Below are 114945 nucleotides of genomic sequence, written 5' to 3'. Positions count from 1 at the left end.
GATTCAGCCTGAGTTCACAGCAAGCCACCTGGTGGGGAGGGCTCCGGGAGCACAGCGCCTGGGGGCCTGGCTTGCCAAGAAAATCGTCGGCACGGATCTGCCCGCGCCGTCTGGACGAAAAAAAACCGCGCCCGATGGCGCGGTTTTTTTATGGGTGCGAGCCTGGGGTCTCGCCACGGTTTCAGGCCTCTGCCAGCGCCATCTTGCGGGCAGCCCAACGGCGCAGCAGGCGCGGAACGATCAGCACGGCCAGCACGATGACGATCAGGGTCACCGAACCGGGGCGCTCCAGGAAAATCGTCCACTTGCCTTCGCCAATCGACACCGCATTGCGCATCTGTGCCTCAGCCAAGGGGCCCAGGATCATGCCCACCACCACCGGCGCGGCGGGGAAGTCAAAGCGGCGCATCACCACACCCAGCAGGCCGATCGCGTACAGCAGCACCAGGTCGAATGCGCTCTGGCGCATGCCATACACACCCAGGGTGGAGAAGACCAAAATGCCCGCGTACAGGTACGACTTGGGGATGTTCAGCAGTTTCACCCACAGGCCCACCAGCGGCAGGTTCAGGATCAGCAGCATCACGTTGCCGATGTACATCGACGCGATCAGCGCCCACACCAGCGCGCCGTTGGTGTCGAACAGCTGCGGGCCGGGCTGGATGCCATAGTTCTGAAACGCGCCCAGCAAAATGGCCGTGGTGTTCGACGTGGGGATGCCCAGCGTCAGCAGTGGGATCAGCGTGGCCGTGATGGCCGCGTTGTTGGCGGCCTCGGGGCCTGCCACGCCTTCGATGGCGCCCGTGGTGCCAAACTCTTCCTTGTGCTTGCTCAGTTTCTTCTCGGCGGCATAGCTCAGGAAGGTTGGAATCTCGCTGCCACCGGCAGGCACGGTGCCAAACGGAAACCCGATGGCCGTGGCGCGCAACCAAGCGGGCCAGGAGCGCTTCCACTCTTCCTTGGTCATGTGGGTGCTGGTCAGGCGGTTCTGGGTTTCGTCGGACTTGCCTTCGTACATCACGTTGTACAGCGCCTCGCCCACCGCAAACAGGCCCACGGCGATCAGCACCACTTCGATGCCATCCATCAGCTCAGGCACCCCACCGGTGTAGCGCGCCTGGCCTGTGATCTGGTCGATGCCGATCAAGCCCATGGCCAGGCCCACAAACAGCGCCACCATGCCACGCAGCGTGCTCTTGCCCAGCACTGCACTCACGGTGGTGAAGGCCAGCACCATCAGCATGAAATACTCAGGCGGGCCCAGGCGGATGGCGTATTCGGCCACCAGCGGCGCGCAGAAGGTCACCAGCACCGTGGCGATGGTGCCCGCCACAAACGATCCGATGGCGGCCGTGGCCAGGGCCGCACCGGCGCGGCCATGCTTGGCCATCTTGTTGCCCTCCATGGCCGTGACCATGGACCCGGCCTCACCCGGGGTGTTGAGCAGGATGGACGTGGTGGAGCCGCCATACATGGCGCCGTAGTAGATGCCTGCAAAGAAGATCATCGAGGCCGTGGCCTCGACCTTGACGGTGATGGGCAGCAGCATGGCCACAGCCACTGCGGGGCCGATGCCTGGCAACACACCCACGGCGGTGCCAATCATGCAGCCCACAAAGGCCCACATCAGGTTGATGGGTGTTGCCGCGGTGGCAAAACCCTGCATCAAAAGGTTTAAGGTTTCCATGGCGTGCAGGCTTTACAGCCACCCCGTGTTGGTCAGGCCGGGCAGGTTGATGGCCAGCAGTTGCGTAAACATCCAGTACACCGGGGCCGCTACCGCGATACCGATGAAGGAATCCTTGATCCAGGCCTGCAGGCGCAGGTCGAGTTCACCTTCCGAGCTCTTGAAACCCCGTACCGACAGCACGAAGCACAACGCACAGCTCAGGATGAAGCCCAGCGTGGTGATGAGCAGGGCGTTGAGCAGCAGCCCTGCCGACACCCAGATGAAGCCCTTCCAGTGGGCACGCTCGTCGCCGGAGCCCTCTTCCAGCTCCCGAAACCCCCCGCTCAGCGCATGTGCCACGCACAGCACGCCGCAGATCAGGATGGCAATGCTGACCACCCAGGGAAAGAAGTTGGGGCCCACGCCACCATAGCCCGCTTCTGAACTGACCGAGCTGGCCCCCCAGGCCAGACCCAGCGCGAGCACCACCAGCCCGACCCCGATCAGGGTCTGCAAGGGCTTGGAGCGCGATGAATGTTGTTGTGTCATGTTTTTTCCTTCGCACCAACCAATGCACGGTCAGGCCGCCTGCCCAGAGGCAGAAATGACGGCTGCCGCGCCTTGCTTCGGGATCAGATCATTCCGGACTTGGCCATCGTGGCGCGCATGCTGGCGAACTCGGCATCCACGAAATTGCCGAACTCGTCGCCGGCCATCCATGCGGGGGTCCAGCCGTTCTTCTCCATCGCGTCCTGCCAGGCCTTGTGCTTGAAGGTCTTGGCCAGCGCATCGATCAAGGCCTTGCGCTGTTCGGGTGTGATGCCAGGCGCGCCGTACACGCCGCGCCAATTGCCGATTTCCACGTTGATGCCCTGCTCCTTGAGCGTGGGCACGTTCACGCCCTTGAGGCGGGTGCCCGAGGTCACGCCCACTGCGCGCATCTTGCCGGCAGAGATGTACTCGGAGAACTCGCTGTAGCCGCTGCCACCCACGGTCACGTTGCCACCCAGGATGGCGGCAGTGGCCTCACCGCCCCCACGGAACGCCACGTAGTTGATCTTGGCGGGGTCCACGCCCACTTCGCGGGCGATCATGGCGGCTGCAATGTGCTCGGTAGAGCCGCGCGAGCCGCCACCCCACTTCACGCTGCCGGGGTCCTTCTTGAGCTGTTCCACCACATCCTTCATGGTCTTGAAAGGCGAGTTGGCGGGCAACACAAACACGTTGTATTCGCTGGTCAGGCGCGCCAGGGGCGTAACCTTGTCCAGGCCCACCGGTGGTTTGCCGGTGATGATGCCGCCCAGCATCACAGCGCCCATCACCATCAGCGCGTTCGGATCGCCCTTGCTGGCGTTGACGAACTGGGCCAGGCCAATCGCGCCCGCTGCGCCGCCCTTGTTGTCGTAGGACACCGACGATGCGGCGCCCGCATCCTGCATCGCCTTGCCCAGCGCGCGACCGGTGGAATCCCAACCGCCCCCGGGGTTGGCGGGAATCATCATCTTGAGGGCCGCTGCCGACTGGGCCGACACGGGCAACGCACCCGCAGCGGCCAGGGCGGCCAGTGATTTCAGAAAGGTATCGCGACGCATGGTGTCTGTCTCCTGATAAGGTTTGCGAACCGCCCGATGATGCGCGCGCTGCCTGTCAAACGGCTGTCCTCAGACTCAGGGAAAACACTCATGCACCCGGCCCAATGAGACGGTGCTATGGTGCCGCGCATGCAATTGCTCCTTGTAGAAGACGACCCCACCATGCAGGCCACGCTGCACCGCGCACTGACCCGGCGTGGCATGGAAGTGACCGCAGTGGGCGACGGACGCGCAGCGCTGAGCCAATGGACCGCCCTGCAGCCCGACGCCGTCATCCTGGACCTCACCCTGCCGGGTCTGGACGGCTTGCAGGTGCTGCAGCAGGCGCGATCACGTGGCCTGCGCACCCCCGTACTGATCCTGACGGCACGTGGCACCGTGGGCGACCGCGTAGTGGGGCTGAACGCTGGCGCCGACGACTACCTGCCCAAACCGTTCGATCTGGACGAGCTGGAGGCACGCCTGCGCGCACTGGTGCGCCGCAGCGCAGATCCCGCCGTAGCGCCGCTGGCACCCAGCACCGTGCAGATCGGAGCCATCCGCTACGACAAGGACAGTGGCGCGCTGTATCTGAACGGCGAGGTGATGGAGCTGACCCCGCGCGAGCTGGCACTGATGCACGCCCTGCTCGCCCAGCCCGGGCATGCCGTGACCAAGGAGCGACTGTATGAGCTGGTGTTTCCGGGCCAGCTCGACGTGCAGTACGAAGCTATCGAAGTCGTGGTGTACCGGCTGCGCAAGAAGCTGGCGGGCACAGGCCTGACCCTGATGACACTGCGCGGCCTGGGCTACCTGCTGCGGGCCGACGCATGAGCGAGGATGGCGTGCGCCACCACTCGCTGCGGCGGCGCCTGCTGCTGGGCATCTTGCTGCCTGTAGCCCTGTTCATCGGTTTCAACACCTGGAGCCTGTACCACCAGACGCTGGCCTCGCTCAACACCGCGTATGACCGCACCTTGCTGGCATCCGCCAAAAGCATCAGCGAACAGCTCGATGTGAAAGGCTTTGACGACGCAGCGCAGCTGCGCGCCATCGTTCCTTATTCGGCCCTAGAGGCCTTTGAGGCCGACAACCAGAGCCAGATGTTCTACCGCGTTTCGACCCTCAAGGGCGAGATCGTGTCGGGCTTTGAGGACCTGCCGGTGTGGCACGGCAGCATTCCTGCCCGCCCTCCCTATGCGGCTCTGGTGGACTTTTACGATGACCGGTTTCGTGACCGCGATGTGCGCGTGGCGGTGCTGCTGCAACCGGTGGCCAGCTCCGAAGGCCGGGCGATGGCCGTGATCCAGGTGGCGGAGACGCTGGAGGTGCGCGAAACCCTGGCACTGCAGATCCTGTGGAACACCCTGTTGCGACAGGCGCTGTTGATCGCCGTGGTGGCCTTTACCGTGGTGTTGGTGGTGCAGCGCGCCACCCAGCCTGTGCGGCAGCTCAGCCAGCAGTTGCAGGCCCGGCGCGAGGGCGATCTGAGCCCCATCGCGGCCCCGCTCGCCCCACGCGAGCTACAGCCGCTGGTGGACGCCACCAATGAGGTCATGCAGCGCCTGCGTCACCTGCTGCGGCACCAAAAACGCTTTGTGCGCGATGCCTCCCACCAGCTGCGCACACCGCTGGCCGTGCTCAAGACCCAGGTGCAATCGGCCCTGCGCGGCGACGTGGAGCCGCAACAAGCCCTGCACGAGATCAGCGACACCGTGGACCGCGCCACCCAGCTCGCCAACCAGATGCTGGCCCTGGCCAAGGTGGAGCAGCTGCGCCAACAAAGCGCTCCACCAGCCACCCGCTTTGATGACATTCTGCGTGCCGTGGCGCTGGAGATTTCGCCACTGATTGCTCAGCGCGATCTGGACTTTGGCATCCACACCGAGCCAACCCTGGTGCAATCGCATGAATGGATGCTGCGCGAACTGAGCCGCAACCTGCTGCACAACGCCGTGCGCCACGCACCGCCCGGCAGTGAGTTGACCGTGGACTTGCGCAGCGACGGGCGGCATGCGGCGCTGACGATCAGCGACCACGGCCCGGGCATTGATGACGAGCTGGCGGCACGCCTGTTTCAGCCCTTTTCTGCAGGAGACGTGCGCACCGGCAGCGGCCTGGGCCTGGCCATTTGCCATGAGATCGTGCAGGCCCTGGAAGGCAACATCACACTGACAAACCAGGTGCAAGGCCACAAGGTGACAGGGTTGAATGCCGTGGTTCGCCTGCCACTGCCTGCGCCCTTGACCGACAGCACACCCGTGGCCTAGACGGCACAATCTCGCCCATGAATACCTTGGAGACGATGCGCCTGGACAAGTGGCTCTGGTGCGCCCGCTTTTACAAGACCCGCAGCCTCGCCACCGAAGAGATCGGCAAGGGCCGGGTCACTGTCAATGGCCAGCTGGCCAAACCCGCACGCGACCTGCGCTGCGGCGACACCGTAGCGCTGCGCCAGGGCCCCGTGGCACGCACCGTGCTCGTACGGGGCCTGAGCGGTGCCCGGGGCCCCGCGCCAGTGGCCCAGCAACTGTACGAAGAAACCCCGGACAGCATCGCCGCCCGCGAAAAGGCCGCAGAACTGCGCCGCTTGGCCCCCGAGCCAGCCGCGACATTGCAAGAAGGTCGCCCAACCAAACGCGACCGCCGCGAGATCGACAAGGTGAGCAACAAGGGAAGCGACTGGGGCAGCCGGTGGAGTGCTTCGATCGACGAGTGAGTAACGAAGGTGCCAACCATTTCACGGCACCGAGATAGGTGCTTGCGCGTGTCCATGCTGTGCCACTCACGCCTGCGATTTACTGACTAGGGGGCCGTACTGGGTGGATGTATCCTGAATTTGAAACGGGACATCACCAGCGCAGCATGAGGCGCACTGCGTGGCAGCAATTCTTCCACGCAACCGGTGGCAACTGGAGGCACAAAGCCGGCAGCGATGCCCGCCATGGCGGCCTTGGAGCCGCCCCTCCAACTCCACCCCCACTCGGCCCCGTCAATGCCTCCAGCAAACAGCAAAGCGCCCTTTGCTGATTCACCCAAGCGGATCTCAATCCGCATGCTGTTCGCAAAAGCACCGCGCCGATAACCTGCGGTGATGCGCAGCGTAAACACCGGGTGTCGAACTGGATCGAAACCCGCGCCTACGGTATTGGTAATGACGGCCAATGCCGGCATGGCGGTACCGTTCCACCCCTCCGCCATCACCGCACCATCGCCAAAAATGATGAAACCACGCGCAGCCGACCACAGGTTCTTGCCGTACCGCAAGATGGCCCCGCAGTGGGGGTTGTAGCCGCCCTGCCCACCCTCGCAATCGAGCGCAAAAACGATGTGATGGCCTCCGTTGGAAAAAAACCTGGAAGCATCGACCGTGCACAAAAAATCGGCGCAATGAGAAGGCGCAGAGCCCGCAGCCCTGGGTAGATAACAAAAGTCCAGATCGTTGAATGCCAGGCTGAGCTCGCGAACTTGCACGCCACGATGGTGCGTCATGGGGGCCCTTCTTCCCTGTAGGCATCAGTATCAGTGTCAGCATACAGGGCCACTGGCCAGCACTTGCGCGCTCCATGTCGGCTTTGGGCCGCTATCACGGGCCAGTGCCCTCGGCCTGAAGTACACAACAAAAAAAAGCCCGCACAGGGCGGGCTGAAACCTTGCCAGATTTCACCAGGACACAGGCCCTCCGCAATCCAAACAGCGGGCGGAATCTGATCCATGTCCCCAAGAAAGCGAGCAAGGCTCTTAGGACCCTCCGATTGGGCGCGAAACATGATCGGTTGGGTATTCGGGAATCACCTATGCGCAATGCAATTCCTCAACCGAACTGCGGCGAACAGACAGACTTGACAAAGAAAAAGCCCCAAGCGCGTTGAGCGCTTGGGGCTTATCTTGGCGGAAACGGAGGGATTCGAACCCTCGATGAGGCTCTACACCCCATACTCCCTTAGCAGGGGAGCACCTTCGGCCACTCGGTCACGTTTCCAATCCCGCTATTATGCCTCATTTCAGGGGCTGTTCCGCTGGTTGCAGCAGCATAGGTGGGCTGTTCCAAAGTCCTCGTGCACGCCGGGCGCTGATAGCAGGAGTCACTTATTTGCCGATTGCCGCCCAGGTTTTGATGTCGCATATGGAGGCCATTCGAGCGCATGGCTTGTGTGCTGAACATATTGGACAGTAGGTAAGGACAGACACGGGCTTTCTATTGGACGCGCCGAGCTCATAGAGCTGGCAATCTTCGCGATTGGCCAACGTGCCGGATGCGGCGGTTTACTCCCGTATTTGTGGGTGTCGTCCCGTGACGCGGGCAAAAAGACACCTGAGAGCTACTGCCTGAGCCATTCCAGCGTAAGACCAGACCGCACGACAAAGCCGCTTCCTACCTTGATGCGGATGTGGTGACCCCGTGTGGTACAGGCCTGGATCTGATCCAGCAGCTCGCCCAATTGCGCGGCTCCCGGGGTGGTTTGGTGGGCATGGCGCAGCCAGTGGCGCACCACGTTGGCCTGGCGCGCGCGGGTGAGCCCCTGCAGCGCCTTGATACCAGGGGGCACGCCCACCAAGGACAGGTCCTGCTGTGCCATCTCGTTCAGCAGCTCGGCAGCCTGGGCTGCATTGGCGGCCGACCGTGCAAAGGTATCGCGAAAGGACGGGAATGCGGCATGCAGCGCAGGCAGCAGTTGCGCCCGAATGCGGTTGCGCGTGAAGCGCTCATCGGAGTTGGTGGGGTCTTCCACCCACGCCTGGCCTTGCGCCTTCAACCAATCGCGTACGTCCGCCGCTGACACCTGCAACAAGGGGCGCTGCCAGACCAGACCAGCACGCGTCCACTGGGCGGGCATGGCGGCCAGGCCGGCCACGCCCGCTCCGCGCGACAGGGCGAGCAACAGGGTTTCGGCCTGATCGTCGGCGTGCTGTGCAATTGCTATGGATTGAATAGCACCCAAGGCATGATCCTGTAGCGCTACTGCCGTCAAAGCCTGGTATCTGGCTTGCCGAGCGGCATCCTCGGGGCTCTGGCCGGGCGCGGGGCGCGCGTCCAGCCGCTGCACACGCAAGGGCACGCCCAGATTGCTACACAAGGCCACGCAATGCTGCTCAAACCCATCGGCGGCCGCCTGCAGCCCATGGTGCACATGGATGGCCAGCACTTGCCCGGGCCAGCGGCGTGCACAGCCCAACAGCAATGCGGTCGAGTCTGCGCCCCCGCTCAACGCCACAGCCATCGGCAACGCGGGCGCAAAGGCCCGCAGGGCGGCGTCCATTGATTGCGTCATCGCATCCGCCCTTCAGGCCCTGCAACTGGACCCGTCACAACCGCCGGACGTGCCTGGAGGGCGTAGAGAACGAGGGAGAAATGGCGACGCATGGGCGCTGATTATCATGGTGCCCCGCACTCCGGCAGTAAGGTGCATGGGGGGGGCCGCGACGCTCCGCCCCTTGCAACTTAACCGCCCGGCGGGGACAGCCGTGGCGCAGCGCGGGCAGAGTCGGTGGACAGGCGGAAGGTACCCACCACCTCCGACAGCCGCACCGACTGGTCCTTGAGGCTCTGTGCCGCAGCAGCGCTTTCCTCCACCAGCGCTGCGTTCTGCTGGGTCATCTGGTCGAGTTGGGCCACGGCCTGGCCGACCTCGTTGATGCTGGTGCTTTGCTCATTGGTGGACGCCGTGATCTCGGCCATGATGTCCGTCACACGCTGCACCGAGGTCACGATCTCGGTCATGGTGGTGCCCGCGTCGTGCACCAGCCGCGAGCCGTTTTCCACCTGCTCGACCGAGGTATTGATCAGGGTCTTGATCTCGCGTGCCGCCTCGGCGCTGCGCTGGGCGAGGCTGCGCACCTCGCCTGCCACCACCGCAAAGCCCCTGCCCTGCTCGCCCGCGCGGGCGGCTTCCACCGCAGCATTGAGCGCAAGGATATTGGTCTGGAAGGCAATGCCGTCGATGACGCCAATGATGTCGTTGATCTTGCGCGAGGCCGCATTGATCTGGTCCATGGTGGTCACCACATTGCCCACCACCTGCCCACCATGTTGCGCCACGCTGGACGCCTGGGCCACCAGCTGGTTGGCCTGGCGTGCCGAGTCTGCGTTGTGCCGGACGGTCTCGGTCAGCTGCTGCATGGAGGCTGATGTCTGCTGCAGGCTGGATGCCGTGAGTTCGGTGCGCCCGCTCAGGTCATGGTTGCCGGTGGCAATCTCTTCGGCGGCCACGCGTACCGAGCTGCTGGCGTCACGGATCTGTGAGAGCACACCGGAGAGCTTGCCCGCAAAGCTGTTGAAGCTACCGGCGATCTGTGCCAGCTCGTCCTCACCGTGGGCGTCGATGCGGCGCGACAGGTCGCCATCACCGGCGCCGATTTCATGCATCGCGTCACGCACCAGCGTGAGCTGGCGCAGGCGCCGCGTCAGAACCACGCCCAGCAGCCCCACGGCCACCACCAACACCAAAACGCTGGAGATCAGCGATGTGGCCAGCATGGCCCGGATCGGTGCCATGGCCTCGCTTTCATCCAGGGCCACCACCAGCATCCATGAGGTGCCCGCGATCGGCACCACGCTGAGTAACCGGCTGCGCGACGCGATGTCCGCCTGCAGCAAGCTTTTGTCCTTGGATGCCGCGAGCAGCTTGTCGATCACAAGGTCCTTGGACAAATCGGCGATGGGCTTGAGGGTCAGCGCCTGGTCGCGGTGGGCGATGATCTTCCCGTCGGCAGACACCAGAAACCCGAAACTCTGCGGCGTGGGCTGGATGGAAGCCACATTGGCAACCACTGACTCCATGTAGACATCACCAGCCGCCACGCCTTTGAGCGCTGCGCCAGCGCCCACCGGGGTCGCAAAAGTCACCACCAGTTTCTGGTCGGACGCCGAGATGTAGGGCGGCGTGACCACAGACCCGCCCGCTTGCGCGGCCTGCTTGTACCAGGGACGTGCGGTGGGGTCGTAGTCGGCGGGCAGGCTGCGAGTCTCTGAAAATACGTACTTCTTGTCCGCGTAGCCAAAGTACGCCGTGCTGAATTTGCCCGCGTCGCGCAGCATGGCCAGAGACTTGGCAGGTTCGGGATCTTCAAAGGCGGCGACAGAGGCCGCAATGATCGTGGCCTTGGCTCGCGCCCACTCCTCGATGGTTTCTGCGTGGCTCTTGGCGGTCGCCATGCCCTCTTCGGCCAGTGAAACCTGCGCCTGTGCACGCGCCGACAGGTAGTTGACCAACGTCAACACCATCAGGGCAGCCACCATGCAGGTGGCAGAGAGGACCAGGATCTGGCCCTTGAGCGTCTTCAGAAGCGACATGAAGCCCTCCTTGAACCGCCCGCGCAGGCGGTCTGCAGGCATGTTACATCCGGTAGCAGTCCATGCGCCAGTGCGGGTTTGTGCGCCCCTGCAAGGAGTCGGCCAGAAAAACAACAACGGCCCCGAAGGGCCGTTGGAACCGCACCAAGCTGGTGCATTTGGTGCCAGCAACGACAGGCCTGAACCTGCCTCAGCGGGCTTAGCGGGCGTCCGCCTTGGTGTCGCTGAAGCGGCCGTAGCTCTGCAGACGCTCGTAGCGACGGTCCAGCAAGTCTTTGGTCTTGAGGTCTGCCACCTGGCGGAAGGCATCGCCCAAAGCGCGCTTCAAAAATGCGGCCATCTGCTTGTGATCGCGATGGGCGCCACCCACGGGCTCGCTCACGATCTTGTCCACCAGGCCCAGGGCCTTGAGACGGTGGGCGGTGATGCCCAGGGCGTCGGCAGCCTCTTGCGCCTTCTCACTGGTCTTCCAGAGGATGGACGCGCAACCTTCGGGGCTGATGACCGAGTAGATGGCGTACTGCAGCATCACAACCTGGTCGGCCACGCTGATGGCCAGGGCGCCGCCGGAGCCACCTTCGCCGATGATGGTGGTGATGATGGGCACTTCGAGCTGCGCCATCTCGAAGATGTTGCGGCCAATGGCTTCGGACTGGCCGCGTTCCTCGGCATCGATGCCGGGGTAGGCGCCGGGCGTGTCCACAAAGGTGAACACGGGCAGCTTGAACTTCTCGGCCGTCTTCATCAGGCGCAGGGCCTTGCGGTAGCCCTCGGGCTTGCTCATGCCGAAGTTGCGCATGGCGCGCTCCTTCGTGTCACGGCCCTTCTGGTGGCCGATGACCATGCAGGCGTGCCCGTTGAAGCGGGCCAGGCCACCCACGATGGACAGGTCATCCGCATAGTGGCGGTCGCCGTGCAGCTCGACGAAGTCGGTGAAGATGTCGCGCAGGTAGTCGAGCGTGTAGGGGCGCTCGGGGTGGCGGGCGATCTTGGTGATCTGCCAGGGCGACAGTTCGCTGTAGATGTCTTTGGTGAGCTGCTGGCTCTTCTTGCTCAGCTGGTCGATCTCTTCCGAGATATCGACGGCACTCTCGGTCTGCACGTAGCGCAGTTCTTCAATTTTGGACTCCAGCTCGGCGATGGGCTGCTCGAAATCCAGAAAGGTCTTTTTCGCCAACGTTTTTCTCCTTGGGGATCGCACCCGGCGGGGTTGCCACGAATGGCACGCACTGTAACCGGCGTGCCTGCAGTGGTGTCAATAGGTTACAGGCAGGGGGTCCAGAGACCGCCAAATATACCAAGTCGCGACGCTGCACCAGGGCTTCCAGGCCTCGGCCACCTCGCGGGCGTCGCTGCGGCTCACCGGGTCGCCAGAGAAGTAATTCTGGCTGATCCCGCTGATCAACCCCGGGTCGTCCAGGGGCAAAACATTGGGCCGCATCAAATAGAAGATCAAAAACATCTCGGCCGTCCAGCGGCCAATGCCCCGGATGGCCACCAGCTCGGCAATGATGGCCTCGTCGTCCATGGCGGCCCAGTCCTTGACGTGCAGCTTGCCGCCCTCAAAGTGCATGGCCAGGTCCACCAGGTAGTCCACCTTGCGGGCCGACAGGCCTGCGGCGCGCATGTCATCGATCTTGAGCTTGAGCACGCTGGCGGGCTTCATGCCGCGCGGCAGCAGCGCCACAAAACGCTCCCACACGGCCTGCGCTGAAGCCACGGACACCTGCTGGCCCACGATGGAACGCGCCAGGGTGATGAAGGGGTCGCCCTTGGTCTGCAGCGCGGCGTCGCCAAACTGCGGGATCAGGCGCTTCATCACCCGGTCTTTTTTCACCAGGTGCTTACAGGCCTCGGCCCAGTAGTCGGGCGTGGCCAGCACCAGTGGCGGCGCCGCGGCGTCGCTTGCTATCTTTTTAGAAGCTGCCACCGCTTATTCCACCTGCACTACTGGCATATTTGGCTTCAAAACCATGCTCATTGGGCAGCTTCCCAGGTGGTACCGGCGGCAGAGTCCTTGAGCACGATGCCCTGGGCCAGCAAGTGGTTGCGGATGCGGTCGGCCTCGGCAAAGTTCTTGGCCGCCTTGGCTGCGGCCCGGGCGGCAATCTGCGCCTGAATTTCGGCCTCATCCACCCCCGCAGCACCCGACTGAAGAAACGCTTGCGGGTCGCCCTGCAAGATTCCCAGGCAACCACCCAGCGCCTTCAGCAGCCCGGCCAGCTCGGCAGAACGGGTCTTGTTGACCTCGCTCGCCAGGTCAAACAGCACGGCCACCGCCTCGGGCGTGCCAAAGTCCTCGTCCATCGCGGCCTTGAAGCGGGCTGCGTAGGGGCTGGTCCAGTCGATGGACGCCACCTGCGTGGGGGTCACCAGGCTGAGCGCGGTGTACAGACGCTTGAGCGCCTGACGTGCGTCGTCCAGGTGGGCATCGCTGTAGTTCAGCGCGCTGCGGTAGTGGGCCCGCACGATGAAAAAGCGCACCGTCTCGGCGTCATACGTCTTGAGCACGTCGCGGATGGTGAAGAAGTTGCCCAGGCTCTTGGACATCTTCTCGTTGTCCACGCGCACGAAGCCGTTGTGCACCCAGAATTTGGCCAGCGGCTTGCCCGTGGCGCCTTCGCTCTGGGCGATTTCGTTTTCGTGGTGGGGGAACTGCAGGTCTGCGCCGCCGCCGTGGATGTCGAAGGTTTCGCCCAGCGTGGCGCAGCTCATGGCCGAGCATTCGATGTGCCAGCCGGGGCGGCCCGCACCGAAAGCGCTGTCCCACTTGGCTTCGGGCGGCTCCTCAGGCTTGGCGGACTTCCACAGCACAAAGTCGAGCGGGTCTTCCTTGCCGTCCAGCACGGCCACCCGCTCGCCAGCGCGCAGCTCATCGAGCGACTTGCCCGAGAGCTTGCCGTAGCCATCGAACTTGCGTACCGAGTAGTTCACGTCACCGTTGCTCGCGCGGTAGGCGAGGCCCCTGCTCTCCAGCTGGCCGATCAGCGAGAGCATCTGCGGCACATATTCGGTGGCGCGCGGCTCCACGGAGGGTGGCTCGATGCCCAGCAGGCCGATGTCATGGTGCATCGCAGCAATCATCTCGTCAGTGAGCTGGCGGATGGTGATGCCCCGCTCCAGCGCGCGCTTGATGATCTTGTCGTCGATGTCGGTGATATTGCGTACATAAGTCACGCGCAGGCCGCTGGCCTTGAGCCAGCGCTGCACCACGTCAAACGCCATCATCATGCGGGCGTGGCCGATGTGGCACAGGTCGTAGATGGTCATGCCGCACACATACATGCGCACATGGCCAGGTTCGAGCGGGGAAAAGTCCTCCAATGCACGCGACAGCGTGTTGTAGATGCGCAAACTCATGGGATTTCAGTAACGGGAGACTTGATGGGGGTGGGTGAGCGCCTGAGACTCACCCGGCAGCAGCGGAACTCAGCCCTGGGAAGGGGGTGGCCCGGCAAGGGGCGTCCAGCAAAATCACCAGCGGCAACAGCGTACCGTCATGACAACCCCCTCAGCTACAATCCGCCGCAGTATAAGCCCCCGCCCGGGCTGGCTGCCGCCCAACTCCTTTGTACCCCCATGAAGCAAGTCCGACGCACACTCCCACGCCTACTGCGCCTTCTGGCACTGACCGCCCTGATGGGCACGGGCGTGGTCCACGCGGACGACTATGCCGACATCACCCAGTTGCTCAAGGCTGGCAAGGCGTCCGAGGCGCTGGCCAAGGCCGACCAGCGCCTGGCCGCCAACCCACGTGACCCGCAGCTGCGCTTCTTGCGCGGCGTGGCCCAGACCGACTCGGGCAAGCAGGCCGACGCCATCGCCACCTTCACCAAGCTCACCGAAGAGTACCCAGAGCTGCCCGAGCCCTACAACAACCTGGCTGTGCTGTACGCCAACCAGAACCAGCTGGACAAGGCCCGCACGGCGCTGGAAATGGCGATCCGCACCAACCCCAGCTACGCCACCGCACAGGAAAACCTGGGCGACATCTACGCCAAGCTGGCCAGCCAGGCCTACAACAAGGCGCTGCAACTGGATGCCAACAACGCCAACTCCGTCAAGCCCAAGCTGGCGCTGATCCGCGAATTGTTCTCCAACGAACCCGGCAGCAAAACCGGTCGCCCTGCCGCCGCAGCGCCCGCGCCCGCAGTGGTGGTAACCCAGCGCCCTGCACCCGCTCCAGCGCCCGCCGCTGCGCCAGCAGCTGCAGCCCCGGCGCCAGCGCCTGCCGCCGCTCAAGCCCCAGCTCCAACTGTCAGCCCCGCTTCCGCTGCAACGGCTCCTGCACCGGCACCGGCCCCAGCTCCTGCAGCTGCCGGCGATGCATCCACCCAGGCCGTTACCTCTGCCGTACAGGCCTGGGCTGCGGCCTGGTCGTCCAAGGACATGAAGGGGTACCTGGGCGCGTACGACAAGTCGTTCGATCCACCTGGTCGCCAAGGCCGCGCTGCCTGGGAGAAGGAACGCGAGGCGCGCATCGTCGGCAAATCCAAGATCAGCGTGAAGCTTTCTGACATCACCGTGTCCGTACAAGGTGACAAGGCCACGGCCCGGTTTCGCCAGGCATACAGTGCCGACGCGCTCAACGTGAGCAGCCGCAAGACGTTGGACCTCGTCAATAACAACGGCCGCTGGACCATCGTTCGCGAATCCACAGGCGGTTAACCATGGCCCCCGATGCGGCGCCTGCGCCTTCCGCGCGGGCTTTTTTTTTGCCCTGACAGTCAGCTGATAGATGGTTTGCATGTTTGTGCCCCTGACCAACGCAGGCCGCAGGGCAGCATCGGCGGTGCTGTTGCTGCTGGGCCTCTCGTTGGCCACGCCAGCCCTGCCGCAGGGTGCCAAGGCCCGCCGGGCGGCTGCTGCGCATGCGGCATCCACCACGCCCCCAGTGGCGCCCACACCTGCTGAGCTGCGCGACGGCCAAGCGGAGACGCGCCTCATGGCGGTGTACAAGCTGGTGGCCGAAGGCCGGGGTCGCGAGGCGCTGGCCCAGGCCGAAAGCCTGGCGCGCGACTACCCCAATTTCCAGCTGGCGCAACTGGCGGTCGGTGACCTGCTCATGTCGCGAACCCGGCCACTGCGGCATATGGGCGATGTGGCCCCTGAGCCGGACTCGGCCCGCAGCATCCAGGCCGCTGCGGCACTGGCCGAACTGCGCACCGAATCGCGCCAGCGTGTGGATGCACAACGCAGCCGCCCCCCGGTCAATGCCATCCCCGCACAGTTCCTGGAGCTGTCCCCTCGCTCGCGCCACGCGATTGCGGTAGATACCTCGCGCTCTCGCCTGTATCTCTTTGAAAACACCGCCCAGGGCCTGCGGCTGGTGGCCGACTACTATGCCTCCGTGGGCAAGCTCGGCATCGAAAAAGAGGTGGAGGGTGACCAGCGCACACCGCTGGGGGTGTACTTCATCACCAGCCGCCTGGACCCGGCCAAGCTCAAGGACTTCTACGGCGCGGGCGCCCTGCCCATCAACTATCCCAACCCCCTGGACCAGAGCCGGGGCAAGACGGGCAGCGGCATCTGGCTGCATGGCACGCCGCCCGACCAGTTCTCGCGCGCGCCACTGGCGACCGACGGTTGCCTCGTGCTGGCCAACCCCGACCTCGAACGCATCCTGCGCACGGTGGAGCCCCGCTCCACCCCCGTGGTCATTGCGCGCCAGTTGCAATGGGTGCAGCCCCACAGCGTGGCGGCCGACCGCAAATCGTTCGAAGCGGTGCTCAACGCCTGGCGCACCGCCAAGACCGAGGGCGACATGAAGCGCCTGCTGGGCTTTTATGCGCCCGACTTCCAGAGCTACCGCAAGAAGCCGCTGGAGGAATGGACCCAGGTGCTGCAGGCCGAGGCCCGCGCCCTCAAGGGCCGGGAACTCCAGCTCAAGGACAAGTCTTACCTGCGGTGGACAGACTCGGCCGACACCATGGTGGTAACGTTCGGCGAAGTCGCCGAAGGCGCCCGCACAGGCCCGGTCAAGCGCCAGTACTGGACGCGCCGCGGCCAACAATGGCAGATCTTTTTCGAAGGAGTGATTGGATGATTTCCAGAAGAAATTCGACGGTAGCGCTAGCAAGTATTGCCCTGGCTGCTATGTTTACAGTAGCACCGGTGCAGGCCCAAGATGCCCCCAAGGTCAAGCTGGCCACGTCGATGGGCGACATCGTCGTGCAGCTTGACGCCGCCAAGGCCCCCAAGACGGTCGAGAACTTCCTGGCCTATGTGAACAGCAAGCACTACGACGGCACGATCTTCCACCGCGTGATGGACGGCTTCATGATCCAGGGCGGCGGCTTCACGGCTGACATGCAGCAAAAGCCCACCAAGGCCCCCATCCCGCTCGAAGCCAAGAACGGCCTCAAGAACGACACCTACACCATCGCCATGGCGCGCACCGGCGATCCCAACTCGGCCACTTCGCAGTTCTTCATCAACGTGAAGGACAACGGCATGCTCAACGCCCCCAACCCTGACGGCCACGGCTACGCCGTGTTCGGCAAGGTGGTCGAAGGCACCGCCGTGGTGGACAAGATCAAGGCCGTGGCCACCGGCAACAAGGGCGGCCACCAGAACGTGCCCACCACCCCCATCACCATCAACTCCGCCACCGTGGTGAAGTGAAGCGCCCATTTTTTGAAAGAAGCAAAGCCATGAGCAACCCCCAAGTCGAACTGCACATCGCCGGCTACGGCGTCATCACCCTCGAACTCGACGCCGCCAAGGCACCCAAGTCGGTCGAGAACTTCCTGGCCTACGTGAACAAGGGCCACTACAACAACACCATCTTCCACCGCGTGATCCCCGGCTTCATGGTGCAAGGCGGCGGCTTTGAGCCCGGCATGACCCAGAAGGGCACCGACGCGCCCATCGAAAACGAAGCCAACAACGGCCTGAAGAACGCCAACTACACCGTGGCCATGGCCCGCACCAGCGACCCGCACTCGGCCACCGCCCAGTTCTTCATCAACGTGGCCGACAACGGCTTCCTGAACCACACCGCACCTTCGGCCCAGGGCTGGGGCTATGCCGTGTTCGGCAAGGTCGTGTCGGGCACCGACGTGGTGGACAAGATCAAGGCCGTGAAGACGGGCCGCAAGGGCTTCCATGACGACGTGCCGAAGGAAGACGTGATCATCGAGAAGGCCGTCGCCCTCTGAGCATGGCATCCCCCTGTGGCGCTGCGCGCCCCGCTGAGGCCACACCAATGTCGGCCGCCCATTGCAGGCCGCAGCGCAAGGGATGAACCACCCAGCCCCCCCCGTGACCCCGACCGTGCCCCGGTTCGAGGAGCTTGTCGCTCCCTCGCATTGGCGCACGGTCGATTTCATTTCAGACCTGCACCTGCAGGCCAGCGAGCCCGCCACGGTGGCCGCATTCCAGCAGTATCTCGAAGGCACGACGGCAGACGCCCTCTTTATCCTGGGCGACCTGTTCGAAGTGTGGGTGGGCGACGATGCCATGAGCGAGCCCAGCAGCTTCGAAGTCCGGGGCTGCGCCCTCCTTCGGGCCGCCGCGCAGCGCCTGCCGGTGTACTTCATGCATGGCAACCGCGACTTCCTGGCGGGCCCTGCCTTCCTGGCTGGGTGCGGCATCACCGGCCTAGCAGACCCCACAGTCCTGGTCTTTGGCGGCCAGCGGTATGTCCTGAGCCACGGCGACCTGCTGTGCCTGGACGATGTGGACTACCAGCGTTTTCGCCTGCAGGCCCGCAGCGCCGCCTGGCAGCAGCAATTTCTGACCCAGCCTTTGGCCACGCGCCGCTTGCAGGCGCGCGGCATCCGCCAGGAGAGCGAGGCGCGCAAGCAGTCGGGGGCCACGTACGCCGATGTGGACAGCCCCGCCGCCATCACCTGGCTGCAGGCCGCAGGCGCCCACACCCTCATCCACGGCCACACCCACCGGCCAGCCGACCATGTGCTGGCTCCGGGTCTGCAACGCGTGGTGCTGAGCGACTGGGATGCCACAGCATTGCCCCCCCGGCTGGAAACACTGCGTTTGTCCAGCGCGGGCTTGGAACGGCTGCCCCTGGCCCCCAAGTAACAGCGGTCATGAACTGAGCGGGCCCACCTCCCGCAGCCCGATCGCCATGCCCCCCTTGCTCAACCGCCTCTGGCGCCGCGTGCGTGCTACCGTGGCCCCCGTGCCAGACATCTCTGCCACGCTGTGGCTGCAGACCATTCAGCGCTACCCGTTCCTGGCCGCGCTATCGCTGCACGACCAGGCCAAGCTGCGCGTGCTGAGCGCACTCTTTCTGCACCACAAGGAATTCCACGGCGCCCATGGCCTCACGGTGACCGACGCCATGGCCATCGACATTGCCGCGCAGGCCTGCCTGCCCCTGCTGCACTGGGGCGACCCCGCCAAGGCGCTTGGCTGGTACGACGATTTCGTGGGCATCGTGCTGCACCCCGGCGAAGCCGTCGCACGCCGCCAGACAATGGACGAAGCGGGCGTGGTGCACGAGCACACCCAGGTGCTGCTGGGCGAGGCCATGGAGCGCGGCCCCATCATGCTCAGCTGGCAGCACGTGGCCAACGCCACCGAGAACACGGCGCGCGGCCACAACGTGGTGGTGCACGAGTTCGTGCACAAGCTCGATATGAAGAACGGCCAACCCAACGGCTGCCCGCCCCTGCCCGCAGGCTTCATGGGCGCACGCACCGGCCGTGCGGCGTATGAGGCGTGGTGGGCAGCCTGGGAGCCCGCCTACGAGCAGTTCCGTGAACGCGTTGTCATGGCCGAGCGCTTCGGCGCCGAACGGCCCTGGCTGGACGCGTACGGCGCCACCTCGCCCGCAGAGTTCTTCGCGGTAGCGTGCGAAGCCTATTTTGTGAACCGGGCGCGCTTTTCGCTCGAATTCCCAGGGCTCATGCTTGTACTAAACGCTTTTTTCCAGGCCCGTTGACACAGTGAGCCCGGCCAGCCCCCTTCACGAGCGCTGCAGTGGGCACCCACCTTGCCCCGCGCAGGGATGCGGCCACCCGGGTCCGGCGCACCCGAGATTGCTTCCATTTGAAACATCTTCCACATCCATCCGACACGGAAGTACTCCCTGAATGGTTATATAAAAGAGCCAAGTGGTCCGCAACGAATGCACGTGCATCGTTCAGGCGTTTTTGCCGTGCGGCCCGAAAGGGAGATTTGCATGACAACGTTTACGTCCGCAGTGCGACTGCGGCACCTTGGCGCGCTCGCCGCGCTCACCAGCGTCTTGCTCAGCGCCTGTGGCGGCTCGGGTGGGTCGTCCGAACCCACGGCCCCCCCGCCGCCGGCTTCTCCACCGGCGCCCGCCACCACCCTGTCGGTACTGGCAGGCAATACCGATGCTGCGGGCAACCAGGATGGCGCGGCACTGACCGTCGCCCGGCTGAGCACCTACCTGGGCGGCATGGCCGTGGCCAGCTCTGGCGAGGTTGTCTTCCTGGACAGCGGCAACAACCAAGTTCGCAAGCTCAGTGCCGACAGGACTCAGGTCACCACCCTGGCGGGCGACGGCGACCGGGAGGTGTTCAATCTTCCCTCCCACCATGCCGACGGCACCGGCACCGCCGCGCAGTTCCACCGGCCCATGGGTGTCGCCCTGGATGAGGCTGGAAACACCTACGTGGCGGACACCGACAACCATCTGGTGCGCAAGATCACCGCGGCCGGCGTGGTGACCACGCTGGCAGGCAAGGTCGGGGTCTGTGGCAACGAGGATGGCACCGGTAACGCCGCCAGTTTCTGCCGCCCCACCGGCATCGCCGTCGACAAAGCGGGCAATGTGTACGTGTCCGAAATCACGCAGTCGCCCACCCAGATCGTCGCCAACCCCATTCGCAAGATCGCGCCCACAGGTTCAGTGACCACGCTGACCAGCAAGGCCAGCCAGTACCCCAGCTCGGTCTTCATTTCCGGTCCCTACGTAGCAGAGATCTACCGCCCGGTACTTTTGGCGATCGACTCGAACGGCGTCTTGCACGCCGCAGATCCGAACGATCACGTCATCCGCCGTTATGCGGCCAGTGGCCAAGCCACCACGGTGTCCGGCGTGGCAGCCGCACAAAACAGCGGCAACGCCGATGGTCCCGCGTCAGCGGCAAAGTTCGGTGATTTGAAGGCGATTGGCTTTGACGCGGCGAACCGCCTGTTTGTGCTCGACTGGTACGCCACACCATCCATCCGCCAGATTGGCAGCGACGGGAGCGTGACGACCCTCGTGCGGGCCACGGACTGCAACGTGGGAAACGATGGCCGTGGCGCCGGGCCCGGCACCCTGTGCAGCGCGGACCAGATGGCCGTGACCGCTGGCGGGCAATTCCTGGTCGCCGAAACCGGCTCCAGCAACAACGGCGTCGGCATGCGCACGGTCAGGTACGCACAGTTGCGCCAGTACACGCCCCAAGGCAACTCCACGGCGGTGGCGGGCATCCCCTCGGCCGAAGGTGCGAACGACGGGCAAGGCAACACCGCGCGCTTTGACCTGCCCGGCTCAATTGCGTTGAACCCAGCGGGCACGCTGTACGTGCGCGACGAGGGCAATGCCACCATCCGCACGGTGCAGACGGACGGGCTGGTGCGCACCCTGGGCAAGCCCGGCGGCCATTGCACGGCGATAACCGGCGTGGCCAGCCAGATTCCTTCCCGCTACCTGGGGCCCCTCGCCACGGATGGCGCGGGCAACCTTTACACCATGGATAGCGCGCGTATCTACAAGACGGCCAATTGCAATACCGTGCTTCTGGCCGACCTGGCGCCATGGCTGGACAAGGTGCCAACGGCTTTCCTGGGTGTGGCATCCGGCATGACAGCCGATACCGCCGGCAACGTGTATGTCTCCAGCCTCAAGGGCGCGATCTTCAAAATCGACACCAAAGGCGAAATCACCTTGTTTGCCGGCACCCTGGGCACCGTGGGCCACGTGGACGGGCAAGGCGCCGCGGCACAGTTCTCGGCGCTGGGCCACATGACGGCCGATGCGGCGGGCAACCTGTACGTTGTCGACGGCCTGTATCACGACACCAACAAGGTGGGGCCAACGATTCGGAAGATCACGCCGTCCGGCATGGTCACCACGCTGGCGGGCAACGCCACCGCAGCGCCCGCCTACGCCGATGGGCCTGCCGACGCCGCACGCTTCCATGTGCAGCGCGGTGCGAGCTGGCCTGCGCAGTCGGCCAGTCTCGCCGTGGACAGCAAGGGCAACGTCTATGTCACAGATCCCTTCGCCAGTGTGGTCCGCAAGATCGGTACCGACGGCAAGGTCAGCACTTTCGCAGGCCAAGCCTGGAAGCACGGGTTTGCGGCAGGAGATCTCCCTGGCATGCTCGACCGCCCCAGCGGCATCGCCGTGCGGGGCAGCATGATGTACCTCTCGGTGCCCAACGCCGTGGTGCAGGTGCAGTTGCCATAGTCCATCGGCCGGCGGGCGCTGGCCAGGGCGCGGGGCCCGAACCATGGCGACGCCAGCCCCGGTCTTTGGCACCACAGCGGCGGCTGTGCAGTCCGGCGGCCGGCGGCCGCCGGCGCACATTCCCGCCCCTCGCGCATCGGTGTCAATGGCGTTGACCTTGCGCCCTTGTGTATCGAATGCTGTTGCAGCCGCGGTGCCGTTGGCGCCGGGTATTCCTGAGCGCAGAACCCGCGACTACATGCGCCATGGAACGACGACGCTGTTTGCAGCACTGGGCATTGCCACGGGGGAGGAGGTGATTGGTGGGTTACACCGGCGCCATCGCAGCACGGAGTTTTTGCAGTTCCTGCGCACCATTGAGGCGAATGTGCCAGCTCAGTTGGATGTGCATCTGGTGATGGACAACTACGGCACGCACAAGACCCCTGCGGTCAAGGCATGGTTTGCAAGGCACCCCAGATTCCACGTGCACTTTACGCCAACTTCCGCGTCTTGGCTCAATCAGGTCGAGCGTCGGGTTGCCACCCTGACCGAGAAGTACATCCGTCGCGGCACACACCGATCAACAAGACAGCTTGAACAGGCGATTCATCAATACCTGGAGCTGAACAACTCAGCCCCCAAGCCGTTTGTGTAGGTCAAGTCCGCCGATGACATTCGGCGCAGTATCGAGAGATTTTTTCTGCGAGTTTCTAACTCGGGACACTAGCGATAGCCACTGGCAAGTGGGCTGGCCCGTTTCAGCGCGCGACACGAAGTCTGCACCGTTCGTTGAGCATGGGACCACGACCCGCGGCAGGCGTGCCAAATCTTGGTGAGCGACTTGCACTAACCAACAGTTACTTGGCAGTAGTAATACATGCCACATAGACTCACCTCATCACATTTTTTCACCAAGCGACATTCATCCCGGGAGTCTCATGGGACACATCAGATCCAACGAACGACTGAGACGCATCAGCCTGCTGGTTGCGTTGGTAGCCACCGCTGTCACCGCTTGCGGGGGGGCTCTGGCGGCTCCGTGGAAACGCCAGTACCGCCGCCACCGCCACCAGCCGTTCCGGCTACAGCCCTCTCAGTCCTGGCTGGAGATCCCAATGGCGACGGCAATCAGGATGGCGCAGCGCTCAGCGAAGCCCGTTTCAATGTCGACATGGGTGGGATGGCGGTGAACACATCAGGCGACGTCGTCATAGCGGACACAGGTAACCATCGCATTCGCAAACTGAGTGCCAACCAAGACCAGATCAGCACCGTGGCCGGTGGTGGAGGTCCAGCACCTGAGCTCGGCGTCAATTTTGCCGACGGTGACGGCCCTGACGCACGCTTCCGCAGACCCATGGCAGTCGCCGTGGATGGGGCAGGAAACACCTATGTTGCAGATACAGGAAACAATCTGGTCCGCAAGATCAGTGCAGCGGGCAAAGTCACCACGCTGGCCGGAAAACCTGGCGTCTGCGGCAATCAAGATGGCCCCACTAGCATCGCGACCTTGTGCAATCCCAGCAGCATCGCTGTGGACAAGGCTGGCAATGTATTTGTGGCACAAGGTAACTCCGCAGCCAACGCCGTTCGCAAGATTACTGCCGCTGGGGAAGTGAGCACATTGGTCAGCAAAGCCAGTTTGTACCCAACCGCCAGGCCCGGCCCTTGGGGCCCGACTTACTACTACGATGCTGTGCTATTGGGGACCGACTCGAAGGGAACGTTATACGCCGCAGACCCCAACGACCACGTAATCCGCAAGTACACAGCCGACGGGCAAGCCGCCTTGGTATCTGGTACAGCGACTCAGAGCAATGAAGGGGATACGGATGGCACGGCTTCTGCTGCGCAGTTCCGCACCTTCCGCGCCATGGCATTCGACGCCGCAGACCGCCTGCACGTCCTGGGCCCCGACAACACGGGCTACCCGACCATCCGTCGTATTGCAAGCGATGGCGCTGTGACGACGGTCCTTCGTGCGAAGTCTTGCACCACCCAAACTGGTCTAGCTGTGGGCGCCCCAGGAACTCTGTGTACTGCAGGCCAACTGGCCGTCAAGGCCAGCGGCGAGTTTCTCGTCACCGAATATGGGTACTACGATGGCTCCTACAGGTACGCCCAGCTGCGCAGCTACACACCGCAAGGCACTTCCACCATGGTCGCGGGACGGCCTTCCGCCGAAGGCACAGAAGATGGACAGGGTAGTAGTGCTCGATTTGACCGGCCCGGTGCATTGGCCTTCAACCCATCTGGATCTCTGTACGTACGGGACAACGGCAACATGTGGACGCGGGACAAAGGAAACAACACCATCCGTACAGTGCAAGCAGACGGTCTGGTGCGCACCTTGGGCAAGCCGGGCGGGCATTGCACGGCAGTCACCGGCATGGCCAGCGAATTTCTGGCTCTTTCGGGCCCGACCAGTGGGTACTTGCGTTACAACGGCGGCCCACTGGCCACCGACGGTGCTGGCAATCTGTATACCGTCCATGAGACGCTCGTCCTCAAGATGCGCAATTGCGAGGTGACCCTCCTGGCAGACCTGACGTCGCTGCTGACAACGTCCACTTACATATTCATGGGCTACAACGCATCCGGAATTGCGGCGGACAGCAAGGGCAATGTCTACGTTTCCACGCTCAGGGGCGCGATTTTCAAGATTGACACGAATGGCGCGGTCACGCTGTTCGCAGGTAGAGTTGCCACGGTAGGCCATGTTGACGGGCAAGGGGCCGCAGCACAATTTGCGGCGCCGGGCTACATGACCATCGATGCGGCAGACAACCTCTATGTGGTCGACGGCCTGTCCGATATCAGCGTCAAAGTGGGGCCCACGATCCGCAAGATCACACCAGCCGGGCTAGTCAGTACGTTGGCAGGCAATCCCAACGCCGCTGCTGGCTACGCTGATGGCCCCGCGGCAGCTGCGCAATTCACGGTGGGCTCCACATCGTCCGGTGAGACAGCCAGCCTCGCAGTGGACAGCAAGGGCAACGTGTATGTCACAGATCCGGTCAACAGCGTGATCCGCAAGATTGCCCCTGACGGTCAGGTCAGCACCTTGGTGGGGCAGCTCTGGAAGAACGGATTTGCAGCAGGCGATCTGCCCGGCATCATCAATCGCCCGGCCGGAATCGCAGTGCGCAATTCAATGATGTACATATCGATGCCGAACGCCGTGGTGCAGGTGCAGTTGCCGTGATCAACCCGCAGCCAGCTGCCGTGCACCGCGCTCGCGCTGGGCGTGCCGCCGCCATGGCGCCACCGCCAATCCTTGTGCAGTATCGCTGCGGCACGCTAGCCAGCGGCGGCACCCCACCCGTTCATTGTTATTCCTGAGGTACGCAACCATGCCCGATTCATCCACGTGCAGCCGCCGTCGGCTGTCCCACTCGCTCTGGACCTCGCTGGCCATGTCTGCACTGGTATCGTGCGGTGGAGGGTCAGGGGGTGATGCACCGCCTCCTCCTCCGCCCGCCACGCCCCTGGCGTTGCTGGCTGGCACTACCGAGGGGCCAGGAACGCAGGACGGCCTGAGCACTGCGGCCAAGATCAGTACCGAAAGCGGCGGCATGGCACTGGCACCCAACGGCGATGTACTGATTACCGACCCGGGAAACCAGACCATTCGCCGGCTAGCGCCCACCGGGCAGCTCAGCACCTGGGCGGGAGGTGGTCCCACCCGCAGCGACGCCAGCAGTGAAGGGCCGCGCTACCTGGATGCATCGGGCACTGCAGCCCGCTTCAATGTCCCTCAGGCCGTGGCGGTGGATGCGGCCGGCAACGCCTATGTGGCAGACGCCGGCAACCACCTGGTGCGCAAGATCGATGCCGCGGGCAACGTCACGACGCTGGCCGGCAAGGTGGGCGTATGCGGCAACGCCGATGGCACCGGTACGGCGGCCACGCTGTGCAGCCCGACCAGCCTTGCGGTGGACCGGGAGGGCAATGTGTTTGTGTCCGAATGGGCGCCAACCTTGCAAGACATCTCCCAGACGCCGACAGGTAATCCCATACGCAAAATCACGCCCGCAGGGGTGGTCACAACGGTCATCTTCAGGGCCAGCCAGTACGCAACTCCGGGCTTCGGGAGAAACAACCCAGACCGCCTGTACCCCGTCAACCTGGCGACCGACTCTGCAGGAACCCTGTACGCTGCAGATCCCAACGATCATGTGGTGCGCAAGTACGCGCCCAACGGACAGGCCACTGTGCTGTCGGGCACGGTGGCTCTCAATAACGCGGGCTACGTGGATGGAGCGGCTAGCGCGGCCAAATTTGGTGCATTGCAGGCCATCGCGATAGACCGCTCCAACCGAGTGTTCGTCCTGGACCGCTATGAGGGCACGCCCGTGCGCGAGATCGCGGCCGATGGCTCCGTCACAACCGTGCGGCGCGCGGACAACTGCAGCTTTGGACCCAACATGCTGCCCCAACCCTTCTGTGCGGGCAAACATCTGGCGGTGGACGCCGAAGGCCGCTTCCTCATCACGGAAAACGGTCCCTCCGACGCCTATCGAACGTATGCGGTTGTCTACCGCGCTCCGCGCGCCGGCGCGCCCGACCTGCAGGTGGGCACCGCCTCGCTGGCAGGGCACACCGATGGCCGCGGCAGCGCCGCGCGCTTTGACAGCCCTGGCGCGCTGGCGGTGGACAAGGCAGGCACGCTGTACGTGCGCGACCGCAACAACGCCGCGCTGCGCACCGTCACATCCGATGGCACGGTGGCCACCCTCGGCCGCGCCAAGAACCCGTGCGCACAGATGACAGGTCCGATCAACGACGTGGCCTTCTGCGGCTCGGCTCCGCTGTCCATCGATGGAGCGGGCAACATCTATTCTTTCGACTTCAAGCGCATCCTCAAGACAACCCCTGCAGGCAACGTTACTGTGCATGCCGACCTCTCCGCCCAGCTAGACGCGATACCGGGCTTTCTGCTGCAGGGACTGACTGGCATGGTCGCCGACATTGGCGGCACCGTCTATGCGGTTTCCCTGCAGGGCGTGGTATTCAAGGTCACACCGGCCGGCGCCGTCAGCGTGTTTGCGGGGAATCCCAGCGCGCGCGGACACGCGGATGGTCCGGCAGCCTCGGCGCAGTTCTCGGCCTTGGGCCAGATGACCATCGATGCCGCGGGCAACGTCTATGTGGTGGACGGCCGCTACCACAACATCACGGGCATCGGCCCCACCGTCCGCAAGATTACGCCCGCCGGGGTGGTGAGCACGATTGCGGGGCGCCCGGATCTGCCGCCCGCGCTGGTGGACGGTCCGGTGGCCTCGGCGCAGTTGACCGTGGACACCGGCGCAGCCATCTCGGACTCCCACGCCTGGCTGGCCGCCGATGCCAGCGGCAACGTTTACGTGACCGATCCGCGCAACCGCGTGGTGCGCAAGATCGGCGCCGACGGCCAGGTGAGCACCCTAGTAGGCCAGCGCTGGAACAAGGGCTTCGCGGCCGGCCCGCTGCCGGGCTTCATCGACGAACCCACGGGCATCGCAGTGAATGGGTCTACGCTGTACCTCTCCACCTCAAACGCATTGGCGGCCGTGAAGCTGCCCTGACACGCTAGGCGCGGCCGCCCACGCCTTCTTCACTCGCGCTGAGCCCCCTGAACGAAGACTCCCATCGCGCCCCCACGGCCCTGCACACCTACGTCGACGTGGTGGCCACAGCCGGCCGCATCGCAGGGCACGCCCACCGCCCCATGCTCGCCTCGCGCAGCCTCGACGCGGAATGGGGTGCGCAGGTGCTCTCCAAGTGCGAGAACCATGCCGCGCATGGGCGCCTTCAAGTTCCGGGGGGCGTTCACCGTGCTCTATCGCTTCGATGCAGCCCAGCGCAAGGCGAGTGTGGTGGCGCTTTCGTCCGACAACCGCGCCCAGCGCATCGCTCTCGCAGCGCGAGAGCTGGGCATTCCGGCCACCATCGTCATGCCGCGGGAGGTGCCCGCCGCCGAGGTCGCCACCACTCAGGGGTATGGCGCCACGGTGGTGCTCTATGGCCGCTACATCGAGGACCGCGAACAGAGCACCCGCGCCATTGCGCCGCAGTACGGCCTCAAAGTGATTCCCCCGTTTGACCATGCCGACGTGCTGGCAGACCAGGGCACGGCACGGCGGCGAAGGAGCTGTTCGAGGCAGTCGGCGCACTCGACGCGCTGTTCGCGTGCCTGGGCAGGGGCGGGCTCCTGTCGGGCACGGCGCTGTCCACGCGGGCCCTGCCGCCCCGCTGCAAGCTCTACGGCGTAGTGCCCGCTGCGGGCAACGACGGCCAGCAGTCCTGGCGCAGCGGGGCCATCGCGCACATCGATACGACCAAGACGATTGCCGATGGCGCGCAGACGTAGCACCTGGGGCAAATCAGTTTTGCCATCATCCGGCGCGATACGGACGACATCCTCACGGTGACGGACGAGCAACTGGTGGACGGCATGTCCATTTTTTGCCGAGCGCATGCACCCGGTGGTGGAACCCAAGGGTGCCTGGGCTTTACAGCGGCAAGCGCGATGCGCGTCGAGCTGCGCGGCCGGCGTGTGGGCGTGGTCGTCAGCAGCGGCGGCGTGAACCTGGCACGCCTGGGCGCGTTGCTGGTCGGCTGAAGGTAACTCCATGCCTCACGCGCCGTACTTTGGCAATTTTCAGCCTCCAGCGCTTGCTAGTATTGCGCAATAAGCTATCAAACAAATAGCATTGATTCACACTGCGGCACCTTGGCCGCAGCCGTGGCCAATTTCAGGCTGCCAGCACCTGCTCCACCGCCAGCTTGGCTTCTTCAAGGCTGCCAAAAAAACGCGTGGGCTGCGGCGTAGCCCTGGGCAGGTGGGTGGGCGCGGGCCACAGACGGTCGTCCGTCCAGGCAGCCGTCCACCCGCCAATGTCCTTGCGTTTGACAGAGCACACGGCCTGGCCGTTGACCATGGCGTTCCAGGTGGTCGGGGGACTGTGGTCCCAGGTGATGTCGGCCATGGCGCCCTCCAATCAGTATGTAACCCATTGTAGGAAGGGGATGCCGCTGCGCAACAGGGACATCACCTGGCAGCAGCGCCAGCGCCACACCGTGGGCCTGCAAGGTGGCGCCGGCGCGGCGCGCGGGTGTCCCGTGCGGCCGTCAGCCGGCAGACAGTGTGCGTCGCGCTGCGTGCGCCACGGCATGCGCATCCACGCCAAAGAACTGGCGCAGCGCCGCGCGGGTGTCGCTGCGGCCAAAACCGTCGGTGCCGAGGGTGACGAACCGCCGCCCCTCCGGCACCAAAGCGCGCACGGTTTCCGGCACGGCGCGCACGTAGTCGCTGGCGGCGATCACCGGTCCACGGGTCGTGGCCAATTGCTGCGTCAGCCATGCGGGTGCAGGCTGGGCATTGCCCGCCAGCCAGCGCTGCTCGCAGGCCACGCCGTCGCGGGCCAGTTCGCTCCAGCTGGTGACGCTGAGTACGGTCACATCCACACCCTCACTCGCAAGTTGTTCTGCGGCCTTGACCACCTCGGTCAGGATGGCGCCAGAGCCCATCAGGGTGACGCTTTTGGACGAAATCGCGCTGTCGCGCTGGTACATATTGCCTGGATAGCTCCTGAAAACATAGCATCCACGCAGCACACCCTCTGCCGCACCGGCGGGCAGGTCGGGCTGTGCGTAGTTCTCGTTCATCAGCGTGACGTAGTAGAAGACGTCACGCTGCTCGGTCACCATCTCGCGCATACCGGCGTCGATGATGACGGCCATTTCTCCCGCGTAGGCCGGGTCGTAGGCCTTGCAGTTGGGAATGGTGGCGGCCACCAGGTGGCTGCTGCCGTCCTGGTGCTGCAGGCCCTCGCCGCCCAGTGTGGTGCGGCCCGAGGTCGCGCCCAAGAGGAAGCCGCGCGCACGCTGGTCAGCCGCAGCCCAGATGGCATCGCCCACGCGCTGGAAGCCGAACATCGAGTAGTAGATATAAAACGGTAGCATGGCCAGGCCGTGCACGCTGTAGCTGGTGGCGGCCGCCGTCCAGCTTGCGATGGCGCCGGCCTCGCTGATGCCTTCTTCCAAGATCTGGCCATCCAGCGCCTCGCGGTAGCTCAGCACCGAGCCGATGTCCTCGGGCGCATAACGCTGGCCCACGCTGCTGTAGATGCCCACCTGCTTGAACAGATTGGCCATGCCGAAGGTGCGCGCCTCGTCGGCCACGATGGGCACGATGCGCGGGCCCAGCGTGGCGTCCTTGAGCAACGTGCCCAGCATGCGCACAAAGGCCATGGTGGTGCTCATCTCCTTGCCATCGGCCTGCAGCGCGAACTGCGCGTAGCTGTCGATGGATGGGACGGGCAGCGCGTCGCACGCCGTCTCGCGGCGCGGCAGGTAGCCGCCCAGTGCGTCGCGGTGGCTGCGCAGGTAGCGCATCTCCGAGCTGTCTTCGGCGGGCTTGAAGAAGGCCAGGCTGGTGGCCTGCTCGTCGCTGAGCGGCAGGTTGAAGCGATTGCGAAACTCGATGAGGTCGGTCTCGTCCAGCTTCTTCTGGCTGTGCGTGGTCATCTTGCCCTGGCCGGCAGTGCCCATGCCGTAGCCCTTCTTGGTGTGGGCCAGGATCACGGTGGGCTGCCCCTTGTGCGCAGCGGCGGCGGCGTAGGCGGCGTGGATCTTCACCAGGTCGTGCCCGCCGCGCTTCAAGCGATCGATCTGCTCGTCCGTCATGCCCTGGGCCAGCGCGGCCAGCTCAAGGTTCTGGCCGAAGAAGTTGTCGCGGTTGAAGCGACCGTCCTTGGCCGCGAAGGTCTGCATCTGGCCGTCCACCGTGCCTTCGAGCGTGCGCACCAGCGCGCCGGTCAGGTCGCGGGCGAAGAGGCCGTCCCAGTCGCTGCCCCACACGAGCTTCACCACGTTCCAGCCCGCGCCGGCAAAAAGGCGCTCCAGCTCGTCGATGATGCGGCCGTTGCCGCGCACAGGGCCGTCCAGCCGCTGCAGGTTGCAGTTGACCACCCACACCAGGTTGTCGAGGCCCTCGCGCGCGGCCAGGGTTAGCGCACTCATGCTCTCGGGCTCGTCCATCTCGCCATCGCCGAACACGCCCCACACCTTGCGCCCCGCGCAGTTCAGCAGGTTGCGGTGCGTGAGGTAGCGCATGAAGCGCGCGTGGTAGATGCTGCTGATAGGGCCAATGCCCATCGAGCCCGTGGGGAACTGCCAGAAGTCGGGCATCAGCCAGGGGTGCGGGTAACTCGACAGGCCCTGCGCGCCTGCACCCGGCGCCGTCAGTTCCTGGCGGTAGTGCATCAGGTCCTGCTCGGACAGGCGCCCTTCCAGGAAGGCGCGGGCATACACGCCGGGCGCGCTGTGCGGCTGGAAGAACACCAGATCGCCTCGGTGCTGCCCTTCGCCCAGGCCTTCACGGGCACGAAAGAAATGGTTGAACCCGCTTTCGAAAAGATCCGCAGCACTGGCGTAGCTGGCAATGTGCCCACCCAGCTCGCCATACGCCTGGTTCGCGCGCACCACCATGGCCAGCGCGTTCCAGCGCACGATGGAAGCCACGCGCTCCTCGACGGCCAGGTCACCCGGGAACACAGGCTGGTCCTGCACCGCCACGGTGTTCACGTACGGCGTGTTCAGGTCGGGCTGCCAGCCAATGCGCTGCGCACGCGCCACCCGCACCAGCTCCTGCAGCATGTGCCGCGCGCGCTCGGGGCCTTCGGTGGCGACGAGTGCCAGGAAGGCGTCGCGCCACTCGGCGGTTTCTTCGGGGTCGGCGTCCAGCGGGGCGCCGGGGGCTTGTTGCAGCAGGGCGTGGGGTGTGAGGGCGTTCATGGCAGCCACTGTAGCGAGGCTGGCTCCAAATGAGTTGCCGTTTTACCTTTCGCGCCATGCTGTCATAGCACTTTATGTCGCCAAAGCCATAAACTGCAGCACATGAAACTGGACACCCTCGATTTGCGCATCCTGGCCGAGCTGCAGGCCGACGGCTCTTTGTCCAACGTGGAGCTGGCGCGGCGCGTGCACCTGTCGCCCTCGCCCTGCCTGGCGCGGGTAAAGGCGCTGGAGGCAGCAGGCGTCATCAGCCGCTATGTGGCGCTGGCCAATGCGGCGGCGCTGGGGCTGGGCCTCAATGTATTCATCAGCATCAGCCTCAAGACGCAAAGCAAGGAAGCCCTGGCCGACTTTGAACGCCGCATTGCCGAGCACGATGAGGTGATGGAGTGCTACCTGATGAGCGGAGACAGCGACTACCTGATTCGGGTAGCGCTTGCCGACATTGGGGCGTTGGAGCGTTTTATTCTGGAGCAGCTGTCCCCCATTCCGGGCGTCGAGAAGATCCGGTCGAGCTTTGCACTCAAGCAGGTGCGCTACAAGACGGCTCTGCCACTTCCCACCCCATGACAGGCTAGAGGGCCTTACTTGCGCGCCACGCCGCTCGTCGCCACGCGCTTGCGCAGCTCGCGGATCAGCGCCTTCGCACGCGCCTCGTTGGCGGGGCCCATGCGCAGCAGGATCTTCTGACCGCTGGGCAGCGCCTCCAGCGCAGGGTCCACAAACTCGTAGCGCACCCAGGGCCGCAGGTTGGGCACTTCGGTGTTCACGGGCGTGAGCTGGACCTGCAACGGGCCCGCAGGCTCGGGCGCCAGCAGCAGCTGGTCCAGCACCGCCACCAGGCGGTCGTTGAAGTAGCGCCGGGGGTAGCCCAGTTCTTCATACGCCTGCTGAAACAGCGGGTACAGCCGCGCGTACAGCGCCACGGCGGCCTCCATCGGTACCGCTTCAGCAAACGCCAAGAAGGCGCTGTAGCGTGCGGCATTGGCCGCCGCGACGGTGGTGGGCGCGTCGCCAGTGCCATCCACCACAAACCGCTGCAGCGTAGGTTGCACCGGCCACATGCGCGATGGCGCGTGGGCGCGGCCGAGGTTGTCCACCGTGGCCACCACACGGCGAACAAAACCGTCGGTCTGCAGAAACATCGCCAGCTTGTCGCGGCCCAGCAGCTCGGCCAACAGCTCTGTCACCCTGGCGTCGGACTCGGCCAGCGCAGGCAAGGCAGCGTCGGGCGGTGCCAGCGCATCCACCGGGTTCTGCGGCCCCGACGCCTCTGGAGCGGGCGGCGGCGCTGCCGGTGCTGGTGGAGCTGCCACCACAGGGGGTGGCGCCAATGCGAGCTCCACCGGCCGCATCCAGAACCACCATGCCGCGCCAGCCGCCGCGGCGCACACCAGCGTGGCCAGCAAGACCCAGAGTGCGGGGGAGGTGCGCTCTGGCGCGGGGCGGAATTCTGCGGTGTCTTGATCGGGCATGGGCCCTCCTTCATCACGGGAACAACCCTTGTCCGAGCCTCTACAGCGTTAGGCGTTCCCTGCCAGCCCCCAAGGGCGGCTTGCACGATTGGATCGCCACACACCCAGACCCCGGTAACGCGATGTAGCCCGCCCCGGGGCCGGCCCGGGAGAATGCCCTGCTTAAAACGCCGTCGGTGTGGTGGACAGCGACTCCAGCCAGGCCACGGTGGCGGCCAACTCGGAGGGGCGAATTTCGTGTGCGCTGGGGAACTCGCGGTACGTCACCGTCACCGGCAGTGGTGCCATGTGGTGGGCGATGGCCTGGGCGTTGGCCAGCGGGATCACGTTGTCGTGGGTACCGTGGCTCAGCCACAGTTGCTTGCCACGCAGCGCATCGGCAGGTGCGGTGAGCGGCACCACCTGCGGCAGCAGGCGGCTGTGCCACACCAGGCCTGCCTGCATCAAGGCAGGCCGGGTGAGCAACAGCGACAGCGCCATGATGCCGCCCTGGCTGAAGCCGCCCACCACCACCCGCTCGGGCGGAATGCCCAGCTGCTCGGCAGCAGACTCGACCGCCTGGGCCACCAGGGCGCGGCTTTGCGCCTCCTGCTCTTCGTTGATGGTGCGCTCGCCGTTGGGCTCGATGGAGAAATCAAACCACGCGTGTGATCCCGGCCCCATGCGAAACGGCGCACGCAGGCTCAGCACATGAAACCGGTCCGGGATCTGCGGGGCCAGGCTGAACAGGTCCTGCTCATTGCTGCCCACGCCATGCATCAGCACCAGCAGCCAGGGCCGGGGTGCGGTGGCGGCAGCGGGACGCTGCAAAAATGTGAGCGGCAAGGTAAGCATATATGTGCGCCTCGAATGGTTTAGGGCCAAAAACGGGTGGAATGCGAGGAGTTCCGTGTCAGTGCGCCGGCTCCAGGGCAAAAGCGTCCATCGACAGCATGCTGTACATCACCTCGCGGCTCAAGTAGTTTGCGTGCAGGTCGTCGCCTGCTGCACCCAGTGCAAAGAAGATCGGCAAAAAGTGGTCTTCGGTCGGATGCGCACGGTGGGCGTGAGGCGCCTGGCTGCGGTAGTTGAGCAGTGCTGCCATGTCCCCACGGGCCAGGGCGTCCTCGATCCAGCGGCTGAACTCCAGCACATAGGGCGCGGGCGCGCGCTCGCCGCCAAAAAACTCGGCCAGGTTGTGCGTCATGCTGCCCGACCCCACCACCAGCACGCCCTGGCTGCGCAGGCTGCGCAAGGCGGCGCCCAGTGCATACACATCGGCCGGGCCCGCGCCCACGGGCAGCGCCACCTGCACCACAGGCACGTCGGCCTGCGGGAACAAGTGCATCAGCGGCACCCAGGCGCCGTGGTCAAAGGGACGCGCGGCATCGCCCTGGGCCGCCACGCCAGCGGCCTGCAACAGGCCCAGAACTTCTTGCGCCAAAGCGGGTGAGCCCGGAGCGGGGTACTGCAGCTGGTACAGCGCGGGAGGGAATCCGCCAAAGTCGTGCCAGGTGGCAGGCTGCGGCCCGGTCATCACCTGCGCCGAGCGCGCCATCCAGTGTGGCGACATGACCACCACACCACGCAGGCCGGGGTACTGCGACTTCAGGCTCTGGCCCCATTGCGTGAGCGCCGGGCCGGTGGTGCCCGCATCCAGCGCAAACAAGGGCGCACCATGCGATACAAACAGCGCGGGGACTGCGGCAGAAACAGGAACGGGGGCTTGGGCAGAGGCAGACATGACAACTCCAACAAGGAACACCATGAATGTAGGACTGATAGCCCGTGATACCAAGCCCTGCAAGGCAGACAGATTGTTCTACGGATGATGCCAATCAAACATTGACAGCGCCTTGGCGCACAGCGCGCAACGCCCACCAGCCCCTACGCAGGCCTGCTCTGGCCCGCAGGTCAGGAGCCGTCGCGCACCCTGCCCCGCAGTGCCTTGGTCTCGCCCCGCTGCGTTTTGCTTTGCAAGCGCCGCTGTTTCGACCCATAGGTGGGCTTGGTGGCCCGGCGCACGCGGGGCGGCACGGCCACGCTGTTGACCAGCGCATTGAGCCGCTCCAGGGCATCGGCACGGTTTTGCTCCTGGCTGCGGTACTGCTGGGCCTTGATGACCACCACACCGTCTTGCGTGATGCGGGTGTCGCGCAGGGCCAGCAAGCGCTCCTTCACACCCTCGGGCAGCGACGACGCCACCACGTCAAACCGCAGGTGGACGGCACTGGACACCTTGTTGACGTTTTGCCCGCCCGCGCCCTGCGCGCGCATGGCGGTGATTTCAACCTCGTCCTCAGAGACCTGCAGGGGCAGCGGGGCCATGGCCGTGAAATCCCCCGCGCCCAGCCATCAGGCCGCTGGTTGCTGGGCCAGCAACTGCGCCAGCCCGTCAATCGCCAGGCCATAGCCCAGCACGCCAAAGCCACACATCACCGCCTTGGCAGCGGCAGCCATGTACGAATGGTGGCGGTAGGCCTCGCGCGCGTGCACGTTGCTGATGTGCAGCTCGATCAGGGTGATGCCTGTGCCCTTGATGGCATCGTGCAGCGCAATGCTCGTGTGGGTGTAGGCCCCGGCGTTCATCACCACGCCCGCCAGCTCGCCCGCTGCGTGCATGCGGCCCGCCTCGTGAATCCAGTCCACCAGCGCGCCTTCGTGGTTGCTTTGGTGAAAACGCAGCGCAAAACCGTGGCGGTTGCAGGCGTCGGTGCAAAGCTTTTCCACATCGGCCAGGGTGGCCGCGCCGTAAACGGCAGGCTCGCGCGTGCCCAACAGGTTCAGATTGGGGCCATTGAGGACAAAAACGGTTTTATTGGCGGTCACAGACAAGTCTCCGGGGCAATGCGCCTGCCACGCTGGCAGGCCAGAGTGCGGGATTATGCGGCGCCCCAGCGCAGGGGCCGCCCCAATAAAAAAGCGGCCCCGAAGGACCGCTGTAAAAGGCAGCCTGTGCAACGCTGCCTGTGAGCGACTCGCGCCCAAGAGGTTGGTGACAAACCAGCCGCTGGGGGCTGATCAACGGTCCCAGTGGCGACCGTGGCCGTGCCCGTGGTGGCGATGGCCGTAGCCATAACCGCCGTAATACACCGCTGGGGGTGGCGTGTAGTACACCGGGGGAGCGTTGTAGTACACAGGGCGTGGAGGGGGAGCGTAGTACACCGGTGGGGGCGGTGCCACATACACCGGGGCGGGGGCGTAGTAGCCATTGCTGGCCCCCACCACCACGCCGGGCACGCCAATGCCCACGGACCAATTGACATCGCGGGCCTGGGCGGAGCCAGCACCGGCCAACAGGGCCAGCGCTACACCCGCCACAGCGGCCGCAGTAGAAACAGAACGGGTTTTCGTCATGGAAATCTCCTAGTGAATGAGGGCGACCAGCCAAAAGGACACGCCTCACCGGTACACAACGCACCAAGTGCCTAAAAGGATGGCACAAAATCGTCTTTACGTTGTGTCTGAACGTACACGCGCTGGTTTTAATGCGCAAACCGTCACGAAACCGCCGCCTAAAATGGCTGGATGAGCACCCCCTCCCCCGCCAATACCGCCGCCACTGCCACTTCTGCGGCCCCTGAAACCGTCAAGCCCAGCAATTTTTTGCGCCAGATCATCGAACACGACCTGGACAAAGGCACCTACGCCACCCGCCGCTGGGCCGGCACCCCCGGCGACGCCGCCCACCACGCCCAGGGCGAGCCCGACCCCGCCAAGATCCGCACCCGCTTCCCGCCCGAGCCCAACGGCTACTTGCACGTGGGCCACGCCAAGAGCATCTGCATCAACTTTGGCCTGGCGCGCGACTACGGCGGCGTGTGCCACCTGCGCTTTGACGACACCAACCCCGAAAAAGAAGACACCGAATACGTCAACAGCATCATCGACGCCGTGAAATGGCTCGGTTTTGACTGGACACAGATCGGCCAGGCCCCCGGCAGCGCCGCCCCCTACCAGGCCAGCGACTACTTCGACTTCATGTACCGCGCGGCCGAATACCTGATCGAAGCCGGCCACGCCTACGTGGACGAGCAAACCGCCGAACAAATGCGAGTGAACCGGGGCGACTTCAGCAAGCCCGGCGTGGACAGCCCTTTCCGCAGCCGCACCCCGGCAGAGAACCTGCGCATCTTCCGCGAGATGAAGGACGGCCAGCACGAAGACGGATCGATGGTGCTGCGCGCCAAGATCGACATGGCCAGCCCCAACATCAACATGCGCGACCCGGCCATCTACCGCATCCGCCGCGCCACCCACCACAACACGGGCGACACCTGGTGCATCTACCCCATGTACACCTACGCGCACCCCATCGAGGACGCGCTGGAACAAATCACACACAGCCTGTGCACGCTGGAGTTTGAAGACCAGCGCCCCTTCTACGACTGGCTGCTGGAGCGCTTGACCGAAGGCGGCCTGCTGGCCAGCCCGCCCCCCCGCCAGTACGAATTTGCACGCCTGAACCTCACCTACGTCATCACCAGCAAACGCAAGCTCGCCCAGCTGGTGTACGACCACAAGGTCAGCGGCTGGGACGACCCCCGCATGCCCACCATCGTGGGCCTGCGCCGCCGTGGCTACACCCCCGCCGCCATCCAGACCTTTGCAGAACGCATCGGCGTCACCAAATCCGACAGCTGGATCGACTACAGCACGCTGGAAGGCTGCCTGCGCGAAGACCTGGAGCTGAAGGCCCACCGCGGCATGGCCGTGCTCAACCCCGTCAAGCTGGTGCTGACCAACTGGGACGACGTGATGGGCGCCGGCCACCTGGAGCCCTGCAGCCTGCCTGCCCTGCCCCACCCAACTGAGGGGGTTGAGAGCCCCGTGCGCCACTTCACCATCGGCAAGGAAGTCTGGATCGAACGCGAAGACTTTGAAGAAGTGCCCCCCAAGGGCTACAAGCGTTTGTTCCCGGGCAACAAGGTGCGCCTGAAGGGCGGCTACGTTATTGAATGCACCGGCTGCACCAAAGACGCGGACGGCAACATCACCGAAGTGCTGGCCACGGTGGTGCCCGACACCAAGAGCGGCACCCCCGGCGCCGACAGCGTGAAGGTCAAGGCCGCCATCACCTGGGTAGGCGTGGCCGACGGCGTGAACGCCGAAGTGCGCATGTACGACCGCCTGTTCCTGGACGCCCAGCCCGATGCGGGCGGCAAAGACTTCATTGAAAGCCTGAACCCGAACAGCCTGAAGGTGGTGACGGCCATCGTGGAGCCGTCATTGGCCAACGCCAAGCCGGACGACAAGTTTCAGTTTGAGCGGCATGGGTACTTTGTGGCGGACCGGGTGGATCACGCGGCGGGGAAGCCGGTGTTTAACTTGGCGGTGGGATTAAAAGACTCTTGGGGGAAGTAAGTTTCTTTTGAATAAAAAAGAGGCTAGCAGACTGTGAGGTTTGCGGGCCTTTTTTCGTTCTGAACGACCACTCACGGCCCAATACCGCCGTTGGACAAAGCTATCCCAAAGCTGACGTTGACGCACTACCTGCTGGCTGGCAGCCCAAACTGCGCTGTCTAAGCGTCCGGTGCCCGCCTGTCGGCAAGCTAAAGTTTGTTGGATTGATGCTTACAGGGTTTGGCGGACGCTTTACATCTGAACTTTTGAACAGAGCATTGACCGCGAGTCCACATTGCCAGCCAAATCCAGGAGGAATCAGTGTCCAGAATATCCCGCATGCTTCAGTTTATCCCGCAGGCTTTGCGGAATGCATCACGTTAGGCAGGAGCAGTCAGTGTCACTAACACCTGAGACTCGCCTGATGGCCGATGAACTTACGAAGCGATTCCTAGTTCCATTTTCCCTAGAGGATGAAACCACGACCATTCGAGGTTGCCTGCCATTATTGCCTCTTCCATTCCGTGGCATTGCGGAAACATTCATTGATCGACTCCGAGCCACGATCCAAACGACCGCAGCACCTTTTCTTCTTGCAAATCAAGCAGCGTATGACAAGCAATACCAGCGTTTCTCAATGGCTGAACGAATCCGAGCACGGTCAATAGAAGAGGAGCCTGATGAAACCGAAGATGAGATTGAAGCTCGCCGTAACGAAGCAGCTCGGGTAGTCGCCAATTCGAAAATGGACGCGTTTTCAAAATCGGAGGAAGGCATTGATTCGCTGGTTGCAGAAGCAGCAAATTTTTTACTGCATTTGCACAAAACACCAGAAATTCAATCTGTTGCGCGTGAAATTTTGCTGCAAGGCACGGTGGCAACATGGTCTGCCTTGGAGATGCTGGTCGGTGATGAACTCACACTGCTATTGGATAATCGTCCTGATCTGGTGACCAAGTTGCTGTCAGACCCAAATGCCAAGCGCAAATTTGAGTTACCGAAACTCAACGTCGACGATCTCGCATCGCGAGGATTCGATCTTTCTAAACAAATGGGACGCTTATTGTTCGAAGAACGCGACCTGAGCAGCCTCCCAACGCTTAAGTGCGCCTGCGAAGCACTCATTGATTCCTCTCGCCTCCGCGAGAAACTGGCAGCCCCAACAGCTTGGCGTCTCAATCAGAATCGGCACCTAATCGTTCATCGCCGAGGCATTGTGGATGAGGAATACCTTCGTAAGACAGGGGTCCAACTAAGCGTTGGAGATCAACTCATTGTGTCGCCCACCGAATTTGAAGAGCTTTTGCTGCACGCTCTATCTATCGGAAGTGAATTCCTAGCTGGGCTAGCCTCACTTGTATTGCATGACCCATCCATTAGCACGGACGCTGCCCGATGAAGCAGTGCAGCGCCGGTAATACCAGATGTTGACAGCCGCTTTCAGCCGCCCCACCGACTGCACTTGGCCGGGAGCTGACTAAACCACATACATCCTATCCATGCAGCAAACCGTCCCAAGCGACATCCTCCACTTCTGGTTCACCGAGCTAACCCCTCAGCAGCACTTCGCCAAAGACGCTGCCCTCGACGAATCCATCCGCACCCGCTTCGGCCCCACGCTGGAGGCCGCTGTCCGCTGTGAACTGTTCACCTGGCGCGCTACCCCAGAAGGCCGGTTGGCAGAAATCCTGGTGCTGGACCAGTTCTCGCGCAATGTGTACCGCGACACCGCCCGCGCCTTTGCGCAAGACGCACTGGCCCTCGCCCTGGCGCAAGAGCTGGTGGCCAGCGGGCAGGACCGCAGCCTGCCCACGGCGCAGCGCGTGTTTGCCTACATGCCGTACATGCACAGCGAATCTGCCGTGATTCATGAGCAAGCCCTCGTGCTGTTTGCGCAGCCGGGCATGGAAAACAACCTGGACTTTGAGCGCCGGCACAAGGCCATCATCGACCGCTTTGGGCGCTACCCGCACCGGAACGCGGTGCTGGGCCGCACCTCCACGCCCGAAGAACTGGCGTTTTTGAGCGAGCCGGGGTCATCGTTTTAGGCATCGCGCTAATTCGCTATATTCTTCATAGCACCTCCCGCTTATCAAACAAGCGCTACAGGCCAATATGGCGGTCAATGAGGTGCTCGATTAAACTGCGCCCATGCATCCCGCCATCGCCCAATACCGCACCGGCATTGCCGCTATCTGCCGGCGCTACGGCATTCGGCGGCTGGAGGTGTTTGGCTCGGCGGCACGGGCCAGTGACTTTGACCCCGCCCACAGCGACGCCGACTTTCTGGTGGAGTTTGCTCCGGGTGTTGAACCCGGGCTCCACTCCATTTTTGGCGCCAAGGCCGATCTGGAAGCCCTACTGGGCCGGGGCGTGGATTTAGTGGAGCCGGGCGCGGTGCGCAACCCCTATGTGCTGGCCAGTATCAACCGGCAACGCGCGATCATCTTTTCCGCAGAAGATTAGCTATCTTTTTAGTAGCTGCTAGCGTAATCCCTGTAGGCACCAGATGCCAATTTGGCTCGTAAACACGCAGCGCCGCTAAACTTCAAACCATGCGCCCCTCCGAAGCCCTTTCACTGCACCGCTCGCAAATCCGCGAGATCGCGCTGCGCCACCGCGTGAGCAGCGTGCGGGTGTTTGGCTCGGCGCTGCATGGGGACGACACAGCCGACAGCGATCTGGATCTGTTGGTAGAGCCCACCGCGCAAACCACGCTGATGGACATTGGCGCGATCCGGTTTGAACTGAAGCAGTTGCTGGGCATGGAGGTGGATGTGCTTACCCCCAACAGCCTGCCCGCCAGTTTTCGGGACCAGGTGCTGCGCGAGGCGATCACCGTATGAGCCGGGCGCACCCGCTGCGGGTGGCGGACTACTTGCAGCACATCCTGGAGGCTATCGGCAACATACAGGACTACACGGCTGGCATGGACTTGGCAGCGTTCTTGTCAGACCGCAAGACCTGCGATGCCGTGATTCGCAACCTGGAAGTGATTGGCGAGGCCTGCAACAACGTGGCCAAGAACCACCCCGACTTTGCGCAGAAACATGCCCATGTGCCGTGGGGCTTTGCTTATGAAATGCGCAACGCTCTGGCCCACGGCTACTTCACTGTGGATCTGGGCATCGTCTGGCAAACCGTGCAGAACGACCTGCCAGCGCTCAGGGCGCAAGTAGCAGCACTCTTGCTATAGGCCGCTTCTATTTCGATAGCTGTTAGCGCTTATCCATCAAGCGCTAGAGGCAAATTTCATCCAAAGAACTGCCGCACCACCAACGTCCTTCCATGACGCCTCCGTTCACCCCCACCTTCGCCCACATACCGCCCGGCCCACTGGAAGGCCCCTTGCAGTTGCTCCCCATCAACGCCGCCGTGGTGTCCGTCCACGCCGCCGATGGCGCGCATGTAGGTTCGCTCAAGCTGGTCGGCGGGGTCTGGAAGTTCAAGGCCATGGGCTACGACGCCGCAGGCCGCATGGAGCCGGGCCATGGGCCGCTGACGGAGCAGCACAACATGGCGTTTGCCACGCTGGATGCGGCTGAGGTGAGTGCCCGTCTGCTGGGGGCGCTGACCGATGGGGCGGACGCATCGGCTTGAATCTTTTCAGGCCAATTCGCTTCAATTTCTATAGCTGCTTGCGCTTGTACTGCAAGCGCAGGAGTCAGATTTGACTCATAAATGTTGAGCCCATCGCACTTCGGCGTCCTTCATAGCCAATATATTAAAATTGTTTCTCATATTTGACAAGTACGCATTTTTGCAAATAATGAGAAGCACTATGCCATCACCCGCCCCCATCCTCCCCGAACAGTGCACGGCCCGGCTGCAAGCGTTGGGTGAGCAGATTCGTGCCCGACGCAAGGCCCTGCGGCTGAGCGCGACGGTGACGGCAGAGGCGGCAGGGATGTCGCGGGTGACGCTGCACCGCATTGAAAAGGGCGAGCCCTCGGTGACGATGGGTGCGTGGTGCAATGCCATGGCGGCGCTGGGCATGGATTTGCAAGCACACAAGGGCACGCAAGAGCCGCCCGCTACGGCGCCCGACCGCGCTGGGTGGATTCCGGCGCGGGTGGCGCTGGCGGACTACCCGCAACTGCGTGCGTTGGCGTGGCAGGTGCACGGCACGGACACCCTCACGCCTGCCGAAGCGCTGGGCATCTATGAACGCAATGCGCGACACCTGGACATGGAAGCCATGCCCACCCACGAAAGAGCGCTGCTGGATGCCCTGCGGCTAGCGCTGCAGCCCACAGCCCAAAGCACAGGGGCCAGCGATGCAGTTTGAACGCCCGCACCACCAGCGCATTGCGCATGTGCTGAGCGCACTGAACGGCGAAACGCTTGTGCAGCATGGCTGCCTGTTTGGGGGCGGCACATGCATTGCGCTGCGCCATGGCGAATACCGCGAGTCGGTAGATATTGATTTTTTGGTGTCTGACGCGGCGGGCTACAGGGAGTTGCGCCATTTGCTGACCGGCCCCGATGGGCTGGCCACCATCACGCACCTGCACGCCCCGCCTCTGGTGGCGCTGCGCGAGATCCGGGCCGACCAGTACGGCATTCGCACCCAGGTGCAGATGGATGGGCAGGCAATCAAGCTGGAAGTCGTGCGCGAGGCTCGCATCGCACTGGAAGCACCAGGTCCTGTCGACACCCTGTGCGGCGTAAGCACCCTGACATCCCTCGACCTGGCGGCATCAAAGCTGCTGGCCAACTCGGACCGGCAAGCCGACGATGGTGTTTTCAGCCGCGACGTGATTGACCTGGCCATGATGAACTTGCAACTGCCCGCATTGCGCGCCGCGCTGGCAAAAGCCACCGAGGCCTATGGCCCCTCGGTGGCACGCGACTTGGGCAAGGCGATTGACCGGCTGCACAACCGCACCGGCTGGCTGGAACGCTGCATGCAGGCCATGGCCATGCAAATGCCCAAGGCGGTGCTGTGGCAAAAGGTGCGGGCGTTGCGGCGCGTGGTGCCTGACGCGTGACATGGGCCCCTGTGATTTCGAGACGCTGTAGCAGCTCGCGGAGCCAAGGCGCTGCACAAGCCGCTTGCGAGCGCACAGCTTTCAAAACAAATCTGCTACGCCTTTAGTAGCTGCTCGCACGTATGCCTCTAGCGCTACAAGCCTCTTTGGCGCTAAAACGGCCAGCCAACAGCGCTACCTCGCCTCCGCATATACAAACTCCACCGCCGCACAAGCCGCCGCCACCTGCGCCTCAATGCACTGCTCGGGCGTGGCGCGGGGGCTGTCGGGGTAGACCTCCGTCGTCGTGGTGTAGCGCGCGCCGCTGATGCTCGCGCACAGGCCCCACTGCTTCATCGGGTAGTGGATGACACCTTGGGCCACCACGGGCGTGCCGATGATTTCATTCTTGTCGTCCGCAGGCGCAATGTGGGTCACGCGGCTGACGGCATCGATGATGGCTTGCTGGAAGGCGGGCTGGGGGTTGTCGGCGTCGTCCACCAAGTAGAAGCCATCAGGGATGCTGCCGGGCTCGAACACCTTGCCGTCGCGTGCGGCGACGGCGGGGCGGTATTCGGACTCGTCGGTGTTGGTGGTTTCGTGCAGGTCGATGTGGGCGGCAAACAGGCCGTATTGGGCCTGGTGCTGTGCCACCAGGCGCATGAGGGCGGCGGACTCCTGCGCGGGCGAGCCATCGCGGAACGACCGGTTGGGGTCGATGGCGTCGAAGTTCCAGCGCTGAAACCGCTCGTACGCCCAGGGGCTCACACACGGCACCACCAGCAAGTTGGCGCGGCCGGCAAAGCGCTCGGCCTGCGTGTCCGCAAACCGCAGTGCGCCGTGCACGCCGCTGGTCTCGTAGCCGTGCACCCCGCCGGTCACCAGCACGGTGGGCAGGCCGGGCTGCCACTCGCGGCTGCGCAGGGCCCGCAGGGGAAAGCGCTCTGCCGGGTGCTGCGCGTCAGCATAAATCACGTCGCCATACATCTCCACGTCCAACCGGCCCCGCAGCGCCTCGATGGCTGTGAGCACGTCGTCGGCGTAGCTGCGCTGGCGCACTTGGCGTGCGCGCCACTGGTCGCGTTCTGCCGCGCCCCAGGCTTGGCCGGGTGTGCCGATGGGATAGGTGTGGGTGGGTTGCATGGGTGCGTGGGATGGAGTGGCGGGTGAATGGTTGCAAACAGGGCCGACGGAAAGGACAACATCAAACGGCTTGTCGCAGGGCGTTCATAGAATACCGCGATGCCCTTCCCTTCGATTCGGCCCTTGCGGCTGGCGACCTCGTCGCTGCTTTTGCTGCTGTGTGCGCTGGCGCACGCACAGCCCGCCCCCCAACCCGCAACTGCCAGCACCCCGGCTACGCGCCCGGCAGGCAGTGCCCCTGTGGATGGCACAACACCCACACCGGGGGGCGCTACAACCGCCGCGCCCACAGCGGCCGATGCGGCCCTGCTGTCGCGCGATGCCCGGCGCATTTACGAGCTGTCGCGCGACAAGCTGGTGCAGATCCGCACGCTGCTGCGCAACGCCAACACGCAGGCGTCGATTGGCTCGGGCTTTTTTGTGTCGGCCGATGGGCTGATCGTCACCAACTTTCACGTGGCCAGCCAGCTGGCGCTGGAGCCCGAGCGCTACCGGGGCGTGTACGTGACGATGGAGGGGCAGGAGGGCGAGGTGGAGCTGCTGGCGTTTGACGTGCAGCGCGACCTGGCCGTGCTGCGCGCCAAGGGGCGCACGGCAGCGGCGCCGGTGCTGGGCTTTCGGCCCACCACCGACCCACTGGCGCAGGGCGAGCGCATCTACTCGCTGGGCAACCCCCTGGACATCGGCTTTGCGGTGACCGAGGGCACCTACAACGGGCTGGTCAAGCGCAGCTTTTACCCGCGCATCTTTTTTGGCGGCGCACTCAACCCCGGCATGAGCGGTGGCCCCGCCGTGGACGACGCAGGCCGGGTGCTTGGCGTCAACGTCGCCAAGCGGCTTGATGGCGAGCAGGTGAGCTTCTTGATACCGGCCGAGTTTGCGCAGGCGCTGGTGCAGCGCGCAGCCAACGCCCAGCCCATCACGCAGGCCGCACATGCCGAGATGACGCGGCAGCTGATGGAGCACCAGCAACTGCTGACGGACCGGTTTTTGAAAGCGCCTTTTCGCGAGCAGCGCCACGGCAACTACCGGCTGCCCGTGCCCGACGATGCGCTGGCGCGGTGCTGGGGATCGGGGCGTGACCCGGCCTTCCCGGGGCTGAACCTGGAGCGCACGCAGTGCCAGGCCGACAGCGATGTGGTGGCGGGCGACTTCAGCACCGGCGCGGTGCGCCTGTCTTACGAGGCCTACAACGCGCCCACGCTGGGCGCAGCCCGGTTTGCCCGCATGTACTCGCAAAGTTTTGCGAATGAGCGCCTGCCCGTGCGCGGCAACCGCCACCAGACGGCGGCCGAGTGCACCGAGCGGTTTGTGGACCCCGGCACCGTGCCGCTGCGTGCGGTGGTGTGCCTGTCGGCCTACCGCAAGCTGACCGGCCTGTACAACATGACGGTGCTGGCCACCTCGGTCAACCAGCCCACACGGGGCGTGCTGGGCCGCCTGGATGTGCAAGGCATTGCGTTTGACAACGGCATGAAGCTGGCCAGCCACTACCTCAAGGCCTTTCGCTGGGAGGCCGCACCATGAGCGCGATGCCAACCACCACCCTGGGGCTGATCGAGGCGTTTGACCGCCACGGTGCGCTGCTGGCGCGTGCGCCCATCACCCGCTGGCCCGTGACGGTGGGCCGCGCGCTGGACTGCGACCTGGTGCTGGACGACCCGTTTGTGGCGCCCCGCCACCTGCGCATTGACCGCGCGGTGGACGAGCCGCGCACCGTGCAGGTGGAGGTGCTGGAGACACGCAACGGCGCACGCCTGCAGCGCAAGCAGCATGCCCAGGGCGAACGCTTTGACTGGCTCGATGGCATGCCCATCGACCTGGGCCACACCCACATCCATCTGCGCCTGGCCGATGCTCCCATTGCCGAGGAGCAGGCGCTGCCGCAGTTTCCGTGGCGCACGGTGGGCACCACGGCCGCGCTGGCGGTGCTGGTGCTGCTAGCCGGACTGGGAGAGTCGTGGCTGGAGGCGCGCGACGCTGCGCAATACCTGAAGTCGCTGCCCCTGTTGCTGCTGACCACGCTGGCGGTCGTGGGGGCCTGGGCGGGTCTGTGGTCCGTGGCCAACAAGCTGTTCGGCAGCCAGCTGCGGTTCTGGCGCCACGTGCGCATCGCATGCGCCGCAGTGCTGGTGGCCGACGCGATGCAACTGCTGAGCTATCTGACGGCGTTCACGTTCTCGCTGGAGTCGCTGTCGCGGTTTGCCCCGGTGCTGATGGTGCTGGTGCTGGCCGGCGCGCTGTACGCCCACCTGGCCACCGTGCTGCCCCGCCGCCGCGTGGGCCTGGCCTGGGCCATGGCGGCTGTGGTGCTGCTGGGTGTGCCGTCGTGGCTGGGCGCGCAGTGGCTCAACCGCATGCGGCTGGGCAACGAGCTGTACATGAGCAGCCTGTTCCCGCCCGCCCTGCGCGTGGCCCCTGCGGTGCCGGTGGACCAGTTCCTGCAAGACGCCGATGCGCTGCGCGGCAAGCTGGACCGGCGCCTGCGGGATGACGGGCTGGCGGACGAGGACGACGAGTAGGCGACCAGACGGCCTGCTTCTACCCTGCCATTGCCCCATGCGCCGCCGCAAGCCCCACCACCACGTCTACGTGGTCGAGCTCTCCAAAGACGTGCTGCTGGAGCCGCGCTTTCGCAAGTGCAACCCCGGCTACATCGACGGCAAACCCTGCGTGTACGTGGGCATGACGGGGCTGGACCCGGATGTGCGGTTTGACAAGCACAAGGCGGGCATCCAGGCCAACCGGTTTGTGACGCAGTACGGCCTGCGGCTGCTGCCGGACTTGTACGAGGGACATGGGAGTTGTTCCGGATTTGAAGCGACACGGTAGTTAGATCAAAATTGACAACTTGAGTGGCGCTCAGTACATTGGAATAAGTACAGACATTCATTCTTTTTGTTTCGGCTTCTCCACTACGAATTAGTGGGATCGGGTGCGATGGGCAAGTGTTTGCACTTGTCCATGTCAACCGCGTCAGTGCCGGGGAGCGATGGGAAACCCACGCACTCGCAGTGTTGCCCACACCGGCGCGGTGTGGACAGATACATGTTCCATGGCGGGCGGACTCAACTCTGGGGGTTGTTCATGAAGCACGCGGTACCCCGTAAAGTTGTTGTGCCTGCATTTCAACTGACCCGAGAGTGTGAGTTTGACAAAGCAGGAGCTGTCGAGCGGCGGTTCTGTGATAACCCTAGTGAGAGCTCCTGTAACGCATATCACTACCGCCCATCCTCCTCCGACCAAGCCAGTGCATGGAACCTGTTTGCGTTCACGTTGGACTCAAAGTGGCGGCCGTGGGACTTAGCGACGGTTTACCTGCTTGAGCAAGTTCAAGAGGTAAAACGGCCTGAGATGGCGACGTACCACGCCCTAGCGGACGACCTCGGCGCCTATCGGCACTGGCTTGATGCCCAGCAAAGGCAGGATCTTCTGTTTCACTTTCCACAGAACATGCAGGAGAGAGTGACATACCGGTACTACGGTCACCTCAAGAACCAGGTCTTCTTGGGTGTATTGGCGGCAAGCACAGCCGCGCACCGCATGCAGACGGTGATCGACTTTTACAAGTTTCTTGCTAAGGCTGAGTACTTCATACCTGAACATCCTGCCTGGAAGGCGAGACAAGTGAGTCTGGCCTTCAAGACCAAATATGGGGCCCAAGTCGTCGAGAACGTGGCGACGACGGACCTGCGCATACAGGCCCCCAAAGCCAGTGATGCCTTTCGGGAGACGATTCTGGACGGTGGTGAACTCCGGCCCCTCACGTCTGCTGAGCAGGGGTGGCTACTTGATGCCCTGTTGGCAATCGGGAACACGGAGATGTATCTGCTGCACTGGTTCATGCTTGCTACCGGCGCGCGCATACAAACCGCTTGTACGTTGAGGGTCGGATTTTTCCTCGGGCATCCGCATGCCTTTGGTTGTCGCTTGGTCGGTGGGCAGAAGGTTGTCAAGTTGAAGTGCGGACCAGGGACGCGGATCGACACCAAGGGTGGCAAGAACGGAATTCTGCAGATTCCTCTGGCATTGTTCGAAGCCATGCAAACTTACGCGTACAGCGATCGCGCCAAGACTCGTCGTCGTGGCGCAAAGGGGGGAGATCACCAGAACCAATATCTGTTTCTCACCAATAGGGGCCAGCCTTACTACTTGGGCAAGGACGATGCACAAGTATTTGACCCTGAGCACAAGAGCAGTTACCTGTGCGATGGTGGAACGGTTCGCAAGTTCGTGTCGGACCGTTTGCTTCCTGCAATCCGTGAACGCCACGATCCGCAGTTCCACTTCAAGATCCATGATCTGCGAGCGACCTTTGGCATGAACTGCGTGGATCTCATGATGCCCTGCGTGCAGAAGGGAGAGATCACCCTGAGCACAGTACTGGGCACGGTACAAGAACTGATGTGGCATTCCAGTCTGCAGACCACTGAGCGGTATCTGAACTACCGCAGCCGGATACAAATGATTTACGCAGCCGTCGACGGGTACGGTCAGCAGGTGCAGGCCTGGATCGCGGGTGCCAACTCTTTGGGAGGTTCGGATGAGTGAGAACTCGCCCAGCAAGTTTGTCGAACGGAAGGTTGAGATTGTGGACTTGCCGTTGCCGGACGGTGCACGGCTTCTGCATCCCGAGCGAGTCATGGTCCGAGTTGCAGGACATGTACATGACATTGGCGCCTACTGCTACGCCTCTCGGTCACCCAAGAAGCGCAAAGCCAATCGTAGTGCGGAAGTCACGCTGCAAAGCTTCCAGAATCACCGCGTTCCCCAGGTGCTGGGTTTGATCAGGACACTGTCCAAGTTCCTCACGGTGGGGGGACTGCGTCCCTATACGGTCCATGCGCACTGCGAATTTTTGAAGAATCTGATGGATTGGGCTGACCGCAACGGCCATGTCCAATGCCTGGCAGGCGGTGCCAACACCTATGACGCGTACCGGCTCTATGCTGCGGATGTGGAGGACGGCTACCGCAGGCAGCTATTCGGTAGCACCAATGCATTTCAAAAACAGACATACAACCTCAAGCTTCTGGAAGCGTTGACCGGTCTCACGGACCTGGCCAAGGGGATTCGACTGGTGCGGAAAAACGGCAGGGAATCCCTCGGTACGGAACCCGCAAATCTGCACGACTTCGCACATGCGCTGGCGATCAATGAGGCCTTATTCAAGGGCTTGACGGATCTGGTCCTGGAGCAAAAGCCCTTCCCATACCGCTTGCAAATGCCAGCCAGTCTCGATTGGGAACAAAACTATCTTTGGGTGTTTCCTAATTCGCAGTGGTTCCAATCGCCTAAGCGCCAAGGAGCGCCTGAAGCCCACCGCAAGGTCTACGACTACCGCAACGGGCGGCTGGCGACAGAGGATGCTATCTGGCCGTGTTTCCAAGGCAAGACCGAGCACGCAAAGCGCTTCTGGGCAAGACGTCAAATTGAGCTGACGCAAAGAACCCTGAATGCCGCAAACATTAACAGCCGTTCCTATTTCCGATTGAGACTCGCAAGTGTTGCGTTCGATTCGTTTGGGTTCTTATTTCTCGCTCACACAGGGGTGAACCTTCAGACTTTTCTCGACATCGAGTCGGATGGTGCCATCAGTGATGGTACGGCCAACCAAGGGTACCGTGTCATCAAGTGGCGAGCAGGTGGCAAGGAAGTGGACGTCGTCGTGCCCGTGGGGTTCATGCCCACCTTGCGTCGGTTCATGGAACTGCGACGGTACACACTTAATGGAGTCGCCTGTCCCTACTTGTTTCTCGCCCGGGGAATTACCTATACGCAAACACCAGGCAAGGGAGATCCTCAGTTCCTTCAGAGCTCGTACCTCATGATGCGCCGCATTGATCCAGAACTACCTCAAATCACTTCACGAAAGATCCGAGCGACAGTCTCCGCATGGTTCATCAGCCACCATGATGCGTCGGTGACGGCTAAGGTACTTCAGAACGCCACGGCGACCACCCTCAGGAACTACAACGCCGGAACTGTGGCAGACCAGGTGGTCGAGATGACCATGGTCTTGGAGAAGATCGCGCAGAAGGCCCAGACTATGGTCGTCAGCGCCGCCAATGTTGCCGAGGGGGCGAAGACCCTGAATGAGGGTGGCGTATGCAGTTCCTTCGGACAACCACGGCCGCTGTTTGAAGATCCACCTTTGGCGCCGACATGCAAGACTGGGTGCCTGTTCTGTTCCAAGCGTGTACTGGTCGCGGGCGAAGGTGATGCAAGGAAGGTTGCCAGCGCCGCCTTCCTCATGCGTCGGCTGATTCACGGATCACAATCGCACGCCGAATATCTGCCACTGATCATGAAGTGTGAAGAGGACTTAGGCAAACTGGCCGCGTTCGAGGGTTGTGCAGAAACCGTGGATCGGGTCAAGAAAGATGTCTACGAGAACGGCAACCTGACGCCGTACTTTGCGGACAAGTACCAGTTGTTTCTGGAACTGGGGGTGTTGTGAGCACTCTTGTCTCTCAATTGGAACTGCCGATCGGTGCCCATATCCCTGATGCGTGGAACCAGTCGTGCGTATGCCTTCCGCTGGATCACGTGATCAGCCGAGATGCCAATGGCAAACCCCTGTCCCTCGTGGGTCACTTCGTATGGGACATGACCTGCTACCACCCGAAGAAGAAAACCACGCAGATCGGATTCTGGTACTGGCGAGACACGCGGAGTCCCTCACATGTCAATGAAATGACGCCTGAGCGCATGGCCCGCATCAGGGAAATCCAGTATCTGATGTTTCTGCGAATATATCGCGCGGAACGCATTTTGAACGTTAAACATCTCGTTGGATTGCAATTGGCGCTACGGGATATGGCCCAATTTGCGGAGGCGCGCGACTGCTCGGTTCGCGAGATCCTGGAGAAGACCGAGGGCTTGGACGCGTATATTGCTGAAGTTCGTGGCTACCAATGCATAGTGCTAAGAAACTGGATTTTCTTCCTGCAAGGACTGGACCCGAGGACAGAACTGGGCTTTGAAATTCCAACGCCAAGGGAATGGAGAAACTTGGGCCAGCGAGCTCTCGATTACCAGAAGAGCCACAAGCAGCACGAGCCCTTGCCGACGCGGATCTACGCGCACCTCATCAATGCACTTGAAGTCGAGATAGAGACCATCGAAGCCCATATCAGTTTGATCCAGAAGGCCGTGCAAGAGACAGATAAACTGTACCAAGACAATGCTAAGTGCCGCACGATAGGCAATTCCTTCGGCACTGTACTCGTTGAAAATCACCGGTTGAAAGCCTTGCTGACCCATTATGGGTGCGAGCACTCAACACAAGGGCTGTCGGGCTTGCTGACAAACTGGCAACGCATCGCGAAGATCCAGATACACACATTCAGTGGCATGCGCTTCCAAGAGGTGCAGTCTCTGCCTTACTACTGCATGAAATTCGAAGAGCTTGGCCAAGGTCACAAGACAGCATGGATTGTTGGAACTACTACCAAGCTCAATGGTGGACGCAACACATGGGCGCGCTGGGTGACCACAGATCAGCAGGGCTTCCGCGCCATCAGGGTGGCGCAGCAGGTGGCTGACATGATCTACGGCGTGCTGGGTGTCAAGCCAACCGCGACGGAATCTGACAAGGGAAAATATCCCTTGTTCGTCTCCACTGGTTTCCTGCCTTGGAAGAAGCTGCAGGAGTCAATCAATGGGGGATTTAGGCCGAGTCAGAATCTTCATATCCTAGTGATGCCCGACATAGTTCAGGACAGGTTACTCCCAGTCATCGAACTTGAGGACATAGAGGAACTGGACGCCATCGAGCCATTTCGGGATTGGTCCACTGATCCAGAGTTCGCATTCGGCAAGCGTTGGAGTCTCAAGTCCCACCAGTTGCGCCGCTCGTTGGCTCTATATGCGAATGCCAGTGGTCTGGTGAAGTCATCCACACTCCGCCGTCAGTTGAAGCACCTCGCAGATGAAATGGGCTCCTACTATGGTCGCGGCAGCACGTTCGCCAAGAACTTCCTTAAGGAAGACGAAAAGCAGCTACACCAGCACATCGCGTTCGACTGGGAAGACGGGGAGCAGGAGGCGCAGCTCCTGGCTTTTACCCGCGACGTGATTAATGCGGACGAGGCCCTATATGGACCTGCCGGCATCTACTATGACCGTAGGAAAGAGCGCGGCGAGGTGTTGTCGGAGAAGGAGCTCAAGAAGCAGCTAAAGCAGGGCACTATGGCCTACAAGGCGCACCCGCTCGGCGGGTGTACCCATGTGGGCAATTGCGACAAGCAGAAAGGGCTGCGTCTGACGTCAGGCATTTGCGTGACCGAGGCATGCAAAAGCCTGATCGGCAAGCACTCGGCCATCATCAAGGTCATTCAGCTTCAATACGCGTTAGTGCGGCGGCTTGAGCCCGACTCCATCGGGTACGCAATGGAGAGTGAGGAGCTGGATATCCTGAAGGCGACAGAACTGCAGTGGCGGCAAAAACCTGCTGCAGGTGCAGCATCCTACCAAGCTGCCTCGGGTGCGGATGTAAGTCGGGGAGGCAAGAATGTCTAATGCGATAGCTGAATACTTCGAGGCCTTAGAAAGGCTCAAGAAGAGTACCAATAAGGTCATTCGTAAGGGAACAAGGATCACCAATGACAGCGTGGCCTTGGAAGCTGGGCGTGGCAAGGGAAGTATCAAGAAGTCGCGGCCAGTGTTTGCGGCACTGATCGCGGCAATCGATGCGGCTGCTAGCGAACAGGCTCAGCCAGTCAACGACGCCACGAACAAGCTTAAAGCGGCGAAGGAAGATGCCACGAGGTACAAGGCGATGTGGCTAGAGGCGCTCTCAAGGGAGCAGAGCCTAGTCAAGCAGTTGTGGGATGAACGCATGGAGTGGACCAAGAAAGAGGCCGAGCTCACTGGCGAGAAGGTGACATCAATTCATGCAAAACGAAGACAAAAACAAACGTAAATGCATAGCGGTTCTTAAAAGCGCTGTAATGCTGCCACGCCGGAGGTGGGTTCAACAGTATGAGGCGCCACACATTGCTTGAATCGCCCCGGTTTTGAACAGACCCCCAGAAGTTGGACAAACTTCAAGGGGTTATATGAAGAAGTACCAAACGGAGTTCAAGCTGGAAGTGGTCCGAAGCTTCCTGGCAGGCGAAGGCGGCGCGAAGCTTTTGGCTCGGCGGTGGTCGGTGCCTGAGGAGAAGATCCGCACTTGGGCGAGCCACTACCGCCTGCATGGCATAGACGGATTGCGCCCCAAGCGCAGCACCTACAGTGCGCAGTTCAAACTGCAGGTACTGTCCCATCAGGATCGTGAACAGCTCTCCAGCCGCCAGGTCGCGGCGATCTATGACATCCGCAATCCCACCAAGTCGTGGTCTGGCGACGCAATCTCGATCAAGGCCGCCTGCAGGCGCGCGAGAGCGGGAATGAAGAACAGCCCAAGATGAAGCCAAAACGACGCTCTGCCGCACCGTCGAGCACAGTTGTTGCCGATGCGGAGAAAGCCCTGCGGGAAGAGAACGACCGACTGCGCGCGGAGGTCGCGTATTTAAAAAAATTGCAGGCCTTGATCCGATCGAAGAGATCAGCTGCGCCGACAAAGCGCGACTGATTGCCGGGTTGAGGCATCACCATAAATTGGCATACCTGTTGCAGGTCGCAGGCCTGCCACGCAGCACGTTCTACTACCAATGCCAGGCGAGCCAGCGCGCCGACCAGCAAAGCGCCTTGGAGGCCAGGATCCGCACTGTCTATGACCGGCACAAGGGTCGCTACGGACAACCACGAGCGCATTAAGCTCCGGCTGCAGGGGCTCAGTCCGTTGGGATACCGGCTGAGAAACACCGCCTGATAGGCGGTAAGGCAACCGTCCAACTTCTGGGGGTCAGTTCAAAACCGGGGCGATTCACTCGCCACAACAATCGGAGGGGAGGCGCACTCCGCCTCATCGGATGTCTGCTAGCCGTTCTGAACCCATTAATGTGCGACCAACCGTTTCTGGCCGATTTCTGCAGAAGGTGTGAGCCCGAGCCTGGTCAGCATGTCCTTCAGGTGAAGCTCAGGCTTTAGCCCTGTTGTCGAATAGCCATTGGACAGCATCTTGGTTCTTCAAGATGCCGTCGAAAAATGCGGTTCGCCAGCTGTTGGGACCGCTGGTTGCTATCGCATCATCACAATGCTCGCGAATGACCTTCTTCCACTTCGCAATAGTGGAAGTGCGACGCACCTGCTGTCGCAGTTCTGACCAACGGTTGTTGCAAAACTGCTGGTACTCCACCTCGTCAATAGACTGGTCCAGGTGATGCGTCACACGAGGCCTGCTTTTCGCTGACACTGAGGTGCAAACGTCAGCCTCAAACTTCGGCGCGGCGTAGGGCGGAGAGATCTTTGTGATGTGCAGCCGCTGCTTGAGCAGCCTGTGATCGTAGAAAGGGTGGAGTGCGCGGTGCGGCGAATGAGGAGCGTTTGCGCGATTGCCTCGCTTGCCATTGCATGTCCCGCAGCTGGGAACCAGGTTCAACGACAGGAAAGAGAATTCCGCCCACGGCTTGCGGGGCAAGAAGTGATCGACGGTCTTATGCGTCTCCGATCCGCACATCGGGCAGTACCCATACAGCGTAGTGTTCGCAATCGTGTCGATCCAGCTCAGACCCGAAACCTGAGAACGACCGGTGTATAACGCCGAAAACTTATCCGGCCAAGGTGCGTTCAAGCCGAGCGCCGGGATGGAATTGCTCCCCTTCTTCAGACGGTATTCGGCGTACGACAACAGGATCTTGCCGCGGATCGCGGGGGGCAGCGAAATCTGAGGTGCTAGAGCTTTGAGGATGTCGTCGTCGTCGACCTTCTTTCCCAAAATATCGGCTAGCTTGATGCTACGCATCCTGCTCCTCCGCGGAGTCGCTCTGCGAGTCAGAGGACATCAGGAAGCGAATGGTCGACAGCATCTCAGCGTTCAGTTCCTCGCCGAAGTTCTCAAGCAGCCAAGAAACTCGTCCAGCCTCATTGGTGGATGCTTTTTTCCCTTGGCGAGACAGCGCAACCGCGACCTTGCGATGGAACTTTGTCGCTGCAGCGTCGCCAAACACGGCATCCGATATGGAGCTCACGCTCGCTCCCAACGTCTTCAAGTGGACCGAGCCGATAGATGGCGTATCGCTTTCTCTGCTTACCACGTGTACGCACGAGGTAGGGACCTCTCTCACAACATACGGCGAGTGCGTAGCGACTAGGGCAATGGAGTTCGTGGCCGTCAACAGGTCGTGCAGAAGACTCATGAATTCCGAGATGAAGTTCGGATGAAGATGGGTTTCTGGCTCGTCGAGGATGATGAGCGACGCCTGAGAGATCGCGCACAGAGACAGTGCTGCAAACTTCAGATAGACCCTCTGACCGCTGCTGGGCGGGAATGGGCGCATTTCCGAGTCGATCAATGCCAGGTCTCTGGTCAGGTCCACTGCGGATGCGAGGTAGAGCAGGGCCTGCTCGCCACTTGGAACGGCAGACAAGGGGATCCACAAATGCCCGTCCACGTCTTTGATGGCGCCACTGACCTTCTTGGGGAACCTTTTCAGTGGCAAGTGAATAACGGACAGCGGCAGTACTGGGTCGACGATGTTCTCGAAGATCTGAAAACGCCGCGCCCCGTTCAGCAGCGAATCGTCTCGTATGAGATCGAGGACTGCACGGCCCAGCGGCATGGCAGCCGAGGCGACCGAAGACATTTGCTCCGTTTGAGACGCAAAGCTGAAGTACCAATAGTCGAGTGGCGCATCGAGCCGGACGCTTCGTGGCAACAGGTCCTCGTGGTCAGTGGAGAATACGAGCACAGAGTTGGGAAGCGCTTTCCATTCCGCGGCCGCAGCACTGAAGTCGGCGTTGGGCGTATCCAGGAAGACCGTCTGACCAGAGGTGTCAGCCCGCAACGCAAGCGATCCGATGAGCTGTCTGAGAAGCTGGCTCTTTCCCGTGCCGTTCTTCCCAATCAGCACTTGAACACGATCTGACACCATGCTCTGAGCACCGGTGAAAGCCAGCGTCGTCACATGGGGAGCCTGGAAACCATTCAGGAGGACATCGACCTTGATATTTGCCCTAGCATCAGTGCTCCAAGGGATCACCGCCCGGGCCACGTAACGAGGACCCTTTGCAAAGGCTCGATACGCGGATCCCGTGCGCAAGACGCCAAGCGTGAAAGTGTCGTCTTCGAGCACCTTCTCCAGCGTCCCTTCGCTGACAAAACTGTGGACGCGGGCCAAGCAGATATCACCGATAGCCAAAAGGATTGAGAACCGTTCCTCAAGTGACTCGCACCATCCAGCCAGTTCTCGATAGCTTTTGTCGTCGTCAAGCAGGGTCAGGAACACCCTTTCGTCGAACTTGGCCGGGATCAGCCTCTCGGTGGTCTGAGCTTGGAGTTCACTGACCCAGCCTGAGAAGGAGTGTCGGAGCGTCTTGTCAGGACTGTCCGAGAGCACAACCACGAAGGCATCGAGGCTCAGGAATTTGTCACCCACACCCTTGATGGAGATGGTTGCAGCTACCTGGTTTCCGAAATCGTTCCAGCCAGGATTTCGAGGCGTCAACACGACGCTGCGCTCGGGTATGCGCTCCCTGACCGGGTCGACCTTCGACACAAAGACCTCGTGTTTAGCCACAGCCCCTCCCCTGTCTTAGCGGTTTTTGAACTCGGTCCGGCTTCGGTCTTGCGCCTCGTACGCAGTCAGACACTTTGCAGGCAGACCGCGCTCGATCCATGTGTTGGCTGGGTTCGATGGGTCTCGATAGAGCGCCTTGGTGGGCACACTGGCACGCTTCGTGGACCTTGAGGGCTGCAAGGCATCGATCACCTCTTGAAGACTAAGCCCGGCAGCCTGAGTCGTCTTGATGTAGCCGTCGGCAAGCACTTTCAATTCTTCGACGCGCTGCGCCTGGATCTTTTGGTTCAACTCCTCACTGAGCTTGAAGAGTTCGGAATAGGAGAGCTTCGAAAAATCAGGTGTGGCCATCAGCGACAGTGTGGCATAGCCCGCAGGTGCGGGCCGCCGAGTATAGGCCGCTGGCCCCGGTGCCTGACGGCACGCCTTTGCCAGCCCCGGGGGGCCAAACTGAACTTAGCCCAGTGCCAACCGGGCCGATGCCAAAGAAGATCTGGGTCCGCAGCACTTGAACGCCTGCTTTTGAGGGCACAGCGGTCCTTCCGCCGCCGAGTCTGGCGGACCGCAACCAGCCTGAAGCGGGCTAGCGTTACTTCCAGTCCTCAAGGTATCGAAGCGCGCGTTCTAGATGACTGACCAACATAAAAGCGGAGCAAATTGCGCCCCGATTAACGCTAACAATCGGTAGGTACTTCTGAAGGTCAAAAGGTAGCGCGGACCATCCGCGCCAAGAGAAGTCTGAACTATCCGTGCACGATCTTGTGCCGAATCGCATACATCACAAGTTCGGCGTTGCTTTCCACGCCGAGCTTGCGAAGAATGCGCGTTCGGCTGGAACTCACAGTCTTCACGCTGATAAACATTTTTTTGCCGATTTCAGTCAAGGAGATGCCTTGGGCAATCATGAGCATGATTTGGTGCTCGCGGGCGGACAGCTTATGGTGCGGTGGCTGGTCGTCGTCTGCACTGGCCGTCTGCAGCAGTAGCCGCTGAGCCGCGATGCTGCTGAGGTAACGCCTGCCGGCGGCCACCTCACGGATGGCTTGGATCAACTCCTCGGCCTCGGCATCCTTGGTGAGATATCCACTGGCGCCCGCGCGCAGCGCCACCACGGCGTACTGCTCGGCCGGGTACATCGACAGCAGCAGCACGGGCATCTTCGGAAACTCTGCGCGAAGCGACGGCATGGCTTCCAATCCGCTGCGCCCTGCCATGCTCACATCCAGCAACACGACTTCGAAAGGAGCTCCCCGAAGCTTGGCCAGCATTTCGCCCACATCGCGCGCTTCGTCCTCCACGCGCATGTCAGCCTCGTCCGAAAGCAGCTTGCGCAGCCCGGAACGGAAGATGGTGTGGTCATCAACAACGAGGACTCTGATCATGGCGTGACAGGTATTGAAAGGTGAAGGCTCGTGCCCGCCCCGGGCGCGCACTGCAGATCCAGGGTGCCGCCCAACTCACGTGCCCGCTCTTTCATGCCAAGCAGGCCTCGCGCATCGCTGCGGTGGGGGCCTGCGGCGAGGCCCACACCATCATCCCGGATCTCCAGCGACAGCCGATTGGGCGCCTCCTGCCGCAAGGACACCCACACCTTTCCAGCATGAGCATGTTTGGCAATGTTGATCAGGGCCTCCTGGAAGATGCGGAACACACTGGTCGCACGGTCGATCTCCAACCCCTCCAGCGTGCCCGAAGTCTCCCACTGGCATTGCAGCGCGTGCCGCGCCGCAAACTGGCGCAGCTCGCGCTGCATAGCCGAGGCCAGCCCCAGGTGGTCAAGCCCGCTGGGCCTCAACTCCTCGGACATCTCCCGCACCGACTGGATGGCCTGGCGCGTGATGTGCATGAGGTCCGCCGCGATCTCCTGGAGTGCAGAATCGTTGACCCGGCGCTGCACGCGCTGGGCGTTCATCTTGATGGAGGCCAGCAGCCCGCCCAACACATCGTGCAGCTCACGCGCGAACAGGGCCCGCTGGCGCTCGCGCTCCTGGTTGATGTGGGCAGCCAGTTGCTGCAGATCATTGCGCGCTTGGCGCAGCTCTTCTTCGCGCAGCGTCTGCTCGGTTACGTCAATACCCACACCCATCACCGCAGGTCGGCCCCGGTAGGCCATGCGCGAACCATGCACTTCAAGCAGCACAATGCGCCCCTGCTTGTGAATGGCTGGGGTGACGTAGCGCACGCTGTCGATCTCGCCTGCGATCCGCTGGTGGTACATCTTCAGCGTGTAGTCGATGGACGATGGTGGAACGAGGTCGCGCAGCGACATGCCGACGATCTCGGAACGGCTGCGCCCAAAGAACTGAGCCCAGGTCTCGTTCGAGTACACGAAGATTTCATCCTGTATGACGTAGATGCCCGTGATCGACTGCTCGACGATCGCTTTGAATGACAGGTCCAGGTAGTCATCTGCGTTCGGAGGTGGTGGCTGGGGCTGCATGGTTCGGTCGTGGCGGGATCAATACAGGGCAACGGTAGGGGGCCGCCGCCCTTGCGTCAAGCGGTGATCTTGGGGGTGACATAGGACCCGCAAGTCACCACCAGGTCGCCATGGCGTTCAAAGTAAGCGGACTTGGTCATGGCCTCCTGCGTGAGTGGGTGCAGCCAGCGGTAGCTCACATGGCCACTGCCCTGGCGCAGTGCGCTAGCAACGATCTCGGCCACGAAATGCTTGCCATCCAGATCCTTGAAGTTGCGGCCATCTACACCGACCAATCGGGTGTTAGTGCCATGGGCAACACAGTGAACGTCAGTCGAGTACAACACTAGGTAAAGGTCCCGGTCGATGAGTTCGACGTTCTGAGGGGTGTTGACCTGTTCAATCAGTGCGGCGCCACCACGGCTCCGTAGTATCCCTACGGCCCGCTGCACGAGAGCCTTTGCATCATCTGCCCTGGCATGGGCTTGGGTTCCCAGGTCGAAAGACGCCACCGATTGCACCAGTTGCAGCGCCTGCTGGTGCAGCGCTGCGACCGGTTCGGCAGCATTGCGACTGAGCGATGCGTTCTGACGCGTCAGCACATCCAGATCCGCGATGGACGCACCAATTGCATGCATGCCTGCCGTTTGCTGCCGGACCGCCGTAGCCATGGCCTCGATGATGCTCGCCACCTGCTGTACGCCGTCCAGCAGTCCCGCCATGGTCCGGCCTGTCTGTCCGGCCATCTCTGCACCGGCATCAACACTGCGGGCCGACCCTTCGATGAGGGTGCGCACCTCGCGAGAGGCTGCTGCGGAGCGCGTTGCGAGGTTGCGCACCTCGTTGGCCACTACGGCAAATCCTCGCCCCGCGTCTCCCGCTCGTGCAGCCTCTACCGCAGCGTTGAGTGCAAGGATGTTGGTCTGAAACGCGATGTTGTCGATCAGGCTGATGATCTCGCCAATCTTGCGCGAGCTGCCTGTGATGCTGCCCATGGTTTCCACCAGCCGTTGGATCACCTGTGCGCCTTGCTTCGCTTGCTCCAGCACGCCGTTGGCTATGTGGTGCCCCCGTTGGGCATCATCGGCATTGGCCTGCAGGGCTGGTGCCAACTGCTCCATGGAGCCGTTGACATCGTCTATCGACGACGCCAACGTGCTCATCATGGCGGCAAAGCGCGTGTGGTCGCTGCCCACGTGGCCCGAAGATGTCGCGATGGCCAATGTGCCTGCATGCACATCGCGCACCACGGCAGCCATGCGCTGCTGAAGCGCGGCCAGGTCCTGAAGCAGCGGCTCCGCACGGTCTGCACTGAGCGGATCTTGCGACGGTGCCTCCAGCGCGCCCGCCACCAACTGTTGCACCTGCCTGCGCGCCTGCGCCAAACGGTGCGCGTTCCGGGCCGACCGAATGGCCAGCCCACCATAGCAACAGCCGACAAGCACAAGGCTAGCCATGGCCCCCAGCTGCATCTGGCTTGGCGGCGCCATCGCCAGTGCGGCAACTCCCCCCACCACGGAGAAAGCCGCAAGCGCATGCGCTGCCACACCAGCACGATCATTCCAAACTGTGAGCAACCCCATGGAATGTTCCGATCCTTTTTCTGGGAACCATGTCTTAGCAGCGTTCTGACACTCAGAACACGTGCTGCAGGCCTACTTCGTAGCCGCTCTTGCGCGTGGGTGCCTTGCTGTCGTGCGCGAAGGTTGTGTATACGCTGGTGCGCTTGGACAGGAGGTGGTGGTAGCCCAGCGCCAACTTCTGCGAGCCAACCACATCGGCGCGCTTGTAGTGCCCGAAGCTGGTTCGGAACTGGCCCGTGCCCACAGGAACCACCGACGACAGGGCCCACGTGCGTACGCTGGCATCAGTGTGGTCCGTACCGCCCGCCACCATGGCATTGAGCGTGAACGCCCCAAAGTCATAACCACCAAACAGCGTGGCGAGCTTGGAGCGCCCGTCGGCGGGCTTCTCGTAGCCGAAGCGCAGTTGCCAGGGGCCAGGTGCATAAGCCAGTGCAAACGAGTACGGCGTCTTGTGCGGTGTGCCCGACCAGCCAGGATTGGCATCCTTTGCAGCCACCTGCGCCGTGAACGAGAAGGCACCGGTGTCGTAAGCATAGGTGGCTGCATCGTTGTACCAAAGGTTGCCGATATAGCCTGTACCTGCTGCAAAGCCGTTGGTGGTGTTGTCCCAGAACCAGGGGTCCACCAGGAGCTGCGGCAGCAGCGCCGCCGTCATCTGCCGCCCCAGCGTGAGCGAACCCCAGCCTCCGCGCAGGGCCACAGACGACTCCTGCGTCCAGTAGGTGCCGGCAGGGGAGTTGAGCACCGCGCCAGGTGCGTTGGTCGTACCACTGTCAGCGTTGATCCGGGTCGCCAGCTTGAAGCTGGCCAGCATGCCGCCACCCAGGTCCTCGGTGCCAGCAAACGTGAGGTGGCTCATGGAGCCAGTACCCATGCGCGTCTGTCCGGCACCAATGTCTTTTCCCACGTTCAGGTCGATGCGCCCCGACAGTGTGATGTTGGACTGCGCGAAGGCCGACGTGCTGGCAAGCAATAGGGCTGCGGCGGGCAGTGTGATGCGGGCAATCATGGCGTGTGGTCTCCTTCCCTTAAAGGGATCTGTTGTGGTTAAGTAAAAATGAGGGGGCAGCCTGCTGCGCCCCACGGGTCGTGGGGCCTCCGGGACCGCTGGCGCAGGAACTCCAGCGCGGGGGTACGGCCTCAGGCCAAGGCCGTCAGGGGTTCGTGCGCTGGCGCCTGTGCAAATTTCTGGCGCAGGACTTTCTTGTCAAACTTGCCCACACTGGTCTTGTCGATGGCTTCGACAAAATGGATGCGGTCGGGTACGGCATAGCGGGGGATCAGGCCTCGCTCGGCATGCTCCAGCACCAGGGTTCGCAGGGCCTGCTCGGTGGCAGACCCATTGCCAGGGCGTTGCACCACCACGGCGATGGGCCGCTCACCCCAGCGTTCGCAAGGAGCGGCCACCACGGCGGCCTCGGCAACACCCGGGTGGGAGGCCAAGAGCTGCTCCAGGTCGAGCGAAGACACCCACTCGCCCCCGGTCTTGATCACGTCCTTGATGCGGTCCACCAACCGCAGGCAGCCGCTCGCATCAATGCGCCCCATGTCTTGGGTGTGCAGGTAGCCACCCTGCCAAAGGGCTTCCGACGCATCGGCATTGCCCCGATAGCCCTGCGTGAGCCAAGGCGCACGCACCACCACCTCCCCCACTGCCTTACCGTCGCGGGGTAGCGCGTGCAGGGATTCATTCACAACCCGCAGGTCCACCAGCGGCACACTCCAGCCTGCAATCAAGCGGAAGTCATCGGGCACATCCAGGCCCGGCTGCGCAGGGCGCTGCGCCAGCGTGAGCAGCGGGCAGGTCTCCGACATGCCATAGCCCGTGAAGATGTCTATGCCCTGCGCCAGCGCTTCCTGGCACAGGTGGGGTGGCATCACCGAACCGCCCGAGACAATCTTCCAGCCATCGAACCGGCGCCCCTTGGCAGCAGCCAGCACCATCTGCAAAACGGTGGGCACACCGTGCGAAAACGTCACGCCTTCACGGGCCACCAGATCCACGATGTGCTCGGGCCGGAAGCGGCCCGGATACACCTGCTTGACCCCCATCAGCGTGGCCACGAATGGAAGGCCCCAGGCGTGCACATGGAACATCGGCGTGAGCGGTAGGTACACGTCGCCCCGGTGAAAACGCTGGTGCTGCGGGCTGGATGCCAGGCCTGAAGCAGCCGCCAGGGTGTGCAGCACGATCTGGCGATGGCTGAAATACACCGCTTTGGGAAGACCCGTGGTACCGGTGGTGTAGAACGTGGTGGCCAGCGTGTTTTCGTCAAAGTCGCGGAACTCAAAGGCCGTAGGCTGCACAGCCATCAGCGCCTCGTACTCACCCACCGTCGGCAGCGGCGTTTGCGCGGGTTGCGCATCCTGCAGCAGCACGATGCGCTGGAGTTGCGGCAGGCGCGGGTGAATGACTTCAAGCACCGGCAGGAAATCGGCATGCACCATCAGCGTAGTGGCGCCGCTGTGGTCCAGCGCATAGGCGATCTGCTCGTTCGACAGCCGGATGTTCACCATCATCAGCGCGGCCCCCATCATGGGCACGGCGAAGTAGCCCTCCAGATAGCGGTGACTGTCCCAGTCCATCACCGCCACTACATCACCCGCCCCCACACCCAGCGACTGCAGCATATGGGCCTGCTGCGCAATGCGGCCCGCAAAACCCCGGTAGGTGGTTCGAAACAGATCGCGGTACACGATCTCCTGATCCGGCGCGTTGGCCAGCGGGGTGTGCAGCAGCTGCTTGATAAGCAATGGGTAGCTGTAAGCGGACGGGGTGCGCTCGATCACGCGATCTTGGGGTGTCTGCACGCTGGTCTCCTGGCGTTCTTTTGTAAGAGTGCGCCGAGCGTAGGCAAAGGGCTGCGATCTGGATGCCAGAAATTTCTGTGCAGCAGAGCAGATAAATCCATATCGCAGAGCGGGTCCACGGCGGAAAACCCTGGCGTGTCGGGCAGAAAAATCCCACAGACAGCCGCCGCCTGCGCACCCAGCATCGCGCACCACAACACAAGGAGGCATGGATGCAGCGAATTTTTTGGCGCAGGCTGGTTGCTATCGGGGGGCTGTGTGGGGCCCTGTCAGCGGGCGCGGCGCCCGTGGCAGAGCTGGTGGTGGGGCAGTCGCTGCCACTGTCGGGCGAGCAAGCCGCGCTGGGGCGGCAATTGAGGCTGGGCGCTGATCTGTGGTTCGCCCATGTCAACGCCACCGGCGGTATTCAGGGCACACCCATCCGCCATGTGGTGCTGGATGACGCCTTCGACCCACCCAGCGTGGTGCGCAACACGCGCCAGCTGGTGCAGCAGGAGCAGGCGTCCGTGCTGATGGGCTACCCACTCGCGCAGGGCGTGCGCGCAGTGCTGGCGCAGAAGCTCCTGGTGACGTCGGGCGTGCCACTGCTCGCACCCGCCACTGGGGCGGAGTGGCTGCGCGAGCCAGCGCTTCCCCAGGTGTTCCACTTGCGCACCGGCCACGCAGGCGAGGCTGAACACCTGGCTGGGCACCTGGCCACGCTGGGGGCACGCCGCATCGCCATGGCGCACACAGCCGACGAAGACGGCCTCGGCGCCGTTGACGCCTTGCGCACAGCGCTCATCCGCAAGGGACTCACCCTGGCAGGAGCCGCCACCCTCGGCCCGGAAGGGCTCGACGCCGCTTTGACGGCCCTGCGGGCGTTGCGACCCGAGGCCATTGTGCTCATGGCTCCCACACGCCAGGTCGCCGCATTCGCCAAAGCGTATCGAGGCACGGGCGACACGGTACAACTGCTGAGCTTTGCGCGGGCCGACCACCAGGAAGTGCTGGCCCAGGTCGGCTCCACAGTGGCACGGGGGATGGGCTTCACGCAGGTTGTGCCCTATCCCTACAGAGGTGCCCGGCCGCTGGTACGCGAATACCGAGCGCTGCTGGCCACCTATGGGCCCATGGACGCCGCCTCCAGCTACGCGGGCTTCGAGGCGTTCATCGCCGCCAAGGTGCTGGTGGAGGCCCTGCGGCGCGCAGGGGGCACCGCCTGGACGCCAGGCCGCGTGGCCACTGCGCTTGAGCAACTGGGCACGCTGGACCTGGGCGGTTTTGTGGTGCGCTATGGCCGGGGCGAGCGTCAGGGCGGGCGCTATGTGGATTTCACCGTGCTGGGCAGCGAAGGGCAACTGCTGCGCTAACACCACGGGTGAATCGGATGCCCTGCAGCAAAAAAACAATAGCAATAAATCGAATGCAGACGCGCGCAAAGGCCGATTTTCTCTCGCATTCCGCATACCAGAGCATCCATTCCGCGACAAACAGCAGGCAGAAAATTCCCTCAACGCCCGGGGAATTTTCTGGCTGACGGTGCGCAATGGCGCGATCTACGATGCGCCGGCCAGACAACGAAAAAGACCGAAGGAGACATATGAGCACAACGAACACCAACGAAACGCGTTTCAGCGTGGCAGCAGCCGATGGCTATGCCATTGAAGCGTATGCCTGGGCCACGCCAGCCGCTTTCGCCGCGCCCCGCGCCGTGGTGCAGCTGGTACATGGCATGTCCGAGCACATCCGCCGCTACCGCCATGTGGCCCAGGCGCTGACCGAACAAGGCTACGTGGTGTACGGCAGCGAGCACCGGGGGCATGGCCAGTCGGCATTTGATGCGGGCACGGCAGGCGACTTTGGCCCGCACGGTTTTGCGGCCCTGGTGGACGACATGGCTGCAGTGACCAGTGCGCTGCGCGAGCGCCACCCAGGCCTGCCTGTCGTCATGGTGGCGCACAGCATGGGTTCGATGGCGGCGCAGGTCTATCTGATTGAGCACTCGGCGTTGGTCGATGCGGTCGCGTTATCGGGTACCACCGCCCTTGAGATGCTGGATGTGCGCACCTCGGGCTGGACGCCTGAAACAGCCAACGCCAGCGTGGGCACACCGGTCACGCCCGCCGACTGGCTCAGCCGCGACCCCAGCGTGCCAGCGGCTTTCATTGCCGACCCGCTGTGTGGCACTCCGCTGACGCTGGAGTCGCTTTTCTCTATCTTCGACGTGGGCAACCGCACAGCCGACACGGCGCTTTACACCGCCGTGCGCAAGGACTTGCCGCTGTACCTCTTCACCGGCGACCGCGATCCGGTGAACGCCTGCTTGGCCTGGTTCGATCCGCTGGTGAACCGTCTGCGCGGTGCGGGCTTTCGCGATGTGTCCACCCACGTGTACGGCGGCGCGCGCCACGAGGTGCTCAACGAGACCAACCGCGAAGAGGTGATTGCCAACCTCATCGCGTGGATACGCCGCGCGGTCGGCTGAGGCCGCGTTCAATCACGCGCCCTGACCCGGCGCCTGTCCTCTCTTTTTCCTACCCACCTGACGAGTGGCCTCTCGGGCCGCGCGCAGGCTCCTGCACGCCTTTTTTACGCCTTTTCACGCCGTTCTTTCAAACCCACAACAGGAGACACACCATGCTTGCACCCACTCCATTCCACTGGAAGAAAACCCTGGCAGCCCTGGCACTGGTCGGCCTGGCCGCCGCACAGGCCGCGCATGCGGCCGAGGTCGAACTGCTGCCGCCCGGTCTGCTCACGGCCACGACGGCCGAGCAGACCAAGCCCGGCCAGTACAAGAAGGCCGGGCCCTGGCGCATTGGTGTCTCATGGGCCGGCATGGGCAACAGCTGGATCGTGCAGCTCATCGCCGAGATGCGCCACGCCGCTGCACAGGACAAGAACATCGGTGAGTTCATCTTCACCGAAGCCAATTGGCAGCCCGCCAAACAGGTGGCTGACGTGGAAGATCTGATGACCAAGAAGGTGGACCTGCTCATCATCGGCCCGATCTCTCAGGCCATTGGAGCGCCACTGATCGAGAAGGCCGCCAAGGCAGGTATCCCTGTGGTCACGCTGGGCTCATATGGCCGCGCCGTGCCTTCCACCACAGAGATATGGGCGGGCGGCCGCATTTTTGGTCAGCAGGGCGGCGAGTTTTTGCGCAAGGAGTTGGGCGGCAAGGGCAACCTCTGGGTGTTCCGAGGCATTGCGGGCGTAGATGAAGAGCAGCAGCGCTACGACGGGCTGAAGAAAGCCATTGAGGGCAGCAACCTCAAGATCACGAACGAAGTGTTTGGCGACTGGAACTACGCCAAGGCCAAGCAGATCTGCGAGAACCTGGTGCTCTCGGGCCAGCCGGTGGATGGCATCTGGTTCTCGGGCGCCGAGATGACTCGCGCGTGCATCGACGTGTTCAAGGAGGCAGGCAAGCCGCTGGTGCCCATGACAGGCGAGGCCAACAACGGCTTTCTGCGCGTGTGGAAGCAAGCGGGTGTTAAGACCGTTGCACCGATCGTTACGCCGGGCCTGGGCACTGCCGTGGTGCGCGCATCGAGCGCGCTGCTAGAGGGCAAGCCACTGTACCGCTCGTACTTCTCGATGCCAACACCGATTGCGCGGGACCAGCTCGACAAATTCTTCCGCCCTGAGCTGAACGACTCCTACTGGATGCCCACGGTGCTGCCCGAAGCCAAGATCGTGGAAACCTACCGCAGCAAGTAACAGGAAGCGCGCACCATGACGATCAAGGAGCGCCAGCCCCTGGTGGAGCTGCGCAGCGTGAGCAAGTCGTTCGGCCAGAACTCCGCACTCAAGTCGGTCAGCCTGATAGGCTGGCCTGGCTCGATCCATGCCGTGACCGGCGAGAACGGCGCGGGAAAGTCCACGCTGATGAAACTGCTGGCCGGGGTGCACCAGCCCGACAGCGGCGAGATCCTGCTCCAGGGGCGCCGCGCGGCGCTGGGAACGCCCGCCAAGGCGCGCCGCGCGGGTGTGTCCACCGTGTTCCAGGAGCTGACCATCCTGCCCAACCTCACAGTGGCCGAGAACCTGTGCCTGGGGCGCGAGCTGACGCGCGGTGGCTTGCTGAACCTGCGCGCGCTACGGCATGAGGCCATGCTGGTGCTCCAACGCACCGGCATCGGGCTCGGCCCCGACCGGCTGTGCGGCACCCTCAGCGTGGGTGAACAACAGTTGCTGGAGATTGCCAAGGGCCTGCATTCCGAGGCGGATGTCTTCATCTTCGACGAACCCACTGCACCGCTGAACCGCGCAGAGGTGGACCACCTCGAATCCCTGCTGCGCGCGCTAAAAGAACAGGGCAAGCTGGTCTTCTACATCAGCCACCGGCTTGAAGAAATCTTCCGCTTCTGCGACACCGTGACGGTGCTCAAGGACGGCGCGCATGTGGCCACACAGCCCATCGGAAGCCTCACTCCCGATGCCTTGGTGGCTCTGATGGTGGGGCGCGAGCTGGAAGCGCTGTTCCCCGAGCGCCCGGCACAAATATCCGGGAAGCCTGCGCTGCAAGTGGAACAGCTCACCGCCACACCCCACAGTCCGGCCGTTTCGTTCATGCTGCACAGGGGTGAGATCGTGGGCATTGCAGGGCTCGAAGGTCAGGGCCAGCGCGAGATCATCCGCTGCCTGGCAGGGGCGCAGGAGCCCAACGGCGGCAGCGTGCGTGTGTCGGCAGACGATGGCCGGCTCGACACTGTCGCGCCAGGAAGCGTGGCCGCCGCCGTACGGAGCGGTGTGGCCCTTCTGCCCGAAGACCGCAAGGGCGAAGGGCTGTACCTCGACCTTTCCATCGAAGACAACATCTGGCTCGGCCCCTTGCGCCAGACGCCGCTGTGGCGCCGGGCGCCTCGCGACTCGGACCTGGTACGCCAGTTGGCCGAGCGCATGGGACTGCGCACACCTTCAGGGCAGCCCGTGGGCTCCCTTTCCGGCGGCAACCAGCAGAAGGCGATGCTGGGTCGCTGGCTGGCGGCCAACGTGCAGATTCTGCTGGTCGAGCAGCCCACACGCGGCGTTGATGTGGGCGCAAAAGCTGAAATCTATGAGCTGCTGCGCCGCTTCACGGCCGAGGGCGGTGCCATCCTGGCCGTCTCTGGCGACCTGCCCGAGCTGATCGGCCTGTGCGACCGCATCCTGGTCGTGCGTGGTGGCGCCATTGTGGCCGACGTGCCCGGACACAGCGCCACCGAAGAACTGCTGCTGGGCCACGCACTGCGCAGCGAATCCCCCTACGAGGCCACAGCATGACCACTCTGAATCCGGCCCGTACGGGCCTGACGCGCTACACCCTTGGCCTACCCGTCGTACTGGTGTTGCTGCTTGCCGCCACTCAGGCAGACTTCCGCTCCACCCAAAACCTTCTGAACTTCAGTGGCCAGATCGGCGCGCTGCTCATCGTGGCGATGGGGCAGCTATTTGTCACGCTGGTGGCGGGCATCGACCTGTCGGTCGGTTCAGTGATGAGCCTGGCATCCGCCTTCGCCGCTACCCAGAGCGACCCACTGGCCGCCGTCGCCATGGCAACCGCCCTGGGGGTTGCGGTGGGAACGGTCAACGGCATGGGCGTAGCCATGGCGGGCGTGCACCCGCTGGTGATGACACTGAGCACCGCAACTTTTCTGCAAGGTCTGGCTTACGTGGTGCTGCCGATTCCTGGCGGCACCATAGCGTCCGCCATGACGGCGGCTGCGACGGGCGAGGCGGCAGGCATCCCGGCACCACTGTTGTGGTGTGCGGCTGCAGCGCTGGCAGCCAGAATCGTGCTGCGCCGGACCCGTTTTGGCGCGCACCTGTTCGCAGTGGGTGGCCACCCGCGCAGCGCCTACCTCAATGGAGTGCGCGTGAAATTCGTGGTGGTGGGAGCTTATGTGTGGTGCTCGGTTGCTGCAGCGTGGGCGGGACTTTTCCTGGCCGCGCGCGTGGCGGCCGGAGACCCGGCGCTGGGGGCGTCTTATGCGCTGGAATCCGTGGCGGCCGTAGCCCTGGGCGGCGTGCAACTGACAGGCGGCGTCGGCAGCGTGGCTGGCGTGGTGGCCGGGGTACTGAGTCTGGGACTGATGACCAATGGTCTCAACCTGTTTGGTGTGTCGCCCTTCATGCGCGGGGTGTTGACCGGTGTCTTGTTGCTTGCGGCCGTGAGCCTGCAGCGCCGGCGCATCGTTGGAATGTGAGTTCGCCCATGTCTTCATCCATGTCCCTATCCTCTTCCCCTGGGCTGGCGTACCGCCTGCAACAGGCAATGACATTCATCCTGGCGCTGCCACCCGCTTATCTGGGCTCTGTGGTGCTGCTGGTCAGCGCAGCGGCCCTGAGACCCAACCTTCTTTCTCCGTTCTTGCTGCTGCTCATCTTGCGCCAGGCGGCGCCGCTGGGCTTCGCCGCCATCGGGCAGTCTCTGGTGATGCGCTGCCGCTCGCTCGACCTGTCCTCAGGTGGTGTGATTGCGGTGGTGTCTTACCTGTTGACAAGCGGCGTGACGCCCTTGCCCTGGCCCATCGCATTGCCGCTGTGCATTCTGTTTGGTGCACTGGTCGGGGCATTCAACGGCTTTTTGATTGTGCGGGTGCGTGCTTCTGCGGTCATCGTGACCCTGGCCGTGTCGATGATCCTCTCTGGCACCGTGATCGCGCTGAGCCAGTTCCATGCTGTTGGCGATGCGCCCGACATCCTGCGTTCCATGGGCCGCGCGCGCGTGGCAGGGGTGCCGCTGGTGCCTTTGCTCTGGATTGCGACCCTGTTGCCGTTGGCCCTGTGGCTGCGCCGCAGTGCTTTTGGCCGCGTGCTTGATGCCGTGGGCGCCAACCCGCGTGCTGCGGGCCTGTCGGGACTTCCGCATCTGCGCGTGGTGTTTGTGGCGCATGTCACCTCAGGCGCCATGTCAGCCCTCAGCGGCCTGATGCTGCTGGGCTTCGTGGGCGTAGGCAACGTCAAGCTGGGCGCGGATCTGGCGCTCAACGCACTGGCGGCGTCCATTCTGGGCGGCATCAACTTCGGCAGCGGGCGTGGCGGCATGCTGGGTCCGGCGGTTGCGGCGTTCATGCTGGTTTTTCTCTTCAACTTCCTCACTAGCCTGGGCCTGGGTGAGCCCGGCAAGCTGATGCTGCAGGGCACGCTGATCGGGGCGGCGGCACTGGCCTATTGCTTGCGCCACAAAGACTCGGCGCACTGATTTCAAACAACCCAAAGAAGCTCAATATGGCAGATGTTTTCAAAGATGGCTTGCTGCGCGGGCAGCACGCACTGATCACGGGTGGCGGTAGCGGAATCAACCGACGCATCGCCGAACGTTTTGCGGCCCAAGGGGCTTCGGTGTCCATCGTGGGCCGCAGCCTGGAGCGGGCTGAAGGCGCCGCCAACGCCATCCGCGCAGCAGGTGGACAAGCGCAGGGCTTGTCAGCGGACGTGCGAGATTTCGACGCACTGGCAAGCGCCTTCAACCAGGCACACGCAGCCTTTGGCCCGGTAGACATCTGCATCGCGGGCGCAGCGGGCAACTTCGTTGCCGAGGCCGCCAACATGTCCTCCAATGGCTTCCGGACAGTGGTGGACATCGACCTTGTCGGCACCTGGAATACCTTCCGCGCCAGTTTGGCGCTGCTACGCGAAGGACGATCCAATCTGCTGGCCATCTCCGCAGTCCAATCGGTGATGCCTATGGCCGCACAAGCGCATGTGTGTGCGGCCAAGGCAGGCATCGACATGCTGGTGCGCACGCTGTCCATCGAATGGGCGCAGCGTGGTGTGCGCTGCAACGCCATCGCACCCGGCCCGGTGGCGGATACAGAAGGCATGAGGCGCCTCGCGCCTGAAGGCGACGCGAGCTGGGAGCGCGTGTTGGCAGGCATTCCCATGGCGCGAGCCGCAGACGCGGATGAAATTGCAGACTTGGCGCTGTTCCTGTGCAGCGGCGCTGCCCGCTACATCCATGGCACAGTGGTCACCATCGATGGTGGGCAGACCAACCTGGGCTCACTGCCGTTCGGCAATGCGCTACTTGAGTCGTTGAAGTCATAAACTTCCTAAACATAGGTGTCAGTAGGTCTTTCGCACTCTGCTCACAGCCCCTAGTTTGAGCCAAATCCGCTTCAACCATGTCTGCTACGCAGCGGTTGGAGTCCGTCGTTGCGGCTGGCCGAACTCACGCTAACCGCCATATAGCGACCGCTGGACTTGGCGACCGCGACACGCACGAGGGTCAGTTGTACGAAGTTTAGCGGCCGAAGAACTTGTGCACGGCAGTAAGCGCCGCACCGCTGACTGCTTCTGCTCAGCGCTAACTCGTGCTTTCGACCCATAGGAGCCGTCCGCTCAATTGTGGAGCAAGGCTCGTTGGGCCATTTCAGTCGCTCGCGCTGCTCTCCTTGCGCCGTGTTGAACTCCGACGGAAATTGGTCATTGTCCAGCGTCCGCTTTCAAGACGGCAATACGCCTTCAATCGCACCAAATCTCTTGCGGTCGACGAAGCTCATCAAGCGTGATGACGGCGCCAAGACCTGTTGGGCGCGGACGTCAGCGGGGATGTCTCGCGCTCAAGAAGTGCTGGTTCGCGGTGCAGCGGCAAAACGGTCAATCCAAGCGAACTCGCTAACTGCAGCATCTTCGAACCTGAACCTACGCTCGTCGGCCGTGGTACCGATGCCGCGACTCGACGCATAGAGCGAAGAAGCTAGCACGGACTGAGTGAACGCAGCCATCTTCTGCAACTTCGTGGGTACTTGGGTCAGGAAGCCCAGCGGCACGTTGTACCGATCGGCGCTGGGCAAAGCCCATTGATAGCTTGCAACGCCAAAGATGCCAGGAACCAACAGCGTCTCGAAGCACTCCTGCTTGGGCTGGTAGGGCCCCAAGAAAACGCGATTGAACCCGGCATCGAGCAGTAGCCGAGCCCGCTTCACGTGATGGTCCTTGTGCTCGTCCTGCCGACAGGGAGCGACGGCCACGATCTCTGGCGCCGATCCCCACGCCCTCGTGAGCTCGGCGCGGACCGCCGTGACGAGTTCGCGAACCAGGCTCGTGCGACCCCACAGCTCGGAGTCGGGGATAACCCAGAAGACGGCGGGTGGCAACTCGGCATCGGGCGTGCGCTTTATTGTGGCAAGCGCCTTGCGTAGGTCTTCGAGCAGGCGAGTCTGGTTTTTGGGCATGTACAGAGCTCCGAGGGTCGCTCGGCTTCGGCCACCGTCATAGATCTCGCCATTCTTCTGTGCGTGCACGTCGTGAACGTAGCGTCCAAAGTCGATAGCGGGGTCCTTGCGCAGGCCGATGCGCCCATCCGGCTTCACCAGAGCGGTGCGAGTCCCTCTGCTCGACGAAGGGAGCAGGTATCGAGCAAGCAAATCGTCGTCGAAGCTCTCGACGAAGGTGCGCAGGTGGTCCGGCTGGCTGGCGAGCGAGGCGATGCGGTCCGCCGTCAGCTCTCTCAATTTTGATCGCAGCGACTCGGGAAGCAGCTCGAGTTGCGCATCGATCTCGAACTCGACGTTGCCCTCCGCATCCACCTCGAAGTGCACCGGCAGCGGCACGCTGTACGGACGGCCAGCGCGGATCTCGTCGACCTTGTAGCAGGCGTAGGCCCGCCGGTTTACGTCTTCGAGCTCGAATTGCTCGATATCCAGGAAGTGCTTGTGAAACGCCGCCTCAGCCCGATCGCGCGTCTTGCCGGCTTCGGGATCGTCTGCGTTCCACTTCAGCTCCAGGCTGTTGTCCCAGTAGTTGCCCGTCAGCGTCTTCGGCAATGGGGTATAGGTCAGCAACTCGAAGACGGGACGGCTCTGACGTTCGGCGATCTTCGTGAAGCGTGGCAGACCGTCGGAGGACGCAGCGAACCGGGACTCCGCGTACGACGTCAGCGAGATACGGCCGTTGGTCTCGCCGATCAGGCCTTCTTCCCGAAGCAGCTCCAGCAGGTCGCGGACCTCGCTGGCCGACAGGCCGAAGTATTCCCGTAGGACGCCGACGTCCAACGGTCCGCTCAAGTGCAGCAGGCGCACCGCGAAGTCGGTCATAACCGGGACTTGGCGGTCGATAGACACGTGGCAGCGCACATTGAACAGCTGCGCTGGAATCGCGACGGCGACGGTGTTGAAACGCTCACGCATGGGTCAGACTCCGCTTGAGTTCATTCGATGGCACGAACTGCGCCAGTTGCTGATCTGCGAGTCGCTCGACTTCATCGAGCACGCGCTTCATGGGCATAGCGGACCGAGTCCTCCACATGGCGGATGAGCTGACGATCACCAGCCGATCCTTGGCGCGCGACATGGCCACGTTGATGCGTTCCGGATCGATCAGGAAGCCGACGTGCTCGCTGGTGTCGTTGCGCACGACAGAGAGCACAATGATGCGGTTCTCCTTCCCTTGATAGCTGTCGACCGTGCCGACGGAGAAACGGTCGCGCAAGCCCGAGGCCCAATCGGCTTGCTCGAGCTTGCGACGGATAAGGTCGCGCTGCGCCGCATACATGGCGATGATGCCGATGACCGGATCGTGGTCGCCGTCCTGCGACTGGACCTGCTCCAGGAACTCCGCAGAGGTCAGGATGCTCCGGATGACTTCAACCACGGCTGCGGCCTCGGCTTCGTTAACGAGCGCCCCTTCGGTCGTGCCGGCTGTCCGGTGGAAAGCATTGCGCCCCTGGTCCTGGGTGTCGACCCACACGACCTGGGTGGACAAGAAATCCGGCAGCGTTGCGTACTCGTCGCCAGGCGCTTTGCGTCCGACCACGAGGGCGCCCGAGTAGAAGCAGTGCGACACCAGCCGGTTGATGTGCTCGGCCATGCGGTACTGGACGCTCAGGGTTCGCCCAACGGATTGGCCGTACTTCGAAGAGAAGGCGCGCTGGAAGTTATTCATCCGCCGGAAATCTTTGCGAGACATGCCCAGCAGAGCGGAAGCCTGGTCTTCGACGGTGCGCGGATAGGACGGCGGCAGCTGCAGGTGGTCGCCCACGAGCAGTACTCGTTTGCCGGCTTGCATTGCGACAACAAGTTCCGTCGGCGACGCGCGCGCTGCCTCGTCGACGATTACCCAGTCGTAGGGCACGTCCGTGATGCCGAGCGCTTGCTTGCCGACGCCCACGCAGGTGCCCGCCACGATGCTGGCGCTTCGCGCGAGGAACGCGGTGTAGTTGGATTTCGGACTGCGCAACACTTGTGAGAACTCGTTGGAAAGGCGCGCAATCTGTTCGAGGTGCGCGCATTTGGCCGGGCTTGGCGAGCCATGCTGGTGGGCAAGCGCCTTGAGCTTGTCGTCCAGTAGGTCTCGCAGATCGGCCGGGTCCGTGCCGGACGCGGCATGGATTCCGAACTGGCGGTCGGCGAGTTCGACAAACACTTGGCTCAGGCGCCGCAGATGCTCCGCCGCCGCGAGATCCTTGCCGTCGGACTCGTCGACGGCCCGGGCCAGACCATCGACTCGCTGCAACAGCGGTCCTAGTGTGGTGTGAAGGTCAGCCGCTTCGCGGACGTAGCCCTCCGGGAGGCCCATGGCGACCCCCACGGCTCGCACGCGATCTTTCACCTCTGCATCGAACCCCTCGCGATAGCTCTGACGCAGGGCATCTTCCTGGATACCACGCAGGGTCGGCGACACCATCGATTGCTGGCCGATGCGAACCATGGAAACGTCGAGGCTCGACGCGCGAAGCGAGCCAGCTACCTTGTCCATCGCGTTGTTCACGGCCTCGTGCGACTGACTGACCAGCAGGATGTTGTCCGCGAGTCCCCGCGACAGAAGCAGATGCACAAACGAAGCGATGAACTTGGTCTTGCCCGTGCCAGGCGGTCCCTGCAGCAACGAGATGGGACCATGGGTGAGGGCAGTTCTGAGTGCCTCCTCCTGAGCGGCGTTGAGCTCGTACTCGCCCAGCTCGCTGAGATCGATGGTCGCGTCGCGCCTGGGCAATCGTTCTATATCCGGGTCGAAGTAGTCGACCAGAGAAGGAATGAGGCCGCCCCCTGCGAGCACGCGCTTCATCGCCGCAACGCGACGCTCCGAAGCAACCTTCTCAAAGGTGCCGCGCACGTGCAGCAAGTCTCCCGCCTTGGGCGAGAAGCTCATTCTTCTGGCCTGCACTCGCATGATGTCGCGGCCCAGGTCTGGCGACACCCAGCCGATGGTGAACCAACGGTCGCTGCCGTCGGTCGCGTCGACCCCGCGCTCCAGCAACTCGATGCCCTCATCTTCGGAGAAGTCGAGCACGCCGCCGTCACAGTCGAACGGGATGATCCATTCGCCGCTGTCAGGCGGAACCTGCTTTGCGCCTTGGCGAACGGTGATCGTGGTGACGTTCATCTCATCGGTGTCCGACAGCGCAGTCCACAGCGCCGTGGCGGTGATTCGCTGATGCAATGTCGCCTCGGTCTGCTTTGCGTAGGGGCCGGCAACGGGAGATGCAGCAGGGTCTTCGCCCTCCGGCTCATCGATGAGTTCTGCGCTGTAGCGCTGGAAGAGGAGTCCCGCCAGCGTGACAACATCGAGCTCTTCCTCGAACGTGACTTGAATCTCAGCATTCAACGAGAACAGGCTGCGTCGGTGAGCGTTCACGAAGTCGATGTGGTCGATTTCCTTGATGGATGCATCGAACACAACCTCCTCTTCCGGGTCGTACTTGATGTAGAGCTCCTGCCGTATCCCGGTGACGTAAAAGCGCACGTGACCCGTCTCCGCGTGCCGCGTCGCGCGCACGGCGTACTCGCCATTGTTAGAGGCTAGGTCCAGCGATGGTGGCCCACCACGTAGACGCTTCTTGAGAACAGCCTTGAACTTGGCGATCACGCATGGTCGGGGGTGTAGTTCTTCCTGAAGCGTCTCTGCAAGCAAGTCCAGCGGCGGCATGGCGTCCACCAGATCGATCGCGCGCGCCACGTCGCTGCGCGTCGCAGTGAACTCTTCGGGAAGCAGGCCGAGCACCAGCGCGCACACCGCAAACGCGTCCCGGTGCAGGGGTGACGCGCCTTCGACGGCGTGCGGAATGGCGCCAATGGTGACGCCCTCGTCGCCATCCGCGCTCAGGTCCGGGATGTCCACCAGTACCACGCGCGGGGGTTCTTCTCCCGCTGTCTCGGGCACGATGATGTTGTCGGCCTTCACGTCACCATGCGACAGACCTAGGACGTGGAGGCGTCGCACGGCGTTAAGTAGGGCGTGCGCCAAAAGCGCACGCTGGCGCCCATCGGGCCCCGACGCCAGCCAGGCGGTAAGCGTTTGGCCCTCGATCCATCGCGTAACCAGCACGAGCCCGACCAAGCTCAGGCCAAAGTCCAGCACTTCGGGCGCAGCGTCGAAGCCGGACTGGCGCAGCGATCGCGCCTGCTGCAAGAAGGCGAGCAGGCGCAGGTTCCGGGCCATGTACTTCGGATCGTATCTGAGTTGGGGCCACCATTTCACCAGCACGCGAACGCCGTTCAGCGCCGATTCGTAGACCATCTTGGCCGGTGCCGACGGGAGCTGGTGCTTGACCGGGAGCGTCATCGGCCCTGCCGCCGTTTCATAGCCGACGAAGTCCTCGGCGCGGATATCTGGACCGCCATCTTCGGCGAGGCAGGCGTTGAGCGCGTCGAGAGCTTCCGAGGCTTGGCGATAGCGCGCTGACGGGTCCAGGTCCATCGCCTTGCCGTACCAGGGCGCGAGGACAGGTACGCGGAGCTCGGCGGTGCTATCGAAAACGGGGACGTCGTTCAGGCGTTCCAGCTCGCGCCCCTCGAGCATCTCATATACCAGGACGCCCAGAAGGAACACGTCGCGGACAAATGGGTCGGTGTTGCGGGCTGGTACGGTGACACCTTCGTCCTCGGGCAGTTGGATCGAACCGGTCTCCAGTTCGATGCGATGGACGCCTACGGTCTGGGCTTCGGGGACGCGAGCCGCCGCGAAGGTCGAGAGGATGACTCGGGACGGTTCCAGCACCCAGAGCGTGCGCGTGGTGATGTCCCGATGCGCGATGCCCAGGGCATGCAGCTTGGCAAACCGCGCCAGGATGCTCTTGGCTAGCAACCGCCGTTCTTGCTCATCCATCCCGCCATTGCGAGCTAGATGCTCCGCTAGGCGTTCGATTCCGGTAGGCAGGCGATACGCCTCGGCAAAGTTGGTGGTAATGTCCTCAGCGGTAGCTGAGCCGATGGGTTCAAGCAGGTCCTCATGCAGCTCGGGCGCCTGCATCCGTAGCGTCTCGTTCAAGCGCAGTTCGCGCAAGCCGATAGTTTGGCGTTCTACCGTGGAGGTACCGCCAGCCGCGAGTGCCTCGAAGTCCCATTTGCGCAGCAAGGCCTTCGAGCTGCGGCTTTCCTGGTGTTCCGCGCGGAATTCCGACCAGATCTTGCGCGGATGCACGTAGTCCGCTTGGTCCTCGATCTGCTCGAACCCGTACAGTACGGTGCGGCGCTTGAGGACCGCTGTGTTGGACGTGGTGAAAATGGCGTCGTACAGTTGCCGCTGACGCAGCGGGTCAGCAGAGGGATAGTGCCACTGCGGCGGTGTATCGGGAAAGCGCTTCTTGTAGCGAGAGCTATCCGACGCCGCGTGCAAGAAGTCCGCCAGCGTCAGGACAAAGCGGCGTTGCTCGTCGGGAAAGTTCTTGAGGCGGCAGTGGGGATGGCACAGCACCACGACCGATTCGATGAAGGGCAGCTTGATCGCTCCGTTCTTTTCCTTGAGGAAGGTTCTCAGCGCCCGGGCCTTGACGTCCGTTACCTCGACCGGCGAAGGCATGGCGTGGCCGCGGTGGAACCACTGGCCCGAGGAGTACTCGACGTCGCCGGCCCAATTCTTCAGCTCGACCACTAGGATGCGGTTCGACGTCAGCAGGAGCAGATCGACGTCGAAGGGCTGCTTGGATCCGCGGGGCAGCAAACGGAATGCGGCATAGGCAGTCCACGCACTCGGCAGCTTGGCCGCGATCTCGCGCAGCGCGGCCTGCTCGACCTCTAAAACACCCCGCGGGCTAAGGTATTGAATTCGCACAGTAGAGACTCCCTGATTCTGATTTGCTGGCGTGCCACCTACGTCGGACAGACTACGTGAACTGCGAACTGTGGCGTCGGGTTCGTGGGCAAAGCATAAAGGCTCGCAGGAGGAGCCATGGCATCCGCGCGAAGCCGCTGGTGAATCCAAACGCAGGGACCCTGCGGCTATGAACTAACGCTTTGCCAATCCGTCGTCGACTGGACATTGGCGAGAACGATCCGCTCAAGCGAAGCTGATATGGCCGCGGCGCTGGCTGACTGCTTTGGGCGGAGGAAGGATTGCGTGGACCTAATCATCCAGAGCCGGACATATCGTCAACGTGATGAAGTGGCCGGCCTTGGATGCGTAACGGCAAAACGAACCGCCGCGTGGTGATCGGGAGATCAGGCTATTCGTGCGTAGGTTTTTCCATCCAAGACGCGTTTCACTTGGTCCACGTCTTTCGCCCCGATGCGCACGTAAATTTCCTCGGGCGTGTGGTTTTTGGCGAGCTCGCGTATTGCCTTGACTTGGACCACGGATAAGCGCCCGTCCCGCCCGCAAATCTGCGCAATCGCCCAGTCATTGTCTTTCCACTTTTCGGCCACCCATGGCGCCGGGAATCCCAAGCGGGGATGGTCATTCAGCCACTTGTGCAGAATCTTGTCGCGGTCATCGGGCAGAGGAACGACGCCTTTCGAAAGCAATCCGTTTTCGCGCAGGTAGCGCAGGCCGCTCTTTCCGCCCGGCACCATGTTGAGCCGGCGTCCGTCATCCCAATGCCCTTCCACCAGGAACTCTTCCGCCTCGTAGAGCTGCTCCAGATCGTCCGTGATAGCCATAACTTTGTGGTGCACGTACGTGAGACGCCCACCCTCTCGCTCTTCTCGAAATCGGCGATGGAAAAGCAATGGACTGCCCGTCTCAATCGCGCGAAGGTGCTCGGACCAGCGCTTTTGCCAGCTACGGGTGGACACACCCACATAAAAGTACCCGTCGTCGGGGTACGACGCACCAGCGCCAAAAATGTGCTGGTAGAGGACGTATGCGCGTTCGGGGTAGTGCTTGGGCGATAGCAGGAAGTGCGCTGGCACCGAAAATACAAGGCTAGGGCTCCCGATGGTGCTTTCGTCAATCTGCGTAGCTCCGCGCATGGCCGCGGCCAAGTACGCGGGGTCGGTTACGGCTTCCACCGAAATCGTAGGCTTGATAGCTAACTCGCCTTCGGCCAGAGCGCCGAGACCGTATTCTGGCGTGCGGTCCACAGTTCTGTGCCCATCCATGAGCTTCCGGAACGGAGAGATGAACCCCGGACGGTCGCCCATGAAAATTATGCGCACCACGGGTATCACTTGGCCTGGCCCGAGCCGAAACACGCCGTGGGGATTCGCAGCCACCCGCGCCCATTCCCGCCCGTAGTCGGAGAACCGCACGAAGTCTTCAAGCAGCTGCTCAACCTCGCGCCGCCGTCCAATCATCGACTTCGGCGCCAGATGCTCCCACCAAGCCTTGTTTAGCTTCATCGCGTCACCTCCTATCCTTCGAAAGCCGGTCGGCCAACCCCATCGTTGGCGTGCCGTTTGAGAGCAAGCTTGCACGTCTGTGGCTCCAACTTCCAAACCAGCGCCGAACGCGGCATCGCCTTGCGGGGCATCACCGCACTCTAGCCAGACTGCTATTGCGGCGCTCAAAGTTCAGAACACGCTCTAGACAGAAACACGGTCAAGAAGTGGCTCAAGGCTACCGGCGACATAACCCTGAAGTACGAACGCAAGAAGGCCATTTGCAAGCTCATGTCATTTGCGCCGGTGCTCGAGCAAGCCCTGCGCGCGGATGCACACCGAGCCAAGAGCGCAAGTCGCGGGCCTAGCCACGCTCCGCTCATTGTTTTGTCGCAACACGGCCAGGTCCCTCACCTGCCCCCTTCCACCCATGGATCCAGCAGAGCCGCGTCCGAAACATCGAGCAACGCTTACGGGGCGCTTGCAAACTTACCCTTGGCCTCTTGCTCACGAAGCGAAATTCGTAATACGCTTAAATGGGCTGAAGAATCATTCTGATGTAGCTGCTTCTCTCCATGAGTGATATGCGCGGACTGAATTCGCAATCCAGATAATTACCCGCATGAAAATTAAATTCATCATCCTCGTAAAATTCACTACCTACGAAATATTTTCCATATTTTTTGTAAAGGCAATAATGCAGTGCGCAAAATAACTCCAAGAAATTAACGCCATAAAAACACTCAGATATGCGCCCCGATTCATAATGCGCCTCTCGCATAGTCGATCCATCAGGATTGAGAAATATGCTTTCAAGATGGTTTAAAACATCTTTCTCAATACCTTCAAGCACAGACATAGTTATATCGTTATCGCACTTAAAAGCACAAAATAAATGATAGCGCGGGTTCGCCGAGCTGGATGACCGTGATGCTAGATCTCCCATGGTTATACCGACCTTAGCAAAGGTCTGGTCTCTAGCATCGGCGCCAAGATAAAGCCACTTATTGGTCGACTCGTAGTTCGCTTTTGCTTTATCATGGATGTACTCCATTTTGTAGCATGCAAATGGATCAAGCTCCAATTCGTATTTTTTTCTCTCTCTTTTCAAATCATCCTCCTAGTCAAAAACTTGTTGGCTAAAATGGCAGAAGATTTTTATCTACCGATCTTCTGGCCAGTTTCAAATCCTGACGCACAGCCGCCGCTTGCCCCCGCTGAGATTTCGCAGCCAGTCTGAAGCGGGGTCCAGAGTTTTTCCAGATGTTATAAATCACAAGCCGCCCCCAAAAAAAGACTGCCAGTCATTTTTCATACGATCAGTAGACCGGGCTCCGGCTCTACTCTTCGAAGCTGATCCCAGACGCGGTGCAGCCTATTTGATTGCAAAACGGCATGCACCCGGCAAGAAGAGGTATGGGCCCGCATGCCAAAACAAGAAGCCCATGGCGGTTATCGGCTTGCGAAATCTTCAATTACGTTCGTCACTCGAGTCCGCAGATCGGGGGACATTAGTTCGTCCAGCCCGTCAACGAGCACAGCGCACGCGCCTCGTTCTAATATCTGACGCATGACGTCAACAGAGAGATCAAGATCACGTCGTTGCGAACTGCCCATCGCTGACCGAATGCAAGCGCTCGCAAGCGGCGTCGGCCCCGCGACCCTACTCCAGCTACTGGCTGTACGCCGCCTACCTGCTCGTGGGCATCCTACGCAGAGAGGGCAGGAGCGTCCACCTCGTCACGGGCGACCTGGCGAGCTGGTGCAAGCGCTGATCAAACAGCTGCGCTAGCGCCTCTCACGGCGTCCAGTGATCGCCCGTCGCGATCGGGTTTCCGAACGGGCGGTCACTACGCAACGAGGGCACGCAACTGCCCCGTCGACCGACTATCTGATCCGCAATCGCCGCAGCAGCTTCTCCAGGCCGGCTTCGTATTCGGCTGTGCTCGTGAAATCGGCGTAGAGCTTGCCTTCGAGGAAGATCGGCAACTCGCACTTCTCATAGAGCAATGGCAGTACCACCACTTCTCCACTGGAAATCTCCCGGTTGATGGCGATCTCGAGTTCCTTCTTCACCCATGGAGCGTCGATGGATTTTCCCGACAGCACGACGCCGATATAACGGGTCTGCTTCATTCCCTCGGTGATCTTGGCGATGAGCGAGTCCCCGACTTCGATCTCGGCTTCGTCGACCCATGCCTTGGGCACGCCGCGGTCGAGGAGATCCGTCCGAAGCTGGCGGACGAATGATTTGTCCGCGCCGGTATGGCTCAGGAAAATCCCGTGGTACTTTTCGTGTGCCGCATCGGCCTTTTCGATGCCGACCGCATCCAGGACTAGCCTGTTTGCAGTCTCTTCCGAATTCGGTGGCGTAACTACCCAGCCGGCCACTTTCCCCGCGACGAATCGTCCGCCCAAGCTGTAGCCCTCGGGTGTAGACACGACCGAGGTAAATCCCTCCTGCTCGGGATCCGACAGGCACAGTCGCCACCCCTTGTCAGCCAGCAATGCGAAGTAGCGCGCGAACGGATTGTCGTGGTCCACGATGCGCAGCTTGCGCCCCTTCTTGACCAGAAGGCTGCCATTTCTGACAAGCTTTGCAACCCGCGGCGCCGCATAGCCGTACCAGGTCTCCCTGTAACCGAAGAAATTCATCCGCTTGGCCTCGGACAGGCACCAGACGACGGTGCTCCCGCCCTCCACCGCGGCCTCGAGTTCGTTCTCGCGGTCCCTGCTGTCGTATGCCGAATCCAGGTCGTACCCGCCGTTCTCCTTCTTCAGGTCGCTCAGTTCGCTGGCCGAGTTCGAAAACTCCCCCGACCGACCGAACAGAAAGTGGGTATAGCTCTCCGGGTTGATGATGATGACGTCGTATTCATGGAGGGCAAACGCCGCGCGATCCTGATCTACGATCGGTCGGCACAAGCCGAGCGTCTCGAACTCGACTCCCTCGATCGGCGTCCCCGTGTATTCGAGCCCGACGGTAAGCACTCTTTTCATTAAACTCCCTTTTAAGTAGATGCACGGCTAGGAATCTTGTCGCGCTTCGGTCAATTTTGGAAGCACCAGATTACCCTTCCGGCCCCTGGGCTCACCGCCCGAGGGAAGCGTAAATGTCGGCGAACGGAGCATCCATGCCGAGCAGATCCTCATAGGCAATGACGAGTTTGGGGTGGTCGGCCAGCGAATTGAGCATCGCGCATCCGTCTCCTCTTCGCTGACGTACTCCATCCAGCCGTTGAATGCCATCCACGCGTGAGCAAATGATGAGAATGCGGAACGCTGGTCGGCAATGACGCCGACAAGTTCGCAGACCAAGCTTGCGGCTTCTGGTTCAAGTTGCTAAAAGTTGTCGAAGCGGATCATCAGGCTGAGCCTGCGGAAATGGATGAATAAGAGATGTGTCCGAGGAAAGCATCGTCAGCGGCACCCCACGGATCCATTTCAGCATCCCGTGATCGGTGCCGCCACCCGCAGAACTCGCTGCTTCGCCCTCCCAGCGCGTGGATCATGAAGGCGCCTGATTGGGCGCGCCGGGAATGCCGCGCAGGATCTGCTGCATCCAGTGGTTCAGATGGGATGCAATGAAATGAGCTACCTCATCCGACCGTCCTAAAGGATTCGCGAGCTTCGCCATTTTCAAGATCGTCGGAGGTTCACGACCGTCTGATAGACGGACCCTCACGACCACATGGGCGAAATAGAACACGAGCGGCGAGACGCGCCGCGCGAATAGCGGTTCCCATTCATCGGCCGGCCTATCCTTTTCGGCAGCAGCGATCAGTGCGTCCATTTGCGTCCCCAGCGAGCCACATGCATCATCCAAAGAGGCGTAAGTATTTGCCGTGAGCGGGGCGTACTGCACTGCATTCTTGAGGTTGATGACAACCATGCCGCGATCCGCGTCGCAGGCTTCGGCGTCAATCTGCGTCGCGGCTTTCTGGATGTTCTCGAAGAGCGTCTGACCCGATATCGTGCTCACCGTCTTGATGGCCAACGCCCAGCGGACGTCCTCGTGGCCGTCACGTCGAATCGTGAACATCACGTCGGGGTTGTTGCCCTTGGAACTTACGGGGTGATCCAGTTCCACATCGAACGCGAAGTGGATGGCCAGCGCTCCAAGATACAGCTCGGCCAATTTGCGGTTGACATCGTCTCGGATGTCGCCTTGCTTCGACTGTATCGCCGTCGCGAACTCGCCCCCCTCCTCGAAGAGCCTCAAATGGGGGTGGAACGACTCGAATTCAGGTTGGTTTTCGACAGCTAGTACCTTTGCCGCGAAGTCGTACATGCCCCCGGCGTCCGCTAGCAACTGCGGGCTGCCGGCCAAGGGACCCCCATCACGGGTTAGTTCGAGCAACTGCAGAGGTGAAAGGAATTCAGTTTCAATCTTGGAGCCGATTGCTGGGTTGATACCCAGCGAGTTCAGCAGTGCAATAAAGCGGTCGACGATTGCATCGGCGTCGTTAAATCGCGTAAAACTCATGTCCCCTCCATGTCGGTGATTCAGACAGTGCACCCAGACCGAGCAAATGATCCCTCATCGATGATCGGATTGACCCATGACGCCGAAACTTCCGTGTCTACGTGCCGAATTCGCACTAACGCCCCATCGCAACGAATCGCTAGCCTCCCGGCCGCGCGCTGGTGCTCTGCGATGCGGATGCCTGGAAACTTGCTTCGCCTGCGCTTCACATTGTTGCGAGCTTCGAGTTGACCAAGACGGCTAGATCCATTTTTTTCAATCTGGTTGTTATAGAAGTCGGAATGCAAATCGTACTGAGGATTGAATCGCCCCGGCTGAACTAGACACCTTCGAGCCTCAAACCTGAGGCTCCAATAGTAGGTACCATTACAAAGCAGCGACATCCCGAAGAACTCAAAAATCAAAGCGGTCAAGCAAATCACGGAGCGAGGCCACCGGGTGTCCGAAAGCTCAGAGCAGAAGTCGCGCTGCGCCGCGACTCCCTCGGCTGAAGAGCAATAGGGGTCTTGGCCTTTCTTGAAGACATACATCTGTGTCATCTTCCCCTAGGCTACTCCGAAGCTACGTTAAAGGGTTTGCGGAATGAAATGCTGCTTTCGACCTGCTATTTTTTCCATGCTCCTCGTGCGTGAATGTACGGCGCTCAATCTTTTCTCTTTGTGCCCACTTCGGGCCAGACAGCATAAGTACACCGGGCGCCATCACCGCCGAGTTGCCGCTTGAGGGTCAAAGTTCCATCGAATTGGGAAATATCGTCGGTTCCCTGTCCTTCGAGGACTCTGCCATGCAGCCACAATAACAAGCATGCCAACGAAGCGAAGCATGAAAGAGCAGGAAATACCTCCGGCTGAAGGCAGTCCTGGAACGAGCACGTTGGCCAGCGGACCTGCAGGCACCCATTTCGAGGCCCAGGTCGGTGCGTCATACTTGCTAGCCATGCTCAGCGGGGCACCCGCCCGGGGCCTTCCCGGCGCCACGATAGATAGGGTGGCTCTACAGCAAGCCAATGCGGGACGTCCGCTAGATGACGTGGTCATCCACGCCCACGACAACGTGTCCGGGAAGTCGGCGGTGCTGGAGGTTCAGGTAAAGCGATCAATCACCTTCGCCGCCGCGGATCCCGTCTTTCGCAAAGTCGTAGGCCAAATCGTCAAAGCGTCGCAACGGCCTGACTTCCTGACGCAGCGGTACGAGCTGGCGATTGCGACGACGAAGGGATCGCGCAAGATCGATGGGGCATATCAGGATGTACTCACGCTCGCGCGGCAGATTGGCGACGCAGCTACGTTCACCGCCCAAATTGATCTGGCGGGCGTGGCAAACGACGACATGCGCGCGTTCGTCAAGACGTTCACGAGCCACCTGCGAGACGAAGGCTCGCCAGATGACAACGAGACTGTCTGGCTGTTGCTGCGCCGGCTGCAGATTCTGACCTTCGACTTCACGGCCCCAGGCTCTGCGTCGCACGACCTGGCGCTGGAACGCGCCATCCGTGTGCTGCATACCGACGATGGATGGCGCGCCGGGGCCTTCTGGGTCAGCCTCATTGAGCTGGCAATCGATGTGGCGAAAAGCGGCGGCGACAGAACCCGCGAAACAGCACGACAAGCACTCGCGCAGCTGGGCTATCGGTTCCTAGGCGAACGTCGACACGCCACGGCCCGAGCCGCGCTAGCCGAGTCATCCCGCTTGGCGCTTGCCGACATTCGCAACCGCGTGGGCAACGTCGTACTTGCGCGGCAGGAGCGCATTGCCGCAACGCGCGAGGCGTTGGATCGCGGACGCTATGTGGAGATTCGTGGTGATGCGGGCGTCGGCAAATCGGGCGTCCTGCGGCAGATGGCCGAGGCCATGCGAGCCGAAAGTCAGATCATCGTTCTCAGCCCAGGACGATGTGTTCCCCGCGGGTGGACCGCATTGCGCGCACAGCTCGGCTTCGACGGAACGCTTCGCGAATTGCTTGTCGAACTGGCCAATGACGGCGGCGCCACGATCTTTGTCGACAACCTCGACTCTTTCAGCACGGAGGAGAGGCTCACGGTCGTCGATGTCGTCGGGGAAGCCTCTGTCGTTCCGGGAGTGGCCGTGGTCGCGACGGCTCGGCGCGAATTTGGGATTGATGAGCCCAGCTGGCTGCCGAGCGATGCACTGGCACGCCTGGGTGAATTCGACACCGTCATGATCGGTGAGCTGAGCAAGGTGGAGATTGAGCAGCTGAAGGTGACTGATCCTTCGCTTGCCTTCCTTCTAACGGACAGCCATCCTGCGCGCCAGGTAGCCAGAAACCTGTTTCGCCTCGCACGACTAGCAAGTCAGCCAGCGTCTGATCCTGTACCGCGCACTGAAGTCGATATGGCTGAACAGTGGTGGACCACTGCGGATGGATCCCGCGATGCCGGTTGGCGTGATCGGACGCGGCTGCTGCAAGCCGCAGCAGCGCAGACCTTGGCTGGCGCTGACTTCCTTGATGTTACAGGCCAAGCTGCGGCGCCAATCGATGCCCTGGTGGCCAGCGGCACTCTGCGGGATTTGGGTATTGACCGGGTCGCGTTTCGACATGACGTACTGCGCGAGTGGGCAATTGCAGGCACCCTGCACGCTAACTCCGAACTCGTCGACAGGCTACAACTAGATCGGCCAGCCACGGCACTGTTTGCACGTGGCATTGAGCTGGCAGCGCGTATGGCAATCGAGCGGGCGACTGATGGCGTGAGGTGGCATGCGCTCGTTGATCGGTTGAGCCAAGCGGGAGTTCATCGTTCTTGGCGCCGCTCCGCGTTGCTCGCACTAGCGCGCTCCGAAGCTGCGGAAGCAATTCTCCAGCGCGCATCGCCAGAGCTTCTCGCCAACGGCGGTGCACTGCTGCGCGAACTCATCCGAACGATCATGGCTGTCGATGTGCTTCCGGCTGCGACGGTCTTTGAGGCTGCGGGAGTGGACCCGGCGCTCATACCCGCATCAATCAACGTTCCGCGTGGCCCGGCATGGTTGACATTGATTGTTTGGCTCTTGGGCATTGAAAAGAGCCTTCCTAAGGAGGCAATTCCAGAGATTGTTCAGCTGTACACGGATTTCTCGGTTGGCACGCTTGGCGCTTCCAGCATCACGCCGCTTACGACACGACAGATTTACCTTTGGCTGAGGGTGGTGGAGCCAATAGATTCAATGTCGATGCGAAGCGGAGGACTGAGATCAGACCTTCGCGAAGCGTTCGTCATGTTCGCGCAGGCGACGCCAGAACTGGCCGCTGAATACCTGAAGGCAGTGGGAAGCAGCGAGCACAACCAAGACATCGTACGCAGCATCTTGAAGATGCGTGGCACGCTGGCGCAAGCGGCTCCAGCAGAATTAGCGAACCTGACTGCACAGGCGTTGATCTCAGAACCCCGGCGGCATGAGCACCGATTCAACCAGGAACGCGAAGAGGCGTTTACCTATCTCGACCATCAGTTCATTCCAGCATCACCGGCACAAGGCCCATTCCTCGATTTGTTGACTTACTCACCCAAGAACGGGTTAGCCTTGGTTCATCGCTTGGTCGCACACGCAGTCTCACACCGATGCCGAGGTGTTGACCCAGGAACGAATGGATTCGACTTGGCTTTGCCGGGAGGTGCGCGCACATTCCCGTGGACGCAGACCTACTTCTGGTCGCGTAACAGCAACCACTACTGCGTCACATCGGCGCTAATGGCACTCGAAGCATGGGCGCACCGCCGCATCGAGGCAGGCGACGCATTCGAAGCTGTGCTGAAAGACGTGCTCGGGCCGCAGGGCTCGTGTGCCGCGTATTTGTTGGTGGCAGTTGATCTCATCATTTCGCATTGGCCGAAATCGCTTGACGTGGCGGCGACTTTTCTCGGCAACCCCGAACTGCTGTGCATCGATCACACACGAAAGGTGCATGATCGCATCGAAATGCCGGACTTCTTCGGGTTTGGCGCCTTGCATAGCGAACCGCGCGGCAGCGTGACCGCCGCCGATCTAAAGCGTCGACCATCCCGACGGACAACGCTCGACGAACTGATCGGTAACTTCACGTTCCTAGCATCCCCGGATCAAATAGCGACACTTAGGACCCTGTTGGCGACCTCAGCAGCACGCCTTGGTGAACCTGCCGCGAGCGCACATTTGGGCAACCCGGAATTCATGGTTCGGTACGCGCTGAACCTCTCGGATGCTGCAAATTGGCAAGAAGTCGATGTGACGCTCAAGGACGGATCATCCGCGACTGCACGCAAGTATCTGTCACCAACGGCAGAGCAGACCCATCTACAAGCTTTGCGAGATGTCGCGGCTGAGCGAGAGTCAGACTTGGCCATGAGGTCTGCGCTGACCCTTGCGGTTGATGATCCCACCCGGTTGTCACCAGAAAGTCGCTGGGCGGCGGTGGCGTGGGCGCGGCGTTCTGCGACGACTAGAGCGGCTGAAGTCGAATCCGACGATGATGGCGGAGAGCGGCGCATGCAAGAGGAAGCGGTTGTGACGGCCGCGATGATCGTCATGCGGGATGGCGATGACGCCTTGCGCGCCGAGCATGGAGAATGGGCCCGATCTCAACTAGATAAGACTCTTGCAGCTCTCGACGATGGTACTGGGCGTCAGATGCGAGGGGGCCTGCGCTTCAATCCGACCGCAATCGCTTATGCGGGGTTGATCCACACATTGCGACATCTGCCAACGGGTGAAGACGTGCGCTCGCTTCTTGAAGTAGCGGCGACAGGAAACCACGCTGCGGCTCATGGCTTTGGGGCGTCCGCCACAGTCCTAGCGGATGTCAACAATCGCCTGCCGAGAGCTCTGCTCCGATGTGCATTCAACGCGAGTGTCGTAGAGGACCGAGTTTGGGATGCGTCACAAGAAGAAGTCGACGCTCACAAAGCGCGCCGTCACGAACGGGTGCTGGCTACCGTTGCGGCTGAGATGGCGTGGCTTGAAGGTAAAGGCTCGGAGCCACCGTGGCCGAAATTTCCGGAAGAGCAAGCTCGGTCGAGAAAGCGACTACGCTTACCTGGAGGCCACATTGCTACACCAGAACCGCCAGAAGCACCTTTGCCTTCGCTAACAGGACATGTAAATCATCAGGCTGCGGCTCTCTGGTTGCACCAAGTGCGCCCTCTTTCCTATGATGACGCGTGCCCTTGGCTCCGCGAGCTTGTGAGAGCCTACATGCCTTGGACGGCCCTCGCGAATGGAACGAGCCTAGACGACGGCGACGAAGCGGACCATCCGCCATCTGAGTGGAACGATACGTTCTTTGCGGCTGTTGCACGCTGCGTTGTCGGTCTGTCCACGTCTGAAGCCACTGAACTGGCCGTAAAGTACATCGTTACGCTTCCTGATCGGAATTTCTACGACGTGCTTGTCGATTTCTTGCGCAGCATCGACGCGGTGTACTTCGAGGGCAACAACATTCCGACGCAGGTGGCCATAGACATTCGGAGCGCACTCGCCGACCACATGCTGATGACGCGCGGATGGGAGCGTCTGAGCCGAAGCAGGGACCAGTCCATCGAAATGCACATTGGCCCGGCAATCGCCGTCTTGTTCTTTAACGACCACATTTTCGGGCAGGGATCGAAGTGCTACCTGTTAGAGAAGGGCGTGGAGCGAGTTGGTCCGTTTCTCCCTGTTCTGGGCAAACTGCTCAGGAAAGGACCGTCACTCTTCGTCGCTTTGGCACTACTCAATCTGTTTGAAGCTGCGCCACGAGCCGAGCAACTGGATGTACTGGTGGAGGCTGGAGGTGTTTGGCTTGAGGCATATCCTGATTTCCGACAGCTGTGGATCGATCACGGGGTGGGCCACCGCTGGTGCTTGGTGATGGAGGCCATCCGTGTACATAGCCCTTCCAGCTTTAGCAGCAACGCACCGTTGCGGCCAGCCATCGACAACCTCTTAGCATCGCTCGTGGCGCTTGGCGTGCCTGCAGCCACGAGGCTAGAAGAGGCGCTTCTTAGGCTTTGAGTGGTTAACGGGCCATCGGCGAGTATTGATCGCATTTCGTCACGCATGGATATTTGAGACAGCTAGCGATGGCTCCGGTGCTGACCTCAACTGTCTAAGTTCAGCCCAAAGACGGCAAAGCATAGCAATGCGGTCACTCCGCTCTCGCGAGTGTGCGACAGCAAACGCTGCCAAACCGACGCCGGGTGATTGAGGGCGGCTTCAGGCTGGTTGCTGCCGGTGACCTCTGCGTATTTGCCCAGCGTATATCTCAAGGCTGCCATGCACGAACCGAACTGACAGTACCAAGAATCAGCGGGAATCGACGGCGGACGAAAATACACATTCAACAGAACAGGGAAGAATTTGCCAGTGTTTACAGCAATCATTGAAGGCGGCATTGGTTGGGCGGTAGGCCGGGTGGGCGATAAAGCAGCCAGGGCCTTCATCAGTCGATGGAGCGAGAGGGAAGCGAAGGCGGAGTTGGTCGAAATCATCGACGTAGCTATGGGGGACGCCGTAGCTGCTGTGCCGATCCTGGCAGAAGACTTCCGCTCAGAGACCTTCATCCACCACGTCGTAGCACCGACCGTGGTGCATTTCTTGCGTGATCTGACCGTCGACAAACCCGAAGCGGAAATCGTCAGAGGCTACATCGAGCGATTCGTGGAGCCTTTCCTGCGCGGGCGCTCACTGAAGGAAACCTTGTCGCAGCTGTTCTACACCCGGCAAGGTGACTTGGAACATGCTTTTTCTCTGTTTCTGACACGCCTGCGTCCGGCCCTCTACGCCTCCAAGCACTGGAGAGACCCGATCCGTGATCAAGCATTAGAAGAGGTTCGATCCACGGTCCTTCGCATCGAAAAGCAGCTCACTCCGACCACAGTTGCCGATGCGGTCGATATTGACGATGCACGGGCTGATGCGAAGGTGGCCTCCCAAGCGCTGCGGTCCTGGTCGCAGACGATCAGCGGCGAACATATCGATCGGCCTGAACTAGAGATACTTCGGCAACGCATTCGTGAGCATCCCTACGCTTGCACCCTGGTCATTGGTGAATCCGGCTCCGGGAAGTCGGCGCTTTTCGCCGAACTGGTCGAGTGCCTCCAGTCGCAGGGAGTGGTTGTATTCGCCATCAAGGCGGACCTTCTTCCGACCCATGTGAGAACGCTGAATGATGTGTCGAAAGCACTGGGACTGCGCGGGTACTTGCTCGGCGAGATCGAGGCCTTGGCACGAACTGCCCCCGTCGTCGTCCTGATTGACCAGTTGGATGCAGTCAGTGAGGTCATGGACCGGTCATCGGAGCGGATGCGGCTTCTGCTTCAGATCGCCCACCATTTCCAAGACAAGAAGCGCGCTGAACGGGTTGAGCCACCCGTGCATATCCTCGTGTCTTCGAGACCCTTTGAAGCGGACTATGACGCCCGTTTTCAGTCTCTGGGCGCTGAGGTTGTCCAGCTTGCGCTGCCCAGCCAGGAGCAAGTTCACGCACTACTACAGCGCCTGCACATTTCGGTGGAGGAGATTCCAGAGGTGCTGGGCGAAACGCTGAGACGTCCCTTTGCCTTGCGCATTTTCGTCGACATTCTGCGGAGAGGCGTTCCTGGTCGCGAACTGATCGCCTCACAGTTACTCAACACCTGGCTCACATCCGCCGATCTCGGTGACTCCACCATACGGCGGGAGGTGCTCAAGTTCTTGGAGAAACTGGCCGCCGACATGACCGAGAGTGAATCTCTGTGGCGGCCTGCAGATGTGTATGAGATCCAGGATCCTCAGGCAGTTCAGGTCGCCGTGGCGTCTGGCATCGTCGTGAGACAGAACAGTTTGGTGGGATTCAGCCATCAGGCTTGGCTGGATGACTTCCAGGCCAAGAACTTCTCAACCGGCCAATCACTGGCGAAATACGCCTGGGAGCGGCAGGACGGGCTTTTTGCGCGGGCTACCGTACTGCGGGCTCTGCAGCGTTTGCGGGCGTTCGATCTACCCGCCTATGAACAGGCGATTGATGCGCTGCTGGGAAACACCAAGACGCGGCGGCACCTTCGCCATCTCGTTGTGGACATGGTGGCTGGGCAACGGAAACCCTTCGCGCGTGAGCGGGGCTGGTTGCAACACCTTGTGCGCAGCGATGTTCCGTTGGCGCGCCGAGCCCTTGCGCGAATCACCGCACATTGGACAGATTGGCGCGAGCCCCTTCTCCCGCTGGTGCATAGCATCATGGGTAATGCGGAGCTGCGTTGGAGCGTCGTCCAGTTGTTGATTGCGGAAGCGCCACTCGATGCCGATTTCGTGGTCCGATCAATTGCCGCGCATTGGGACGCACCTGAACACGACCTTGAGGCGCTTGAGGTCTTTTCCAAGTCAGGCCAATGGTCTCCCGTCATTGTCGAGCGCCTTCGGCTGATATTCGCGCGACAGCGACTCGACAACTACACGATCGTTAGCTATGCGGAAAGGCTGGGTGATGATCGTGCCGCAGATCTCTTCAAGTTTTATCTTGAGCGTGTGGAGGTCAGCAACGAAGACCGGCTACGGTTCCATGGCCTGGACAAGCTCGCTCAGCGATCAACCCTAGCTTTTGCAAATGTTCTCATTCCATGGTTTGTATATGTGGCGAGCCGCGACGAGCCTAGATCACGGGGCCTGCTGGATGCCTATCCGGCTTCTTCAAGTCTGCCCCATTGGTGGGACTATGAGCACACGGAGGACGGCATCTTCGGAATCACAAAGGCCGTTCTCTGTGCTTGTGCCAAAGAGCATCCGCATGATTTCCTGCGCCTGATCAAGACATTCGCCGACGTCGATGTGGCGGAGGTGCAAGCACTGATTGTGGAAGGCCTCGCTGCTGGTGGCATGGTGTTGGCAAATGAAGGTGTCGATTATTTGCTTGCCGACTCGCGACGCTTGCAAGTCGGAATGGCCTTCCTGCCAGACACCGACGGTGTGAGTCATCTGGTGGACGGATGGTCGACACAGGTGCTTCTGCGTGCCATCGTTACCCAACTTGGCACGGAGCAACTTGAGCGTATTCGGGCAAACATCGAATCATGGGATCCGTACCTGTATGAGGCGCAGGAAGAATCCGATGTTTCAACGAGACGCAATCGTCGCATTTGGGCTGAGGAGAGACGGTTTCCTCTGTTGGCACTATTACCTGCGCATGTTCTGCAGCCGCGCAGATACCGGCAAGTTCAGGAATGGCGTGCCACGCAGCCGGAACTCCGAGGCAGTCGCGGCGGAAGCATGGCATCTATCGTTAGATCACCGATGTCCTCACAGCAGATGGGCAACGCCTCTGACGATGACGTGTTCAAGATGATCGACGAGGTCGCGGACAATACAGATCGTCGGAGAGGCCGCCGCGGGTTGCGCTGCGATGGTGGCACGGTGGAGTTGGCGCGCGCGTTTGCGGCATTCGGCAAGACTCATGCTGACCGCGCCTTGTGGATCGCGGAGCAACGTTTTCGACCCGGTCGGCATGAGAACGTCGCAGGGGAACTGCTTCGTGTCCTTGCCGAGGATCCGAACGTCGATGCGCAGCGTGTTCGTGCCCTTGTCTGGAAATGGCATCGCGAAGGCTTTATCACCGAGGGGTGGCGAAAGGACGTGGCCTGGGCTCTTCAGGATCTGGCGAAACGTGATGAAGGTTTGATTGACGAGGATGTCGCGTTACTGGAGTCGTGGATCATCAACGACTCACTGCACACCAATAAGCGGATTGCGGCAAGGCTCGCCTTGGAACAACGCAATCGTGAGATGAATAGCAATCGCAAAGCCGAGACGAATGCTATTGTGTTCCGCCGAACTCCAGGAGGCATGCGCACTCTTCCGCAAGACAATTTCACTTTGCTTGCAGCGATGGCGGCCGGTTTGCTGGGGCGTACGGAGCCAGACTGGGATGGGTGGTTGTCTGCCTTGGAGCGGCATGTAGATCGCTCCGAAGACCCAGCGATCTGGACCGCCATATTGATGTTTCGTGGTGCACCATTGCTTTGGGCGGATCGCCCGCGTGCGACGCGACTCGTGCAAACGATCTGGGATAGATTTCCAGACGCATTCTCGGACAAGTATGTCTCGGACTTCCTCTGGCAGAACCGTGATCTGGTTACCGGCGAGATGATGAAGGCGATACGAGATCATTGGCTAGTTGGCAACGATGCTGGGAACCGGCAAGCTGCTGGCGAATTGCTGATGGCGACAGTGTTCCTTAACTCCGAAGACAAGATTGCATCAGTGCAGTTGGAGCAGATCCTGGTAGGGCCAGACACACCAGAACGTCTAGGCGCGCTGTTCGCAGCGTCAGCCGCCTGGCGCGAGGCTTCGTTGCGTCCAGGGGCACACCATGTGTTGATGCGGTTTGTGCAACAGGCCGCTGGGCACGAGGCGTCGGCAATCGCTCGCGCCGTGTCTCACTGGGAATCACCGGTGGCGGACGCATATACCAAAGAGTTTTTGAACGCCGTTGCGAGCAATCCTGCGGTGCTGCGTGTTTGTCTCGATAGAAGCTTCACGCGCTATCTGCAGGAACTGCTTCTCAGCCCAGGCTTCGAGGAACTGGTCCTTGAGCTGGCGGAACGCTGCACGGAACTCATGTTCGCGCAAGGCGAGTCGCGCGTGCGGATGCAATACGGCGAGAGCTTTGTATCCGTCGCCATCGCACTCCAAAGATCCACGGGTCCGCTTCGTAGCCGAGCAATGGATCTGTATGAACGGCTGTTGGATGGTGCGGCGTATGGGGCCGAAGAGGCGGCTGCAGCTTCGCTCTCGCGCTCTTAGCACAGACCTTGCCCAGGAATTTACCGATGCTAGATGGCGGTAGCCCAGCCCCAGTTGAGCGTCTGCTAAACGGCCGATAAAGCACGTTCGTTTGACCTTCTCGATCGTCAGCAATCGCTGCAAGTCTGCCTCTGGCTTCGGTAAGCCGACCGACTGCAATGAGCCTCTCGTGGCCCCGTTCCCCGACCTCTGCTGCTTCTAGAAGCTATGAGGCTTCGGCGCCCAGAGCCGCGAAGCAGCAGCCCAACTTCTCCCTCAGCTCGTGTTGTATCTTAGGTTGAGATAAGCCTAAGGTTCCCTCGCATGCGACCAAGTTTTGCCGGCAGGAATCAGGCCACCCCTCTGTATCGTCATCGAGTGCTATCCACTGCCGAGGCTTTCGACGTTGAGCGTCTTCTTGAACTTGCACACCCCGGGGTGTAGTACGGAACATGGACAGGTTCCATGGATCCACGCCATGGACACGCTTGTGGTAAGTACCACCAATGAACCGGGCACGCAGAGAGGACGGAAGCCGCTTGAGGGTTGCGCTGTATCCGGGACGGATGCACCAGGTGCTACTCAGGACCAAGGCAACTGCCGGGTAGGGTTCAAGCACCGACTCCAGGATAGGAATCCATTCAAAAAGAGAATGTCCTGCAGCCTCATACGGGCTCATGTAGATGCCCTTGCTGGGATGCCAGAGCACATTTTCATGGTGAACAACACCATCGAGATCGAGGTACAGAACGACGTCTGCACTGCGCGGAGTGGACGCAGGAAGATATGGAGAATTCTGGCCTGAAGGCATAGCCGTAGGATTCTGCTTGGTGTGATGGTCAGCAAGGATCAAACAGGTTCCTACAGGACTCAGAACTAGTCAACCTTTCTCCCATAGGGGCGCCACTCCTCGCCTTCGGAAACCGACTCCCTTGGGATGTGCTGCAAGAACCCGGAGGACTGTCCTTGGTCCCATCGACGTTGCTGCAAATCCAGAAAGGCAGCTTCGCCCACACATTTTGACGGCGGTCTGGATGGTGTCGACCAGGGTTCCCAGCACTGCATTGGCTGCGGTCTTGGACCGGTCTTTCGAGAACCATCAACGGCAAAGCAATCGAAATTTCCTGCGAGAGGTACTCCGCGCGAAGCGGCTTGGATGCTCGATTGGAGGTGCTTTGAATGTACAAATAGACGCGACCTCAATGTACAAATGGACGGTGCCCCAAAAGTGGGTCCAGGTACGGTCACTGATGCGTTTATAAGTCCGATTCCTGTAGGCATTGGGCTTTGCCTCGGTGGGTCTTCACTGTTTGTCCCCCAAAACCCGCTCCAGCTCAATGCTGCAGTGCATTTCTTGGCAAAAACTCCACGCCCGTGCGTTTGACCAACTCCTGGTAGCTGAGCGGCCGCCCCACCGTCTCCCCCTCGCGGTTCTCCTGCCAATGTGCCCAGGCCCTTTGGGTCGTGGCGTCATAGACCAGCTTGTACAGATAGGTCGGCACTTTCACCCCATTGGCCCCAATGCGTGGCCCCGCATCCGTGAACACCGGCCCGGTGATCACAAACACGTCTCCCTTGGCCCGCTTCACGTAGTGCCGCGTGTCCTGCTCGATCTTGTTCCATGCGCCCCCGTTGTGCTGGGCATTCTGGGGAACCATGTTCGCCAGACTGAAGCTCTGGGCCATCGCCATCGGTGTCGTCATGTCTCCCGCCGGCGCCATATGTCCTCGGGAGTAACCTGAGTTCTTGTAGTCCTCCAGTTCGGCCCGCTCACCACTTGGGAGCCGCGCGTCCGCGAAGAACCGTTTGGCCCGTTTCTCGTTGGCCCCATCCAGCATCTGCCGATTCAACCGCTGGGCCACGAACACTGGCGTCTTGGTGGTGCCGGAGTGCAGCACCGCAAACGCTTCATAGCAAAGCTCCCGCAGCTGGGGCCGGGGCGTGATGGCAGGAGGCGTACCATCCGCAAAGAACTGCGGGCACTGAGCAAAGGAGGTGGGCTCGGGCGTGAGCAGGGCCGCACTGTCGAACTGCGGAAACCGCGCCCAGGAGAAATTCGGGTGAGCAACGCCAGCCAGAGACAGGGCCAGCACAGCCGCCACGCGCACACGGCCTGGCCAAGAGAACAAACGATTCACAGAAGGAGCATTCGGGTCGAACAAAACGGAGCCCGATTGGAGCACCGTTCTCCTTCACTCCTCGGCTCGAATGCTCGAATGCTGCAGGGTTTTACAGCTGCTTGCAGAGTGGAGCCCACAAACAGAAAGGGCTCCCCAAAGGGAGCCCTTTCTGCCTGCCCGCCCCTGCGGTTCAGTTAACACTCTCCATGGCAGCAGCACCCGCAAATGCAAAGTGCCACCACCATGGGAAGTCCCGCAACTGTTTCAAACCCATCTCAGCAGTTGGTCTGCCAAATTACATGGCGCTGAATTCACCCGAAGGGATCTGGCCGGTACGCAGGGCTTCAGCAGCCTGGGCACGCACGGCAGCGCGGTCGGCCGTGGACTTGTAAGTCACCACACGCGAACCAGCGGGTTCGATCGAGCGGGTCTGGGCCACGGTAGCGGCTTCGGCTTGCACTTCAGCGCGGGTGCGGTTGGTTTCAAACTTGGTAGCGAATTGCGAAGCATCGGCTTCGTCAGCATAGGCGCCAAAAGAAGCGAAAGCAGCGACAGCGGCGATGGAGAGGAAACGTGCGGTGTTGTTCATGATGAAAATCCTTGAAAGTTAAAAAGCGTCTCAAAAAAGCCGGGTCAAAAACCATTCCTGAACCGGGTTCGGTGAGTCGCCTTGCGGGTTCGGCTCATCGATGGGATGAACTGTACGCCGATGGTGTTCAGAGAAAAACCACTCAGTCGCGAACTAACTGTTCCAGTATTGAAAACAATCCTTCGGAGCTTTCCCACGCTTTGTTCGCCGCCTTCAAAGCCAGTAGTTCGTTGGTCCCGCCGCTCAACAGAAGTCGCTTCGGCTTGACCATCCTGCTGAAGGACAAGGTCAAACCACGCCGCCGTGTTTGAGAGCGACCAGCAGCTCCTGGACCCGCTGCGCACCGTACCAGGACTGCGCCCACTCCAAGGGAGTCTCGCCTCCCAGCATCTCGTGTCCACGGCGCAACCAGGCGGAGGCAGTGGAGGGCGATTCAAATGTGTCTTCTGCCTGGCATTGGAGCTCCAGCAATCGCAACACGCGCTCTGCGGCGTGTATGGGAAGTGGCTGGTCCGAAGGCACCTTTCGAGATGCGGTCGCGCGGCCAATGCCCACAAGGTCGGCCAAGACACCCTTGCCAATCCCAAGATACTCACCGAGCAGGGTCAACGACCTGCTGGGCACGCCACGGCGCAGGATTGCGTGGGCTGTCGCTGACGGCAAAGGCATCGGCTGACTGAGCCACTCCATAGGGTCCGTCGCAGTGCCCAGACTCAACCTGCCGAGCTTCTGTGGACGCTCATCGCCCCCAGTGAAGATGATTTCCACGAGCGTCTTGAATGCCTGTGAATGCCTGCTCGCGTCCGCAGGAGATGGCAACGAAGACAAAGTGGAAGTCACAAAACGCCCTTGCTATTCAGCCCCTGCTGCCTCTATCGGGAAAAGTCGAAGAAGGCCACTGTCTGACGGCCTGTGCAGGGAAGGCTACTGTCTTCAGTCATGGGTGGCAAGGGTATGCAACTCCACCAGGTGGAATGGCGAAGCGTAAAGGCGTAGCCGAGCTTCGGGCGTCTTGGCGGTGGGCGGATAGAACTTGCCGCAATCGAGCAGCGTCTTGTCCGACCAGGAGGCAGTCCCGACCAAGGGGTTGAAGCCAGGAATGTGGGGGGCAAAAGAGTGCTCCATGGGGAAGCCTCCTTGGGTTCATCCTACATGCGCATTTGCGGTAAAAGCTGTATATTTATCCAGTATTCAACCACAGGAGAAGCGGCGCCATGCAAGTCATCGAATCCACCTATGTCGTCACCCTATGCGACTACCCCGAAGAGATCCCGGCCAAGGAGCGCATTGCTGCAGAAACCCGGTATGCCCAAGCCCTCGAAAAGCAACTCGGCGGCCCCGAACAGGTGGCCGCCGCCCTGGACACCATGCACAGCCTGGAAGAGTCGCCGCCCGAGGTGGTGTCTCCTGGCGATCTCACATTGCTCAAGGCCTGGGGCAAGGCCAGTGCGGCAGCCAAGCAGGCGGGGTTCCGGGATCTGGGCGAGGGAGATGGGGCGTACTTTGAAGTGCGGCTGGTGTGAGGGTGTGGCTCCAGTGAGGACACGCCATGCCGATCAACGCGCACTGGAGTTACCCGACCTTGATGTGCACGCCACCGGGCGGAGCCGGTGGTGTGTTCCCGACGGAGACCGTGCTGCCGCTGGAGGCTGAGGCGTATGCGGTCACGCAGGAGGGGGAGATCTGGCGGGTGACGGTAAAACACTCCGGTGAAGTGCTGTATGCGGGGCCGGGGCCTGTGGTGCTGGTGGAGTCGCCTGCGCCGTTTTGAAGCAATCCGATTGCAATGTACCGGCTTGCGGTTGTATGGTGCATCAGCCAGCAAGGAGTCGATATGTCGATGGACCGTGCCAACTATCCCGGGGTGCCGGAAGACTTTCCGGTGACTGCCGTACCTTCTGCCGTTGCGGGTGCCCAGCCGAAGATGAACCTGGTTGAGGAAGGTGGGAAGTTCTATGCCCCGGGAACCTCGCCGGGCGAGGTCATGGCGGCGTTCCAGATGTGTGACGATCTGGTCTCGCAGATGGTGCCGTACTGCCAGAGAAAACTTGCCACCTACGAAGGCAACCAGGAGGCGACAGTGAAGGCGGCGTTGAAGGGGCTGCTGGCCAAGCGATGGTGCACCGATGCGCAGTGCGTGTGGATCATGCGCAGGGTGGTGGATGAGCTTCAGTGGACTGTGGGTGATGAGGCTGGGCAACCTGATGCCTCAATGCTCTCGCCAGCCCCCGATGGCAGTTAGACGTAGGGCGGGATCACATCAAATACCCCACTGGCTTCATTGATTGATTGGATCGCTATGGCAAACCCATCATCCGATAGCCGCATCAATGCTGCAGAGCCTGCTTTGCATGAAGATCTGCGAGACCGGTTAGACACTGCCGCTCAAAAGGCCTACGAACCCGACGATGGGCCTCTCACTCCTGCCCAGATATTGGCGCTGCGGGCTGCAGCCGACAAGGATCTGCCGAAGGGGGCAGTTCTCCACAGGATATGTCTTTTTCCTTGAGGATGACATGGCGTAAAGGCACTCTTCCACACCTTTGCTAGCCGTCGTAGCGAACGTTTTAAACAATTGCACACCACGCGACGGCTACGCAGCGCTTGCTGTCACTCACACCAAGCGACTAATGACTACTACTCCGCTAGAGCCGACCTCTGGGCACGCACTGGGGCTAACAGCTCGACTAAGCCGGGCCGGTTCATGTTCTCCTTGGGCGGACCATGTAGGCGGTTCAGATCGTGATTTTTTCGCGGGAGATGCCCACTGGGAGAGTCTTGGAAGACTTCCTGCGCTCTGCAGTGCCAACCAATTACGTGGCCCCGGCCTCCATTCCCGCGCCATTCCTTTCTGGTGACACACAACAAGCGGGTTGAGTGGGCCTCAAAGAAGTTGTTGGAGACGTGTTACTAACTGCGCCCCATTGGCACCGGTAAGTCCTGTAGCGCCATGTACCAGGAGCAGTGAACTGCAGAAGGGACGGTAATTCCAAGATCGGTCATCGACAGCCAGCCACGGTAAATGTGGGACACCATTGGCCCACCGCCACGCATGGCACTCCGCCTCCCTTGGATAGTTGACCAAAGTATCCGGCACCTGTTTCAGTTCGCTGAACATGGGTGTGACACCTTCGACTCTAGCGGCTATATCTCGTGAAAACCTGCTTCGCAGAGCTGCGAGAGAGTTCTCCAAACGCCAGGTGCTTGTGATTACCAGTTTGCACTCGGGCACTCGCCGCAGCGCATCCTCCAGAATGGGCAGGCAGCAGAAGTGCTTCGACTCATGGCAATGCTCAGGGTGCATAACCCCATCAAAATCAAGAAACAGGATGGGCATGCGCTGGCCTCATGAACAGATTTCCAACAGAGGCGAATTTTTTCAAGGTAGTTGCCTGCTAATGAGACTAGTTGGTCGTGGTCTTTTTGGTCCCATTGGACGGAAATCGGGTGGATGTCCACCCGAAAGCGTGCCCCACCCCAAGCCGACTTTGGTCGGGCGCTCCAACAACTGCGCGCTGCTCGGGGGCTGGTTCAGGAAGACATGTTGCTCGCCACCAGCCGCCGCCACATCAGTCGCATAGAGCAGGGTCATCAGGTGCCCAGCATCCGCACCATAGAAGTGCTGGCCGAGCAGATGCAGATTCATCCGTTGACGCTGATCGTAGCCGCGTACTGCCCGGATCTGGATGGGGCCTCGGTCAACGAACTCCTCAAAACCATCAAAACGGACGTCAAGGGCATGGTGTCCGATTAGGCGTGGCAAGCCGAATCAGCTTGCTCCCTAGCATGTTGAACCAGTATTTGGAGACCCCGCATCAGCTCAGTACCAATCGGGGTGGCATCCTGTCGCTGCAGCATCCGGTTAACGATCTCCCGATCAACAGCGGTGCTAAGCAAGCAAAGTACCTCCCGGAGAGTCTCCAAGCCAACCTCCAGACTGTCGCCAGAACGTTTGGCGCCCGCCTTGGACAGGAGCAGCAGTGCAAGGGGCAAGGCAGCTCCAGTGGGGTCTTGATCTCCGTTCCAACCAGCGCCAGACAAAAGATCTCTGAATTGGTCTGACACCAGTAGCAGTTGTTTGTCGTCCAGTGCATCCGGCAGGATTGCTTCCCATCCCGTAGACGTGATCAGGCCCATCATGTCCTGCGCTCCAAATTTTCCGAGAGTTGCTTTTTCCAAACGCAGCATCATTCTTCATCCAAGTTAATATGAGACTAATTGGTCCCGTTTCAGACCGTGGCGTGCGAAGATAGCGGAGCAGGGATGCCATTTCTGTGTTCGGGGCACGCACTCCTATGAATGGAAACAATCCGGTTGCCCTATTGCGCTTGAGGAGGCAACCAGCCTGTTGCCTCAGATCGTTTCATCTTGAAAAACCGCCTGAATCTCACCCGCTTGGCCGAACTTGACAGACAGTTCTGCGAATTCGCGAAGCTGCAGCCAACTGCCACGCCCAGGAGCGGTTGGACAAAGACCGTTCGACTGGCGCTGGGCATGAGTTCCCAAGCACTGGGAGAGCGTTTGGGCGTGACTGCGCAAGGGGCCCGCAAACTGGAGCAGGCCGAGGCGAGCGGGAACATTACGCTAAACACCCTTGCGCGCCTGGCCCATGGACTGGATTGCGAAGTGCGCTACGTGTTTGTTCCGCGAACCAGCTTGGTGGAACAGGTGCTCAGGCGTACCCATGAAGTAGCCAGTATTCCGATGCCGCCAGTGCTTACCACGACCGACGTTCAGGCTGAAGCGCAAAGGCTGATGGCCCTGTCCACTGCACTCACCCAAGTTAGCAAGCGGGGGCTCTGGTAGCAGCGCTTGCTGATCGCTCGTACAGGAAGGTCGAGTTGGAGCCGGGGAATACCCGCAAAGTCTTCTCCGCGAAACCAAGGCTGAAGGAAATTCAGAAACGCATCAAGTTCGCGATCCCGATGCGTGTGTCGTTCCCCAAATATCTGACAGGTCAATCAACACAAACAGTTTGGGCGCGAATGTCGCGAGGATGGGAATCTGCGGGACACGAGCCTCTAGATGGGCGCTCAGCGCCCGCACCCGATGCTCTGGAGAGGCAGTTGACTGCGCTAACCCAGCCAGCTAACCGTTGATTTCCGTCTGAAATTGACCCACTACCCACTGTGGGTTCGGTTTGCACAGAAATGAAGAAAAATGGACAAATGATGGAACCTTTGTCCATCAATTCTGCAAAAAAATGTACGACGATATCGACAGCGGTGCTTGATTTCAAAGTGAATCTAGTTGTCCATTTTCGAAAAAATCGCGTGTAATGCTGGCTTCAACCCCATGACCTACGAGGAGGCCGTGGACCGGGAGATCGAGATCGGCATCGACCTGCGCTCGGCCGGGTTTGGGGTGTGGCAGGCGTGAGCGTGTGTTCAAAAGTCAGAGCCTGTTCAAAGTCTTGACTCCTTCGCGCATCCCTTAAGATTCCGCCCCGCTGATTCCGTCACTCACTTTTTTATAGCTGCTCGCGCATGATTTTCTAGCGCTTGCAGCCCATTTCACTTGAATTTGACCGCCATGAACTTCGCAGACCGCCTGAAGCAACTCCCCTCCGCCAGCCACCTCGCCGCCCTGCAACTGCTGGGCGCGGACGGCCAGGTGCAGGCCACCATCGAGAACAAGCCCGGCCAGACCGGGTCGCTGGTGGTGTATGCCGCACTGGCGGCGCTGTATGGCGGGCAGATCACGCCTGCAGCCGCCAGCCTGGGGCTGGAGTGGTATGCGGAGCATGTGGCGGATGCGCGCGCCTTTCCGGGCAAGCACCCCAACATCGACCGGCTGCTGGCCTGGGCGCAGGGCAGCGAGCGCTTTGCGGTGCGCACCATCGCCGCCTGAGCCGGCGCCACAAAAAAATGTGGTGATGCAAAAGGCCGGTTGTCGAAAACGCACCGGCCCGTTCGTCGTAGAGGTGTGAACGCGTTGACACCCCAGGCCATTGACCGCAATGGTATTGGGGCGCACGCTGTCATCCATCCACCCCGATTCCCGCAAGGAGACCCTGCATGACGACCCCCAACCCCTCCGCAGCCGCTACCGGCACCGTCACCCTGCACCGCGTGCTGCGCGCCCCGGCCGAGCGCATCTACCGCGCGTTTCTGGATGCCGATGCCATGTGCAAATGGCTGCCACCCCATGGCTTTACCGGCCGGGTGCTGAGCCTGGATGCGCGCGTGGGCGGCAGCTACCGCATGCAGTTCACCAACCTGAGCAGTGGCGGCACGCACGCGTTTGGCGGCGAATATGTGGAGCTGGTGCCGGGCGAGCGCATCGTGCACACCGACCGGTTTGACGACCCGAACCTGCCCGGCGAGATGCGCACCACCATCGAGCTCAAAAAGGTGATGATGGGCACCGAGGTGTCCATCGTGCAGGCGAGCATCCCGGCGGTGATCCCGACCGAGATGTGCACCCTGGGCTGGCAGGAGTCGCTGCAGCTGCTGGCGCTGCTGGTGGAGCCGGAGATTCCGGGCGAGTAACGTACGCGCGCGCAGACCTCGGCCCTGGTTACATCAACCGGGTCACTTCAACCACTTGTCAGCGGCCTGCTTGATGGTGCCCCGGCTGTCCACCAGGCCCCACACAAAGCCCATCACGCGCACGTAGTCGGCGTCGTCGGTGGGCAGCATGAAGCCCAGGTAGTTCTTGGGCGTGAGCGGTGCGTCCACAAACGCGGCGTGCAGGCGCGGGTCGGCCTTGGCGTAGTGCAGGGCTTCATAGGTTTCGGTGATCATCACGTCGCCCTTGCCCTCGGCGATCAGCGCGGGGATCTCGGCGTTCTTGTCGTGCGTGCTGACCTGGGCGGCCTTGAGGTTGGCCAGCACATAGGTCTCGTTGGTGCCGCCGGGGTTCTTGATGACGCGCACGGTGGGCTGGTTCATGGCGTCCACGCTGGTGTATTTGGCCTTGTCGGCCGCGCGCACCAGGGCCACTTTGCCGAACGGGGCGTAGCCGGGCAGCATGTCAAAAATGCGCATGCGGTTGACGTTGCGGGTGATGCCGCCCACGGCCACATCGAACTTGTCGCCCTGCAGGTCCTTCACCAGGTTGGGCCAGGTGGTGGGCACGTATTCGATCTTCACGCCCAGCTCCTTGGCCATGGTTTCGATCACATCGATGTCGTGGCCGCTGTAGCCCGCGTCGGTCTTGATGGCAAACGGGCGGTAGTCGCCGGGCGTGCCCACGCGGATGACCTTGGCCTCCATGATCTTGTCGAGCCGAGGGCCTGCCTGCGCAGCCGGGCTGAAGGCGAGGCTGGCGACCACGGCGGCGGCTGCGGCAAGGGCCAGGGTTTTCTTGATGATCATGGGCAGGTTCTCCAGTAGGTCAGAAGATGGGACAAGAACAGGCATTTCCGTGGCCCGCAGCGAATGCGGACGCACAGGGGCTTGGGCCAGACACGTTACAGCAAACGGCGCGCAGTACAAGGGCATATCGGCGGCCCACGGTCTGCATCGCGACACGTTGCGCCCTGCATGACGCAAAGCCCATGCCAGACGCGAGAGCACGGAGTTCGCCCGGCGCAGGCATGAGCGCCTGCAGTGGAGAATCCTTCGGATGCTCTAATTTTTATAGCGCATTAGGCATATCCGTTCGGCGCCAGACATCCATCTGGCACCAAACTGGGTTACCCTGACCGGTTCTGCAACAAGGATTCGCCATGAAAAAACTCAACGTCACCATCCAGCTCGAAATGACCGTGCCCGACAACTGGGAGCTGGTCGATACCTCTGAGGGCACGCCGGTCATCAAGCTGCCCGATGGCAAGTTCATGGACATCGCGATCGAACCCCTGTTTGCCACAGACCCCGAAGACCTGTGGGCCAGTACCGAAGACGAAGACGTGCTGGACGACATCCTCGACATGGTGGACAGCGAAGCCGTGACCTACGAGTTCGTGACGCACTGATCCATAAGCACGGCGGAGATGCCCGCCAGGGCAAAAACTGCTCCGGCGGCGCACCGCAACCGCCGCCGCGCATTCACTACCGGAAACTACACTTTTGATAGCGCCTGGCGCATTGTTCACTGGCGCCAGCGGCTGATTTCATTCAAACATCGTCACAGCTGCGACCGCATCCAGCCGGTCAAGGTCTCGTGTACTTTCTCGCGCAGCGGGCGGTCCTGCCAGGCCTCATAGGTCACGCGGCGTGACCGCCGGATGTCGTCTTCAAACACCTGTGTCTGGCGCTGCGCAAACGCGGCGTCATACACGTTCAGGTTGGCCTCGTCGTTCAGGCGGAACGAGCGGTTGTCAAAATTGGTGGAGCCCACCGACACCAGCAGCTGGTCCACGATCATGACCTTGCAGTGGTACATGGTGGGCCCGTATTCATAAATCTCGGCCCCGGCCTGCAGCAGCTCGCCCCAGGTGGCGCGGGATGCGGCCTTCACCGTTTCGGTATCGGTGTGCTCGCCGGGGGTGACGAGGCGCACGCGCACGCCGCGTGCCAGCGCATCCATCAGCAGCTTGCGGGTCAGGTCGTCGGGCACAAAGTACGCCACCGACAGGTCGATGCTGCGCTCGGCCGCTGTGATGGCCAGGTGGTACATGAGCTGCATGCTCTCGCTGCCACTCGATGGCGAGCTGGAGAACATCTGCGCCTTCTGCCCACCCGCCGGTGCAATGGCCGGAAAGTACGCCTCGCCGTGCAGCACCTTGCCGGTGACCTTGAGCCAGTTGTCCAGAAACGTGGCCTGCATCTGCGCCACGGCGGGGCCGCGCACCAGGTAGTGCGAGTCGCGCCAGTGCTCAGGGTCTTGCGCATTGCCCGTCCATGCCGGGGCAATGCCCACGCCGCCGGTAAAGCCCACCTGCCCGTCCACCACCAGCAGCTTGCGGTGGGTGCGGTTGTTCAGGCGCGCCAGGTTGTACCAGTGCGGTTTGTGGAATTTTTCAATCAACACCCCGGCCGCTTTCATCTCGGCCAGGTAGCTCTCTTCCATCTTGGCGCTGCCCACCCAGTCGAGCAGCACATGCACGGGCACACCGGCGCGGGCGCGCTCGCTCAGGGCGTCGGCAAACTGCTTGCCGATGTCGCCCGACCAGTAGATGTAGGTTTCGAAGGTGACGCTTTTTTGCGCGGCCTGGATCGCGGCGAGCATGGGCGGAAAGATCTGGTCGCCGTTGAGCAGCTCGGTCACCGCATTGCCGCCCACGATGCCCGGGCCCAGCAGGCTGCCCAGGGCGCGCTCGAACTGCGGGTGGGCGGTGCTGTACAGGCGTGGCAGCTGCTGCTGCACCTTTTTCTCGCCTGCCGTGAAGTTGAGTGCCAACAGGACAAGGGCCCCCGTGGCCAGGGCCGTGAGCAAGACAGTGAGCATGGTGGAACGGCGGCGAGGGGCTGCGGGTGGCATGGCGCGATGGTAGGTGCCGACATGCAGGCGCGATGTAGGCGGACGCCGCCAACACCGGGGGCACAATCGCCCTTGTCGGCCGCGACAGCGGGGCGCTTTGCGCGCGCACCAGCCCCTCGCGCAGCCACTTTGTTTTTGTTCATGCCTTTCTCTGCCGTGTCTGAATCTGCCCGCCCTGCTCCCGCCCGCCCCGCCCCCTCCATCACCCGCCGCAGCGCCTTGATCGGCACGGCAGGCCTGCTCGTGCAGCCTGCCCTGGTGGCCCCTTTGCATGCCAAGCCTGTGCCACCCGCACCCACGGTGTGGCCCCAGGCGCTGCAGGTGCCGGGGGGTGTGGCACGGCTGTCGCTGGGCCCGGCGGCCACGCGGCCGGTGGCGCAGGTGCGCCAGGGCGAGGTGGATGTGCCGCTGCGGGTGGTGGGCGATGCCATTGAGTGGACGGCCATCGTGGGCATACCGCTGGCGGCAGCGCCGGGCGATGCCTTCATCAGCGTGCTGCCCGAGGGCGGCGGCAGCCCGCGCCTGGTGCACTACAGCGTGGCCCCCAAGCAATACAAGGAGCAGCACCTGAAGGTGTCGCCGCGCACGGTGGACCTCTCGCCCGAGGACCAGGCCCGCTACGAGCGCGAGCGCGACCACCAGGCGCAGGTGATGGCCACCTTCACCGAGCAGCCCGCCGGCGTGTCGCTGGCATCGCTGCGCATGCGTGTGCCCGTGCCGGGGCGGCGGTCCAGCTCGTTCGGGCTGCGCCGCGTGTTCAACGGCCAGCCGCGCAATCCGCACAGCGGCATGGACATTGCCGCCGCCACGGGCACGCCCATCGTGGCGCCGCTGCCGGGCCGGGTGATTGACGTGGGCGACTACTTCTTCAACGGTGGCACGGTGTGGCTGGACCACGGCCAGGGCCTGCTCACCATGTACTGCCACCTGAGCAGCATGGAGGTGCGTGTGGGCGATGTGCTGCAGGCGGGCGACGCGTTTTGCAAGGTGGGCGCCACTGGCCGCGTGACCGGCCCGCACCTGCACTGGGGCGTGATGCTGAACCGCACCATGGTGGACCCGGCGCTGTTCGTGCCGGCGTGATGGCGCAGGGCTTCATTACTATGCATTTGATAGCACCCAGCGCATATTGCACTGGCGCATCCGGCCCTTTTTGCTTGAAACCAGCCCCATGACCTCGCGCCTGATCCGTTTCAACAAACCCTACGGCGTGCTGAGCCAGTTCACGCCCGAGGGCAAGTGGCAGGGGCTGAAGGACTACATCGACCTGCCCGGCGTGTACGTGGCCGGGCGGCTGGACGCCGACAGCGAAGGGCTGCTGCTGCTGACCAACGACGGCAAGCAACAGGCCCGCATTGCCGACCCGCGCTTCAAGATGGAGAAGACCTACTGGGTGCAGGTGGAGGGCATCCCCAATGAGGCCGCGCTGGCCGCGCTGCGCAGCGGCGTGGTGCTGAACGACGGCCCCACCCTGCCCGCCCGCGCACGGCTGCTGGAGCCCGCCCCTGCGGTGTGGGACCGCACCCCGCCCATTCGCGAGCGCAAGGCCATCCCCACCACCTGGATCGAACTCATCATCCGCGAAGGCCGCAACCGCCAGGTGCGCCGCATGACGGCCGCCGTGGGCCACCCCACGCTGCGGCTCATCCGCGCGGCCATCGGGCCGTACACGCTGGACGGGCTGGCGCCGGGCACCTGGGCGGATTGAGCCGGCAGGCGTGCGGGGTCTACGCGGCCACCGCCTGCATGCGCCGCGACAGCGCTGAACCACGCGCGCGCAAAAAGGCCCGCAAGCCCTCGGCATAGTCCGCACCCACGGCCTGCTGCACCGAAGGGCGTGCCGCCAGCGCGGCGCGCCACTGATGCACCAGCGGCAAGCCTTGCCAGAGCCCCAGTTCATCCGTGCCCGGCAAGGTGTCGATGACGTCGAAGTACCGGAACACGGGGCCAAACACCGCATCCACCATGCCAAAGTTCGGCCCGGCAAAGTACGGCCCCGGCACGCTGCGCTGGCCCAGGGCCTCTTCGATCTGCTCGAAACGGCTGCGCAGGTCCTGCGCGCGGGCCTGCAGCGTGGCCTCATCCGCTGCGGCGTAGAAGGCGCCGATGGTGTTCAGCACCGCAGAGCCAAACTCCATCCACGCCCGGTGGCGTGCGCGCTGCAGCGGATCTGGCGGGTGCAGCACGGGCATGGCCACCTCGTCCAGGTATTCGCAGATCACGGCCGATTCGAACAGGCTCTGGCCGCGCACCTGCAGGACCGGGGTCTTGCCCAGCGGCGAGAGGGCCAGGAACCAGTCGGGCTTGCGGGCCAGGTCGATGGTGCGGCGCTCGAACGCCAGGCCCTTTTCGTGCAGCACGATGGCCACGCGCTGCACATAGGGGCACAGCGCGTGCGAGACCAGAGTGAGCGCAGCGGGCGCTGTGGTCTGGGCCATCACGACAACAACCCCTCAGCCCGCAGCGCAGCCTGCACCTGCGGGCGGGCCGCCACGCGTGCCATCCAGGCCTGCAGGTGCGGGTAGGCAGTGAGCGGGATGCCCAGCAGATGGGACCAGTTGACGATGGTGAAGCCATACGTATCGGCCACGCTGTAGCCGCCCGCCAGAAAATCGCTGCGCGACAGGACGGTATCCATCTCGGCAAAACGCACGGCCAGCTTGGCCTTGACGGCCTGGCGCGTGGAGTCGGCCGTCTCCTTGTGCCACAGCCAGGGGCTGAAGCCCTTATGCAGTTCGGTGCTGACGAAGGTGAGCCATTCCAGCACGGCCAGACGCTCGCTGGAGCCGGGCTGGCCGATGAGTGCGCGCGCCGGGTCCAGGTCGGCCACGTACTGCAGCAGCGCCGCTGCTTCGGTGTGGCGCGACTGGTCGGCCAGCTCCAGCAGGGGCACATAGCCGCGCGGGGAGATGTCGAGATAGTTGGCGCCGGTCTCGGTGGTGTGGCGCACCAGGTCCACCTTGACCAGATCGAAAGCAACGCCGACCTCGCGCAGGGCAATGTGGACGGCGAGCGAGCAGGCACCGGGGGCGTAGTAGAGCTTCATGGGAACGGGGCTTTCTGTAAATACGGTTGGAATATGTCGCCCCTTGGCAGCCACAGACACCCATCGGTACACGGCAAGGCCCGGCGACAGGCAGAATCTATGCTTGCAACAACGCAAACAAAATAAGCATCCATGAAATCAACCGTTGCATCAGCGCAATACCAACTGGGCGCGGCCGAGCTGGAAGTGCTGCTGGCCATGGTGCGCACCGGCACCCTGGCGGCCGCCGGTGAGCGGCTGGGTGTGGATGCGTCCACGGTGTTCCGCGCCATCCAGCGCATCGAACGGGGGCTGGGCCAGTCGCTTTTCGACCGGTCGCGCGCCGGCTACCGTCCCTCGGAACTGGCCCAGGCATTGGCCGAACAGGCCGAGCGGGTGGAAGCCGCCCTGGAGGCCGCGCGCTCTGCCGCACAGGCGCAGCCAGAGCAGGTGTCGGGCACGGTGCGCATCTCCACCACCGACACCATCCTGCACGGCCTCATCGCCCCGGCCCTGCAGATGCTGCAGCCCCGGCACCCGGCCCTGGTGTACGAGCTGCACGCCGGCAACGAGCTGGTGAGCCTGACGCGGCGCGACACCGACATCGCCGTGCGCGCGACCAAGCGCCCGCCACAGCACCTGGTGGGGCGGCAGCTGGGCATGATCCGCTCGGCCCTCTACGCAGGCACCGCCAGCACCCTGGCCCTGTCGGATGTGGAGGCGGGCCGCGCCGCCTGGATTGCGCCCGACGACGCCCTGCCCGACCACCCCTCGGTGCGCTGGCGCAAGAAGCAATACCCCAGGGCGCAGCCCACCTACCGCGTCAACAGCCTGCTCACCGTGATGGAACTGGTGGCCCTGGGCATGGGCGTGGGGGTGCTGCCCCTCTTTCTGGCCCAGGGCCGCAGCGACCTGCGCCCGCTCACGGGCGCGCTGGCCGACGGCGAGACCGAGCTGTGGCTGCTGACCCACCCGGAGTCGCGGCACCTGCGGCGCATTGCAGCGGTGTACGGGCATCTGGCGGAGACGGTGCAGCTGCCCTGAGCGCCCCTGGGCATCAGCCGGGCAAGGCGTCCCCGAACACCTCCAGCGCCGTGCCGTGCAACGCGCGCAGCATGTCCACCGGTTCTACCGCCTGCGCCACGGCCAGCGCGCCGCTGTGTGCGTACGCAGGCGCCAGCAGGCGCTGGGCCACCTCGACCACGATGGGCGCCGTCACGGCATAGATATCCTGCCCGCGCACGCCGGCGATGCGGGTCTGGCCACCCTGCACCAGCTGCACCATGAGCTCGAAGCGCTGCGCAGAGCGTCCGCTGTCGTCCGTGGCCGTGGGCGGCGGCGTGCCGGTGTCGCGGATGTCCTGCAGCGCCGAGCGGTTGAGCAGCGAGCGGAGGTGGCCCACCGGCAGGTGGTGGGCGATGGTGATGACCTCGCTGAACGGGATCTCCACCATGGCCTGGCTGCCCAGGGGCGCGGCAAACGCCCAGTCCGGCACGTGCTCGGAAGGCACCAGCGGCACCAGGCGCCCGTGGGCCACCACCTGGCGCGGCACGGTGTTGCGCTCACCCGTCTTGCGCGTGCCGGCGGTGGGCCACCAGCGGTCCAGCCCTATCGCCACAGTGATCTCGTCGATGGTGCCGGCCCTGGCCAGCGCGCTGGCCAGCAGGTCGGCCAGACCGCCATAGAAGGCGGCGGCCGGAATCACCACCTTGCCCGCAGCGCGGGCCGGAGCATCGAAATCGGCCAGGCTGGCCTGCGCACTCGCCTGCTCGGCCGTCACATCGATGTAGTGGCAGCCTGCCCGCAGCGCGGCATGCGCCACCGGGGCAGCCGTGTCGAGAAAGGGGCCCGCGCAGTTGATGACCACGGCGCAGCCGGCAAACGCCTGTTCCAGGCTGGTGGGGTCGGCCAGATCGGCGATGCGCCGGGTCACGCCAGGGGCAAACACCTCGTCCAGCCGGGCGGCGCTGCGCCCCACGGCCACCACGGGCAGCCCGCGGCGCTGTGCCTCCTGCACGACAAATTGGCCGGTGTGGCCGGTGGCGCCGTAAACGGCGATGGGGCGGTGTTGTTGCGGGTTCATGGTCATCCTTTGCGTTGAGTGGGTGGTTGAAATTTAACGATACAGACCTGTCTGTTTTTTGAAGATTACAGACAGGTCTGTATCATGTCAAGCATGCGCTCCACAAATTCCCGTTCCACCAGAGACCTCTCCCCCACCATCGGCCCGTCCGCTGTGGCCGAGCCCGCCGCCGATGTCCGCAGCCGCATCCTCGACACCGCGTCCCGGCTGTTCTACGAACGCGGGGTGCGCGCCGTGGGCGTGGACCTGGTCGTGCTGGAAGCCGCCGTGGCCAAGACCAGCCTGTACCGCTACTTCCCCACCAAGGACGACCTCATCGTGGCCTTCCTGGAGCGGGAAGACGTCGAGTTCTGGGACCAATGGGACAGCGTGGCGGCCCAGTTCGCCGATGACCCCGCCGGGGAGCTGGAGGCCCACATGCGCTGGATTGGCGAGCGCCTAGCCCGCTCCAACTACCGGGGCTGCCCCCAGATCAACGTGGCCGCCGAGTTCGCCGAGCAGGACCACCCTGCACGGCACGTGGCGCGGCGGCACATGCAGGCGTTGCGGGGCCGCCTGCACGACATCGCGGTGCGGTTGAAGGCCCCCCACCCGGAGCAGCTGGCCGCCCAGCTTGCGGTGGTGGTGAACGGCGCATTCGTGAGCGCCGGACTGCTCAGCGCCGAAGAAGCCACCGGCGTGCTGGTAGCTGCTGTGCAGGCCTTGCAGGCCGGTGCCCGCAGCCCGGGCTAACCCCGGCATGACATCTGCTGCCAGGCCGTTGTCAGCAGCCCTTCTCTACAGTGACGTGCCCCACCGTGCCCGCTGCACCTGCACCGGGCACGCGCACCTGCCCACCCTCAGAGAGGAGCCCCACCATGCCCCCACTAGGCAACCACCCCCGCCCCGGCAAGACCCAGTTCTACGGCGCATCCAGCCTCGACGGTTTCCTCGCCACGCCCGACCACGACCTCGCCTGGCTGCTGGAATTTGGCGAGATCGAGGGCTCCAGCTACCCCGCGTTCATCCGCGACGTGGGTGCGCTGGCGATGGGATCGCACACCTACGAATGGATGCTGAAACATGCCATCGATGCGGGCCAGCCCTGGCCTTACACGCCGCCGACCTGGGTGTTCAGTGCACGCACGCTGCGCGGCATTGCAGGCGCGGATGTGCGCTTTGTGCGTGGCGATGTGCGGCCCGTGCACCAGGCCATGGTGCAGGCTGCAGCGGGGCGCAATGTGTGGGTCGTGGGTGGGGGTGACCTGGTGGGGCAGTTTTACGACGCGGGCCTGCTGGACGAGCTGATCGTGCAGATCGCCCCCGTCACGCTGGGCGCAGGCACGCCGCTGTTGCCGCGCCAGATCATGCAACCCACCCTGCAGCTCAAGTCAGTGACCACGCTGGGCGGCATTTTTGCGGAGCTGCGGTACCTGGTCACCCGTTAAGCAGACTAGCCCGCGCGGGTCAGCCGCGGGTTCTGCTGACCCGCCGCGTCATGCCAGCGGCACCATCTTGCTCACGGGGTGCGACAGCACCAAGGCGGTAGACACGCTGCCAAACGCCGCCAGGGCATCCACCACGCGCTCCAGGTCTGCCGGCTGTCCAAATGCGCAGCGCACCACAAAGCAGTCCTCTCCCGTCACGCGCACGGCGTCCAGCACCTCGGGCATGGTCTGAAACAGCTGCACGTAGCGCTGAATGTGTTCGTGCGTGGTGCGCACCCGCACCACGGCCTGCAAGCCCAGGCCAGCGGCAGCCAGGTCGATGCGGGCCTGGTAGCCCACGATCACACCGGCGTCTTCGAGTTTCTTGACGCGCTCGCTCATCGCAGGCTGCGACAGACCGATCTGCTTGCCCAAGGCAGACAGGCTCTGGCGAGCGTCGGCCTGCAGGGCCATGAGGATCTGTCGGTCTTTTTTGTCCAGCTCCACGGTGCAATGCTCCCTTTGCGATGACTTCAAGGTTTGGAGGGCCACTTTCCGATGATGCCCCCTGCCCATCCACAGGCGCTGCACCTATCGTTGGCAGGCAGTGACACCACTGCCTTTTTGATCTGAAGGAATTTTGACGATGAGACCTGTTTTGCTTGTTCCCGG

General features: G+C 62.4%; 102 protein-coding genes, 1 tRNA gene and 2 pseudogenes (1 of these 105 running past the window's edge). 58 read left to right on the top strand and 47 right to left on the bottom strand.

Translation table 11 applies throughout. From position 1 onward, the window contains the following. Window positions 1-181 precede the first annotated feature (181 nt). The 3 genes from C8C96_RS12270 to C8C96_RS12260 form a co-directional block, all read right to left on the bottom strand. Window positions 182-1687 (bottom strand): tripartite tricarboxylate transporter permease, encoded by a 1506-nt coding sequence (locus tag C8C96_RS12270; RefSeq protein WP_056064614.1) that lies wholly within the window; start codon window positions 1685-1687, stop codon window positions 182-184. A 12-nt stretch (window positions 1688-1699) separates the two neighbouring features. Further along, a complete protein-coding gene (locus C8C96_RS12265) occupies window positions 1700-2218 on the bottom strand; it encodes a tripartite tricarboxylate transporter TctB family protein (RefSeq protein ID WP_056064616.1) in 519 nt (172 codons plus the stop codon). 83 nt (window positions 2219-2301) lie between these two features. Continuing rightward, the gene (locus tag C8C96_RS12260; protein ID WP_116747501.1) at window positions 2302-3261 is read right to left on the bottom strand and encodes a tripartite tricarboxylate transporter substrate binding protein; all 960 of its coding nucleotides are present in this window, start codon (window positions 3259-3261) and stop codon (window positions 2302-2304) included. 129 nt (window positions 3262-3390) lie between these two features. Between C8C96_RS12260 and C8C96_RS12255 the strand changes: the two genes are divergently transcribed. Genes C8C96_RS12255 through C8C96_RS12245 form a run of 3 tightly spaced genes read left to right on the top strand, consistent with a single transcriptional unit; the run spans window position 3391 to window position 5959 of the window. Beyond that, entirely contained in the window at window positions 3391-4074 is a 684-nt protein-coding gene (locus tag C8C96_RS12255; protein WP_056065161.1) for a response regulator transcription factor, read from the top strand. Further along, window positions 4071-5510, top strand: coding sequence for a sensor histidine kinase (locus C8C96_RS12250; RefSeq protein WP_121942498.1), 1440 nt, complete (start codon window positions 4071-4073; stop codon window positions 5508-5510). The genes C8C96_RS12255 and C8C96_RS12250 overlap by 4 nt, the downstream gene beginning before the upstream one ends. 17 nt (window positions 5511-5527) lie before the next feature. After that, window positions 5528-5959: an RNA-binding S4 domain-containing protein gene (locus tag C8C96_RS12245; protein ID WP_056064624.1), complete on the top strand. Its 432-nt coding sequence runs from the start codon at window positions 5528-5530 to the stop codon at window positions 5957-5959. Window positions 5960-6045: 86 nt separating this feature from the next. Here the strand turns inward: C8C96_RS12245 and C8C96_RS12240 are convergent, their stop codons facing one another. The 7 genes from C8C96_RS12240 to cysS form a co-directional block, all read right to left on the bottom strand. After that, the gene (locus C8C96_RS12240) at window positions 6046-6732 is read right to left on the bottom strand and encodes a hypothetical protein (RefSeq protein WP_147455676.1); all 687 of its coding nucleotides are present in this window, start codon (window positions 6730-6732) and stop codon (window positions 6046-6048) included. 397 nt (window positions 6733-7129) lie between these two features. Continuing rightward, window positions 7130-7222: transfer RNA gene (locus C8C96_RS12235), tRNA-Ser, on the bottom strand. Window positions 7223-7562: 340 nt separating this feature from the next. Next, window positions 7563-8513 carry a tRNA lysidine(34) synthetase TilS gene (gene tilS, locus C8C96_RS12230; RefSeq protein WP_121942496.1) on the bottom strand — a complete coding sequence of 317 codons (951 nt, stop codon included), beginning with the start codon at window positions 8511-8513 and terminating at the stop codon, window positions 7563-7565. Window positions 8514-8683: 170 nt separating this feature from the next. Continuing rightward, window positions 8684-10534, bottom strand: coding sequence for a methyl-accepting chemotaxis protein (locus C8C96_RS12225; protein WP_121943994.1), 1851 nt, complete (start codon window positions 10532-10534; stop codon window positions 8684-8686). 199 nt (window positions 10535-10733) lie between these two features. After that, window positions 10734-11711: an acetyl-CoA carboxylase carboxyltransferase subunit alpha gene (locus C8C96_RS12220; protein ID WP_121942495.1), complete on the bottom strand. Its 978-nt coding sequence runs from the start codon at window positions 11709-11711 to the stop codon at window positions 10734-10736. Window positions 11712-11789: 78 nt separating this feature from the next. After that, window positions 11790-12464, bottom strand: coding sequence for a DNA-3-methyladenine glycosylase (locus C8C96_RS12215; RefSeq protein ID WP_199737470.1), 675 nt, complete (start codon window positions 12462-12464; stop codon window positions 11790-11792). 47 nt (window positions 12465-12511) lie between these two features. Continuing rightward, window positions 12512-13894 (bottom strand): cysteine--tRNA ligase, encoded by a 1383-nt coding sequence (gene cysS, locus C8C96_RS12210; protein ID WP_121942494.1) that lies wholly within the window; start codon window positions 13892-13894, stop codon window positions 12512-12514. A 219-nt stretch (window positions 13895-14113) separates the two neighbouring features. On the opposite strand from cysS, the gene C8C96_RS12205 reads away from it, so the two are divergent. From C8C96_RS12205 to C8C96_RS12155, 11 genes and pseudogenes are all read left to right on the top strand, one after another. Further along, the gene (locus C8C96_RS12205; RefSeq protein ID WP_121942493.1) at window positions 14114-15202 is read left to right on the top strand and encodes a tetratricopeptide repeat protein; all 1089 of its coding nucleotides are present in this window, start codon (window positions 14114-14116) and stop codon (window positions 15200-15202) included. 70 nt (window positions 15203-15272) lie between these two features. Then, window positions 15273-16580 (top strand): L,D-transpeptidase family protein, encoded by a 1308-nt coding sequence (locus C8C96_RS12200; protein ID WP_121942492.1) that lies wholly within the window; start codon window positions 15273-15275, stop codon window positions 16578-16580. Continuing rightward, a complete protein-coding gene (locus C8C96_RS12195) occupies window positions 16577-17158 on the top strand; it encodes a peptidylprolyl isomerase (RefSeq protein ID WP_121942491.1) in 582 nt (193 codons plus the stop codon). Before C8C96_RS12200 ends, C8C96_RS12195 begins: the two co-directional genes overlap by 4 nt. A 29-nt stretch (window positions 17159-17187) precedes the next feature. Continuing rightward, entirely contained in the window at window positions 17188-17694 is a 507-nt protein-coding gene (locus C8C96_RS12190; protein ID WP_056064668.1) for a peptidylprolyl isomerase, read from the top strand. Between the two features lie 82 nt (window positions 17695-17776). After that, on the top strand, window positions 17777-18577 hold the full coding sequence (locus C8C96_RS12185) for a UDP-2,3-diacylglucosamine diphosphatase (RefSeq protein ID WP_199737469.1): 801 nt from the start codon (window positions 17777-17779) through the stop codon (window positions 18575-18577). A 46-nt stretch (window positions 18578-18623) separates the two neighbouring features. Further along, complete coding sequence (locus C8C96_RS12180) at window positions 18624-19442, top strand: zinc-dependent peptidase (protein ID WP_121942490.1); 819 nt, start codon at window positions 18624-18626, stop codon at window positions 19440-19442. Window positions 19443-19682: 240 nt separating this feature from the next. Next, on the top strand, window positions 19683-21929 hold the full coding sequence (locus tag C8C96_RS12175) for a hypothetical protein (protein WP_147455675.1): 2247 nt from the start codon (window positions 19683-19685) through the stop codon (window positions 21927-21929). Window positions 21930-22122: 193 nt separating this feature from the next. After that, window positions 22123-22566: pseudogene (locus tag C8C96_RS12170) on the top strand (IS630 family transposase); the annotation flags it as partial. Window positions 22567-22950: 384 nt separating this feature from the next. After that, window positions 22951-25116: a hypothetical protein gene (locus tag C8C96_RS12165; RefSeq protein ID WP_158605757.1), complete on the top strand. Its 2166-nt coding sequence runs from the start codon at window positions 22951-22953 to the stop codon at window positions 25114-25116. A 148-nt stretch (window positions 25117-25264) separates the two neighbouring features. After that, window positions 25265-27478 carry a hypothetical protein gene (locus C8C96_RS12160; protein WP_121942487.1) on the top strand — a complete coding sequence of 738 codons (2214 nt, stop codon included), beginning with the start codon at window positions 25265-25267 and terminating at the stop codon, window positions 27476-27478. A 47-nt stretch (window positions 27479-27525) separates the two neighbouring features. After that, window positions 27526-28515: pseudogene (locus C8C96_RS12155) on the top strand (pyridoxal-phosphate dependent enzyme). A gap of 133 nt (window positions 28516-28648) precedes the next feature. Here the strand turns inward: C8C96_RS12155 and C8C96_RS12150 are convergent. Together C8C96_RS12150 and mdeB are read right to left on the bottom strand one after the other, a co-directional pair. Beyond that, on the bottom strand, window positions 28649-28882 hold the full coding sequence (locus tag C8C96_RS12150; RefSeq protein ID WP_056747071.1) for a hypothetical protein: 234 nt from the start codon (window positions 28880-28882) through the stop codon (window positions 28649-28651). Window positions 28883-29024: 142 nt separating this feature from the next. Then, window positions 29025-31691 (bottom strand): alpha-ketoglutarate dehydrogenase, encoded by a 2667-nt coding sequence (mdeB, locus tag C8C96_RS12145; RefSeq protein WP_121942486.1) that lies wholly within the window; start codon window positions 31689-31691, stop codon window positions 29025-29027. Window positions 31692-31793: 102 nt separating this feature from the next. Between mdeB and C8C96_RS12140 the strand changes: the two genes are divergently transcribed. Beyond that, on the top strand, window positions 31794-32261 hold the full coding sequence (locus tag C8C96_RS12140; protein WP_121942485.1) for an Lrp/AsnC family transcriptional regulator: 468 nt from the start codon (window positions 31794-31796) through the stop codon (window positions 32259-32261). Between the two features lie 14 nt (window positions 32262-32275). Here C8C96_RS12140 and C8C96_RS12135 read toward each other — a convergent pair whose 3' ends face one another. The 6 genes from C8C96_RS12135 to C8C96_RS12110 form a co-directional block, all read right to left on the bottom strand. Continuing rightward, a complete protein-coding gene (locus C8C96_RS12135; RefSeq protein WP_121942484.1) occupies window positions 32276-33166 on the bottom strand; it encodes a DUF3014 domain-containing protein in 891 nt (296 codons plus the stop codon). 162 nt (window positions 33167-33328) lie between these two features. Beyond that, complete coding sequence (locus tag C8C96_RS12130) at window positions 33329-34000, bottom strand: alpha/beta hydrolase (RefSeq protein WP_121942483.1); 672 nt, start codon at window positions 33998-34000, stop codon at window positions 33329-33331. Window positions 34001-34058: 58 nt separating this feature from the next. Next, a complete protein-coding gene (locus C8C96_RS12125; protein WP_121942482.1) occupies window positions 34059-34889 on the bottom strand; it encodes a class III extradiol ring-cleavage dioxygenase in 831 nt (276 codons plus the stop codon). 170 nt (window positions 34890-35059) lie between these two features. Next, window positions 35060-35473 (bottom strand): alternative ribosome rescue aminoacyl-tRNA hydrolase ArfB, encoded by a 414-nt coding sequence (gene arfB / locus C8C96_RS12120; protein ID WP_108498831.1) that lies wholly within the window; start codon window positions 35471-35473, stop codon window positions 35060-35062. A gap of 27 nt (window positions 35474-35500) precedes the next feature. Next, window positions 35501-35974 carry a type II 3-dehydroquinate dehydratase gene (aroQ, locus tag C8C96_RS12115; RefSeq protein ID WP_121942481.1) on the bottom strand — a complete coding sequence of 158 codons (474 nt, stop codon included), beginning with the start codon at window positions 35972-35974 and terminating at the stop codon, window positions 35501-35503. A 192-nt stretch (window positions 35975-36166) separates the two neighbouring features. Next, window positions 36167-36502: a hypothetical protein gene (locus C8C96_RS12110; RefSeq protein WP_056064701.1), complete on the bottom strand. Its 336-nt coding sequence runs from the start codon at window positions 36500-36502 to the stop codon at window positions 36167-36169. 171 nt (window positions 36503-36673) lie between these two features. Between C8C96_RS12110 and C8C96_RS12105 the strand changes: the two genes are divergently transcribed. From C8C96_RS12105 to C8C96_RS12070, 9 genes are all read left to right on the top strand, one after another. Then, complete coding sequence (locus tag C8C96_RS12105; protein WP_121942480.1) at window positions 36674-38509, top strand: glutamine--tRNA ligase/YqeY domain fusion protein; 1836 nt, start codon at window positions 36674-36676, stop codon at window positions 38507-38509. A gap of 403 nt (window positions 38510-38912) precedes the next feature. Then, the gene (locus tag C8C96_RS24645) at window positions 38913-39887 is read left to right on the top strand and encodes a hypothetical protein (protein WP_147455674.1); all 975 of its coding nucleotides are present in this window, start codon (window positions 38913-38915) and stop codon (window positions 39885-39887) included. A 100-nt stretch (window positions 39888-39987) separates the two neighbouring features. Next, window positions 39988-40536 carry a DUF924 family protein gene (locus tag C8C96_RS12100; RefSeq protein WP_121942479.1) on the top strand — a complete coding sequence of 183 codons (549 nt, stop codon included), beginning with the start codon at window positions 39988-39990 and terminating at the stop codon, window positions 40534-40536. Window positions 40537-40639: 103 nt separating this feature from the next. Then, window positions 40640-40954, top strand: a complete 315-nt coding sequence (locus C8C96_RS12095) for a nucleotidyltransferase family protein (RefSeq protein ID WP_121942478.1) — start codon at window positions 40640-40642, stop codon at window positions 40952-40954. An 89-nt stretch (window positions 40955-41043) separates the two neighbouring features. Then, on the top strand, window positions 41044-41334 hold the full coding sequence (locus tag C8C96_RS12090; RefSeq protein WP_008906417.1) for a nucleotidyltransferase family protein: 291 nt from the start codon (window positions 41044-41046) through the stop codon (window positions 41332-41334). Then, complete coding sequence (locus C8C96_RS12085) at window positions 41331-41684, top strand: DUF86 domain-containing protein (protein ID WP_121942477.1); 354 nt, start codon at window positions 41331-41333, stop codon at window positions 41682-41684. The genes C8C96_RS12090 and C8C96_RS12085 overlap by 4 nt, the downstream gene beginning before the upstream one ends. A 92-nt stretch (window positions 41685-41776) precedes the next feature. Next, on the top strand, window positions 41777-42088 hold the full coding sequence (locus C8C96_RS12080; protein ID WP_121942476.1) for a hypothetical protein: 312 nt from the start codon (window positions 41777-41779) through the stop codon (window positions 42086-42088). A gap of 181 nt (window positions 42089-42269) precedes the next feature. Beyond that, a complete protein-coding gene (locus tag C8C96_RS12075) occupies window positions 42270-42776 on the top strand; it encodes a helix-turn-helix transcriptional regulator (RefSeq protein WP_121942475.1) in 507 nt (168 codons plus the stop codon). Further along, on the top strand, window positions 42766-43479 hold the full coding sequence (locus C8C96_RS12070) for a nucleotidyl transferase AbiEii/AbiGii toxin family protein (protein ID WP_121942474.1): 714 nt from the start codon (window positions 42766-42768) through the stop codon (window positions 43477-43479). Before C8C96_RS12075 ends, C8C96_RS12070 begins: the two co-directional genes overlap by 11 nt. A gap of 174 nt (window positions 43480-43653) precedes the next feature. On the opposite strand, the gene C8C96_RS12065 is transcribed toward C8C96_RS12070, so the two are convergent. Beyond that, entirely contained in the window at window positions 43654-44601 is a 948-nt protein-coding gene (locus tag C8C96_RS12065) for a M14 family metallocarboxypeptidase (protein WP_121942473.1), read from the bottom strand. Between the two features lie 99 nt (window positions 44602-44700). Between C8C96_RS12065 and C8C96_RS12060 the strand changes: the two genes are divergently transcribed. From C8C96_RS12060 to C8C96_RS24855, 9 genes are all read left to right on the top strand, one after another. Then, complete coding sequence (locus C8C96_RS12060) at window positions 44701-46128, top strand: serine protease (RefSeq protein WP_121942472.1); 1428 nt, start codon at window positions 44701-44703, stop codon at window positions 46126-46128. Continuing rightward, a complete protein-coding gene (locus C8C96_RS12055; protein ID WP_121942471.1) occupies window positions 46125-47123 on the top strand; it encodes an FHA domain-containing protein in 999 nt (332 codons plus the stop codon). Before C8C96_RS12060 ends, C8C96_RS12055 begins: the two co-directional genes overlap by 4 nt. 37 nt (window positions 47124-47160) lie before the next feature. Then, window positions 47161-47433 (top strand): hypothetical protein, encoded by a 273-nt coding sequence (locus tag C8C96_RS12050; RefSeq protein WP_121942470.1) that lies wholly within the window; start codon window positions 47161-47163, stop codon window positions 47431-47433. A gap of 255 nt (window positions 47434-47688) precedes the next feature. Next, on the top strand, window positions 47689-49152 hold the full coding sequence (locus C8C96_RS12045; protein WP_147455673.1) for a site-specific integrase: 1464 nt from the start codon (window positions 47689-47691) through the stop codon (window positions 49150-49152). Then, complete coding sequence (locus C8C96_RS12040; protein ID WP_121942468.1) at window positions 49145-51061, top strand: hypothetical protein; 1917 nt, start codon at window positions 49145-49147, stop codon at window positions 51059-51061. The genes C8C96_RS12045 and C8C96_RS12040 overlap by 8 nt, the downstream gene beginning before the upstream one ends. Further along, window positions 51058-53124: a hypothetical protein gene (locus C8C96_RS12035; RefSeq protein WP_121942467.1), complete on the top strand. Its 2067-nt coding sequence runs from the start codon at window positions 51058-51060 to the stop codon at window positions 53122-53124. The genes C8C96_RS12040 and C8C96_RS12035 overlap by 4 nt, the downstream gene beginning before the upstream one ends. Then, a complete protein-coding gene (locus tag C8C96_RS12030) occupies window positions 53117-53527 on the top strand; it encodes a hypothetical protein (protein WP_121942466.1) in 411 nt (136 codons plus the stop codon). The genes C8C96_RS12035 and C8C96_RS12030 overlap by 8 nt, the downstream gene beginning before the upstream one ends. Before the next feature lie 136 nt (window positions 53528-53663). Then, the gene (locus tag C8C96_RS12025) at window positions 53664-54017 is read left to right on the top strand and encodes a transposase (RefSeq protein ID WP_121942465.1); all 354 of its coding nucleotides are present in this window, start codon (window positions 53664-53666) and stop codon (window positions 54015-54017) included. Continuing rightward, window positions 54014-54181, top strand: coding sequence for a hypothetical protein (locus C8C96_RS24855; RefSeq protein WP_158605756.1), 168 nt, complete (start codon window positions 54014-54016; stop codon window positions 54179-54181). Before C8C96_RS12025 ends, C8C96_RS24855 begins: the two co-directional genes overlap by 4 nt. 447 nt (window positions 54182-54628) lie before the next feature. Here C8C96_RS24855 and C8C96_RS12020 read toward each other — a convergent pair whose 3' ends face one another. From C8C96_RS12020 to C8C96_RS11985, 8 genes are all read right to left on the bottom strand, one after another. Continuing rightward, window positions 54629-55453, bottom strand: a complete 825-nt coding sequence (locus C8C96_RS12020; protein ID WP_121942464.1) for a hypothetical protein — start codon at window positions 55451-55453, stop codon at window positions 54629-54631. Further along, window positions 55446-57206: an AAA family ATPase gene (locus C8C96_RS12015; RefSeq protein ID WP_147455672.1), complete on the bottom strand. Its 1761-nt coding sequence runs from the start codon at window positions 57204-57206 to the stop codon at window positions 55446-55448. The genes C8C96_RS12020 and C8C96_RS12015 overlap by 8 nt, the downstream gene beginning before the upstream one ends. Before the next feature lie 36 nt (window positions 57207-57242). Further along, window positions 57243-57578, bottom strand: a complete 336-nt coding sequence (locus tag C8C96_RS12010) for an H-NS family nucleoid-associated regulatory protein (protein ID WP_121942462.1) — start codon at window positions 57576-57578, stop codon at window positions 57243-57245. Window positions 57579-57970: 392 nt separating this feature from the next. Next, window positions 57971-58609 carry a response regulator transcription factor gene (locus tag C8C96_RS12005; RefSeq protein ID WP_121942461.1) on the bottom strand — a complete coding sequence of 213 codons (639 nt, stop codon included), beginning with the start codon at window positions 58607-58609 and terminating at the stop codon, window positions 57971-57973. Next, window positions 58606-59667, bottom strand: a complete 1062-nt coding sequence (locus C8C96_RS12000) for a PAS domain-containing sensor histidine kinase (RefSeq protein ID WP_121942460.1) — start codon at window positions 59665-59667, stop codon at window positions 58606-58608. Before C8C96_RS12000 ends, C8C96_RS12005 begins: the two co-directional genes overlap by 4 nt. Before the next feature lie 56 nt (window positions 59668-59723). After that, window positions 59724-61010, bottom strand: a complete 1287-nt coding sequence (locus tag C8C96_RS11995) for a methyl-accepting chemotaxis protein (protein ID WP_158605755.1) — start codon at window positions 61008-61010, stop codon at window positions 59724-59726. Between the two features lie 271 nt (window positions 61011-61281). After that, window positions 61282-62241, bottom strand: a complete 960-nt coding sequence (locus C8C96_RS11990; protein ID WP_121942458.1) for a porin — start codon at window positions 62239-62241, stop codon at window positions 61282-61284. Between the two features lie 131 nt (window positions 62242-62372). Next, window positions 62373-64043, bottom strand: coding sequence for a long-chain-fatty-acid--CoA ligase (locus C8C96_RS11985; RefSeq protein WP_233584228.1), 1671 nt, complete (start codon window positions 64041-64043; stop codon window positions 62373-62375). Window positions 64044-64255: 212 nt separating this feature from the next. Between C8C96_RS11985 and C8C96_RS11980 the strand changes: the two genes are divergently transcribed. The 7 genes from C8C96_RS11980 to C8C96_RS11950 all read left to right on the top strand — a co-directional run bounded on the left by C8C96_RS11980 (window position 64256) and on the right by C8C96_RS11950 (window position 72059). Then, the gene (locus C8C96_RS11980) at window positions 64256-65395 is read left to right on the top strand and encodes an ABC transporter substrate-binding protein (RefSeq protein WP_121942456.1); all 1140 of its coding nucleotides are present in this window, start codon (window positions 64256-64258) and stop codon (window positions 65393-65395) included. 230 nt (window positions 65396-65625) lie between these two features. Further along, window positions 65626-66510, top strand: a complete 885-nt coding sequence (locus tag C8C96_RS11975) for an alpha/beta fold hydrolase (protein ID WP_121942455.1) — start codon at window positions 65626-65628, stop codon at window positions 66508-66510. A gap of 152 nt (window positions 66511-66662) precedes the next feature. After that, entirely contained in the window at window positions 66663-67748 is a 1086-nt protein-coding gene (locus C8C96_RS11970; RefSeq protein ID WP_121942454.1) for an ABC transporter substrate-binding protein, read from the top strand. 15 nt (window positions 67749-67763) lie between these two features. After that, window positions 67764-69293, top strand: coding sequence for a sugar ABC transporter ATP-binding protein (locus C8C96_RS11965; protein WP_121942453.1), 1530 nt, complete (start codon window positions 67764-67766; stop codon window positions 69291-69293). Beyond that, window positions 69290-70216 (top strand): ABC transporter permease, encoded by a 927-nt coding sequence (locus tag C8C96_RS11960; protein WP_121942452.1) that lies wholly within the window; start codon window positions 69290-69292, stop codon window positions 70214-70216. The genes C8C96_RS11965 and C8C96_RS11960 overlap by 4 nt, the downstream gene beginning before the upstream one ends. 68 nt (window positions 70217-70284) lie before the next feature. Continuing rightward, a complete protein-coding gene (locus tag C8C96_RS11955; protein ID WP_158605754.1) occupies window positions 70285-71214 on the top strand; it encodes an ABC transporter permease in 930 nt (309 codons plus the stop codon). A gap of 26 nt (window positions 71215-71240) precedes the next feature. Next, on the top strand, window positions 71241-72059 hold the full coding sequence (locus tag C8C96_RS11950) for an SDR family oxidoreductase (RefSeq protein WP_121942450.1): 819 nt from the start codon (window positions 71241-71243) through the stop codon (window positions 72057-72059). 515 nt (window positions 72060-72574) lie between these two features. Here C8C96_RS11950 and C8C96_RS11945 read toward each other — a convergent pair. From C8C96_RS11945 to C8C96_RS11920, 6 genes are all read right to left on the bottom strand, one after another. After that, a complete protein-coding gene (locus tag C8C96_RS11945) occupies window positions 72575-74143 on the bottom strand; it encodes a hypothetical protein (protein ID WP_121942449.1) in 1569 nt (522 codons plus the stop codon). Next, entirely contained in the window at window positions 74136-79004 is a 4869-nt protein-coding gene (locus C8C96_RS11940) for an AAA domain-containing protein (protein WP_121942448.1), read from the bottom strand. The genes C8C96_RS11945 and C8C96_RS11940 overlap by 8 nt, the downstream gene beginning before the upstream one ends. A gap of 386 nt (window positions 79005-79390) precedes the next feature. Next, a complete protein-coding gene (locus C8C96_RS11935; RefSeq protein WP_121942447.1) occupies window positions 79391-80509 on the bottom strand; it encodes a hypothetical protein in 1119 nt (372 codons plus the stop codon). Window positions 80510-81020: 511 nt separating this feature from the next. Further along, window positions 81021-81599, bottom strand: coding sequence for a hypothetical protein (locus tag C8C96_RS24640; protein WP_147455671.1), 579 nt, complete (start codon window positions 81597-81599; stop codon window positions 81021-81023). Between the two features lie 776 nt (window positions 81600-82375). Then, a complete protein-coding gene (locus C8C96_RS11925; protein WP_121942446.1) occupies window positions 82376-83488 on the bottom strand; it encodes a toll/interleukin-1 receptor domain-containing protein in 1113 nt (370 codons plus the stop codon). A 508-nt stretch (window positions 83489-83996) separates the two neighbouring features. Next, window positions 83997-84974, bottom strand: coding sequence for a hypothetical protein (locus tag C8C96_RS11920; RefSeq protein ID WP_121942445.1), 978 nt, complete (start codon window positions 84972-84974; stop codon window positions 83997-83999). An 822-nt stretch (window positions 84975-85796) separates the two neighbouring features. Between C8C96_RS11920 and C8C96_RS11915 the strand changes: the two genes are divergently transcribed. Next, window positions 85797-90941, top strand: coding sequence for an ATP-binding protein (locus tag C8C96_RS11915; protein WP_121942444.1), 5145 nt, complete (start codon window positions 85797-85799; stop codon window positions 90939-90941). 86 nt (window positions 90942-91027) lie between these two features. Here C8C96_RS11915 and C8C96_RS24635 read toward each other — a convergent pair whose 3' ends face one another. Further along, entirely contained in the window at window positions 91028-91309 is a 282-nt protein-coding gene (locus C8C96_RS24635; RefSeq protein ID WP_147455670.1) for a hypothetical protein, read from the bottom strand. On the opposite strand from C8C96_RS24635, the gene C8C96_RS11910 reads away from it, so the two are divergent. Next, window positions 91293-95702, top strand: coding sequence for an ATP-binding protein (locus tag C8C96_RS11910; RefSeq protein WP_147455669.1), 4410 nt, complete (start codon window positions 91293-91295; stop codon window positions 95700-95702). The genes C8C96_RS24635 and C8C96_RS11910 overlap by 17 nt on opposite strands. A gap of 205 nt (window positions 95703-95907) precedes the next feature. Here C8C96_RS11910 and C8C96_RS11905 read toward each other — a convergent pair whose 3' ends face one another. The 3 genes from C8C96_RS11905 to C8C96_RS11890 form a co-directional block, all read right to left on the bottom strand. Beyond that, the gene (locus tag C8C96_RS11905; protein ID WP_121943991.1) at window positions 95908-96492 is read right to left on the bottom strand and encodes an HAD domain-containing protein; all 585 of its coding nucleotides are present in this window, start codon (window positions 96490-96492) and stop codon (window positions 95908-95910) included. A 523-nt stretch (window positions 96493-97015) separates the two neighbouring features. Next, entirely contained in the window at window positions 97016-97789 is a 774-nt protein-coding gene (locus C8C96_RS11895) for a DNA/RNA non-specific endonuclease (RefSeq protein WP_121942442.1), read from the bottom strand. 307 nt (window positions 97790-98096) lie between these two features. Then, entirely contained in the window at window positions 98097-98390 is a 294-nt protein-coding gene (locus C8C96_RS11890) for a DUF4148 domain-containing protein (protein ID WP_121942441.1), read from the bottom strand. A gap of 11 nt (window positions 98391-98401) precedes the next feature. On the opposite strand from C8C96_RS11890, the gene C8C96_RS24630 reads away from it, so the two are divergent. Continuing rightward, window positions 98402-98701 (top strand): hypothetical protein, encoded by a 300-nt coding sequence (locus tag C8C96_RS24630; RefSeq protein WP_147455668.1) that lies wholly within the window; start codon window positions 98402-98404, stop codon window positions 98699-98701. Here the strand turns inward: C8C96_RS24630 and C8C96_RS25415 are convergent. Both C8C96_RS25415 and C8C96_RS11880 read right to left on the bottom strand, forming a co-directional pair. Further along, window positions 98679-99059, bottom strand: coding sequence for an antitoxin Xre/MbcA/ParS toxin-binding domain-containing protein (locus C8C96_RS25415; protein ID WP_370107392.1), 381 nt, complete (start codon window positions 99057-99059; stop codon window positions 98679-98681). The two genes, C8C96_RS24630 and C8C96_RS25415, sit on opposite strands and share 23 nt — an antisense overlap. 264 nt (window positions 99060-99323) lie before the next feature. Continuing rightward, window positions 99324-99515 carry a hypothetical protein gene (locus C8C96_RS11880; protein ID WP_121942439.1) on the bottom strand — a complete coding sequence of 64 codons (192 nt, stop codon included), beginning with the start codon at window positions 99513-99515 and terminating at the stop codon, window positions 99324-99326. Between the two features lie 89 nt (window positions 99516-99604). Here C8C96_RS11880 and C8C96_RS11875 point away from each other — a divergent pair, with 89 nt between their 5' ends. From C8C96_RS11875 to C8C96_RS11865, 3 genes are all read left to right on the top strand, one after another. Beyond that, the gene (locus C8C96_RS11875; protein WP_121942438.1) at window positions 99605-99913 is read left to right on the top strand and encodes a hypothetical protein; all 309 of its coding nucleotides are present in this window, start codon (window positions 99605-99607) and stop codon (window positions 99911-99913) included. A 26-nt stretch (window positions 99914-99939) separates the two neighbouring features. Further along, window positions 99940-100161, top strand: a complete 222-nt coding sequence (locus C8C96_RS11870; RefSeq protein ID WP_121942437.1) for a hypothetical protein — start codon at window positions 99940-99942, stop codon at window positions 100159-100161. Between the two features lie 63 nt (window positions 100162-100224). Further along, a complete protein-coding gene (locus C8C96_RS11865) occupies window positions 100225-100632 on the top strand; it encodes a hypothetical protein (RefSeq protein ID WP_233584227.1) in 408 nt (135 codons plus the stop codon). A 642-nt stretch (window positions 100633-101274) separates the two neighbouring features. On the opposite strand, the gene C8C96_RS11860 is transcribed toward C8C96_RS11865, so the two are convergent. Further along, a complete protein-coding gene (locus C8C96_RS11860) occupies window positions 101275-101727 on the bottom strand; it encodes an HAD domain-containing protein (protein WP_121942436.1) in 453 nt (150 codons plus the stop codon). Window positions 101728-101841: 114 nt separating this feature from the next. On the opposite strand from C8C96_RS11860, the gene C8C96_RS11855 reads away from it, so the two are divergent. After that, window positions 101842-102144, top strand: coding sequence for a helix-turn-helix domain-containing protein (locus C8C96_RS11855; RefSeq protein WP_199737468.1), 303 nt, complete (start codon window positions 101842-101844; stop codon window positions 102142-102144). Here C8C96_RS11855 and C8C96_RS11850 read toward each other — a convergent pair. Beyond that, window positions 102141-102578 carry a hypothetical protein gene (locus C8C96_RS11850; RefSeq protein WP_233584225.1) on the bottom strand — a complete coding sequence of 146 codons (438 nt, stop codon included), beginning with the start codon at window positions 102576-102578 and terminating at the stop codon, window positions 102141-102143. The two genes, C8C96_RS11855 and C8C96_RS11850, sit on opposite strands and share 4 nt — an antisense overlap. Window positions 102579-102758: 180 nt before the next feature. On the opposite strand from C8C96_RS11850, the gene C8C96_RS11845 reads away from it, so the two are divergent. The 4 genes from C8C96_RS11845 (at window position 102759) to C8C96_RS11835 (ending at window position 104881) form a co-directional block, all read left to right on the top strand. Then, on the top strand, window positions 102759-103196 hold the full coding sequence (locus C8C96_RS11845) for a helix-turn-helix domain-containing protein (RefSeq protein WP_233584224.1): 438 nt from the start codon (window positions 102759-102761) through the stop codon (window positions 103194-103196). 444 nt (window positions 103197-103640) lie between these two features. Continuing rightward, window positions 103641-103769, top strand: a complete 129-nt coding sequence (locus tag C8C96_RS25290; RefSeq protein ID WP_255424928.1) for a hypothetical protein — start codon at window positions 103641-103643, stop codon at window positions 103767-103769. Window positions 103770-103922: 153 nt separating this feature from the next. Next, window positions 103923-104240, top strand: a complete 318-nt coding sequence (locus C8C96_RS11840) for a DUF2322 family protein (protein ID WP_015014991.1) — start codon at window positions 103923-103925, stop codon at window positions 104238-104240. A 167-nt stretch (window positions 104241-104407) separates the two neighbouring features. Next, window positions 104408-104881: an SRPBCC family protein gene (locus C8C96_RS11835; protein WP_121942433.1), complete on the top strand. Its 474-nt coding sequence runs from the start codon at window positions 104408-104410 to the stop codon at window positions 104879-104881. Window positions 104882-104923: 42 nt separating this feature from the next. On the opposite strand, the gene C8C96_RS11830 is transcribed toward C8C96_RS11835, so the two are convergent. Next, entirely contained in the window at window positions 104924-105709 is a 786-nt protein-coding gene (locus C8C96_RS11830) for a transporter substrate-binding domain-containing protein (RefSeq protein ID WP_199170829.1), read from the bottom strand. Window positions 105710-106062: 353 nt separating this feature from the next. On the opposite strand from C8C96_RS11830, the gene C8C96_RS11825 reads away from it, so the two are divergent. Then, complete coding sequence (locus C8C96_RS11825; protein WP_056064732.1) at window positions 106063-106311, top strand: hypothetical protein; 249 nt, start codon at window positions 106063-106065, stop codon at window positions 106309-106311. 152 nt (window positions 106312-106463) lie between these two features. Here C8C96_RS11825 and C8C96_RS11820 read toward each other — a convergent pair whose 3' ends face one another. After that, entirely contained in the window at window positions 106464-107726 is a 1263-nt protein-coding gene (locus C8C96_RS11820; protein WP_121942432.1) for a phosphatidylserine/phosphatidylglycerophosphate/cardiolipin synthase family protein, read from the bottom strand. Window positions 107727-107900: 174 nt separating this feature from the next. On the opposite strand from C8C96_RS11820, the gene C8C96_RS11815 reads away from it, so the two are divergent. Together C8C96_RS11815 and C8C96_RS11810 are read left to right on the top strand one after the other, a co-directional pair. After that, window positions 107901-108842 (top strand): M23 family metallopeptidase, encoded by a 942-nt coding sequence (locus C8C96_RS11815; RefSeq protein WP_121943988.1) that lies wholly within the window; start codon window positions 107901-107903, stop codon window positions 108840-108842. 88 nt (window positions 108843-108930) lie between these two features. After that, complete coding sequence (locus C8C96_RS11810; RefSeq protein ID WP_099730742.1) at window positions 108931-109467, top strand: pseudouridine synthase; 537 nt, start codon at window positions 108931-108933, stop codon at window positions 109465-109467. Window positions 109468-109486: 19 nt separating this feature from the next. On the opposite strand, the gene C8C96_RS11805 is transcribed toward C8C96_RS11810, so the two are convergent. Together C8C96_RS11805 and gstA are read right to left on the bottom strand one after the other, a co-directional pair. Next, window positions 109487-110197 carry a glutathione S-transferase family protein gene (locus C8C96_RS11805; RefSeq protein WP_121942431.1) on the bottom strand — a complete coding sequence of 237 codons (711 nt, stop codon included), beginning with the start codon at window positions 110195-110197 and terminating at the stop codon, window positions 109487-109489. Then, a complete protein-coding gene (gene gstA, locus C8C96_RS11800) occupies window positions 110197-110805 on the bottom strand; it encodes a glutathione transferase GstA (protein WP_121942430.1) in 609 nt (202 codons plus the stop codon). The genes C8C96_RS11805 and gstA overlap by 1 nt, the downstream gene beginning before the upstream one ends. 132 nt (window positions 110806-110937) lie before the next feature. Between gstA and C8C96_RS11795 the strand changes: the two genes are divergently transcribed. Further along, window positions 110938-111828 (top strand): LysR family transcriptional regulator, encoded by an 891-nt coding sequence (locus C8C96_RS11795; RefSeq protein WP_056064749.1) that lies wholly within the window; start codon window positions 110938-110940, stop codon window positions 111826-111828. A 13-nt stretch (window positions 111829-111841) separates the two neighbouring features. Here the strand turns inward: C8C96_RS11795 and C8C96_RS11790 are convergent, their stop codons facing one another. Beyond that, window positions 111842-112867, bottom strand: coding sequence for a saccharopine dehydrogenase NADP-binding domain-containing protein (locus C8C96_RS11790; protein WP_121943987.1), 1026 nt, complete (start codon window positions 112865-112867; stop codon window positions 111842-111844). A 93-nt stretch (window positions 112868-112960) separates the two neighbouring features. On the opposite strand from C8C96_RS11790, the gene C8C96_RS11785 reads away from it, so the two are divergent. Both C8C96_RS11785 and C8C96_RS11780 read left to right on the top strand, forming a co-directional pair. Continuing rightward, on the top strand, window positions 112961-113599 hold the full coding sequence (locus tag C8C96_RS11785) for a TetR/AcrR family transcriptional regulator (protein ID WP_121942429.1): 639 nt from the start codon (window positions 112961-112963) through the stop codon (window positions 113597-113599). A gap of 125 nt (window positions 113600-113724) precedes the next feature. After that, on the top strand, window positions 113725-114294 hold the full coding sequence (locus C8C96_RS11780; RefSeq protein ID WP_121942428.1) for a dihydrofolate reductase family protein: 570 nt from the start codon (window positions 113725-113727) through the stop codon (window positions 114292-114294). Window positions 114295-114342: 48 nt separating this feature from the next. Here the strand turns inward: C8C96_RS11780 and C8C96_RS11775 are convergent, their stop codons facing one another. Next, window positions 114343-114780 carry an Lrp/AsnC family transcriptional regulator gene (locus C8C96_RS11775; protein WP_056064760.1) on the bottom strand — a complete coding sequence of 146 codons (438 nt, stop codon included), beginning with the start codon at window positions 114778-114780 and terminating at the stop codon, window positions 114343-114345. A 139-nt stretch (window positions 114781-114919) separates the two neighbouring features. Between C8C96_RS11775 and C8C96_RS11770 the strand changes: the two genes are divergently transcribed. Then, window positions 114920-114945, top strand: partial view of an alpha/beta hydrolase gene (locus C8C96_RS11770; protein ID WP_121942427.1) — the 5' portion only. The gene runs 520 nt beyond the window's last position; only the first 26 of its 546 coding nucleotides appear in the window; it begins with the start codon at window positions 114920-114922; its stop codon lies beyond the right edge, outside the window.

The sequence above is a fragment of the Acidovorax sp. 100 genome (assembly GCF_003688355.1).
GTDB classification, from domain to species: Bacteria; Pseudomonadota; Gammaproteobacteria; order Burkholderiales; family Burkholderiaceae_C; genus Acidovorax; species Acidovorax delafieldii.
Note: the sequence above shows the minus strand (reverse complement) of the source record. Positions and strands in the feature narration are given on the sequence as shown.

What these genes read in the sequence shown, in the direction of transcription:
- C8C96_RS11855 (WP_199737468.1), top strand. Translation starts at nt 101,842, where the DNA reads ATGTCCACCCGAAAGCGTGCCCCACCCCAAGCCGACTTTGGTCGGGCG.
- C8C96_RS12005 (WP_121942461.1), bottom strand. Translation starts at nt 58,609, where the DNA reads ATGATCAGAGTCCTCGTTGTTGATGACCACACCATCTTCCGTTCCGGG.
- C8C96_RS12245 (WP_056064624.1), top strand. Translation starts at nt 5,528, where the DNA reads ATGAATACCTTGGAGACGATGCGCCTGGACAAGTGGCTCTGGTGCGCC.
- C8C96_RS12010 (WP_121942462.1), bottom strand. Translation starts at nt 57,578, where the DNA reads ATGGCCACACCTGATTTTTCGAAGCTCTCCTATTCCGAACTCTTCAAG.
- C8C96_RS11935 (WP_121942447.1), bottom strand. Translation starts at nt 80,509, where the DNA reads ATGAAGCTAAACAAGGCTTGGTGGGAGCATCTGGCGCCGAAGTCGATG.
- C8C96_RS11795 (WP_056064749.1), top strand. Translation starts at nt 110,938, where the DNA reads ATGAAATCAACCGTTGCATCAGCGCAATACCAACTGGGCGCGGCCGAG.
- C8C96_RS11825 (WP_056064732.1), top strand. Translation starts at nt 106,063, where the DNA reads ATGAAAAAACTCAACGTCACCATCCAGCTCGAAATGACCGTGCCCGAC.
- cysS (WP_121942494.1), bottom strand. Translation starts at nt 13,894, where the DNA reads ATGAGTTTGCGCATCTACAACACGCTGTCGCGTGCATTGGAGGACTTT.
- C8C96_RS11835 (WP_121942433.1), top strand. Translation starts at nt 104,408, where the DNA reads ATGACGACCCCCAACCCCTCCGCAGCCGCTACCGGCACCGTCACCCTG.
- C8C96_RS12060 (WP_121942472.1), top strand. Translation starts at nt 44,701, where the DNA reads ATGCCCTTCCCTTCGATTCGGCCCTTGCGGCTGGCGACCTCGTCGCTG.
- C8C96_RS12130 (WP_121942483.1), bottom strand. Translation starts at nt 34,000, where the DNA reads ATGCTTACCTTGCCGCTCACATTTTTGCAGCGTCCCGCTGCCGCCACC.
- C8C96_RS12265 (WP_056064616.1), bottom strand. Translation starts at nt 2,218, where the DNA reads ATGACACAACAACATTCATCGCGCTCCAAGCCCTTGCAGACCCTGATC.
- C8C96_RS11975 (WP_121942455.1), top strand. Translation starts at nt 65,626, where the DNA reads ATGAGCACAACGAACACCAACGAAACGCGTTTCAGCGTGGCAGCAGCC.
- C8C96_RS12100 (WP_121942479.1), top strand. Translation starts at nt 39,988, where the DNA reads ATGCAGCAAACCGTCCCAAGCGACATCCTCCACTTCTGGTTCACCGAG.
- C8C96_RS12225 (WP_121943994.1), bottom strand. Translation starts at nt 10,534, where the DNA reads ATGTCGCTTCTGAAGACGCTCAAGGGCCAGATCCTGGTCCTCTCTGCC.
- C8C96_RS11840 (WP_015014991.1), top strand. Translation starts at nt 103,923, where the DNA reads ATGAACTTCGCAGACCGCCTGAAGCAACTCCCCTCCGCCAGCCACCTC.
- gstA (WP_121942430.1), bottom strand. Translation starts at nt 110,805, where the DNA reads ATGAAGCTCTACTACGCCCCCGGTGCCTGCTCGCTCGCCGTCCACATT.
- C8C96_RS11785 (WP_121942429.1), top strand. Translation starts at nt 112,961, where the DNA reads ATGCGCTCCACAAATTCCCGTTCCACCAGAGACCTCTCCCCCACCATC.
- C8C96_RS11925 (WP_121942446.1), bottom strand. Translation starts at nt 83,488, where the DNA reads ATGAAAAGAGTGCTTACCGTCGGGCTCGAATACACGGGGACGCCGATC.
- C8C96_RS12095 (WP_121942478.1), top strand. Translation starts at nt 40,640, where the DNA reads ATGCATCCCGCCATCGCCCAATACCGCACCGGCATTGCCGCTATCTGC.
- C8C96_RS12105 (WP_121942480.1), top strand. Translation starts at nt 36,674, where the DNA reads ATGAGCACCCCCTCCCCCGCCAATACCGCCGCCACTGCCACTTCTGCG.
- C8C96_RS12085 (WP_121942477.1), top strand. Translation starts at nt 41,331, where the DNA reads ATGAGCCGGGCGCACCCGCTGCGGGTGGCGGACTACTTGCAGCACATC.
- C8C96_RS11865 (WP_233584227.1), top strand. Translation starts at nt 100,225, where the DNA reads ATGTCGATGGACCGTGCCAACTATCCCGGGGTGCCGGAAGACTTTCCG.
- mdeB (WP_121942486.1), bottom strand. Translation starts at nt 31,691, where the DNA reads ATGAACGCCCTCACACCCCACGCCCTGCTGCAACAAGCCCCCGGCGCC.
- C8C96_RS11990 (WP_121942458.1), bottom strand. Translation starts at nt 62,241, where the DNA reads ATGATTGCCCGCATCACACTGCCCGCCGCAGCCCTATTGCTTGCCAGC.
- C8C96_RS11860 (WP_121942436.1), bottom strand. Translation starts at nt 101,727, where the DNA reads ATGCCCATCCTGTTTCTTGATTTTGATGGGGTTATGCACCCTGAGCAT.
- C8C96_RS11945 (WP_121942449.1), bottom strand. Translation starts at nt 74,143, where the DNA reads ATGCGTGAGCGTTTCAACACCGTCGCCGTCGCGATTCCAGCGCAGCTG.
- C8C96_RS11970 (WP_121942454.1), top strand. Translation starts at nt 66,663, where the DNA reads ATGCTTGCACCCACTCCATTCCACTGGAAGAAAACCCTGGCAGCCCTG.
- C8C96_RS12020 (WP_121942464.1), bottom strand. Translation starts at nt 55,453, where the DNA reads ATGCGTAGCATCAAGCTAGCCGATATTTTGGGAAAGAAGGTCGACGAC.
- C8C96_RS12205 (WP_121942493.1), top strand. Translation starts at nt 14,114, where the DNA reads ATGAAGCAAGTCCGACGCACACTCCCACGCCTACTGCGCCTTCTGGCA.
- C8C96_RS12270 (WP_056064614.1), bottom strand. Translation starts at nt 1,687, where the DNA reads ATGGAAACCTTAAACCTTTTGATGCAGGGTTTTGCCACCGCGGCAACA.
- C8C96_RS11950 (WP_121942450.1), top strand. Translation starts at nt 71,241, where the DNA reads ATGGCAGATGTTTTCAAAGATGGCTTGCTGCGCGGGCAGCACGCACTG.
- C8C96_RS12180 (WP_121942490.1), top strand. Translation starts at nt 18,624, where the DNA reads ATGCCCCCCTTGCTCAACCGCCTCTGGCGCCGCGTGCGTGCTACCGTG.
- C8C96_RS11830 (WP_199170829.1), bottom strand. Translation starts at nt 105,709, where the DNA reads ATGATCATCAAGAAAACCCTGGCCCTTGCCGCAGCCGCCGCCGTGGTC.
- C8C96_RS12075 (WP_121942475.1), top strand. Translation starts at nt 42,270, where the DNA reads ATGCCATCACCCGCCCCCATCCTCCCCGAACAGTGCACGGCCCGGCTG.
- C8C96_RS12125 (WP_121942482.1), bottom strand. Translation starts at nt 34,889, where the DNA reads ATGTCTGCCTCTGCCCAAGCCCCCGTTCCTGTTTCTGCCGCAGTCCCC.
- C8C96_RS12135 (WP_121942484.1), bottom strand. Translation starts at nt 33,166, where the DNA reads ATGCCCGATCAAGACACCGCAGAATTCCGCCCCGCGCCAGAGCGCACC.
- C8C96_RS25415 (WP_370107392.1), bottom strand. Translation starts at nt 99,059, where the DNA reads ATGCCTTTGCCGTCAGCGACAGCCCACGCAATCCTGCGCCGTGGCGTG.
- C8C96_RS12090 (WP_008906417.1), top strand. Translation starts at nt 41,044, where the DNA reads ATGCGCCCCTCCGAAGCCCTTTCACTGCACCGCTCGCAAATCCGCGAG.
- C8C96_RS11920 (WP_121942445.1), bottom strand. Translation starts at nt 84,974, where the DNA reads ATGAGTTTTACGCGATTTAACGACGCCGATGCAATCGTCGACCGCTTT.
- arfB (WP_108498831.1), bottom strand. Translation starts at nt 35,473, where the DNA reads ATGGCCCCGCTGCCCCTGCAGGTCTCTGAGGACGAGGTTGAAATCACC.
- C8C96_RS12070 (WP_121942474.1), top strand. Translation starts at nt 42,766, where the DNA reads ATGCAGTTTGAACGCCCGCACCACCAGCGCATTGCGCATGTGCTGAGC.
- C8C96_RS11815 (WP_121943988.1), top strand. Translation starts at nt 107,901, where the DNA reads ATGCCTTTCTCTGCCGTGTCTGAATCTGCCCGCCCTGCTCCCGCCCGC.
- C8C96_RS11780 (WP_121942428.1), top strand. Translation starts at nt 113,725, where the DNA reads ATGCCCCCACTAGGCAACCACCCCCGCCCCGGCAAGACCCAGTTCTAC.
- C8C96_RS11850 (WP_233584225.1), bottom strand. Translation starts at nt 102,578, where the DNA reads ATGCTGCGTTTGGAAAAAGCAACTCTCGGAAAATTTGGAGCGCAGGAC.
- C8C96_RS12110 (WP_056064701.1), bottom strand. Translation starts at nt 36,502, where the DNA reads ATGACGAAAACCCGTTCTGTTTCTACTGCGGCCGCTGTGGCGGGTGTA.
- C8C96_RS24635 (WP_147455670.1), bottom strand. Translation starts at nt 91,309, where the DNA reads ATGATTGCTGTAAACACTGGCAAATTCTTCCCTGTTCTGTTGAATGTG.
- tilS (WP_121942496.1), bottom strand. Translation starts at nt 8,513, where the DNA reads ATGACGCAATCAATGGACGCCGCCCTGCGGGCCTTTGCGCCCGCGTTG.
- C8C96_RS12190 (WP_056064668.1), top strand. Translation starts at nt 17,188, where the DNA reads ATGAGCAACCCCCAAGTCGAACTGCACATCGCCGGCTACGGCGTCATC.
- C8C96_RS12055 (WP_121942471.1), top strand. Translation starts at nt 46,125, where the DNA reads ATGAGCGCGATGCCAACCACCACCCTGGGGCTGATCGAGGCGTTTGAC.
- C8C96_RS12200 (WP_121942492.1), top strand. Translation starts at nt 15,273, where the DNA reads ATGGTTTGCATGTTTGTGCCCCTGACCAACGCAGGCCGCAGGGCAGCA.
- C8C96_RS12160 (WP_121942487.1), top strand. Translation starts at nt 25,265, where the DNA reads ATGCCCGATTCATCCACGTGCAGCCGCCGTCGGCTGTCCCACTCGCTC.
- C8C96_RS12260 (WP_116747501.1), bottom strand. Translation starts at nt 3,261, where the DNA reads ATGCGTCGCGATACCTTTCTGAAATCACTGGCCGCCCTGGCCGCTGCG.
- C8C96_RS24645 (WP_147455674.1), top strand. Translation starts at nt 38,913, where the DNA reads ATGGCCGATGAACTTACGAAGCGATTCCTAGTTCCATTTTCCCTAGAG.
- C8C96_RS11805 (WP_121942431.1), bottom strand. Translation starts at nt 110,197, where the DNA reads ATGGCCCAGACCACAGCGCCCGCTGCGCTCACTCTGGTCTCGCACGCG.
- C8C96_RS11955 (WP_158605754.1), top strand. Translation starts at nt 70,285, where the DNA reads ATGACATTCATCCTGGCGCTGCCACCCGCTTATCTGGGCTCTGTGGTG.
- C8C96_RS12025 (WP_121942465.1), top strand. Translation starts at nt 53,664, where the DNA reads ATGAAGAAGTACCAAACGGAGTTCAAGCTGGAAGTGGTCCGAAGCTTC.
- C8C96_RS12030 (WP_121942466.1), top strand. Translation starts at nt 53,117, where the DNA reads ATGTCTAATGCGATAGCTGAATACTTCGAGGCCTTAGAAAGGCTCAAG.
- C8C96_RS12040 (WP_121942468.1), top strand. Translation starts at nt 49,145, where the DNA reads ATGAGTGAGAACTCGCCCAGCAAGTTTGTCGAACGGAAGGTTGAGATT.
- C8C96_RS11915 (WP_121942444.1), top strand. Translation starts at nt 85,797, where the DNA reads ATGAAAGAGCAGGAAATACCTCCGGCTGAAGGCAGTCCTGGAACGAGC.
- C8C96_RS11790 (WP_121943987.1), bottom strand. Translation starts at nt 112,867, where the DNA reads ATGAACCCGCAACAACACCGCCCCATCGCCGTTTACGGCGCCACCGGC.
- C8C96_RS12000 (WP_121942460.1), bottom strand. Translation starts at nt 59,667, where the DNA reads ATGCAGCCCCAGCCACCACCTCCGAACGCAGATGACTACCTGGACCTG.
- C8C96_RS12080 (WP_121942476.1), top strand. Translation starts at nt 41,777, where the DNA reads ATGACGCCTCCGTTCACCCCCACCTTCGCCCACATACCGCCCGGCCCA.
- C8C96_RS12140 (WP_121942485.1), top strand. Translation starts at nt 31,794, where the DNA reads ATGAAACTGGACACCCTCGATTTGCGCATCCTGGCCGAGCTGCAGGCC.
- C8C96_RS12250 (WP_121942498.1), top strand. Translation starts at nt 4,071, where the DNA reads ATGAGCGAGGATGGCGTGCGCCACCACTCGCTGCGGCGGCGCCTGCTG.
- C8C96_RS12065 (WP_121942473.1), bottom strand. Translation starts at nt 44,601, where the DNA reads ATGCAACCCACCCACACCTATCCCATCGGCACACCCGGCCAAGCCTGG.
- C8C96_RS12185 (WP_199737469.1), top strand. Translation starts at nt 17,777, where the DNA reads ATGAACCACCCAGCCCCCCCCGTGACCCCGACCGTGCCCCGGTTCGAG.
- C8C96_RS11820 (WP_121942432.1), bottom strand. Translation starts at nt 107,726, where the DNA reads ATGCTCACTGTCTTGCTCACGGCCCTGGCCACGGGGGCCCTTGTCCTG.
- C8C96_RS12050 (WP_121942470.1), top strand. Translation starts at nt 47,161, where the DNA reads ATGCGCCGCCGCAAGCCCCACCACCACGTCTACGTGGTCGAGCTCTCC.
- C8C96_RS11890 (WP_121942441.1), bottom strand. Translation starts at nt 98,390, where the DNA reads ATGAACAACACCGCACGTTTCCTCTCCATCGCCGCTGTCGCTGCTTTC.
- C8C96_RS12045 (WP_147455673.1), top strand. Translation starts at nt 47,689, where the DNA reads ATGAAGCACGCGGTACCCCGTAAAGTTGTTGTGCCTGCATTTCAACTG.
- C8C96_RS11875 (WP_121942438.1), top strand. Translation starts at nt 99,605, where the DNA reads ATGCAAGTCATCGAATCCACCTATGTCGTCACCCTATGCGACTACCCC.
- C8C96_RS11880 (WP_121942439.1), bottom strand. Translation starts at nt 99,515, where the DNA reads ATGGAGCACTCTTTTGCCCCCCACATTCCTGGCTTCAACCCCTTGGTC.
- C8C96_RS12195 (WP_121942491.1), top strand. Translation starts at nt 16,577, where the DNA reads ATGATTTCCAGAAGAAATTCGACGGTAGCGCTAGCAAGTATTGCCCTG.
- C8C96_RS12255 (WP_056065161.1), top strand. Translation starts at nt 3,391, where the DNA reads ATGCAATTGCTCCTTGTAGAAGACGACCCCACCATGCAGGCCACGCTG.
- C8C96_RS11965 (WP_121942453.1), top strand. Translation starts at nt 67,764, where the DNA reads ATGACGATCAAGGAGCGCCAGCCCCTGGTGGAGCTGCGCAGCGTGAGC.
- C8C96_RS11980 (WP_121942456.1), top strand. Translation starts at nt 64,256, where the DNA reads ATGCAGCGAATTTTTTGGCGCAGGCTGGTTGCTATCGGGGGGCTGTGT.
- C8C96_RS12175 (WP_147455675.1), top strand. Translation starts at nt 19,683, where the DNA reads ATGACAACGTTTACGTCCGCAGTGCGACTGCGGCACCTTGGCGCGCTC.
- C8C96_RS11905 (WP_121943991.1), bottom strand. Translation starts at nt 96,492, where the DNA reads ATGCCTTCAGGCCAGAATTCTCCATATCTTCCTGCGTCCACTCCGCGC.
- C8C96_RS11870 (WP_121942437.1), top strand. Translation starts at nt 99,940, where the DNA reads ATGCCGATCAACGCGCACTGGAGTTACCCGACCTTGATGTGCACGCCA.
- C8C96_RS12240 (WP_147455676.1), bottom strand. Translation starts at nt 6,732, where the DNA reads ATGACGCACCATCGTGGCGTGCAAGTTCGCGAGCTCAGCCTGGCATTC.
- C8C96_RS11960 (WP_121942452.1), top strand. Translation starts at nt 69,290, where the DNA reads ATGACCACTCTGAATCCGGCCCGTACGGGCCTGACGCGCTACACCCTT.
- C8C96_RS12150 (WP_056747071.1), bottom strand. Translation starts at nt 28,882, where the DNA reads ATGGCCGACATCACCTGGGACCACAGTCCCCCGACCACCTGGAACGCC.
- C8C96_RS11810 (WP_099730742.1), top strand. Translation starts at nt 108,931, where the DNA reads ATGACCTCGCGCCTGATCCGTTTCAACAAACCCTACGGCGTGCTGAGC.
- C8C96_RS24855 (WP_158605756.1), top strand. Translation starts at nt 54,014, where the DNA reads ATGAAGCCAAAACGACGCTCTGCCGCACCGTCGAGCACAGTTGTTGCC.